This is a genomic window from Flavobacterium sp. GNP001 (assembly GCF_054343775.1).
Genome location: NZ_JBTGUX010000001.1, coordinates 230,687 through 346,029, shown reverse-complemented (window position 1 = coordinate 346,029; position 115,343 = coordinate 230,687). Strand labels below are relative to the sequence as shown.

The 115,343-nt window shown below is 36.4% G+C and carries 93 protein-coding genes, 3 tRNA genes, 3 rRNA genes and 2 riboswitches (2 of these 101 running past the window's edge); of the genes, 29 read left to right on the top strand and 70 right to left on the bottom strand.

Annotated elements, in window-relative coordinates:
- The 9 genes from ACXX8U_RS01355 to ACXX8U_RS01315 all read right to left on the bottom strand — a co-directional run.
- Positions 1-733 carry the 5' portion of a T9SS type B sorting domain-containing protein gene (locus ACXX8U_RS01355; RefSeq protein ID WP_458564282.1) on the bottom strand. It extends 4,790 nt beyond the left edge of the window, so only the first 733 of its 5,523 coding nucleotides appear in the window; it begins with the start codon at positions 731-733; its stop codon lies beyond the left edge, outside the window.
- 355 nt (positions 734-1,088) lie between these two features.
- Positions 1,089-1,161: transfer RNA gene (locus tag ACXX8U_RS01350), tRNA-Phe, on the bottom strand.
- 58 nt (positions 1,162-1,219) lie between these two features.
- Positions 1,220-1,329: ribosomal RNA gene (gene rrf, locus ACXX8U_RS01345) — 5S ribosomal RNA — on the bottom strand.
- Positions 1,330-1,517: 188 nt separating this feature from the next.
- Positions 1,518-4,401: ribosomal RNA gene (locus ACXX8U_RS01340) — 23S ribosomal RNA — on the bottom strand.
- Between the two features lie 190 nt (positions 4,402-4,591).
- Positions 4,592-4,665, bottom strand: a tRNA-Ala gene (locus tag ACXX8U_RS01335).
- Between the two features lie 88 nt (positions 4,666-4,753).
- Positions 4,754-4,827, bottom strand: a tRNA-Ile gene (locus tag ACXX8U_RS01330).
- A gap of 132 nt (positions 4,828-4,959) precedes the next feature.
- Positions 4,960-6,473, bottom strand: a 16S ribosomal RNA gene (locus ACXX8U_RS01325).
- Together the 16S, 23S and 5S rRNA genes with 3 tRNA genes alongside form the textbook arrangement of a ribosomal RNA operon.
- Positions 6,474-7,285: 812 nt before the next feature.
- Positions 7,286-8,512 (bottom strand): ABC transporter permease, encoded by a 1,227-nt coding sequence (locus ACXX8U_RS01320; RefSeq protein ID WP_458564281.1) that lies wholly within the window; start codon positions 8,510-8,512, stop codon positions 7,286-7,288.
- A 79-nt stretch (positions 8,513-8,591) separates the two neighbouring features.
- Complete coding sequence (locus ACXX8U_RS01315; protein ID WP_458564280.1) at positions 8,592-9,086, bottom strand: YkgJ family cysteine cluster protein; 495 nt, start codon at positions 9,084-9,086, stop codon at positions 8,592-8,594.
- Between the two features lie 76 nt (positions 9,087-9,162).
- On the opposite strand from ACXX8U_RS01315, the gene ACXX8U_RS01310 reads away from it, so the two are divergent.
- On the top strand, positions 9,163-9,873 hold the full coding sequence (locus tag ACXX8U_RS01310; protein ID WP_458564279.1) for a class I SAM-dependent methyltransferase: 711 nt from the start codon (positions 9,163-9,165) through the stop codon (positions 9,871-9,873).
- A 63-nt stretch (positions 9,874-9,936) separates the two neighbouring features.
- Here ACXX8U_RS01310 and ACXX8U_RS01305 read toward each other — a convergent pair whose 3' ends face one another.
- The 8 genes from ACXX8U_RS01305 to ACXX8U_RS01270 form a co-directional block, all read right to left on the bottom strand.
- The gene (locus ACXX8U_RS01305; RefSeq protein WP_458564278.1) at positions 9,937-10,569 is read right to left on the bottom strand and encodes a 7-carboxy-7-deazaguanine synthase QueE; all 633 of its coding nucleotides are present in this window, start codon (positions 10,567-10,569) and stop codon (positions 9,937-9,939) included.
- 183 nt (positions 10,570-10,752) lie between these two features.
- Positions 10,753-12,426, bottom strand: a complete 1,674-nt coding sequence (locus ACXX8U_RS01300) for a tetratricopeptide repeat protein (protein ID WP_458564277.1) — start codon at positions 12,424-12,426, stop codon at positions 10,753-10,755.
- A gap of 16 nt (positions 12,427-12,442) precedes the next feature.
- A complete protein-coding gene (locus ACXX8U_RS01295) occupies positions 12,443-13,363 on the bottom strand; it encodes a PstS family phosphate ABC transporter substrate-binding protein (RefSeq protein ID WP_458564276.1) in 921 nt (306 codons plus the stop codon).
- A gap of 3 nt (positions 13,364-13,366) precedes the next feature.
- Positions 13,367-13,597, bottom strand: coding sequence for a hypothetical protein (locus ACXX8U_RS01290; RefSeq protein WP_458564275.1), 231 nt, complete (start codon positions 13,595-13,597; stop codon positions 13,367-13,369).
- Positions 13,597-14,394: an energy transducer TonB gene (locus tag ACXX8U_RS01285; RefSeq protein ID WP_458564274.1), complete on the bottom strand. Its 798-nt coding sequence runs from the start codon at positions 14,392-14,394 to the stop codon at positions 13,597-13,599. The genes ACXX8U_RS01290 and ACXX8U_RS01285 overlap by 1 nt, the downstream gene beginning before the upstream one ends.
- 36 nt (positions 14,395-14,430) lie before the next feature.
- Complete coding sequence (locus ACXX8U_RS01280) at positions 14,431-14,976, bottom strand: ExbD/TolR family protein (RefSeq protein WP_458564273.1); 546 nt, start codon at positions 14,974-14,976, stop codon at positions 14,431-14,433.
- Positions 14,977-14,994: 18 nt separating this feature from the next.
- The gene (locus tag ACXX8U_RS01275; protein ID WP_370637609.1) at positions 14,995-15,606 is read right to left on the bottom strand and encodes an ExbD/TolR family protein; all 612 of its coding nucleotides are present in this window, start codon (positions 15,604-15,606) and stop codon (positions 14,995-14,997) included.
- Positions 15,607-15,676: 70 nt separating this feature from the next.
- Positions 15,677-16,495 (bottom strand): MotA/TolQ/ExbB proton channel family protein, encoded by an 819-nt coding sequence (locus tag ACXX8U_RS01270; RefSeq protein ID WP_166136215.1) that lies wholly within the window; start codon positions 16,493-16,495, stop codon positions 15,677-15,679.
- A gap of 375 nt (positions 16,496-16,870) precedes the next feature.
- Here ACXX8U_RS01270 and ACXX8U_RS01265 point away from each other — a divergent pair, with 375 nt between their 5' ends.
- From ACXX8U_RS01265 to ACXX8U_RS01255, 3 genes are read left to right on the top strand one after another with little or no spacing between them, the layout of a single operon-like run.
- Positions 16,871-18,397, top strand: a complete 1,527-nt coding sequence (locus ACXX8U_RS01265) for a helicase HerA-like domain-containing protein (RefSeq protein ID WP_458564272.1) — start codon at positions 16,871-16,873, stop codon at positions 18,395-18,397.
- A gap of 19 nt (positions 18,398-18,416) precedes the next feature.
- Positions 18,417-18,779 carry a cupin domain-containing protein gene (locus tag ACXX8U_RS01260; protein WP_458564271.1) on the top strand — a complete coding sequence of 121 codons (363 nt, stop codon included), beginning with the start codon at positions 18,417-18,419 and terminating at the stop codon, positions 18,777-18,779.
- A 43-nt stretch (positions 18,780-18,822) separates the two neighbouring features.
- Positions 18,823-20,079, top strand: coding sequence for an NAD(P)/FAD-dependent oxidoreductase (locus ACXX8U_RS01255; protein ID WP_458564270.1), 1,257 nt, complete (start codon positions 18,823-18,825; stop codon positions 20,077-20,079).
- 30 nt (positions 20,080-20,109) lie between these two features.
- Here ACXX8U_RS01255 and ACXX8U_RS01250 read toward each other — a convergent pair whose 3' ends face one another.
- Together ACXX8U_RS01250 and ACXX8U_RS01245 are read right to left on the bottom strand one after the other, a co-directional pair.
- Positions 20,110-21,450, bottom strand: a complete 1,341-nt coding sequence (locus ACXX8U_RS01250) for an FAD-dependent oxidoreductase (RefSeq protein WP_458564269.1) — start codon at positions 21,448-21,450, stop codon at positions 20,110-20,112.
- A gap of 66 nt (positions 21,451-21,516) precedes the next feature.
- On the bottom strand, positions 21,517-23,904 hold the full coding sequence (locus tag ACXX8U_RS01245; protein WP_458564268.1) for a penicillin acylase family protein: 2,388 nt from the start codon (positions 23,902-23,904) through the stop codon (positions 21,517-21,519).
- A 169-nt stretch (positions 23,905-24,073) separates the two neighbouring features.
- Between ACXX8U_RS01245 and ACXX8U_RS01240 the strand changes: the two genes are divergently transcribed.
- Both ACXX8U_RS01240 and ACXX8U_RS01235 read left to right on the top strand, forming a co-directional pair.
- On the top strand, positions 24,074-24,715 hold the full coding sequence (locus tag ACXX8U_RS01240; RefSeq protein ID WP_458564267.1) for a flavin reductase family protein: 642 nt from the start codon (positions 24,074-24,076) through the stop codon (positions 24,713-24,715).
- 3 nt (positions 24,716-24,718) lie between these two features.
- Positions 24,719-26,251: a cryptochrome/photolyase family protein gene (locus ACXX8U_RS01235; RefSeq protein WP_458564266.1), complete on the top strand. Its 1,533-nt coding sequence runs from the start codon at positions 24,719-24,721 to the stop codon at positions 26,249-26,251.
- Between the two features lie 57 nt (positions 26,252-26,308).
- Here ACXX8U_RS01235 and ACXX8U_RS01230 read toward each other — a convergent pair whose 3' ends face one another.
- The 16 genes from ACXX8U_RS01230 to ACXX8U_RS01155 form a co-directional block, all read right to left on the bottom strand.
- The gene (locus tag ACXX8U_RS01230; RefSeq protein ID WP_210790779.1) at positions 26,309-26,734 is read right to left on the bottom strand and encodes a YMGG-like glycine zipper-containing protein; all 426 of its coding nucleotides are present in this window, start codon (positions 26,732-26,734) and stop codon (positions 26,309-26,311) included.
- A 97-nt stretch (positions 26,735-26,831) separates the two neighbouring features.
- Positions 26,832-28,121, bottom strand: a complete 1,290-nt coding sequence (gene kynU, locus ACXX8U_RS01225; RefSeq protein WP_458564265.1) for a kynureninase — start codon at positions 28,119-28,121, stop codon at positions 26,832-26,834.
- A 313-nt stretch (positions 28,122-28,434) separates the two neighbouring features.
- Entirely contained in the window at positions 28,435-29,484 is a 1,050-nt protein-coding gene (gene queA / locus ACXX8U_RS01220) for a tRNA preQ1(34) S-adenosylmethionine ribosyltransferase-isomerase QueA (protein ID WP_210790783.1), read from the bottom strand.
- Positions 29,485-29,640: 156 nt separating this feature from the next.
- A complete protein-coding gene (aroA, locus tag ACXX8U_RS01215; RefSeq protein ID WP_458564264.1) occupies positions 29,641-30,891 on the bottom strand; it encodes a 3-phosphoshikimate 1-carboxyvinyltransferase in 1,251 nt (416 codons plus the stop codon).
- A gap of 100 nt (positions 30,892-30,991) precedes the next feature.
- Positions 30,992-31,318 carry a nucleotide pyrophosphohydrolase gene (locus ACXX8U_RS01210; protein ID WP_035661076.1) on the bottom strand — a complete coding sequence of 109 codons (327 nt, stop codon included), beginning with the start codon at positions 31,316-31,318 and terminating at the stop codon, positions 30,992-30,994.
- Positions 31,319-31,320: 2 nt separating this feature from the next.
- Positions 31,321-33,324 carry a DUF3858 domain-containing protein gene (locus ACXX8U_RS01205; RefSeq protein WP_458564263.1) on the bottom strand — a complete coding sequence of 668 codons (2,004 nt, stop codon included), beginning with the start codon at positions 33,322-33,324 and terminating at the stop codon, positions 31,321-31,323.
- An 8-nt stretch (positions 33,325-33,332) separates the two neighbouring features.
- Positions 33,333-35,348: a DUF3858 domain-containing protein gene (locus tag ACXX8U_RS01200; protein WP_458564262.1), complete on the bottom strand. Its 2,016-nt coding sequence runs from the start codon at positions 35,346-35,348 to the stop codon at positions 33,333-33,335.
- A gap of 6 nt (positions 35,349-35,354) precedes the next feature.
- Positions 35,355-37,262 carry a DUF3858 domain-containing protein gene (locus ACXX8U_RS01195; protein ID WP_458564261.1) on the bottom strand — a complete coding sequence of 636 codons (1,908 nt, stop codon included), beginning with the start codon at positions 37,260-37,262 and terminating at the stop codon, positions 35,355-35,357.
- 148 nt (positions 37,263-37,410) lie between these two features.
- Complete coding sequence (gene dtd, locus ACXX8U_RS01190) at positions 37,411-37,863, bottom strand: D-aminoacyl-tRNA deacylase (protein ID WP_458564260.1); 453 nt, start codon at positions 37,861-37,863, stop codon at positions 37,411-37,413.
- Between the two features lie 55 nt (positions 37,864-37,918).
- Positions 37,919-38,278 carry a four helix bundle protein gene (locus ACXX8U_RS01185; RefSeq protein ID WP_458564259.1) on the bottom strand — a complete coding sequence of 120 codons (360 nt, stop codon included), beginning with the start codon at positions 38,276-38,278 and terminating at the stop codon, positions 37,919-37,921.
- 24 nt (positions 38,279-38,302) lie between these two features.
- Positions 38,303-39,280: a ribosome small subunit-dependent GTPase A gene (rsgA, locus tag ACXX8U_RS01180; RefSeq protein ID WP_458564258.1), complete on the bottom strand. Its 978-nt coding sequence runs from the start codon at positions 39,278-39,280 to the stop codon at positions 38,303-38,305.
- Between the two features lie 132 nt (positions 39,281-39,412).
- Positions 39,413-40,495, bottom strand: a complete 1,083-nt coding sequence (locus tag ACXX8U_RS01175) for a chorismate mutase (RefSeq protein ID WP_458564257.1) — start codon at positions 40,493-40,495, stop codon at positions 39,413-39,415.
- A 94-nt stretch (positions 40,496-40,589) separates the two neighbouring features.
- Positions 40,590-41,447: a prephenate dehydrogenase gene (locus ACXX8U_RS01170; protein ID WP_458564256.1), complete on the bottom strand. Its 858-nt coding sequence runs from the start codon at positions 41,445-41,447 to the stop codon at positions 40,590-40,592.
- A gap of 180 nt (positions 41,448-41,627) precedes the next feature.
- Positions 41,628-42,773, bottom strand: a complete 1,146-nt coding sequence (locus tag ACXX8U_RS01165; RefSeq protein WP_458564255.1) for an aminotransferase class I/II-fold pyridoxal phosphate-dependent enzyme — start codon at positions 42,771-42,773, stop codon at positions 41,628-41,630.
- A gap of 43 nt (positions 42,774-42,816) precedes the next feature.
- A complete protein-coding gene (locus ACXX8U_RS01160; protein WP_458564254.1) occupies positions 42,817-43,644 on the bottom strand; it encodes a prephenate dehydratase in 828 nt (275 codons plus the stop codon).
- Between the two features lie 389 nt (positions 43,645-44,033).
- Positions 44,034-45,281, bottom strand: a complete 1,248-nt coding sequence (locus ACXX8U_RS01155) for a dicarboxylate/amino acid:cation symporter (protein WP_458564253.1) — start codon at positions 45,279-45,281, stop codon at positions 44,034-44,036.
- 186 nt (positions 45,282-45,467) lie between these two features.
- Between ACXX8U_RS01155 and gldA the strand changes: the two genes are divergently transcribed.
- Positions 45,468-46,364, top strand: a complete 897-nt coding sequence (gene gldA, locus ACXX8U_RS01150; RefSeq protein ID WP_458564252.1) for a gliding motility-associated ABC transporter ATP-binding subunit GldA — start codon at positions 45,468-45,470, stop codon at positions 46,362-46,364.
- Between the two features lie 204 nt (positions 46,365-46,568).
- Here gldA and metF read toward each other — a convergent pair whose 3' ends face one another.
- From metF to ACXX8U_RS01065, 17 genes are all read right to left on the bottom strand, one after another.
- Entirely contained in the window at positions 46,569-47,525 is a 957-nt protein-coding gene (gene metF, locus ACXX8U_RS01145; RefSeq protein ID WP_458564251.1) for a methylenetetrahydrofolate reductase [NAD(P)H], read from the bottom strand.
- An 81-nt stretch (positions 47,526-47,606) separates the two neighbouring features.
- Complete coding sequence (metH, locus tag ACXX8U_RS01140) at positions 47,607-50,282, bottom strand: methionine synthase (RefSeq protein WP_458564250.1); 2,676 nt, start codon at positions 50,280-50,282, stop codon at positions 47,607-47,609.
- Between the two features lie 440 nt (positions 50,283-50,722).
- The gene (locus ACXX8U_RS01135; protein ID WP_458564249.1) at positions 50,723-51,724 is read right to left on the bottom strand and encodes a homocysteine S-methyltransferase family protein; all 1,002 of its coding nucleotides are present in this window, start codon (positions 51,722-51,724) and stop codon (positions 50,723-50,725) included.
- A 294-nt stretch (positions 51,725-52,018) separates the two neighbouring features.
- Positions 52,019-52,130, bottom strand: a riboswitch (SAM riboswitch).
- Positions 52,131-52,300: 170 nt separating this feature from the next.
- The gene (locus ACXX8U_RS01130; protein ID WP_210790813.1) at positions 52,301-53,353 is read right to left on the bottom strand and encodes an NAD(P)/FAD-dependent oxidoreductase; all 1,053 of its coding nucleotides are present in this window, start codon (positions 53,351-53,353) and stop codon (positions 52,301-52,303) included.
- Between the two features lie 230 nt (positions 53,354-53,583).
- Complete coding sequence (locus tag ACXX8U_RS01125; protein ID WP_458564248.1) at positions 53,584-54,162, bottom strand: precorrin-2 dehydrogenase/sirohydrochlorin ferrochelatase family protein; 579 nt, start codon at positions 54,160-54,162, stop codon at positions 53,584-53,586.
- Between the two features lie 2 nt (positions 54,163-54,164).
- Positions 54,165-54,938 carry a uroporphyrinogen-III C-methyltransferase gene (gene cobA / locus ACXX8U_RS01120; protein WP_458564247.1) on the bottom strand — a complete coding sequence of 258 codons (774 nt, stop codon included), beginning with the start codon at positions 54,936-54,938 and terminating at the stop codon, positions 54,165-54,167.
- Positions 54,931-57,021 carry a ferredoxin-like domain-containing protein gene (locus ACXX8U_RS01115; RefSeq protein WP_458564246.1) on the bottom strand — a complete coding sequence of 697 codons (2,091 nt, stop codon included), beginning with the start codon at positions 57,019-57,021 and terminating at the stop codon, positions 54,931-54,933. Before ACXX8U_RS01115 ends, cobA begins: the two co-directional genes overlap by 8 nt.
- A gap of 95 nt (positions 57,022-57,116) precedes the next feature.
- Positions 57,117-58,361 carry a sulfate adenylyltransferase subunit 1 gene (locus tag ACXX8U_RS01110; RefSeq protein WP_458564245.1) on the bottom strand — a complete coding sequence of 415 codons (1,245 nt, stop codon included), beginning with the start codon at positions 58,359-58,361 and terminating at the stop codon, positions 57,117-57,119.
- Between the two features lie 151 nt (positions 58,362-58,512).
- Complete coding sequence (gene cysD / locus ACXX8U_RS01105; protein WP_086453338.1) at positions 58,513-59,412, bottom strand: sulfate adenylyltransferase subunit CysD; 900 nt, start codon at positions 59,410-59,412, stop codon at positions 58,513-58,515.
- 109 nt (positions 59,413-59,521) lie between these two features.
- Positions 59,522-60,226: a phosphoadenylyl-sulfate reductase gene (locus ACXX8U_RS01100; protein WP_458566378.1), complete on the bottom strand. Its 705-nt coding sequence runs from the start codon at positions 60,224-60,226 to the stop codon at positions 59,522-59,524.
- An 11-nt stretch (positions 60,227-60,237) separates the two neighbouring features.
- Positions 60,238-61,206, bottom strand: coding sequence for a sulfite exporter TauE/SafE family protein (locus ACXX8U_RS01095; protein WP_458564244.1), 969 nt, complete (start codon positions 61,204-61,206; stop codon positions 60,238-60,240).
- Positions 61,207-61,253: 47 nt separating this feature from the next.
- Positions 61,254-61,664: an RrF2 family transcriptional regulator gene (locus tag ACXX8U_RS01090; RefSeq protein WP_144891578.1), complete on the bottom strand. Its 411-nt coding sequence runs from the start codon at positions 61,662-61,664 to the stop codon at positions 61,254-61,256.
- Between the two features lie 101 nt (positions 61,665-61,765).
- Complete coding sequence (locus ACXX8U_RS01085) at positions 61,766-62,938, bottom strand: trans-sulfuration enzyme family protein (RefSeq protein ID WP_458564243.1); 1,173 nt, start codon at positions 62,936-62,938, stop codon at positions 61,766-61,768.
- Between the two features lie 132 nt (positions 62,939-63,070).
- On the bottom strand, positions 63,071-63,499 hold the full coding sequence (locus ACXX8U_RS01080) for an OsmC family protein (protein WP_458564242.1): 429 nt from the start codon (positions 63,497-63,499) through the stop codon (positions 63,071-63,073).
- 124 nt (positions 63,500-63,623) lie between these two features.
- Positions 63,624-66,038, bottom strand: a complete 2,415-nt coding sequence (gene thrA / locus ACXX8U_RS01075; protein WP_458564241.1) for a bifunctional aspartate kinase/homoserine dehydrogenase I — start codon at positions 66,036-66,038, stop codon at positions 63,624-63,626.
- A gap of 19 nt (positions 66,039-66,057) precedes the next feature.
- Entirely contained in the window at positions 66,058-67,020 is a 963-nt protein-coding gene (locus ACXX8U_RS01070; protein WP_458564240.1) for an alpha/beta fold hydrolase, read from the bottom strand.
- A 77-nt stretch (positions 67,021-67,097) separates the two neighbouring features.
- Positions 67,098-67,205: riboswitch (SAM riboswitch) on the bottom strand.
- 233 nt (positions 67,206-67,438) lie between these two features.
- The gene (locus ACXX8U_RS01065; protein WP_458564239.1) at positions 67,439-67,648 is read right to left on the bottom strand and encodes a hypothetical protein; all 210 of its coding nucleotides are present in this window, start codon (positions 67,646-67,648) and stop codon (positions 67,439-67,441) included.
- A 706-nt stretch (positions 67,649-68,354) separates the two neighbouring features.
- On the opposite strand from ACXX8U_RS01065, the gene metK reads away from it, so the two are divergent.
- Positions 68,355-69,605, top strand: coding sequence for a methionine adenosyltransferase (metK, locus tag ACXX8U_RS01060; RefSeq protein ID WP_458564238.1), 1,251 nt, complete (start codon positions 68,355-68,357; stop codon positions 69,603-69,605).
- A gap of 78 nt (positions 69,606-69,683) precedes the next feature.
- On the opposite strand, the gene ACXX8U_RS01055 is transcribed toward metK, so the two are convergent.
- Both ACXX8U_RS01055 and ACXX8U_RS01050 read right to left on the bottom strand, forming a co-directional pair.
- Positions 69,684-72,434: a carboxypeptidase regulatory-like domain-containing protein gene (locus tag ACXX8U_RS01055; protein ID WP_458564237.1), complete on the bottom strand. Its 2,751-nt coding sequence runs from the start codon at positions 72,432-72,434 to the stop codon at positions 69,684-69,686.
- 32 nt (positions 72,435-72,466) lie between these two features.
- On the bottom strand, positions 72,467-73,360 hold the full coding sequence (locus ACXX8U_RS01050; protein WP_458564236.1) for a GLPGLI family protein: 894 nt from the start codon (positions 73,358-73,360) through the stop codon (positions 72,467-72,469).
- A gap of 114 nt (positions 73,361-73,474) precedes the next feature.
- Between ACXX8U_RS01050 and ACXX8U_RS01045 the strand changes: the two genes are divergently transcribed.
- The gene (locus ACXX8U_RS01045) at positions 73,475-74,266 is read left to right on the top strand and encodes a hypothetical protein (RefSeq protein ID WP_458564235.1); all 792 of its coding nucleotides are present in this window, start codon (positions 73,475-73,477) and stop codon (positions 74,264-74,266) included.
- On the top strand, positions 74,266-74,880 hold the full coding sequence (locus ACXX8U_RS01040; RefSeq protein WP_210790844.1) for a deoxynucleoside kinase: 615 nt from the start codon (positions 74,266-74,268) through the stop codon (positions 74,878-74,880). The genes ACXX8U_RS01045 and ACXX8U_RS01040 overlap by 1 nt, the downstream gene beginning before the upstream one ends.
- Before the next feature lie 12 nt (positions 74,881-74,892).
- Here ACXX8U_RS01040 and ACXX8U_RS01035 read toward each other — a convergent pair whose 3' ends face one another.
- The 3 genes from ACXX8U_RS01035 to ACXX8U_RS01025 are packed head-to-tail and all read right to left on the bottom strand — an operon-like array spanning position 74,893 to position 78,632.
- Entirely contained in the window at positions 74,893-77,574 is a 2,682-nt protein-coding gene (locus ACXX8U_RS01035) for a hypothetical protein (protein WP_458564234.1), read from the bottom strand.
- Positions 77,571-78,398 carry a GLPGLI family protein gene (locus ACXX8U_RS01030; protein WP_458564233.1) on the bottom strand — a complete coding sequence of 276 codons (828 nt, stop codon included), beginning with the start codon at positions 78,396-78,398 and terminating at the stop codon, positions 77,571-77,573. The genes ACXX8U_RS01035 and ACXX8U_RS01030 overlap by 4 nt, the downstream gene beginning before the upstream one ends.
- 6 nt (positions 78,399-78,404) lie before the next feature.
- A complete protein-coding gene (locus ACXX8U_RS01025) occupies positions 78,405-78,632 on the bottom strand; it encodes a hypothetical protein (protein WP_458564232.1) in 228 nt (75 codons plus the stop codon).
- A gap of 240 nt (positions 78,633-78,872) precedes the next feature.
- Between ACXX8U_RS01025 and ACXX8U_RS01020 the strand changes: the two genes are divergently transcribed.
- On the top strand, positions 78,873-79,262 hold the full coding sequence (locus ACXX8U_RS01020) for a helix-turn-helix domain-containing protein (protein WP_458564231.1): 390 nt from the start codon (positions 78,873-78,875) through the stop codon (positions 79,260-79,262).
- 135 nt (positions 79,263-79,397) lie between these two features.
- Here ACXX8U_RS01020 and ACXX8U_RS01015 read toward each other — a convergent pair whose 3' ends face one another.
- The 7 genes from ACXX8U_RS01015 to ACXX8U_RS00985 all read right to left on the bottom strand — a co-directional run bounded on the left by ACXX8U_RS01015 (position 79,398) and on the right by ACXX8U_RS00985 (position 87,869).
- Entirely contained in the window at positions 79,398-79,589 is a 192-nt protein-coding gene (locus tag ACXX8U_RS01015; protein ID WP_306260030.1) for a CsbD family protein, read from the bottom strand.
- Positions 79,590-79,620: 31 nt separating this feature from the next.
- A complete protein-coding gene (locus ACXX8U_RS01010) occupies positions 79,621-80,088 on the bottom strand; it encodes a Dps family protein (RefSeq protein WP_306260028.1) in 468 nt (155 codons plus the stop codon).
- A 192-nt stretch (positions 80,089-80,280) separates the two neighbouring features.
- The gene (locus ACXX8U_RS01005) at positions 80,281-82,827 is read right to left on the bottom strand and encodes a sodium-translocating pyrophosphatase (RefSeq protein WP_458564230.1); all 2,547 of its coding nucleotides are present in this window, start codon (positions 82,825-82,827) and stop codon (positions 80,281-80,283) included.
- A 111-nt stretch (positions 82,828-82,938) separates the two neighbouring features.
- Complete coding sequence (locus ACXX8U_RS01000) at positions 82,939-83,469, bottom strand: inorganic diphosphatase (protein WP_086453321.1); 531 nt, start codon at positions 83,467-83,469, stop codon at positions 82,939-82,941.
- 100 nt (positions 83,470-83,569) lie between these two features.
- Complete coding sequence (locus ACXX8U_RS00995; protein ID WP_458564229.1) at positions 83,570-84,178, bottom strand: DNA-3-methyladenine glycosylase family protein; 609 nt, start codon at positions 84,176-84,178, stop codon at positions 83,570-83,572.
- Between the two features lie 93 nt (positions 84,179-84,271).
- Positions 84,272-86,755: a DUF5686 and carboxypeptidase-like regulatory domain-containing protein gene (locus ACXX8U_RS00990; RefSeq protein ID WP_458564228.1), complete on the bottom strand. Its 2,484-nt coding sequence runs from the start codon at positions 86,753-86,755 to the stop codon at positions 84,272-84,274.
- Between the two features lie 133 nt (positions 86,756-86,888).
- Positions 86,889-87,869 (bottom strand): pyruvate dehydrogenase complex E1 component subunit beta, encoded by a 981-nt coding sequence (locus tag ACXX8U_RS00985; RefSeq protein ID WP_458564227.1) that lies wholly within the window; start codon positions 87,867-87,869, stop codon positions 86,889-86,891.
- Positions 87,870-88,158: 289 nt separating this feature from the next.
- Between ACXX8U_RS00985 and ACXX8U_RS00980 the strand changes: the two genes are divergently transcribed.
- The 5 genes from ACXX8U_RS00980 to ACXX8U_RS00960 all read left to right on the top strand — a co-directional run bounded on the left by ACXX8U_RS00980 (position 88,159) and on the right by ACXX8U_RS00960 (position 92,957).
- Positions 88,159-88,905 carry an electron transfer flavoprotein subunit beta/FixA family protein gene (locus tag ACXX8U_RS00980; protein WP_458564226.1) on the top strand — a complete coding sequence of 249 codons (747 nt, stop codon included), beginning with the start codon at positions 88,159-88,161 and terminating at the stop codon, positions 88,903-88,905.
- A gap of 74 nt (positions 88,906-88,979) precedes the next feature.
- On the top strand, positions 88,980-89,945 hold the full coding sequence (locus ACXX8U_RS00975; RefSeq protein ID WP_210790855.1) for an electron transfer flavoprotein subunit alpha/FixB family protein: 966 nt from the start codon (positions 88,980-88,982) through the stop codon (positions 89,943-89,945).
- 146 nt (positions 89,946-90,091) lie between these two features.
- Positions 90,092-90,715 carry a bifunctional nuclease family protein gene (locus ACXX8U_RS00970; protein WP_458564225.1) on the top strand — a complete coding sequence of 208 codons (624 nt, stop codon included), beginning with the start codon at positions 90,092-90,094 and terminating at the stop codon, positions 90,713-90,715.
- A gap of 112 nt (positions 90,716-90,827) precedes the next feature.
- Entirely contained in the window at positions 90,828-92,111 is a 1,284-nt protein-coding gene (locus ACXX8U_RS00965) for a metal-dependent hydrolase family protein (protein WP_458564224.1), read from the top strand.
- Positions 92,112-92,132: 21 nt separating this feature from the next.
- On the top strand, positions 92,133-92,957 hold the full coding sequence (locus tag ACXX8U_RS00960) for a thymidylate synthase (protein WP_458564223.1): 825 nt from the start codon (positions 92,133-92,135) through the stop codon (positions 92,955-92,957).
- Positions 92,958-92,981: 24 nt separating this feature from the next.
- Here the strand turns inward: ACXX8U_RS00960 and ACXX8U_RS00955 are convergent, their stop codons facing one another.
- The gene (locus tag ACXX8U_RS00955; RefSeq protein ID WP_458564222.1) at positions 92,982-93,278 is read right to left on the bottom strand and encodes an isoamylase early set domain-containing protein; all 297 of its coding nucleotides are present in this window, start codon (positions 93,276-93,278) and stop codon (positions 92,982-92,984) included.
- A gap of 238 nt (positions 93,279-93,516) precedes the next feature.
- Here ACXX8U_RS00955 and ACXX8U_RS00950 point away from each other — a divergent pair, with 238 nt between their 5' ends.
- From ACXX8U_RS00950 to porT, 4 genes are all read left to right on the top strand, one after another.
- A complete protein-coding gene (locus tag ACXX8U_RS00950) occupies positions 93,517-93,849 on the top strand; it encodes a 2TM domain-containing protein (RefSeq protein ID WP_458564221.1) in 333 nt (110 codons plus the stop codon).
- 13 nt (positions 93,850-93,862) lie between these two features.
- Positions 93,863-94,348, top strand: a complete 486-nt coding sequence (locus ACXX8U_RS00945) for a dihydrofolate reductase (protein WP_458564220.1) — start codon at positions 93,863-93,865, stop codon at positions 94,346-94,348.
- Between the two features lie 568 nt (positions 94,349-94,916).
- The gene (gene ubiE / locus ACXX8U_RS00940; protein WP_210790863.1) at positions 94,917-95,648 is read left to right on the top strand and encodes a bifunctional demethylmenaquinone methyltransferase/2-methoxy-6-polyprenyl-1,4-benzoquinol methylase UbiE; all 732 of its coding nucleotides are present in this window, start codon (positions 94,917-94,919) and stop codon (positions 95,646-95,648) included.
- A gap of 1 nt (position 95,649) precedes the next feature.
- Entirely contained in the window at positions 95,650-96,366 is a 717-nt protein-coding gene (gene porT, locus ACXX8U_RS00935; RefSeq protein ID WP_458564219.1) for a type IX secretion/gliding motility protein PorT/SprT, read from the top strand.
- A gap of 35 nt (positions 96,367-96,401) precedes the next feature.
- Here porT and ACXX8U_RS00930 read toward each other — a convergent pair whose 3' ends face one another.
- Complete coding sequence (locus ACXX8U_RS00930) at positions 96,402-97,127, bottom strand: TrmH family RNA methyltransferase (protein ID WP_458564218.1); 726 nt, start codon at positions 97,125-97,127, stop codon at positions 96,402-96,404.
- A 36-nt stretch (positions 97,128-97,163) separates the two neighbouring features.
- Here ACXX8U_RS00930 and tamL point away from each other — a divergent pair, with 36 nt between their 5' ends.
- The 3 genes from tamL to accD all read left to right on the top strand — a co-directional run bounded on the left by tamL (position 97,164) and on the right by accD (position 101,784).
- Complete coding sequence (tamL, locus tag ACXX8U_RS00925; protein WP_458564217.1) at positions 97,164-99,731, top strand: translocation and assembly module lipoprotein TamL; 2,568 nt, start codon at positions 97,164-97,166, stop codon at positions 99,729-99,731.
- 60 nt (positions 99,732-99,791) lie between these two features.
- Entirely contained in the window at positions 99,792-100,859 is a 1,068-nt protein-coding gene (fbaA, locus tag ACXX8U_RS00920; protein WP_458564216.1) for a class II fructose-bisphosphate aldolase, read from the top strand.
- A 67-nt stretch (positions 100,860-100,926) separates the two neighbouring features.
- Positions 100,927-101,784, top strand: coding sequence for an acetyl-CoA carboxylase, carboxyltransferase subunit beta (accD, locus tag ACXX8U_RS00915; RefSeq protein ID WP_210790874.1), 858 nt, complete (start codon positions 100,927-100,929; stop codon positions 101,782-101,784).
- Positions 101,785-101,844: 60 nt separating this feature from the next.
- Here accD and ACXX8U_RS00910 read toward each other — a convergent pair whose 3' ends face one another.
- On the bottom strand, positions 101,845-104,034 hold the full coding sequence (locus tag ACXX8U_RS00910) for a TonB-dependent receptor plug domain-containing protein (RefSeq protein ID WP_458564215.1): 2,190 nt from the start codon (positions 104,032-104,034) through the stop codon (positions 101,845-101,847).
- Positions 104,035-104,088: 54 nt separating this feature from the next.
- The gene (locus ACXX8U_RS00905) at positions 104,089-105,339 is read right to left on the bottom strand and encodes an ABC transporter permease (RefSeq protein WP_458564214.1); all 1,251 of its coding nucleotides are present in this window, start codon (positions 105,337-105,339) and stop codon (positions 104,089-104,091) included.
- Positions 105,340-105,524: 185 nt separating this feature from the next.
- Here ACXX8U_RS00905 and purH point away from each other — a divergent pair, with 185 nt between their 5' ends.
- From purH to rodA, 6 genes are all read left to right on the top strand, one after another.
- Positions 105,525-107,051, top strand: coding sequence for a bifunctional phosphoribosylaminoimidazolecarboxamide formyltransferase/IMP cyclohydrolase (gene purH, locus ACXX8U_RS00900; RefSeq protein ID WP_458564213.1), 1,527 nt, complete (start codon positions 105,525-105,527; stop codon positions 107,049-107,051).
- Between the two features lie 53 nt (positions 107,052-107,104).
- On the top strand, positions 107,105-108,133 hold the full coding sequence (locus ACXX8U_RS00895) for a rod shape-determining protein (RefSeq protein ID WP_086454445.1): 1,029 nt from the start codon (positions 107,105-107,107) through the stop codon (positions 108,131-108,133).
- An 87-nt stretch (positions 108,134-108,220) separates the two neighbouring features.
- Positions 108,221-109,045 carry a rod shape-determining protein MreC gene (gene mreC, locus ACXX8U_RS00890; RefSeq protein ID WP_458564212.1) on the top strand — a complete coding sequence of 275 codons (825 nt, stop codon included), beginning with the start codon at positions 108,221-108,223 and terminating at the stop codon, positions 109,043-109,045.
- The gene (locus tag ACXX8U_RS00885; protein WP_458564211.1) at positions 109,038-109,544 is read left to right on the top strand and encodes a rod shape-determining protein MreD; all 507 of its coding nucleotides are present in this window, start codon (positions 109,038-109,040) and stop codon (positions 109,542-109,544) included. Before mreC ends, ACXX8U_RS00885 begins: the two co-directional genes overlap by 8 nt.
- Entirely contained in the window at positions 109,541-111,499 is a 1,959-nt protein-coding gene (gene mrdA / locus ACXX8U_RS00880) for a penicillin-binding protein 2 (protein ID WP_458564210.1), read from the top strand. Before ACXX8U_RS00885 ends, mrdA begins: the two co-directional genes overlap by 4 nt.
- Positions 111,496-112,731 (top strand): rod shape-determining protein RodA, encoded by a 1,236-nt coding sequence (gene rodA, locus ACXX8U_RS00875; protein ID WP_458564209.1) that lies wholly within the window; start codon positions 111,496-111,498, stop codon positions 112,729-112,731. Before mrdA ends, rodA begins: the two co-directional genes overlap by 4 nt.
- 17 nt (positions 112,732-112,748) lie before the next feature.
- Here the strand turns inward: rodA and ACXX8U_RS00870 are convergent, their stop codons facing one another.
- On the bottom strand, positions 112,749-113,630 hold the full coding sequence (locus tag ACXX8U_RS00870; RefSeq protein ID WP_458564208.1) for a DNA/RNA non-specific endonuclease: 882 nt from the start codon (positions 113,628-113,630) through the stop codon (positions 112,749-112,751).
- A gap of 148 nt (positions 113,631-113,778) precedes the next feature.
- Positions 113,779-115,343 carry the 3' portion of a carboxy terminal-processing peptidase gene (locus ACXX8U_RS00865; RefSeq protein ID WP_458564207.1) on the bottom strand. It continues 613 nt past the right edge of the window, so the window shows 1,565 of its 2,178 coding nt (coding positions 614-2,178); its start codon lies beyond the right edge, outside the window — the gene reads right to left on this strand; it ends in the stop codon at positions 113,779-113,781.

Here is a 115,343-nt window from a genome sequence, read left to right as displayed (position 1 = left end):
ATGGAGCGCTTAAACCATTATCTTCCAATGGTCCAGTTCCAAAAGCTCTCTCGTTCGACACTCCATCAATAACAGATGAAAATCTGGAACGCACCATAACAACTTGACCATCCGTAAGTGTGTTGGTTATGAAAGTTCTGCTTGAGGACATTTGCTGAACAATATTTCCATCGACAGAGAATTCAAATAAATCAGCTCCACCATTTGCAGTGAACATAACCGTCTCACCAATACACAATGGCTTCATTGGATCAACAACGGGAAAAGAAGACAGCGTAACAGACGGAGGGACGATAAATACAGAGGCTACTACAGGAACGCGAGTACTAAAATCACTACCTAACCTACTACGAACATAGTAAGTCCTAGTGGAACGAATACTGGGACTGAAATTATTGCCAGTAAAAACTGGCGTTGAAGAATTTTGGGTGGTAAACCACTCCACTGTCTCAGCTGTATTAACAGCAAAAGCTGACAAATTTACTTGAACAAAATTGACACCATCGCCACAAGAACTACCAGCGCTAACAATAGGAACTGATAAAACGGCGCCTAATCTCAATCCTTTTTTATAGCGTTTATTTTTTTTAACAGTATCAAAATCTTTCTGGATTTCTAGATCAGAATATCTTCTCCGCGATTTATCATACTTATCAAACGAAAAGCTATTCCAGATAACAAATAAAACAAGGACAATTGATGTTAAAGAATTATAGAGTAATTTACACTTCATATTTGAACATTTTTAGATTTTGAAAAAACATCAAAATTAAAAACAAAAGTAAAGTATTATTACCAATTAATAAGCAAATATTTAATAAAGCATTGACTACAGAGAAAAGCTATATTTCTAAAAAAAATTAAAACAAAGCAACCTCCAACTGATAATATATTTTCCAGATTCAATCTAAACCAACCACCAGCACCCTATAAAAACAAAAAACTCCCTACTTCATAGGGAGTTTTTCATGTTGATTTAGTACTCAGAGCGGCTCCGAATTTTCGGAGTTGAGGCACGAACATTGCTGTTCACTGGATTTTAAGTCCAGCGTGTCTACCAATTTCACCATCCGAGCGAGCTTTGGTTGTGGTACCTCCAGGGATCGAACCAGGGACACATGGATTTTCAGTCCATTGCTCTACCATCTGAGCTAAGGTACCTTACTTGTAAAAAGTAAATGATAAAAAAAAGCCCATCCGATTAGAATGGGCTTTCAAAGAAAGGCAACAACATACTCTCCCACATAACTGCAGTACCATCTGCGCTGGCGGGCTTAACTACTCTGTTCGGGATGGGAAGAGGTGAGCCCCGCCGCAATAATCACCTTAAGATTATTGTTTAAGGAGTTTCAAGTTTTTATAGTTTCAAGTTTTTCAACCTGCAACATTAAACTTCAAACTTTAAACATCCGCCGCGGCGGACAAATATCTTAACATACTGAGATAAAGAATATAAAAAAGTATACATTGAAGTATTAGAAAGTTTCTCCCTCCCGATTACTCGGGAGGAAAAGGGTGTACATAAGCTTACGGGTTATTAGTACTACTCGACTATGACATTACTGCCTTTACATCTATAGCCTATCAACGTGGTCATCTCCCACGACCCTTAAAAGAAATCTCATCTTGTGGTGGGTTTCGCGCTTATATGCTTTCAGCGCTTATCCCTTCCAAACGTAGCTACTCTGCGGTGCCACTGGCGTGACAACAGATACACTAGAGGTTTGTCCAATTCGGTCCTCTCGTACTAGAATCAGATCCACTCAAATTTCTTGCGCCCACAGTAGATAGAGACCGAACTGTCTCACGACGTTCTGAACCCAGCTCGCGTGCCACTTTAATGGGCGAACAGCCCAACCCTTGGGACCTTCTCCAGCCCCAGGATGTGACGAGCCGACATCGAGGTGCCAAACCCCCCCGTCGATATGAGCTCTTGGGGGAGATCAGCCTGTTATCCCCGGCGTACCTTTTATCCTTTGAGCGATGGCCCTTCCATGCGGAACCACCGGATCACTATGCTCTACTTTCGTACCTGATCGACCTGTATGTCTCTCAGTCAAGCTCCCTTATGCCATTGCACTCTACGCACGGTTACCAAGCGTACTGAGGGAACCTTTAGAAGCCTCCGTTACTCTTTTGGAGGCGACCACCCCAGTCAAACTACCCACCAAGCAATGTCCTCCGCAATGCGGAGTTAGGCCTCAGATAAACAAAGGGTTGTATTTCAACAATGACTCCACAACGCCTAGCGACGCCACTTCACAGTCTCCAACCTATCCTACACATCATTTATCCAAGGTCAATACTAAGCTATAGTAAAGGTGCACAGGGTCTTTTCGTCCCACTGCGGGTAAGCGGCATCTTCACCGCTACTACAATTTCACCGAGCTCATGGCTGAGACAGTGTCCAGATCGTTACACCATTCGTGCAGGTCGGAACTTACCCGACAAGGAATTTCGCTACCTTAGGACCGTTATAGTTACGGCCGCCGTTTACTGGGGCTTCATTTCAATGCTTCTCCGAAGATAACATCTCCACTTAACCTTCCAGCACCGGGCAGGTGTCAGGCCCTATACTTCATCTTACGATTTTGCAGAGCCCTGTGTTTTTGATAAACAGTCGCCTGGACCTCTTCACTGCGGCCAGCATTGCTGCTGGCGACCCTTCTCCCGAAGTTACGGGTCTATTTTGCCTAATTCCTTAGCCATGAATCTCTCGAGCACCTTAGGATTCTCTCCTCGACTACCTGTGTCGGTTTGCGGTACGGGTACTTATTACCTGAAGTTTAGAGGTTTTTCTTGGAAGCCCTTAGGCGCACTATCTCTTCTACCGAAGTATCCGAGTACTATCGTATTTCCCCAAAACCCGTGGATTTGCCTGCGGGTCTTATAGGTAGGTACTTCAACGAACTATTCCGTCAGTTCGCGGCGCTTTCATCACTCCGTCACCCCATCACAGTAATAACTAGTACGGGAATATTAACCCGTTGTCCATCGACTGTCCCTTTCGGGTTCGCCTTAGGTCCCGACTAACCCACAGCTGATTAGCATAGCTGTGGAAACCTTAGTCTTTCGGTGTGCGGGTTTCTCGCCCGCATTATCGTTACTTATGCCTACATTTTCTTTTCTAACCAGTCCAGCATACCTTACGATACACCTTCTACCCTGTTAGAATGCTCCCCTACCACTTACAATAAATTGTAAATCCATAGCTTCGGTAATACGCTTATGCCCGATTATTATCCATGCTCGTCCGCTCGACTAGTGAGCTGTTACGCACTCTTTAAATGAATGGCTGCTTCCAAGCCAACATCCTAGCTGTCTGGGCAGACAAACCTCGTTCTTTCAACTTAGCGTATATTTGGGGACCTTAGCTGATGGTCTGGGTTCTTTCCCTCTCGGACTTGGACCTTAGCACCCAAGCCCTCACTGCACGGAAACATTATATAGCATTCGGAGTTTGTCAGGAATTGGTAGGCGGTGAAGCCCCCGCATCCAATCAGTAGCTCTACCTCTATATAACTTTATGCCGTGCGCTGCACCTAAATGCATTTCGGGGAGTACGAGCTATTTCCGAGTTTGATTGGCCTTTCACCCCTACCCACAGGTCATCCGAAGACTTTTCAACGTCAACCGGTTCGGACCTCCACACTGTGTTACCAGCGCTTCATCCTGCCCATGGGTAGATCACACGGTTTCGCGTCTAACACTACTGACTAAAGCGCCCTATTCAGACTCGCTTTCGCTACGGATCCGTGGCTTAACCACTTATCCTTGCCAGCAACGTTAACTCGTAGGCTCATTATGCAAAAGGCACGCCGTCACCCCACTAAAGGGCTCCGACCGCTTGTAAGCGTATGGTTTCAGGATCTATTTCACTCCGTTATTCACGGTTCTTTTCACCTTTCCCTCACGGTACTGGTTCACTATCGGTCTCTCAGGAGTATTTAGCCTTAGCGGATGGTCCCGCCAAATTCAGACAGGGTTTCACGTGCCCCGCCCTACTCAGGATACCACTATTTATTATACTCGTTACCCATACGGGACTATCACCCTCTATGGTTCGACTTTCCAGTCAATTCCGGTTCCTTGTACATAAAATATCGTGGTCCTACAACCCCAACATTGCCGTAACAACATTGGTTTGGGCTAATCCGCGTTCGCTCGCCACTACTTACGGAATCACTTTTGTTTTCTTCTCCTCCGCCTACTTAGATGTTTCAGTTCAGCGGGTTTGCCCACCTATCGGTGTACTATCTCTTCAAGATAGTGGGTTGCCCCATTCAGGTATCTACGGATCAATTGGTGTGTGCCCATCCCCGTAGCTTTTCGCAGCTTATCACGCCTTTCATCGCCTCTGAGAGCCTAGGCATCCCCCATACGCCCTTATTTTGCTTATTGTACCAATCGTAAAATTAATTACGACCGTTTTTTTTCGCTTTTTCTAATAAATTAGAAAAAACTGCTTTCTACTTTTTATTATTTCTTATCTCAATATGTCAATGAACTTTATTTAGGTCAAAAGTTGTAAAGCCTAAGGTCATAAAGTCATACTTTTGACTTTCAGACTTTAGTCTTTCGACTAAATTTGTGGAGAATAACGGAGTCGAACCGTTGACCTCCTGCGTGCAAGGCAGGCGCTCTAGCCAGCTGAGCTAATCCCCCAATCTATTTATGAATTGTGAATTATGAATTATGAATGTCGATTCATAACCTCTCAACTCTAGAATTTCCTTCCGAATGGCTAAAATAGTAGTCCCGGGCAGACTCGAACTGCCGACCCCTACATTATCAGTGTAGTACTCTAACCAGCTGAGCTACGAGACTCTGTTTTACTTCATTCTTCTTTTCAATTTCTTTAAATTAACAGCAAGAGTAATAGAACTTCTTTATTTAGTAAGTCCCTCTATCATTTATCTTTTTCCCTAGCGTGTATTGCTACTAACACTAAGGCTCTAGAAAGGAGGTGTTCCAGCCGCACCTTCCGGTACGGCTACCTTGTTACGACTTAGCCCTAGTTACCAGTTTTACCCTAGGCAGCTCCTTGCGGTCACCGACTTCAGGCACCCCCAGCTTCCATGGCTTGACGGGCGGTGTGTACAAGGCCCGGGAACGTATTCACCGGATCATGGCTGATATCCGATTACTAGCGATTCCAGCTTCACGGAGTCGAGTTGCAGACTCCGATCCGAACTGTGACCGGTTTTATAGATTCGCTCCTGGTCACCCAGTGGCTGCTCTCTGTACCGGCCATTGTAGCACGTGTGTAGCCCAAGGCGTAAGGGCCGTGATGATTTGACGTCATCCCCACCTTCCTCACAGTTTGCACTGGCAGTCTTGTTAGAGTTCCCGACATGACTCGCTGGCAACTAACAACAGGGGTTGCGCTCGTTATAGGACTTAACCTGACACCTCACGGCACGAGCTGACGACAACCATGCAGCACCTTGTAAATTGTCTTGCGAAAAGTCTGTTTCCAAACCGGTCAATCTACATTTAAGCCTTGGTAAGGTTCCTCGCGTATCATCGAATTAAACCACATGCTCCACCGCTTGTGCGGGCCCCCGTCAATTCCTTTGAGTTTCATTCTTGCGAACGTACTCCCCAGGTGGGATACTTATCACTTTCGCTTAGCCACTGAACTTGCGCCCAACAGCTAGTATCCATCGTTTACGGCGTGGACTACCAGGGTATCTAATCCTGTTCGCTACCCACGCTTTCGTCCATCAGCGTCAATCCATTAGTAGTAACCTGCCTTCGCAATTGGTATTCCATGTAATCTCTAAGCATTTCACCGCTACACTACATATTCTAGTTACTTCCTAATAATTCAAGTTTAGCAGTATCAATGGCCGTTCCACCGTTGAGCGATGGGCTTTCACCACTGACTTACTAAACCGCCTACGGACCCTTTAAACCCAATGATTCCGGATAACGCTTGGATCCTCCGTATTACCGCGGCTGCTGGCACGGAGTTAGCCGATCCTTATTCTTACGATACCGTCAAGCTCCGACACGTCGGAGTGTTTCTTCTCGTACAAAAGCAGTTTACAATCCATAGGACCGTCATCCTGCACGCGGCATGGCTGGTTCAGACTTGCGTCCATTGACCAATATTCCTCACTGCTGCCTCCCGTAGGAGTCTGGTCCGTGTCTCAGTACCAGTGTGGGGGATCTCCCTCTCAGGACCCCTACCCATCGTCGCCATGGTAAGCCGTTACCTTACCATCTAGCTAATGGGACGCATGCTCATCTTTTACCGTTGGAACTTTAATAATCTCTTCATGCGAAAAAACTATACTATGGGGCATTAATCCAAATTTCTCTGGGCTATTCCCCTGTAAAAGGTAGATTGCATACGCGTTACGCACCCGTGCGCCGGTCTCTAGTTCCGAAGAACTATACCCCTCGACTTGCATGTGTTAAGCCTGCCGCTAGCGTTCATCCTGAGCCAGGATCAAACTCTTCATCGTATATTGTTTGTCCGCCGTGGCGGACTGTTGTATGACGATAAACTCTATCGGTTCTTTTCAAATCTCTCGATTCTATTACTCTTATTCTTTTGTTTTGAAATCTCTTTCAAAACGGCTGTCAATTCAATATGTCTAGGAACGTATTCTTCTTTATTTAATGCGCTTTTCGTGTGTCTCAAAGCGGGTGCAAAAGTAGAAATTTCTTTTTAACTATGCAAGAAAAATTTAAAGTTTTTTTCGAAAATGTTTTTCTCGATTTTCTTTCCTTTTTCTCTCAATATGTCATAAGAACTCTGCTCTATTGCGGGGTGCAAAGGTAACATCTATTTTAACTCTGGCAAACTTTTTGCAATCTTTTTTTAAAAATTGTTTCTTCGTTTGTTTCAGGTTTTTAGTAGAACGTTGCGCTGATTGCGGGTGCAAAACTACAACCTTTATTCGCTTTTACAAGCCTTTTTTAAACTTAATTGTAAACTATTTTTTAATTGTCTTAAAATCAAAGGGGTTAAATATAAAGTTTTTTTGGTTGGTAAGATAGTTGGGGTGGTTTTGAGGGGTTGATGAGGGAATTGGGCAGTGATTTGATAATTCGTCTCACTATATATAGTCTTCAATAAAGCTTTACTATATAATAGGTAGCTCTTGCAAAATTCGTCTTTAATAAGAATAGCTCGCGTTAGGGATAGCAGCGGAAAGCCCGCAGGAACGACCGTCTTGAGGGAGTGGCGAGGACTTGTAGCGGATAGCCCGACGACTTGCTTGCGCTTGCCAAACCAAAAGGCAAGAGCAAGAATGGCGTAACGCCATAAGTATTAATCGTACCGAATAGCTTTGACCGGTGAAATTTTTGTAATAATGTACGAAGGAATTACCAAAACAAGTAAACACACCACTACGGTTAAAACATTTATTAATAGAATAGCAGGAATACTAATTGATACCGGCGCTTGATTGACATAGTAATTTTCTGGATTTAACTTTACAATTCCGAATTGGTCCTGCAGCAGCAACAACGAAATTGCTATACTATTACCCCAAAGAAGACCTCGACCGATAAGATGACCTGCATTATAAAGAAATATTTTTCGAACTGACCAATTATTTGCACCTAATGCTTTGAGAATACCAATCATTTGTGTTCGCTCGAGAATAAGCACCAACAATGCTACGACCATATTGATGGTTGCCACAAGGATCATTACTATTAATATGACAATGATGTTGATATCGAATAATTGAAGCCATTCGAAGATATAACTGTATTTTTCGATTATCGTTTTGCTATCTAATGTCGATGCGGTTTCGGCATACACCTGCACTCCTACTGTTTGAATGGTGGTAAAGTCCTGAACAAAAACTTCAAAAGCACCGACTTGGTCAGAGCTCCACTTGTTCATTCGCTGCACGTGACGGATATCACCTAAAATGTAGGACGAATCAAATTCCTGAAAACCAGAATTAAAAATACCTACAATTTTAAAATTTCTTAAGTTGTAGCCCTGATCCTTCATGAAAAAGGTATTGAAGCTGTCTCCCAATTTCAAACTGAGGCGATTTGCAATGAACTGCGAAATCACCACTTCTTCATTCAAGTTGGTTGCAGTGTTAGGAATTCGACCTTCTACTAGGTATTCCTGAATATTATTCCACTTGTAGTCGTTGCCTACTCCTTTAAAAACTATTCCTTCAAAAGCGGTTGCCGTTCTAATAATTCCTGCTTTACTAGCCACAGCTTGAATATGATTGACACCAGGAACAGACGAAAACTTTGGGTAAAAGGTTTGTTTTTTAGAAATTGGAGCCAATGTTACATCAGACTGATTGCTATCATAATTTGTAATTTCAATATGACCATTGAAAGCCGCAACTTTTTCTCGGATTTTTTGTTGTAACCCAACGCCTGTGGCCACAGAAACAATCATCATAATTATTCCAATTGCAATGGCAGCTACGGCAATTTTAATAATTGGCGACGAGATAGTACTTTTCTGTTCCTTGGCTTTAATTAGCTTTTTGGCAATAAAATATTCTAAATTCAAAATCTTATTTTTTAATCGATGGTTATTGAATGTATACTTTAGCAACTTTATCATCTGACAAAGTACTACCAAAAGTAACTTACAGAGGCAACTTTTTCTTGATCGCCTCTACAATATTAAATGCTGCGGGACAAATTGCAACATTACTTAAAGTAAGATCTGTAATTTGCTGAAACTTTTTACGATCAGTATGCGGAAACTCTCTACATGCTTTTGGTCGAACATCATAAATAAAGCAAGCATTTTCATTATCTAAAAAAGTACAAGGAACCGATTGTAAAACATAATCTTGATCTTCATCGATACGTAAATATTGTTGTATAAATTGCTGTGGTTTTTGTTTGAGATGTTTTGAAATCCTTTCAATATCAGCCAAAGTAAATAAAGGCCCTGTTGTTTTACAACAATTAGCACATTGTAAACAATCCGTTTTTTTGAATTCAGCATCATGCAAATCTTGCATGATGTAATCGAGATTCTTAGGTGTCTTCTTTTTCAGCTTATCAAAATACTTTTTATTTTCGATATGCTTATCTTTGGCCTCTTTAGGAAGGTTATTTAAAATCTGTTTCAAGTGTCCTTTTTAAAGTTTGAATTACAAAAGTAAACAACTTCTAGAGTAATAACGATTACAACGTACACCAATTTATATGAAAGATCTTTTTGGAAAAGCAATGCTCGATTACCAAACTAGCAATGCACCGGAAAATATACTTACCGAGACCACAATATCAGAAGAAGATGAAATGTCGGTTGCTTATTTGTTTCGTTCTTTTCAGGAAATGCCATTACTAGAACAAGTTGCCTTACAAATGACAACAGGTAAGGTTTTGGATGTAGGATGTGGAGCAGGAAGTCATAGCTTGTATTTACAAAACGAAAAAAAACTAAATGTTCAAGCAATTGACATTTCTGCAAATGCGGTTAAAACATGTTTATTACGTGGCGTAAAAAACGCAGCGGTCCAAAATATTCTACACACTAACTCAGACGAAAATCAATATGACACCATTTTACTCTTGATGAATGGTACCGGAATATTTGGAACCTTGGCAGAGACTCCAAAGTATCTACAACAACTCAAATTTTTACTTTCGCCAAAAGGCCAAATATTAATTGATTCATCAGACCTGATTTACATGTTCGACAACGATGAAGATGGTGGAAAATGGATTCCTTCTGATGGCTATTACGGAGAACTTAAGTTTAGCATCACATATAAAAAAGAAAAAGAAGAAGATTTTGCGTGGCTATATCTTGATTACAACACCCTGCAAAATGCAGCACAAGATGTAGGTTTGCAATGCGAACTAATTAAAGAGGGAGATCATTATGATTACCTCGCACGATTATCATTGTAAAACAATAATACGAATGCAAATTAAAAAAAAACCTCGATCATCATTAATGTCGAGGTTTTGTCTTTAAGGGATATTCAAATATTTGTGAGTTTGCAACGAAACGCGCCATTTAGGATTATTCATTACATAGTCAACTATTAGTGGTGTCATCTCTTCTTTTTTACTCCACTCCGGTTGCAAGAACAAAATAGCATTATCATTAACAAGTTCTGCTTGCTCTTCAGCAAAAATAAAGTCATGTTTATTATGAATAATTACCTTCAACTCGTGAGCACTATCGTAAACGGTTGTTGTAGGTAATTTGTTTTTTTTTGGCGAAAGACAAATCCAATCCCATTGACCAGATAACGGATAAGCCCCTGAGGTCTCGATATGTACTTTACGGTTGTTGCTTTTTAACTTAGTAGTTAACAGCTCCATATCCCACATTAAAGGTTCACCGCCAGTAACCACGACAGTTTCGGAAAATTGACTTGCATTATGCACAATGGTATCAACAGTTGTTGGCGGATGCAATTCGGCATTCCAACTCTCTTTCACATCACACCAGTGGCATCCCACGTCACAGCCACCTATACGGATAAAGTATGCAGCAGTACCAGTATGATAACCTTCACCTTGAATGGTATAAAACTCCTCCATCAACGGAAGCATAGCACCTTTATTAACCTCTAACTGAATTTCTTTTGATAACATTATTGTAAATTAAAGTGCAAAGATACACTTTTTGAAAGTAGATGATTGTATAAACACAAGGAAACACCACAAACACAATAATGGAAAGAACAAAAGATTTGATATCCTATGATCGTGCTATTTGTAAAAAATAAATAAACCGGTAACTAAAAGTCACCGGTTTTTTTATTAAAAAAGATTTAACTATTTTAAAATCTTGATTGATTCTGCAGCATAATTGTTTGCAGGATCTAATGCTAAAGTTTTGTTGAAAAACTCTATAGCTTTTGCTTTATCAGAATTAGCAAAACTTGCTGCCATATTGTTGTAAGCTTCAATAAACTTAGCTTTTACGGCAGGCTTAGCAACTTCTGCTTCACCTAATGCAGAAATTTTTGAAACATACTCTTGATAGTTTTGCACCATAACGTCGTCTTTTTCTAACAATCTGTTAGCGCGCGCTCTGTAAAGGTAAGCTTCGTTGTAAGTTGGACTTGCAACAAGAATTCTCTCAAAAGCAGCATCAGCTTTAGCCATACCTTCTTTATCTACTTTACCATCTTTTAATTTATTAGCGTTTGCATAGTAGTGAGATAATCCAAAATAAACATTATCATCAAGGTAGCTAGTTGACTCTTTAGTGTTTGCACCAAATTCAAAAATAGCTGCAGCTTCACTGTATAGCTTTTGAGTAAAGAACTTTCGTCCAACCTCACTTAAAGATTGCACGATTAAGGGCTCCATTTCAATCGCCTTTTTAATATCTGCAACTCCAGCTGTAAATGCAGCATTATCAATAGAAGCACCATCAGCAGAAGTTCCCTTTTGTATTCTACTTAAACCTAAGTTCAAATAATCTAAAGTGATTACTTTGTTACCAGGGGTATTGATAAAAGTCTCCAATGATTTAATTGCAACATCAGTATTACCATTTTTGTAGGCAGCATAACCTAAGTAACGGTAAATTCTTGGATTTACTTTATCCAACTCAATCATTTTATTTGCCTCAACTTCTAATGCAGCATAATCTTCGATCAAAATCAAAAAGTCAGCACGACGCATTCTAGACTGAATAGAATAATCTGTAAATGACATGTATTTATCATAATTCTCTAGAGCAATCTTATAATTTGCAGCAGCGGTTGAAGGTTTGTTACGCGCAATTTTGTAATACGTTTCGGCTAGCTCTCTGTACACAGGACCATAACTTGGATTAATAGCAATTACTTCATTGTACGCTTTTAAAGCTTCGTCATAAGACTTAGCACCTTTCAACAATACTCCTAATTGCATTTTGGCTTTCAATAAAGAACTATCTAATTGAAAAGCATTTCTATATGCAACATAAGCCTCGTTTTGTTTACCATCTCCATAATACGCATCACCCAAAGCTAATTGCAATTGAGCATCTTGATTGTTTTTGATAGCAGGATTTGTCAAGGTTGCAATGGCTGCTTTATAATCTGGTTTCTCAGCATTCATATACGCTCTTGCAACATATACAAATTCCTGAACATCCTTTTTCTTCATGTCTTTTAAAGCCAAGGCAAATTTTGCTTGAGCAGCAGCAATATCCTTTTTGTCTAAATCCATCTGACCTAAACCGATATTATTTAACCTACCGTCTTCAGATGCCGCAAGACCTTTATCAAAACATATCTTAGCTGAATCTTGAATGCTTTGTGTTAAATAGATATTACCTAATGTGAAATAAGCATTACCATTTGACGGCTTCGCTTTTATGATCGATTTTAAAATAGACTTCGCACTTTCGTATTGCTCTGCATCTATAGCTTTTTTGGCTTGCGCTAAATCCTGAGCTTGTGCCGATAAAGCTGTAGCTAAAAAGGCAACGCTGAATGTTGTTAATTTATTCATTTTAATAGTAGTTAATTTATTTATCATCATTTTGATTATTTGTGATTGTAAACTTTCTAGTAGGAATCCTAATAGGTAACAATCCCGATTTTAATACAATTCGCTGTCCAATATCTCCCCCGACAAATGAAGCAAAGCCCATTCCTAAACCAGAGTATCCCTGACAATTGATTATATACAAATCGCGTGCCAAAGGATATTTCTTTTCGGCTATATCATTTTGCGAAGGCAAATAATAACCATTCCCCTTAAGACCTTTAACACGTAAGGTAACTAAATTATCAATAAACTGTTTCATAGCAGGTTTAGGCTGTGACAACCAATTAACACCTACCACTCCTATTAAACCGTCATTATCAGAAACGTGTTTAATTACTTCATCATTAGTTTTAAAAGAAAAAATTCCTTTTTGTGGAATATCTTTCAACCCCGCCAACTCTAGCAAATACCGCAAAGTACTAGAATTAAGATTGTCAAAAACCAAACCTTTAATACCAGGAACCTTTTGACCTTTCATAAAAGATATTACATCTTGCAAAGCAACTAGTGTATCTTTACTATTTCTATTCACCACAAAAGCAATAGCATCAGTAGCGAAAGGAGTAACCTTAGGACTAATTTTTCTTTGCTTAAAAATTTTAAGTTCATCGGCTGTTAAATCTCTTGCTAAAATTGCAATACCGCCCTTTGCGTTTACTAAAGAAACAACAGTTTCTGCTTCTGACTGTGATTGTAGTTTAATCTTAGCTTGGTATTCACTTTCAAAAACAGCAACCTGATCTTCAACAATTGGTGTAATAGTTTCATCAACAAACACTGTTGCTTGACCTTTCAAAATTGTTTCAGGCGAATCAGCACTCTTGTTTTGATTGCATGAAAATAGCACTAAAAACAAAGAAACACAAAGAACAGCACATATTTTAACAAAATTTTTCATCTCTTAAGTATTGTTATCATTAATAATCCTGAAGAATCGGAAAGAAGCATAAGCGATTAAAATCGCACCAAAGGCAACTCTTGCGATCGGCGGCATGTCTAGCGGAAAGTTCTTCATGAATATTATAAAACTACCTAAAACGACATACAATACCAAAAACAAAATTCCTAAAACAAGAAGAAATCGCTCTCTAAGCGATTTCTTCTTAATATTATTATATATGTTATTCCACATTATTCTTGTGCTTGAATCACAATTGGAATAGAATAAAGAACACGAACTGGTTTACCATTTTGAATACCAGGAGACCATTTTGGAGATTTTTTCAAAACTCGAATAGCTTCTTTACCAGTACCATAACCTACGTCTCTAGCTACTTTAACATCCGTTAAAGATCCATCTTTCTCAACTACGAAAGTAACATACACTTTACCACTTGGAGCATCTTCAGGAGTTGTATAGTTATCACCAATAAATTTGTAAAACTTATTGATTCCACCAGGAAAATCTGGTTTTACCTCGATACCTGCCGTATTGTAAATTGTATTATCAGGCGCTTCTTCAACTACTGCAGCAGTCCCTGTACCAACTGGTTCTACAGTTAAAACTGCATCCGGATCGCCTTTAATAGTTTCAGCACCTAACTTTTTATCCTTCAACTCTACCATCTTAGGTGGTTCTTCAGTTACCTCTTCCGCTTTTGCAACAACAGGTTTCACGAATTTCACTTGATCCACTTTTGGTGGTGGCGGTGGTGGTGGTGGAATATTTTTCTTAATTTCTTCTTTTTTAGGAGGCAACTTAATACTAACAATTTTAGTATCTAAAGCAGCATCATCTTCAGAAGAATCAGGAAGTAAGCCTAATATTAAAGGCATACTAATTGCAACAGCAAACACAATCGCACCAAAGATCATAGCCTTCGTTGTTGTCTTGTTATTTGACTTTCTAAGCTCGTAAGCGCCATACGCTTTATTTCGACCTTCGAATACAATGTCAAGCCATTGGTTTGTGAATATATCTAATTTCATCTTTCTTGATTTTTTGGTTATAAAAAAGTAAGTCGCTTACTTCTCTCCTATCAATTTTAATTCTTCTGGTGTAAAATCGTTAACGATTGCATTTGTTGGTACACCAACGATAGCCATCTCATCAAGGATATCTACAAGATTACGGTAATTTGACTTTTTACCAGGTTTAATAATAACGATTAAACCTTTGTCTTTATTGCCTGTATATTCAACTACAGAAGATTTTCTTTTTAATAGTTCAGCACGAATACCATCTTTACCGTAAGCTATATCTTTAGGACCTGCAATTGGAGTTGCAAGCAAACCCATGTAATATACCATCTTATCATTATCTCCTAACAAAACAGTTAAAGTACGATTTTCATCAACTTTTAAATCTTTTTTAGTAGGATCATCATTTTTATCTGGCAAACCCAAAGGCATAGATTGAGGTTTAGATAAGGTAGTTGTAAGCATGAAGAAAGTAATCAACAAAAAAGCAAGATCCACCATAGCGGTTAAATCTACTTTTGAGTTAGACTTTTTACTTCTTACTTTACCACCTTTTTTGCCACCACCGTCGCCGGTATTTAATTCAGCCATTTTAGTGTATTTTTAAAATTATTTTGTAGTTGCTCTTAAACCAGTAACCAAATTAAAGCTATTGATTTTTTGCTCTTGTAATATATCCATCACCTTTTTAATTGCTGGATACTCTTCTTTTGAGTCACCTTTGATTGCGACTTGCAATTCCTTATCATTTACGTCAATATTTGCTTGACGTGAAGTGTAAATCCAATCTTTCAATTGATTATCTAAAGAATCTTTAGGCACACCTGGCTGAACGCCCGGTTTGTTTCTGTCAGCAGTCTTCATCGCAATCAATTGTTTTAGGCTAGTAATTGGAACACCAATTCCCTCCATCAAAGCAAAAGTTTCAGATTCAGTTTCTGTAAACTGTACACCGTACTTTTCACCCATTAATTCAAGTGCTTTTTTTCTAACTTCTCTACCTTTTAAATCATAGAAAACTTTTCCTTTTCCAATTGTAATAGTAGCTAAATTATCTTCTGGCAACTTAGACTGAACTGTCGACGCAGGAGTATCAACTGGCAATGCTTCAGGTATTTTTGCAGTTGCTGTCATTACGAAGAAAGACAACAAAAGAAAAGCTACATCACACATTGCAGTCATGTCCGTAGACCCTGCTTTTTTCTTCATTTTTATAGCCATCAATATATATTTTAATTTTTACAAAAAGGTAACCATTACAGGGTTACCTTCCTGCAAAATACATTATTAATTATTTTTGAGCACTTCTGAAGTGTCTGTAAGTATTTACAATTGTATTACCAGCCTCATCAATAGAGTAAGTCAAAGTATCAATTTTAGATGTAAAGAAGTTGTAAGCAATAATCGCTAATGCTGAAGTAGAGATACCTGTTGCAGTGTTTATCAAGGCCTCAGAGATACCATTTGCAAGAGCTGCTTGATCAGGAGTACCTGCTGCAGATAACGCACTAAATGCTTTAATCATACCAGTTACAGTTCCCAACAATCCTGCAAGAGTTCCTAAAGATACCATTGTAGAAAGTACAGTCATGTGTTTCTCTAACATTGGCATTTCTAATGAAGTAACCTCTTCGATTTCTTTGTGAATAGTTTCAGCAGCAGCTTCACTATCTAAACCTTCTCTTTTTACTTCTTGGTATTTCAACAAAGCAGATTTGATTGGGTTAGCAACAGAACCTTTTTGTTTGTCACAAGCTGCAATAGCACCTTCGATGTTTCCAGATTTGATATCTTTTTGCAAGTTGATCATGAAAGTATCTAAATTTCCTGTTCCAGCTGCTTTTGAAATTACAGCAAAACGCTCAAATGAGAATACAACTACCATTAACAATAATCCTAACAATACTGGTACAATAGGACCTCCTTTGTAAACCATTGCTAACATATTACCTGGTAGTGGGTGACCTGTATTAACTCCACCTTCGAAATTAGCACCATTACCCATTATGAAATTCCAAATCAACCATCCAACAAAAATACATGCTACAATAATGATTCCTGAGATCATTCCTCCTCCGTTTGCCGCTTTTTCTTTTTTAACGTTTGCCATTTTTTTTTTAATTTTAATAGTTTTAAATAAATTATCTTAGTTATATTAAACTTGTAGTTAGGCAAATTTATATTTTTAGTTCAAATAAAAAAACTTTTTTTTATTTAATTGTCATTAAATTTATTTCAAAAACACAATTAATTGATTAATGACCTCATTTTCATCAATATCATTAAGCATAAAGATATTTTAGATATAATAATATCATTTTTTTATGATTATTTATTGTAATTTATCAATAAGAAAGCAATTAAGAAGAAAACTACAAACTCATCGATTTAGCAACAATTAAGCAGTAACACTGCAGAAAAAGCGACAATTGGTAATATTATAAAAATGCAATACCTTGCAAAAGCATAAAAACAAAGCCTAACTATGAGTACAACATTAGATTTTAAGACACAAATTACATCCGGTTACAGTCATAAAGGCGGAAGCATCACCTTGGGTGGAGGGATTTTGAACGGTGTTCCTGTTCCTGATACCTTTGTTTCTGTTCCGCTCAAAACACTGAATAGACATGGCCTCATTGCAGGAGCAACGGGAACCGGTAAAACAAAAACAATACAAGTGCTATCAGAGCAACTCTCGCAAGCAGGTGTTCCAGTGTTGATGATGGATATAAAAGGAGACTTTAGCGGAATTGCAAAAGAGGGGGAAGTTAAAGACTTTATCCAGGAACGTCACTCCAAAATCAATATCCCGTATAATGCCGCAAGTTTCCCTGTTGAACTATTAACCTTATCGGAGCAAAGTGGCGTTCGATTGCGTGCTACCATATCAGAGTTTGGACCTGTATTATTTTCTAGAATTCTAAACTTAAATGATACTCAGGCTGGAGTAGTATCTGTTATTTTTAAATACTGTGACGATAATGCTATGCCATTGCTTGATCTAAAAGACATTAAAAAGGTAATCAATTACATTACTGAGGAAGGTAAAGAAGAAATTGAGGAATTGTACGGAAAAATTTCTACCTCGACTACCGGAACTATTTTGAGAAAAATAATTGAACTCGAACAACAAGGTGCTGATTTGTTTTTTGGCGAATTATCATTTGATATCAACGATTTGATGCGTATCAATGAGGAAGGAAAAGGCTATGTCAATATCCTACGATTAACAGACATTCAGGATAAACCAAAGCTGTTTTCGACCTTCATGCTAAGTATGCTTGCTGAAATTTACCAGCAGATGCCTGAAAAAGGTGATGCTGACCAACCGGAATTGGTCATTTTTATTGATGAAGCCCATTTAATATTTAGCGAAGCTAGTAAAGTTTTGCTCGAACAAATTGAGACAATCGTAAAATTAATTCGTTCGAAGGGTATTGGTATTTATTTCATCACGCAAAACCCAATGGATATTCCAAGTGGAGTACTCGCCCAACTAGGTTTAAAGATTCAGCATGCTTTGAGAGCCTTTACAGCAAATGACAGAAAAGCCATCAAACAAACCGCAGACAACTACCCTACATCAGAATTTTATCAAACAGACGAAATTTTGACTAGCTTAGGAATTGGAGAGGCGCTTGTTACCGCATTGAATGAAAAAGGAATCCCTACTCCACTTGTGGCTACAATGATGCGGGCTCCAATGAGCAGAATGGATATTTTAACCGAAACGGAAATTCAGGAGATCAATCAAAAATCAAAGCTCGTTAAAAAATATAGTGAATTAATTGACCGTGAAAGCGCTTATGAAATTCTGAATCAAAAAATTGAGGCTGCAACAAAAGAAGCTTCTGAAAACACAACTTCAGAAACCGAAGAAACCGTAAAAACAGAAAAACAAGGACCAAGTCCCGCCGAAGTTGTTGGTAAATCAGTTCTCAAAGTTATTACAAGTGCCACTTTCATTCGAGGTGTATTTGGAGTTTTAAGTAAAGTTTTCAAGAAATAATAATCGACCATAATTAAAAATGAAAAAATATTTTATCCAATCTACCCCTTTTATTGTGCCAACTACTGATGGAAAATTAATTGAAGAGCATCATGGTTTAGCAACCACACAAAACAAAGAAATATCAATAGCGCACATGGTAGCACCGCCCGGGTGGAGCGAACCGTTTCAAACTCCTGAATTTGATGAGTACACCTATATTATAAGTGGTAAAAAACAATTTATTATTGATGACGAAACCATTGTTTTAGAAGCAGGACAATCCATAAAAATTGAGCGCAATACGCGAGTGCAGTATTCAAATCCTTTTGATGCTCCGTGCGAATACATTGCCATTTGTACACCTGCCTTCTCTATAGAAAATGTTAATAGAGAAGAGTAACACTTTTTAAATTCGTAACTTGGGGTCGACAAGAACAACAACTATGACTACTAAAAAAAGAATCATCATTATAGGTGCCGGATTTGCAGGTTTACGTTTGGCACAGGATTTAGAAAACACGGATTACGATGTCCTGCTCATTGATAGGAATAATTACCATCAATTTCAGCCATTAATGTACCAAGTGGCAACGGCAAGATTAGAGCCTGCCAGTATTTCTTTTCCGTTAAGAAAAGTTTTTCAACACTCTAAAAATGTGAGAATACGAATTGGTGAGGTTCAAAAAGTTGAAACAGAGCAACAAATTGTACAAACTAGTGTTGGAGCATTTGAGTACGATCATTTAGTGATTGCTTTTGGATGTACTACCAACTATTTTGGCAACCCATCAATAGAGAAATTTGCTTTCCCTATGAAATCGGTGCCTGAGGCAATTCAGCTTCGTAATCAAATTTTGCAAACTTTTGAAGATACTTTAATTGCTTCAGCTGATGACTTGCCTGCTTTACTCAATTTTGTTGTAGTGGGCGGTGGACCAACGGGTGTGGAACTTGCGGGTGCTTTGGCGGAAATGAAAAAAAACATTTTGCCCAAGGATTATCCAGATAAAGACTTCTCTAAACTGACTATTTATTTACTCGAAGGGTCGCCGGCCATTTTAGGACCAATGAGTCCCGACTCGCAAAAGATGTCACGCATATACTTAGAGCAATTAGGAGTAATTGTAAAAACTGATACTATTGTGAGCCAATATGACGGTACCAATGTTCAGCTACAAAGTGGCGCCATTATTCCGTCAAAAAATGTGATTTGGGCAGCAGGAATCATAGGGAACACTTTGAATGGAATACCAGAAAATACGATAACGCGAGGAAACCGTTATGTTGTGAACCGAAAAAGCAATATTATCGGTCTAAACAATATTTATGCATTGGGAGATGTTGCGTACATGGAAACTCCGAAATATCCAAAAGGCCATCCTCAAGTGGCTAGTGTAGCTATTGAACAAGCTAAAATCCTGGCAAATAATTTTAAAAATTTATTGAAAGGACGTACTTTAATCGATTATGAATATCATGATAAAGGAAGTATGGCAACAATTGGTAAACGAAAAGCAGTTGTTGACTTGCCTAAATTTAGTTTTCAAGGCCGATTGGCATGGTTAACTTGGATGTTTATTCACTTAATGCTTATTTTGAGCGTAAAAAACAAGCTTTCTATATTTGTCAATTGGATGTTTAGCTATTTCAACAACGACAGTACTTTACGGGTTTTACTAAAACCAGCGGTAAAAAAATAAAAACGGACTCCAAATTGGAGTCCGTTTTTTTTATTGGAGTAAAGCTATAATTTTCTGTTCGACTAAATCTGAGTTCCAGATTTCTTGGATATTATCCATTTTCAACACTTCTTGCATAATTTCATTTTGGTAATCTCCTACTGCCAAGGCTTCGGCATACGGTTGCAAACTAAAGGTAACTCTGCTGTACAATGGCATCCATTTATCAGGATGTTTATCTGAGAACCATTTTTCTATTTTCTTTTGAAGTAGAAAGTTTTCATCAGCTGTCTTGGCACTCATTTCTATAAAATTGCGCTCGGCTAGTTCGGCGATCGCATCAGCATTTGGCTTTCTTGATTTCTGGTATTCCGAAAAAATGCGGCTCCAATCATCGCCATGCTCCTGAATTAATTCATTTAAAACTGTAATATCTTCAAAACCAGCATTCATCCCTTGACCATAAAACGGAACTATAGCGTGAGCTGCATCACCAATAAGAGCTAACTTGTCTTCAAATGTCCAAGGATAGCACTTCATTTTCACCAAATAGCTAGTAGGGTTTTTGAAAAAATCAACCACTAAATCTGGAATCACTTCTTTGGTATCTGGAAAATACTTCGCAAAAAACGCTACTAAATGCGCCTCATCTTTGAGTTGTTCAAATGAATTTTCGCCCTCAAAAGGCATAAATAAAGTACAAGTAAAACTACCGTCAAGATTTGACAAGCCCATCAACATAAAATTGCCTCTAGGCCATATGTGAAGTGAATTTTTGTCGATTTTATGGGAACCATCTGGGTTGGCAGGAATATGCAATTCTTTGTAGCCAATTTTCATGAACTCTTGCGAGTAATCAAACATAGACTGTCGTTGCATGCGATGACGAATCCTTGAAAATGCGCCATCAGCGCCAAAAACTTTGTCAAATTTTATTTCTGTCCACTCGCCACGTTCAGTTTCACCAACATGAAGTGTTGCATCGGTTAGTGTTACATCCCAAATTTTTTGATTGAAAAAGAACTCTACACCCTCCTTTTCAGCCAAATCAATCATTTTACAATTGAGAATCCCCCTTGAAAGTGAAAAAATAGCTTCACCTTCTTTGCCGTAATTTTGTGTAATGTAGCTACCATCCTGCATGTGAATTCCACGTTTATCAACCGGAATACCAATAGCTCTAATTTCGTCATCGAGACCAATATCACTCAATGTTTTCCATCCTCGATCAGACATTACCAAATTAATGGAGCGTCCCGAAAACTGAATATTTCGAATATCAGGACTTCTATCGTAGACGTGCACCGTATGACCTAATTTTTTTAAGTATATCGCCAAGAGCGTTCCTACGAGACCTGAACCTACTACCGCAATTTTTTGAGGAGTTTGCATTGTATTTTTAAATCAAAAGTTAAGCAAAATTACTGATTAAAAACGTGAGCCTTTCTAAAAAAGCAATTATTTACTGACTTTAAACACTAATTTTGAAGAAGTACGAACAATTTCCTCTTTGTTAAGGATCATTCTTCTGAATTTGCCGGTGTTGTACAATTCAGCTTGATCGCTGTAATGACTACTCAGCACATTTCCTGATTGTCCGGTTGGTAATACGCTCCAACTATTTTCGATATCCGAAAAATCAATAATCCTACGCGTAGAAGGACCTCCTTTTACGAGATAGTTTCCATCGGCAGTGTAATCAAAAAACAAGTTGTTGATTACTTCATTAGAACCCGAAACTTCAAATGGACCTACGTTGAAAATATTGCGTAAAGCAGCCACCTTCCCTAGCGGATGTTGATGCTCTACCGTATGCACTTTGTTCCAAGTCCAAGTCTTGATATCAGAGCCAAACTGTATCTCTAAAGCAGCTATCGCTTGCGCAAAAGATAAGCTCAAAATATCCTTTCGCGATTCTTTTTTATTTTTTGTAGCGCTATTGTCCCACCAAATGGAATTTTCGGTTGCCAATTGTCTAGCCACTACTTGCCTCATGATATGGGTACCTAAAAAAGATTTGAATCTATCAGTACCTAATTCATCCTCGAAAGTGTTTTTCAAATAGCAAAACAAAAACTTGTTGTAAATGGTAGGCGCCACATCGTTTAGGTTGTGCGATCCTTTCCAAGTTTTTAAAATTGAAAGCGCTTCTTTTTGAATAGTTGTTGCTTTTTCATTTTCTAAAATGGGTAGTAAATTTTTAACCAAGCTTGAAGCAGTCGCTGATGTATTGTCAAAAATCATGCTTCCTACACTTGCCTTGTCCCAATCAGATTTTGGATCTAGTAGTTGTGTGATTCGCTTGGCTCTATCTTCGGGCAAATAATAACCCGGATAGTTAAAACCATCTACCGCCTCCGGTTGGTTATTGGCAGAATAAACGTAGTTCCATCTTGGATTTACAGCAGACGGATTTTTAGAAAAATCAAGATAACTAGCAATATCATTTTTACCACTAGCTCCATCTAAAATAAAATTAGGATTCACTCCGGCTTGGTGCTTGTACAATTTTCCGGTAGCCCACCACGCCACATTACCTTTGGCATCGCCATACATAACATTTAAGCCTGGTGCCGCAATTAAGGAAACTCCTTTTTGAAAATCGGCTTTATTTTTTGCATGCGACAAAAGATACACAGCATCTAAAATTTGAATGGGTTGTTGCGTATAGATCCACGACATTGCGATAGGATTTTTTGACGGAAGACCTTCAATTAGGTCATTTATCACTGGGCCGTGTCTTGAAATTTTCACATTTAAAGTAACCGATGTAGAGTCTTTTACTAGAATCGTCTTCTTTCTAACATCATATTTGCGGTAGCCTGCAGGTGTTGCATAAGAATTAGCATCAGTGGGATGATTTTTTTCTTCGTACAAATCCACATCATCATTTTCAAACATAGTTAAACCGTATGCGTATTCTCTGTTGTGACCCAGCAAAGGATAAGGAGTTCCTGCTAAATACGAACCATAAAGCTCAAATTCAGGCGTTACCAAATGCGCTTCGTACCACGTTCCTGGTTGCGAAAATCCAATATGCGGATCATTTGCAAAAATCACCTTCCCATTTTTTGTTTTTTTGGGACCAATAACCCAACTATTACTTCCGATAAAAGGAGCAACAGGAGAGCGCTCTAACAGTTGCGCAACCGCTTTTGAAATAGCGGCATATTCTTGTGGCCTATCTTTGGCATTTCGAATTTTGGTGGTATTAAAAGCACCGTCTAAACCAAAATCTTTCAAATAAGCAGCACCTAAATTATCACGAATATCAGTCATCAAAGGATCTGATTTTTGCGCCATTGCGAAACTAAAAGACATGTACCCAAATATATTGTACACATCCTTCATGGTAAATTTTTGTTTTTTGATACCCAGCAAACTAAATTCAACTGGCGTAATACCTTCGTCAAGATACTGATTGACTCCATCAAGATAGGCTTGCGCAAGTTGGTAACTGGCACTATTTGTATCTAAATCAGCTATCGCTTTTACAGAAGCTTCTTCGATGCCCAAACCTGCAAAAAACAGATCGTTCTTGAGTGCCACTGAACCAAAAATCTCAGATAAACGGCCGGGTGCAATGCGTCGCATTAATTCCATTTGCCAAAGACGGTCTTGTGCATGCACATAACCCAAAGCAGTCATAGCATCTTTTGAACTATTGGAATAAATATGAGGAACCCCAAACTCATCAAAATAAACGGTAGTCTCATTTTGAATATTTTTCAAAGCCACTTCGCCCTCGTATTTTGGTTTCAGGTAAAAACCATAAAGCAACAGAGAGCAAACCAGAATAAGGACAACGCCTAATAAAACAATAGATAATTTACGGAGTTTAGTCATTTTTAATAAAAATTGGAAAACAAATATATAGGTTTTGAAAGGATATTAAAACAGAATTACCTTCTCTCCTAGTTAATAAAAAGGCAAAGCTAGTACTATTTTATTTTTGTTTAATATTTTTTATTTTTTATTAAACAAAAAAGTATCTTTGTTTTAAAAACAAGACAATATGAAGCACGTTACCAAAGATACCATCTCACAAATGGAAAAAGTAGCCCGATTGAATTTAATCAATTCATGCACCGGATATAAATCAGCTAACTTAATAGCAACCAAATCAGCAGATGGAATTTCGAACGTGGCTATTTTTAGCAGCGTTACCCATTTAGGAAGTCATCCAGCGATGATTGGTTTTATTATGCGACCTACAACAGTTCCGCGAGATACCTATAAAAACATTAAAGAAACGGGCTATTTCACCGTAAACCATATCACAGAATCAATGATTGCTGACGCACACCATACCTCAGCGAACTATGAATACGGTATTTCTGAATTTGAAAAAACCAATTTGACTGAAGAGTATAAAGACGGTTTAGAAATTCCTTTTGTACAAGGAAGCCCAGTGCAATTGTACTGCAAATACCTTAATGAATATTTTATTGCCGAAAATGATACCATTCATATCATCGCGTCAATTGAACATTTGTTTTATAACGACGAATTAGAGCATCCTGCGAATTGGTTACAACTCGATAAAGCAGGTGTTGTGGCCATCAATGGTTTAGATGGGTATTGTTTACCCACTTTACTTGACCGTTACCAATATGCGCGTAAGGAACAACCAACTACCTCTTTTTTCAAAAAATAATAGATGAAAAAATTACGTTTACTATTGGGCGATCAGCTAAATGAAGCACATTCTTGGTTCGAGGAAGTTAATGATGATACGTTTTATCTTTTGGCCGAAATGAGGCAAGAAACTGACTATGTCAAACACCACATTCAAAAAGTTGTGGCGTTTTTTATGTCGATGCGTAATTTTTCTACAGCCTTACAAGCGAAAGGTCATCGTGTATTGTACTTTGAAATTGATGCCACAAACAATCCTCAAAATTTAGAGCAATTAATTAAAAATTGTATTCAGGTAAACGGAATTGAAAAATTCGAATACCAACTTCCTGACGAATACCGCTTGGATAAGCAGTTGCAAAATATTTGTAGTAACTTACAAATAGCAACTGAAGTTTTTGACACGGAACATTTTTACACGAGCAGAACTGAATTAAGTACTTTTTTTGAAGGTAAAAAGTTGTTGCTGATGGAAAATTTTTACCGCAACATGCGTAAAAAACATCATGTACTCATGCAAGGTGCAACGCCTGTGGGAAACCAATGGAATTTTGATGCTGATAATAGAAAAAAATACAAAGGCGAAGTTCCAGTACCTGCAGAAAAAAATTTCCATACAGATGTTACGACAGTTTTACAACAAATTCAAAATGCAGGTATTACCACATTTGGAGCGATCAACGCGACGGACTTTAGCTGGCCCACTTCACGAGCGGCTTGTTTAGAAGTGCTGGATTATTTTTGTAGAAAGTTGCTGCCGTATTTTGGCGACTACGAAGATGCCATGCATACTGACGAAAAATTTCTTTTCCACAGTCGTTTGTCATTTGCAATGAATAGTAAAATGGTTTCGCCAAAAGAAGTTGTCGATACCGTTGTTGCACATTACTGGGCCAATGAAAATACTATTAGCATATCGCAAGTTGAAGGTTTTGTGCGCCAAATATTAGGCTGGCGCGAATACATACGTGGGATTTACTGGAAAGAAATGCCCAATTATAGCCATATGAATGCCTTGAATAATAGCAACTCACTTCCTGATTTTTTCTGGACTGGAAAAACCAAAATGAATTGTATGCAGCATGCTATTCAACAAAGTTTAGATGAAGCTTATGCACATCACATACAGCGTTTGATGGTGATTGGGAATTTCACTTTGTTAACACAAATACATCCTGACGAGGTAGATGCTTGGTATCTTGGCGTATACATTGATGCTATTGAATGGGTTGAAATGCCCAACACTAGAGGGATGTCACAATATGCTGATGGCGGGATTATTGCTACCAAACCATATGTCTCCTCAGGAAGTTACATCAACAAAATGAGTAATAATTGTGCCAAATGTCATTACAATGTAAAAGACAAATTCGGAGACAAAGCATGTCCTTTCAATAGTTTGTATTGGAACTTTTTGGATGAAAAAAAGGAATATTTCAAAGGCAATCAGCGTATGGCAATGATGCTTAATTTATTGAAGAAAATCGATCCAGAAGAACTGTACCGAATTAAGCTCAAAGCAAATGAAATCATTAGCAACATGGATGCATATTAAACAGCAAAGGTTCCTTCTCAATTGAAAAGGAACCTTTTTTTATCTGTATAAAACTAATTAGTCTTTCTTACTACCGTCGATTATCGCACCTGTTCCAGCACCAACACCTGCTCCTGCAACACCACCAATAATAGCTCCTTGAACTTTTTTCTTGCTGATGATTGCTCCAGTTGCTGCTCCTACACCAGCACCAATTACAGCTCCTTTAGCGGTACTACTCCAACCCTTTTTTTGAGTTGTTGTTGTCGTTGTAGTAGTGTTTGGCGCTTGCTGGTTAACAACAATAACCTCTTTTTTAGTTTCTAATTTTTCTTCCTCCATTTTAACCATAACTTGTTGCATCGAGTCGATTACTCTTTGCTTTTCCATGGCTACTTTCATGGAGTCTACAGTTGCAGCTTTAGCTTTTGCAACATCGGCTTTTGTTTGATTCTGACATGAAACTACTGCTAAGGCAAGTAGCATAAAGTATACTATTTTCATAATGATTTGTTTTTAAATTTCTATTTTACAAAGATATATTGGGTTTAAAACATTAATGTTATGGAATTATTTTTGTGATTTATATAATTCAACGATTTTACTTGCCTAGAATACCCTTTTTCAAAATCTGACCAAATTCAAACATATCCTCAAACGAAGTGTATAAAGGAACTGGAGCTAGCCGAATTACGTTAGGTTCTCTCCAATCTGTAATCACCCCGTTTTTCATTAAATACTCAAATAAACTGCGTCCTTCACCATGCAGGAACACTGATAATTGTGAAGCACGCTCTTGAGGATTACTTGGTGTAATAATTTCAAAAGTACTGTCTACTTCATTATCGATTTCATGCAAAACGAATTCTAGATAAGCGGTGATGAGATCGCGTTTTTCAAGAAGTGCATCCATGCCAACCTCAGCAAACATATCAACAGAAGCGAGATAGGGTGCTAATGACAAAATAGGTAAATTGCTTATTTGCCAACCATCAGCTCCGTGAACAGGATCAAAATTAGGTTCCATTTTAAAACGACGTTCTTTATTATGGCCCCACCACCCGGCAAAGCGAGGCAACTGCGAATTGTTGTGGTGTTTTTCATGAATGAAACAACCAGATGCATTACCTGGTCCTGAATTCATGTATTTGTAGCTGCACCATGCTGCAAAATCAACATTCCAATCATGGAGTTCTAATTTGACATTTCCAGCGGCATGCGCCAAGTCCCAACCTACATAGGCTCCCACTTTATGACCCGCTGCAGTAATGGTTTTCATGTCAAAAACTTGACCTGTATAATAATTAACGCCACCAATAAGTACAAGCGCCAACTCATCGCCTACCTCTTCAATTTTGGCTAAAACATCTTCTAGGCGAATGTTATGCTCGCCTTCACGTCTTTTGATTTCAACCAAAGCATCTTGTTTATCAAAACCAACGGCACGGGAATGAAAATCAACTTGGCTTTGAAACATGTATTGATCTGATGGAAATGCTTTTTCCTCACAAATGATTTTGTAACGCGTTTTAGTTGGCTGATAAAACGAAACCATAAGCAAGTGCAAATTAACGGTGAGCGTGTTCATTACCGTAACTTCAGTTGGCAAAGCACCAACGATTTTACTTAAAGGCTCTGCAAAGCGTTCGTGGTAATCCCACCAAGGTTTGTCACTGTAAAAATGACCTTCGACAGCGAGATTAGCCCAATCATTCATAACCTCATCAACATAGGTTTTGGTACGTTTGGGTTGTAAACCGAGCGAATTTCCGGTGAAATAAATGACTTTTTTATCGTTTACTTTTGGAAAAATAAATTCAGATTGGTATTTATTAAGAGGATCTTGTGCATCGAGTTGCCTTGCAAATTCAAGGGTATTTTGAAATTTCATATACAATTTTTTGAAACGTAAAAGTACAAAAAATCAAGCTAGTGTAACAAATGAATGTTTGAATTAGCACTACTTGAATTGAAGAAAAAATTCTCAAAAATACGTACTCATAACAAATTTAACTGTTTTAAAGTACACGAGAATTTACCGCGATTTGGTGTGAGGGATGGCAGCGGCATCCTTTATTTTCTTTTTTTAAAAGAAAATAAAGATAGAGCGAACAGCCCGACCCGACCTTTTTTTGGGAGGGACACACGCAAAAAAAAATCTCGCCATTGCTGACGAGATTCTTTAAAATATATTCTGTACTGAATTACAATATCAACATGGCATCGCCATAAGAGTAGAATTTGTATTTTTCTTCGATAGCTTCAGCGTAGGCTTTTTTCATTAAATCGTGGCCACAAAATGCAGAAATCATCATTAAAAGAGTTGATTTTGGAGTATGAAAATTGGTGATCATACACGTAGGCACTGCAAAATCGTGAGGAGGAAAAATAAATTTATTGGTCCAACCATCGAACGGATTTAAAGTGTTTTGCGACGAAACTGAACTTTCTACGGCACGCATAGAAGTAGTTCCTACGCAACAAATACGTTTTCTTTTTGCTTTTGCTTCGTTTACGATATCGCAAGCTTCTTGCGTGATTTTTAACTCTTCAGAGTCCATTTTGTGCTTTGACAAATCCTCTACTTCAACTGGATTGAATGTTCCTAAACCAACGTGCAAGGTTACTTCGGCAAAATTCACACCTTTGATTTCAAGTCTTTTAAGCAAATGCTTAGAGAAGTGCAAACCTGCTGTAGGAGCAGCTACGGAACCTTCTTCTTTAGCATAAATGGTTTGGTAACGCTCTGCATCTTCTGGAGTTACATCTCTAGAAATGTATTTTGGAATTGGAGTTTCTCCAAGTTCAGTCAATTTATTACGGAATTCTTCGTAAGAGCCATCGTATAGAAAACGCAATGTTCTACCACGAGAAGTAGTATTATCGATTACCTCAGCAACAAGCGAGTCATCGTCGCCGAAGTACAATTTATTACCAATTCTGATTTTACGAGCTGGATCAACTAACACGTCCCATAATCTTTGCTCTGCGTTCAATTCTCTTAGTAAAAAAACTTCGATTCTAGCACCCGTTTTTTCTTTGTTACCGTACAAACGAGCAGGAAAAACTTTAGTGTTATTTAGAATTAAAACATCACCTTCGTCAAAATATTCGATGATATCTTTGAACATTTTGTGCTCTATAGTTTGTTTTTTACGGTCAATAACCATTAGACGAGCCTCGTCTCTATTTTCGGCTGGATACTCCGCAAGAAGTTCTTTTGGTAAATCAAATTGAAAATGGGATAACTTCATTTATTTTTTTATTTTAAAAGTTTAAGATTTTCAACAGTTACTCACATTGTAGCAACATAAAAATCTTTCGGGTGCAAATATACGATTGTGAGATAGGCGTTGTCAAGTGTTTTGGCTTTTATTTTCAAAAACAACTGATAACGTTGCATTTAAACCTTATAAATGCGCTACCTGAAAGCCAATCGACTCCATGTCTTTCCAGAAATCAGGATAAGATTTTGAAACTACGCCAGCATCCGCAATGTGTAATGGCACTTTAATAGCCAAAGGAGCGAAAGCCATAGCCATACGGTGATCGTTATACGTTGCAATAGTTACCTCTTTGTTTAAAGTAGCTGATGGCTCTAAGGTTAGACTATCATTGGTAACTGTGATGGCTGCTCCTAATTTGGTGAGTTCGACTCTGAGTGCTTCTAGCCTATCTGTTTCTTTAATTTTTAAAGTGTGAAGACCTGTGAGGTGACAGCCAATTCCTAAACCTAAGCAGGTAACCACAATGGTTTGCGCAATATCAGGCGTATTGTTTAAATCGAAAGTGAGTTGTGTTGCTGGAACAAAATTAACATCCTTCGTTAATGTCATTTGGTTACCGTTAAACTCAGTACGCACACCTAATTGTTCATAGATACTTACCAAAGCAGCATCGCCTTGAAGGCTGGTTTGTTTGTAACTATTCAAAGTAATTGCGGCTTGATCAGCAAGCGCTACAATACTAAAAAAATAGGATGCTGAACTCCAGTCAGACTCTACCGTCATTATTTTGCTTTCAGATTCTTTTTGAGGAGTTACTGTAATGCTGTTGCCTTCAAAGCGAGTTGTAATACCCAAATCGTTAAGTAATGCCAAGGTCATTTTGATGTATGGAACGGAGGTAATTTCACCCACTAAAGTGATTTCGATACCATTTTCGAGTTTAGGAGCCACCAATAGCAAGGCTGAAATGTACTGACTACTCACGTTGGCGGGAATCGAGACTTTAGAGGCTGTAATTTTTTGCCCTTCTATTTTGATAGGCGGATAACCTTCGTTTTTTTCGTAAGTGATTTTGGCACCCAACTGCTCCAATGCTTCGACTAAAACTTGTATTGGGCGTTCGGTCATGCGTTGTGAACCGGTAAGTGTAACTGTTGCTCCGGGCGTTACTGCAAAATAAGCTGTTAGAAAACGCATAGCGGTTCCCGCATGGTGAATGTCTACCATTTGTGGCTCTCCACTAGCTGCTGAAACTTGCTTTAAAGCTTTAGCCATAACCTCACTATCATCTGAATTGGAGGTATTAGCTAAAGTAATATTTGGGAATAGCGCTTGTAACAGTAGTAATCTATTGGTTTCACTTTTAGAACCTGTTATATCGAGCTGCGAATTGTGAATTGTAAATTGTGAATTAGTGCTTAGTCTTAAATTCATGCGTATAATTGTGAGTTGTGAATTGCGAGTTATAAATTAAATACCCTAGCTGCGCAATTTACCACTACTCGTTCATAATTCATAATTTACAATTGACAAATTATTTCAGTTTTTCATTGTTTTTGTGACGATCTTTGTCTCTAACCGATTTCAGATCCATCTTTTTGTCGAAAGCAGCTTGCAAATCGATTCCTGTTTGGTTGGCCAAACACAACACTACAAAAACCACATCAGCTAATTCTTCGCCAAGGTCTTTGTTTTTGTCGCTTTCTTTTTCAGACTGTTCACCGTAACGACGGGCAATAATACGAGCTACTTCACCTACTTCTTCGGTGAGTTGTGCCATATTAGTTAATTCGTTAAAATAGCGTACACCGTGTTCTTTGATCCAAGTATCTACGTCGAGTTGTGCGTTTTTTAAGTTCATTATTATATTTTGCTTAAAATGAATTTTTCGTTTTGCTTATTAATTACATTTTGATAAAAAGTCTTTAACTCCGGATAAAATTCTGCTTTAAATAAAGCTCCTTTGATCTCTTCGCTGACTATCATTTGAATAGTATTACCAACCACGGTGCTATTCATCGAAAATACGACTTCATTTCCTTGAGTTGAGATTTTAATTGGCTTAGGGCTTGACTCCACAGCGTACCCTGCAGGGATTTCAATATTAAAATTATATTTTCTATTTTTTGGGTAAGCAAAATAGATGGGCATCTCACGGTTTTCTTGAACAAAGGGGTTGATTGCACTAGTTAAAAACAACATTGGATTTACATATAATTTACCTGCAATAATTTCGCAATGATTTACCGTTGAAAAATCAAATTTCTCACTAATTGCCTGACTGCTAATTGTTTTATTTTCTTCTGTACCGTACTCGGTAATTTCGAGACCGTTCCATTTATTTTCTAATCTTTCAAGGTACGTATTTTGATCCTGATTAGCTTGATTTTCGCGAAATAAAAATGCTTCGGTAGCCGTATGATACATTTTAAATTTTCCTTCGATCTTCCCTGTAGAATTTATTTTTGCAAACAAATTGTGATTTATCGAGGAAGGCTGTTTAGGTACCAGATTTATCTCTTCGGATGACCCGTCTTTTCGAATTAATCTTCCTTGCCAGTTGAGCAACTTCAAAGGTAAAATATCGGGACTGGTATATTTATTGGTAGCATCCAACAATACATTTTTACCTTCAATCGTTGCGGATGCAATTACGTAATTGAATCCTGTTCTATTTGGATATACTGGAACTCCATGATCTAAGGTGCTTACCAAAACGGGGTTGGCATCAACTCCTGCTATGCGCAGCATATTGATGAGAATAAAGTTTATTTCGGCTGAATTACCAGCTCTACTACTGTAAGCATCTTTAACTCCTTTATCCGTGTAATACCCATTTTCACCATTCCAATTCATTCTTTGTTGAACGTATGTAAAAATGCTATTCATTTTTTCCTCAGAACTGAGCGGGGTGTTTGTATCGTTTTTTATAATTTCTTTTACATCATCTAAAAAGAAAAGACCAAAATCTAGCTGTTTACCAAAATTTTTATCTTCAAAAATAGAGGTACTCACCCCTTCCCAAGTTGAAGCATAGTCTTTTTCCGGTTCTTGGTAAAACTGTGTTTTTTCTAATTCGTGTTTCAAACAAGCTCTATAATTTTGCAAATTGTCCACAAAAGGCTCTGGCTTTAAAGCAGGAATGTTTTCAGCAGAGTAAGTGCTTATGACTTGTTGAAAATTAACATAGTCTGTTCTGGTCCGGTCATATCTACTAGGAAAACTAAAAGAACCTCCTGACACTTTCTGTGCCGTTTTGATTGGTGCAAAACCACTAACAAGTGCCTTATAAACAAGAAATCCAGGTATTGCTGTTGTAAACTGGGCGAAATTTACCGGAATTTCATATTGAAAATAAAAACTAGGAAATTTGATTATGTTTTCTGACTTCAAAAAATATTTAAACTCAATTATAGAACCTACTTTGACGTTAGGTAGTGTTATAGATGCTTCCTTCCAATACTCATTTACTTTGGTCACAAAACTACCCTCACTTTTCAGTTTTGATTTTTCAATAGCACCGTTAACTAAATTGTAGGTAACTGCATCAGAAAATTGAACTGACTCATCGTTCCTATCTTCATAACCAATGTAAAAGGGCACCTTGAAAGTAGCCCAGTTCAATCCTTCTTTTTTATAAATTTTTACGCGAACCTGAAACTCTGTACCTATTGAAAATCCATCCTTTAAATTATACTTAAAAGTAGTTTTAGCTCTATTAAAAATTATTGCGGCCACAGCACTAGAATCCTTTGGATGTTGTTTTATCTTAAGTTCGTCAATAGAAACTTTACCCAATTCAAGATCTTGTGCGTTTAGTTGTAAACCAATACAAGCCAACAATACAACAAACCAATTTTTGATCATTACAGTTTTTATAATTTTACAAGAATAATTTTCTCGTTTTGTTTGTCAATCATCTTTTGAAAGAACTCTTTTAGGGCTAAATAATAGTCAGCTGGTATTATTGGAGCATTTATTTGACATGAAACTGATATTTGAACAGTATTATCCGTCAAACTAGTTAAAAATTTAAAGGTAGCTAACCCATCTTCCATGGAAATAACTGCCGTTTCTGGGTAAGAATCTATTTTATATCCGTTTGGAACTTGAAAATTTACGACATATTTATCCATGAAGGGAAAAGCAAAATCAATTGGAAATTCTCTAATCTCTTGTTTGAAAGGATTTGCATTTGTGGTAAAAGATAACAAAGGCTTGATATAAATGGCATCCCCTACTTTTTCACTAAAATTAGCTCCTTTAAACGAAAGTGTTTCAATAACAGGTAATTTAAAATCGACTTCGTTTATTCTTTCATATCCACTAACCTCAATGTTATTGTTGTCATTTTCAAATTTTTCTAAGTAAGCATCTTCTTTGGTACCCGCAACTGCAGATCGAAAAAGCATGGCATGATGATCTGTTCTTTGTCGTCTCAACTTTCCTAAAACTTCGCCTTTATCATTGACGCTGTAATTCATCGAAATAACATCATTTGCAGTTTGCTTTGGCATCAAATCTACTTCTATTGAACTTCCATCTTTTCGAATTAGCCTACCAAACCAGTTTAAATCGCGAACAGGTAAAATATTTGGAGCAGAAAAAGCATCTGTAGCATCTAAAAGAATTAGGTTTTGACCATCTTCGACGGCAGCAATAACATAATTAAAAGCGGTTCTGTTGGGAAATATGGCTATCCCATTTGAACGTGTACTAATTAAAACAGGATTAGCTGTTAAACCAGCATATCGCAACATAGCTGTTAACATTAAGTTTATTTCGGCTACATTACCCGATTTTTTATTGTAAGCTTGTCTTACACCGTCGTTGCAAGAATACCCGTAATAATCGTTCCATTTCACTGTAGCTTTAACAAACTGCAAAATGGCAGTAATTTTATCCTCGGTAGAGCTTAATCCTGCTATTACTTTTTGTAAATCTTGTTCAAAATAACCTGTTTTATTTAGTTCTGGTCCAAATTCATCATAGTTATAAATCGTCTTTGCAACTGAATTCCAATCTGTAGCAAAAGTTTGTATCAACTCTCCAGGATATTTAGTCATTGCTAATTCTTGAACTAAGGTCCCTGTATAATTACCCATATTATTAACAAAAGGCTCCTCCTTCATGGCTGGCAAATTTTCAGCTATGTAAGTCTTTTTTGTTTCAACATATTCTATTTTCTCATCATTAAAAGAAGTTGTTGTAGCGCGGTTTACAGTAGTTCGTTGTTTTGAAGTAAGAGTTATTGAATTACTTTTTTTCTCTACGGTAACATTTGGCTTAATGAATCCCTTGATATTTACATTGTAGACAAAATACTCTGGTACAGTGTTGGCGTACTCAGAATAATTTACAGGAATACTATTTTGAAAATACCACTCCCTGGTGCTACTTACTCTTGGGGATTTAATTGTGTATTTGAATTCAATTACAGAACCTTCTTTCACATTAGGCATTGTGATTTTTTTTTCTCCCCAGTATTTATTTACAACCTCATTAAATTCACCATCACTTTTAAGTTTTGTTTTCTCAATTTTACCATCGACTAGATTATAGGTAATCGCATCCGAAAAAGAAACTGTTTCCCTAGCTTCATTATCGGAATAGAAACGGATACTTTTATTCGCCCATTCATATCCTTCTTTTTTATAGATTTTAATACGAGTTTTAATTTCTGTCACCATCATAAACCCTTTCTCAGGTGAATATATAAAGGTATTTTTTCCCTTTTCAAAAAGGATTGCAGCAGCTGCACTAGAGTCCTTAGGATGTACTTTTTCTTGCAATTCAAGAATTGAAACTTTTCCGAGTTCAAAGTTTTGGGCTTGAATTTTGCAACATAAGATAAATAAGAAAAGAGTCCAGGTAATTTTCTTTAGAGTCATTAGAGATTAAATTTTGGTTAAAAGTAATTTGGCATTGTCATTTTTAGCAATCTGTTCCATAAACAATCTATAAGCATCATAATCAGCATTGGCATAAATACCCTTTTTGATGAGGATGGTTCTTTTGTACACCAGGTTGTTATTGTCTTTTTTAATAATTTCGGTTTTATAATCACCAAATTTGGTTTTTAATTCGAAGTTCGCCGGTAAAAATTCAATTTGAAATCCTGCAGGTAGCGCTACTGCTATTTCATCAGTATCAAGGTAACCACGAGGTATTTCGAACGGGTTTTTACGATTACGAATACGCTTTATAGTTCCTAAAAATTGATTATAGGTGTTAATTGCTACCATCATTTTTCCACCAGTATTTGGAGCATAATTCTCAGCGCTTAAACTAATATTCTCAACAAAATGTATTTTATCCTTATCGTTTTGAAGTTCAATCTTAGCTATTTTCAAATTGTTAATATTAGTCCAGTATCTTTTATAATGGATGTCTTTATCGGCAGGTTGCATTTTTTCTATGGAAGCTTTGGATTGGTACTGAGATCCAGTAGACACAATTTTTATAGCCCCTGTGAGGTTTCCTTGAGCATCTAAACTATAGTTCCCTGTCGAAATTTGACCATTAGCATTATCGTGGTACTTTTTAGTATGAATAATTTCTCCACCTTCAGGTTTCATGACCACAACATCACGATCGTCAGTAAAATTGGCTTGAAAACCAAAGGGGTCATCTTGGCTCGTACATTCTAGAAAGATACTTTCATCTGCATTTGGGACACACAAAATAACATGGTTTCCTTGAACAGAGAAAAAATCAGCTTCGATGTTACGAATATCGCGGTCACCGTACAATTCTGTGTAGTACGAAGGGACCCCAACCACCTCAAGGAGCGCTCTAGTGTAGTTTGAAAGTGCCTTACAATCACCATAACCCAATCGATCAACATCGGAGGCCAACATAGGTTTGAAACCGCCTATACCGACTTGCACACTGACATATCTCGATTTTTCTTGAACAAATTTGTAAACAATTTTAGCTTTTTTAATCGGATCTGTTTCAGTGCCTACCAAAGCTTTTATTTTAGATTTTGCTTCTTCACTAAGGCTGGTGGTACCGATAAGAATGTTTTCTGAAAACCATTTCCCGTATTCTTTCCAATTCTTTGCAGTTCCGTCGACTCCTTCTAAATTGAAATTTTCTAAACCCATCATTACTTTAGGAAACACCTTAGCAGCTGGTGTATAATCCTCGTATTTTTCGGCAACAATGTTGAGCGCTTCGTACTGCAATTGCGTTGGCGAATCAACAATAGTTTTTATCTTAAAATTGGCGAAATTGAATTCTTTTTTTCTAAAACCCAATGCTTGAGGCACATTGACGTTGACAATGCTTTTTTCAATACTCACATTATATTCTGAAAGCAAAGACCAAGTGGGAATAAATGCAGTGTTAGAGGTTTCAATTTCACTTTCGTAAACAATAGTAAAAGGGTATTGTGTAGGGGTATACTCAAGATAAATAAAGCGTCCATCTGAAAAAAGAGTACTACCGCCTGATGCACTTTGTTCTTTAAAATCTTTTCGCTTTATCTTTTTGATTTCGATTCCAAAGTTATCATAGACAACAGCTTCGATATTTTTAACTGTGCGTCTTTTGTCAAAATTTTCGACAGCATCTACTGCTTTTAATCCCAATTCATTCAAAACGGTGACCACCCTTTTGGTTTTGATGTTCATACTTCTTTGCGAAGCTATAGAAATGTCTAACTGATTGAGTCTAATAACTGCATTGGCATTGTTTTTAAGACTATCCGCAATGGTTACAGCAGTATAATTAATTTTTTGGGCGTTCAAACTTGATGCGAAAATGGCAGCAAAAAGAACAACAAGAGTTGTAATTCTCATTTGATATAAAATAAAGATAATGAATGATGAACCCAAGTGGGTTCTAGAAAATTTCGCAATTCAAAGAAAAGCGCATTGATTGCTTGTTAAGGATTTCCTAATTCGTGGTGTTCAAAAATAGCACAAATCTCACAATATAAAACTATTTTTACTCTTTATTTTTACTATCAATTACAATAGTTACTGGACCATCGTTTAGGAGTTGTACCTTCATGTCGGCACCAAAAACTCCGGTTTGTACTTTTTTACCGAGATCTTGTTCTATTTGGGAGACAAATTGTTCATACAAAGGAACGGCAGTTTCAGGTTTCGACGCTTTAATATAAGATGGGCGATTGCCTTTTTTGGTTAAGGCATGAAGGGTAAATTGAGAGACCACAATAATATCACCACTGATATCTTTTATAGGAAGATTCATGACATCATTTTCATCTCCAAAAATACGGAGATTGACAATTTTAGAACTCAGCCAGCTGCTATCTTCATGCGTATCCGCATCTTCAATTCCAACCAAGACCAACAATCCTTTTTGAATATTGGCTACAATTTGATTGTCTATTGTGACTGAGGCTTGTGAAACTCTTTGGATTACTACTTTCAAAATAATTATGAATGTTGAATTATGCGTTATGAAAACTGAACTAAAACGATAATAGCTATTTTTTTAAATTGTTTTTAGTTGAAATAATAATTGAAGCTATGATTTTTTTAAGTTCAACAATATCACGATTCAAAGATTCATATTGCGATTCTTTAAGATATTCAGATCGAAACAATAATTCCAACCAATAGTCGCTTTCATTGGCTTCTTTTTGTGCAATTGCAAGTTTATGAATAAAATCTAATTTACTTTCCGCATGTTCTGATTCCCTCACAAACGCACCAATTGACGTACCGCTACGCAGTAGCTGTTTACTTAAATCAAACTCCTTCTTTTCCGTACGTAAGAATTGATACAATTTTACGATTCGTAAAGCAAAATCAAATGATTTTATTTTTATGGCATTACCTGACATAATTCATAACTCATAATTGAAACATTACTCCCTCGTTTTATCACTTGCTTTTCTATCTTCGTCATACACATCTGTGCGATAATGTTCATCATCTCCTTCTAAAATCTTGAGATAACTATTATAACGTGACCAGGCAATTTCATCTCGTTCCAATGCTTCTTTTACAGCACATTTCGGTTCTTCTTTGTGCAAGCAATTGTTGAATTTACACTGATCTTTTAGTTTGAAAAATTCCGGAAAATATCCGCTTATTTCAGCCGGCTCCATATCAACCATCCCAAATCCTTTGATTCCGGGTGTGTCAATAATACTGGCACCAAAAGATAAATCAAACATTTCTGCAAAAGTTGTGGTGTGCTGCCCCTGCTTGCTTGCCTCCGAAATAGTTTTGGTACGCAAATGCAATGATGGCTCCATGGCATTTACCAAAGTAGACTTTCCAACTCCTGAATGACCAGAAAACATGCTTACTTTACCAATCATCATTGCTTTCAATTCCTCAACACCTTTCATTTCGGTTGAGGATACGCGCAAACACTGATATCCAATTTGCTGGTATACATGCTGCATGTACAATTGCTCATCAAGAGTAGCATCATCAAGAGTGTCTATTTTATTAAAAACCAACACAGTTTCAATCCCGTAAGCCTCTGCTGTTACTAAAAAACGGTCGATAAAATTAAAAGTAGTTGGCGGATTATTAACCGTAATCAACAAAAAAACGCGATCAATATTAGAGGCAATAATGTGCATTTGATGCGATAAATTGACCGACTTTCGAACGATATAATTTTTACGATCGTGAATTCCGTGAATAGTTCCCGTTACAGCATCTGAAGTTTCTTCTAATTCATAGTCAACTACATCACCTACGGCAATGGGATTAGTACTTTTAATGCCTTTGATTCTGAATTTTCCTTTGATGCGGCATTCGATAAAATCTCCTTGTTCTGATTTTACGGTGTACCAACTTCCTGTAGATTTGTAAACGAGTCCTGTCATAAGGCAAAGGTAAAATTTTGTTTGAAGTTTGAAGTTCAAAGTGTAGAGTTTTTTTAGAAACAAGTTCAAACAAAAATCCTCCAAAATCTTCTTAAAAAAGTTTTGGAGGATTTATTAAAAACTTACAAGAAATTAAGCATTCAAAACCTTATCTTGATGGTTGATACTTTCTTGGTGAATGGCCTTGAATAATTTTAAAACAAACTCTTCTGAAAGTCCTTTGGTTTCTCCATCCAAAATCATTTTACCTAAAATTTCGTTCCAACGGTTGTTTTGTAATACTGCTACGTTCGCGGCTTTTTTCACCAAACCAATTTCGTCCGCTACCTTCATACGTTTGCCTAAAAGCTCTAGCAAAGTCGCATCTAAAACGTCAATATTAGCTCGTAGTTTTTTCATTTTCTGAGTAAAATCATCCGATACATCATCAATTTTACGCACTTTTAAATCAATGAAAATTTGCTTCAAAGCATCAGGTGTTACTTGCTGTGCCGCATCACTCCAAGCATTATCTGGATCAATATGCGTTTCAATAATCATCCCATCGTAATTCAAATCTAAGGCTTCTTGCGTTACCTCTAAGATCATTTTGCGATCACCAGTAATGTGCGAAGGATCTATAATCAAAGGCAAATCAGGGAATTTATTTTGCAATTCAATAGCAATTTGCCACTCTGGAATGTTGCGGTATTTTGTTTTCTCATACGTAGAGAAACCTCTATGAATAACTCCTAATTTTTCGATTCCGGCATTGTACAAACGCTCTACTCCACCCAACCACAAAGATAAATCTGGGTTTACAGGGTTTTTCACCAAAACAATTTTATCTGTTCCTGCTAATGCATCTGCAATTTCCTGAACCGCAAAAGGATTTACCGTTGTTCTAGCACCTATCCACAACACATCAATGTCATATTCTAAAGCTAATTTTACGTGAGCAGCATTGGCTACTTCAGTTCCCATTAACAAACCTGTTTCTTCTTTGGCTTTTTTCAACCATTTCAAACCTATTTCCCCCACGCCTTCAAATCCTCCTGGACGCGTTCTTGGTTTCCAGATTCCTGCTCTAAAAACACTTACATCCGAATCCTTTAACTCATGTGCAATTTTCAATACTTGATCTTCGGTTTCAGCGCTACATGGCCCTGCTATTACTAATGGGTGGGTCAAATTAAATGCCTCCAACCAGTTTCTCATTTCTTTCTTATTTTCCATCTTTTCTAAATTTTATTTTCTAAGTTTCGTTTTTTCTATATGTTTTCTTATGAACACTGCTAGCTGTTAACTGTGACTGAAAACTGTCAACTGTTTACTTCTTAACATTCATCCCGTTTAATATCTCTTTAATCTTATTCACACTTTCCATTTCATTGTAAATCGCCTCGTAATCCTCATTCTCTAAAAGCTCCTTAAATTTAGATAAATTCAAGATATATTCATTCAAAGTTTTTACGACTTGCTTTCTATTTTGCTTAAAAATGGGTGTCCACATTGCGGGTGAACTTTTAGCAAGACGCACGGTACTTTCAAAACCAGAACCTGCCATATCAAAAATATCCTGCTCGTGTTTTTCCTTGTCAATGACTGTTTTTCCTAACATAAAAGCACTGATATGGGACAAATGCGACACATACGCAATGTGCTTATCGTGTGATTTCGGATCCATATACCTAATCCGCATTCCCATTTCTTGAAACAATGCCAAGGCGCGTTCTTGCAATTTAAAAGTTGTTTTCTCTACCTCACAAATAATGTTTGTTTTGCCTTGAAACAACCCTTTTATCGCTGCTGATGGTCCCGAAAATTCGGTTCCAGCAATAGGATGCGTGGCTATAAAATTTCTCCTTTTGGCATGGTTAGCAATACTTTCACAAATAGGCAATTTTGTCGAACCCACCTCAAAAACAATCGTTTGATCTCCTATCGCCTCCAAAACTTGGGGTACAACCTTGAGCGCTACATCTACAGGAACCGAAACAATCACAAAATCAGCATGCATTAAATCTGTAAATGTTGCCATTTCATCAATAACACCCAATTCAATTGCCTGATCTAGATGCTTTTCATTGGTGTCAATCCCATAAATCGTGGCGTGCGGATACAAATCTTTAATATCCAATACCATCGAACCACCAATCAAACCTATGCCTATTACAAATACTTTCATTTTTTTGTTTTTTATCCGAAGCTTATCCTGCTATCCGTTGCAATCTTTCCTGCCGAACGCCGGCAGCAAAGGATTTCCACTACTATCAGGGCTAGGGAATTTCATTATCGAGAACATTTATTTTCTTACAATGATCTTTATTTTTCAACTCTACGACGAGAAAGATTTATCAAGTCCTTACTAAAATCGACTGATAGCTTCCCTAATTTTTTCTTCTTCAACACACAAAGCAAACCGAATGTAACCTTCTCCATTACTCCCAAAAATAGTTCCCGGTGTAATAAAAATTGATTTCTCATGCAAAATTCTATCAATAAACGCTTCTGCTGATGTAACTCCATCGGGTAACTTTGCCCAAACAAACAAACCAACACCTTCTTTATACACTTTACAACCTAGTTTTTCAGCGAGTTCCTCTGTTACAATTCGTCTTTTTTTATAGATTTCATTCATAGCATCAAACCAAGCCTTATCACTTTTCAGCGCTGCAACAGCTCCTTTTTGAATGCCGTAAAACATACCGCTATCCATATTGCTTTTTACTTTTAAAACCGCATCAATAGCATTGGCATTTCCTAATACCATTCCTACTCTCCAACCCGCCATGTTAAAAGTTTTACTCAAAGAATTCAGTTCTAAAGCCACTTCCTTTGCTCCTTCTACCTGCAACAAACTCATCGGATTGTCATTCAAAACAAAACTATAGGGATTGTCGTTCACCAATAAAATTTTATGTTTTGCAGCAAAAGCAACTAATTTTTCAAACAATTCCAAGCTCCCTCGAGCTCCCGTTGGCATGTGCGGATACCCAATCCACATGATTTTCACTTTGCTTAAATCCAGTTGCTCCAAAGCTTCAAAATCCGGCTCCCACTGGTTTCCTTCTTTCAAATCATAATATACTGGCACCGCTCCTACTAAATTGGTCACTGATGTATACGTAGGATAGCCCGGATTCGGAATCAAAACGTGATCGCCTTCATTCAAAAATGCCAGCGAAATATGCATAATTCCTTCCTTGGAACCCATCAAAGGCAAAATTTCTGTTACAGGGTTGAGTGTTACACCATAATTTTTGGAATAAAAATCAGCCATACCCTCGCGCAACTCTGGTAAACCTTGATAACTCTGGTATTGATGCGCATTTTCATCTTGCATCGCAGCTACAATTGCAGCTACAATTGCAGGCGCCGGTTGCAAATCTGGACTCCCAATTCCCATATTAATGATGGGTTTGCCTTCGGCAGCTAGTTGCCTTACTTCTCTCAATTTGGAGGAGAAATAATATTCTTCAATGATATGGAGACGCTTTGCTGTGGTAATCATGTGTAAATTTTTATATCTGTGTAACTTGGTAACTCGAAGCTCTTTATATTTTAGTATTCTTGTATTCTCCCAATACTTTAAAATATTCGGCCATAATATTCAATAATGATTTTGCTTTTGCATAATCTTCGTATTTCTCAAAAGTGACATCCACAAAAAAGGAATATTTCCAAGGAGTTTCAATTTTAGGAAGCGATTGAATCTTAGTTAAATTCAATTTGCAATCACTCATCACGTTTAAAACTGCTGCTAAACTCCCGCGTTTGTGATCTAGTTCAAATTTTATCGATGCTCTGTTGATTTCACTTTCGGGAACAAATGAATTTTCTTTTTTGATAATCACAAAGCGCGTCATGTTATTTTTAATCGTCTGTATTTCTGGAGCAATAATTTCCAAATCATACATTTCCGAAGCTGTTTTACTTGCAATTGCCGCTATTCCTTTCAATTGTTTTTCTTGAATTCTTCGCGCCGTTTCAGCAGTATCTTTGTCTTCAACCAATTTGATATTGGGATATTTTTTTAAGAAATCCATACATTGTAATAATGCCATCGGATGCGAATGTACTTCCTGAATATCTTCTATTTTTTGACCTTTCAACGCCATTAAATTTTGATGAATACTCAAATAATGCTCTCCAATTATGTGTAAATTATTCTTGTCAATTAGCGCGTAATTCGGAATAATTGGACCTGCAATAGAATTTTCAATAGCCATCACAGCTTGCTCAGACTTGCCTGCTAACAAGCTGTCTACCAATTCCTCAAAAGACAAACACTCGTCAAGAGTAAATTCATGATTGAAATATTCTTGAGCAACTTGATGATGAAACGAGCCCGTAATGCCTTGTATTCCTATAATTGTATTCATTTTACGCACTTTTAAGCAAAAAAAAATCCCGATTTGCATCGGGATTGTATATCTATAGTATCAATTTAATTTTTGAATTAAATAACCATGCAACAATCCCTTTCTACCTTCCAGAAGAAATAATAAGAGTTGCTAAAATAAAATCGGTTACTCAACATGTTTTTGTATTTTTTGTATTTATTACTTTGCGAATGTATACATAATTTTTAACTGCACCCAAAAAAAAGTTGATTTTATGACACAAAAAAGAGATTCGCTAAAAAGTTGGTTATTAATTATGTAATGTTTAAAAAAAGGCTTTAAAAATACCATTCACACAACAGTAATTCTTGCATTGTAAGGTAAAAACAAGCCTTAGTAATGCTGCAACACACACTATTGAAAGTGATTTATATTAGTACTTTATCAGAAAGCCACTTTTTCCCTTCAGCAATTCTTGCCACTAGCATCGCCGAAATCAAATCTCCATTTGCATTTAACAAAGTTGCCATTGGATCAACCAAAGTTCCAATAATCATTGCCGCTGGCAAGGCTTGTTCCATGGGGAAACCATAAACGGTTATTGCTAGGATTTCGCCTATGTAGCCACCATTAGGAATTCCGCCCTCAACAACAGAAACCACAACTGTAATTCCCAAAGCGGTGAGAATCGTAATTGGATCCGTAAAATCCTTACCAAACATGGCAAAAATAACGGCTATCTTAATAATGGAGGACATACTCGAACCGTCTTTATGCAAAGGTGCACCCAAGGGAATAACGACATTCCTAATGTGAGCAGGAATATTCATTTTTTCGGCACCCTCAAGATTTGCAGGAATGGTTGCAATACTGCTGCACGTACCAATAGCAGTTAACGAAGGTGTTATGTTATTTTTCCAGAACACTTTAAATCCTAATTTACCGCCGGCCATGTACGCATATAAACTAAAGAATATAATAAAGTAAAAAGCACAAACAGCATAATAGAGCCCTAGCGGCTTGACATAGGCACCAAACAATTGCGGACCAAAAATACCCACCTGATAAGCAAAATAGGCACCTAAACCTACAGGCGCTGTTTGCATAATAATGTGTAGCAATTGTTTCATTACTTCGTTACCAGATCGTAAAAACCTACTGAAATCATTGCCTTTTTCACCAGATTGCAAACTAGCAAAACCAACTAAAAAGGAAAAAAGAATGAGTGCCAGCATGTTTTTTCGGGACAACAATTCATAAAAATCACCCGCAGTTAATAATTGCGTAATCTGAGAGCCAGTGCTACTTTCGGCTACAACTTCTAGTGGAATTTTAGAAATGATAATATCTTGATGGATTGGAAAAATCAAAACACCTACTACCATAAGGATTGCAGAAACTAAGACCGTAAATAAAAAGACTCCAATAACGATTAAGAATAACTTTCCTAGTTTTTCGGTTTTTTCTAAAGTAGCAATTGATGCCGATATGGTAAAAAACACTAACGGAATGATGGCAGTAAACAACAAATTTAGAAAAATGTCTCCCAAAGGTTTCAAAACCTCCACCTCTTTACCAAAAACCAATCCTAACATACTTCCTGCAAGGATACCTCCAAGAAGTAACATAATGCTTTTGTAATTTTTCAAGAAACCTCCTGATCCTATGTCTTTCATGTGTCTTTTGAACTATTTTTAGTAAATATATAAATCTAAATGATAGCGGTGCAATCACAATGCTACTTTTTTAAAATAGGAACAGAAGTGCTAGCAGTTATTCTTGAAAAATTATTCTTGAATTAGTAGGCAACCGAACAACAAATCCATTCATTTTCTGTTTACTTTTGCAACAAATAATTCATCATGTCAATAGCAGTAAATAATATTTCCAAAAGCTACGGTGCTCAAAAAGCATTAGATAACATTTCATTTTCAATTAATAAAGGAGAAATTGTTGGTTTTTTAGGTCCAAATGGAGCTGGAAAATCGACTTTGATGAAAATTTTAACTACCTACATCTCCGCTGATGAAGGAACTGCCACGGTAAACGGGCAGGATGTAAACATCAATCCAAAAGCCGTGCAACTTTCTATTGGGTACTTGCCGGAGCACAATCCGTTGTATTTGGATTTGTATGTTCGTGAATATTTAGCCTTTAACGCTGATGTGTACAAAGTTGCCAAATCTCGAATCGAAGAGGTAATTCAACTAACTGGTTTAAGTACCGAAAGTCACAAAAAAATAGGACAACTCTCTAAAGGGTACCGCCAGCGTGTAGGATTGGCCAATGCACTACTGCACAATCCTGATGTTTTAATCCTAGATGAACCTACCACTGGTTTAGATCCAAACCAATTGATGGAGATTAGAAACGTAATTAAAAACGTGGGAAAAGATAAGACTGTTTTTCTTTCTACGCACATCATGCAGGAGGTTGAGGCTATTTGTGATCGCGTTATCATCATCAACAATGGTAAAATTGTTACCGATAAAAAGCTAGATAATTTAATTTCTGAAGATAAAGAACAAGTCATTGAAGTGGAATTTGATTTTCAGGTCGAGGAACAATTGATTTCTAAAATTGAAAATCTTGTTTCGTATGTGAACGTTCACGATATGATGTGGGAACTGACTTTTAAATCAGATAAAGACATGCGCTCTGTCGTCTTTGATTTTGCTCAAAACAATGGTTTAAAAACCTTACAACTCAATCAAAAGAATAAAAACTTAGAAGCGGTGTTTAGAGAGATAACGAAATAGTTGTCAGTGTTCAGTTTTTAGTATTCAGTTATTTTCACATACAAAAAACGAACTCGACAACAACACAAAACTTGACTTTGTCATTCCGACGAGGGAGGAATCTCAACAAGTCTAGTTACTGCTTCGGCAGATGATAAAACAATAAAAAAAGCTTCTAAATCACCAAAGTGCACTAGAAGCTTTTTAAATATAAAGAATAAATTGCTAAAAAAGTTGACTCGCAATTTGACGGATATTTTCAGATTTACCCATCGAATAATAGTGCAAAACAGGAACTCCAGCAGCTTTTAGTTCGCGAGATTGCTGAATAGCCCATTCGATACCCACTTGTTTTACATCTGCATTTGTTTTGCATTTGTCTACTGCATCAATTAAATCTTCGGGTAAATCGATTCGGAATATTTGTGGTAAAATTTGTAAATGCCTATGTACCGCCAATGGCTTGATACCAGGAATAATAGGCACTGTAATTCTCATTTCTCTTGCTTTGGACACAAATTCAAAATATTTGGCATTGTCAAAAAACATTTGTGTCACCACATAATCAGCACCCGCATCCACTTTCTCTTTTAACCTTTTCAAATCAGAAAGTAGCGATGGAGATTCCAAATGTTTCTCAGGATATCCGGCTACACCAATACAAAAATCAGCTTTATTATCCACATGCATCACTTCATGCAAATACTTGCCTTCGTTCAATAATTTGATTTGCTGCACTAGATCAATAGCAAAGCGATTTCCACCCGCTTTTGGAACAAAGGATTGTTCGTCCTTCATCGCATCACCTCGCAACGCCATTACATTATTGATTCCCAGATAATGACAGTCTACTAGTAAGTACTCTGTTTCTTCTTTGGTAAAACCACCGCACAATACATGAGGCACCGTATCTACGTTGTATTTGTGTGTTATCGAAGCGCATATTCCAAGGGTTCCTGGTCGCATTCTGGTTAGTTTTTTATCCAATAAACCATTGCCTTTATCCACATAAATAAACTCCTCGCGTGAGGTAGTCACATCAATAAATGGCGGTTTGAACTCCATCAAAGGGTCAATGTTGTCATACAATTCTTGAATACTTTTCCCTTTTTGAGGCGGAATAATTTCAAATGAAAACAAAGTTTCTCCTTTTGCTTTTTCTATATGTTGTGTTACTTTCATTTTATTTTTTGTTTCATGTTCCAAGTTTAAAGTTTAAAGTTCTCCCAAGTAACTTGAAACCTTAAACTTGAAGCAAAATTCCTAATCGGCAATATTCGGGTTCAACCATTTCATGGCTACATCAGTAGAAACATTTCTTCTTTTGGCGTAGTCAATTACTTGATCTTCTTTAATTTTTCCGAGTCCAAAATACTTACTTTCTGGATTGCCAAAGTAGTAACCCGATACTGATGAAGCCGGCCACATAGCCATACTTTCGGTTAAGGTTACTCCAATTTCTTCCGCAACATTTAATAATTTCCAAATTGTTGGTTTCTCTAAATGATCTGGACAAGCTGGATATCCTGGTGCTGGTCGAATTCCTTTATAAACCTCATCAATCATATCTTCGGTAGATAAATCTTCGTCTGCGGCATAACCCCAAAATTCTTTACGGATTTTTTCGTGTAGATATTCAGCAAAAGCTTCTGCAAAACGATCAGCCAGCGCTTTCACCATAATCGAATTATAATCATCTAAATCCTTTTCGAATTCAGCCGCCCATTCGTCCACACCAAAACCAGTAGTCACACAAAATGCTCCCATATAATCGACTTTCCCACTTTCTTTTGGCGCAATAAAATCAGACAAAGCGATGTTTGACGCTCCTTTGGTTTTTTGAGACTGCTGACGCAAAGTCAAAAAGGTCTGTAATTGTTTTCCGTTTTCATCCGTCAGTTCAATATCATCATCGTTGATTTGATTCGCTGGAAAAATGCCGTAAATACCTTTGGCAGTCAATTTTTTCTCCTCTAAAATAACTTTCAGCATCGCTTGTGCATCAGCAAAAACCGAAGTCGCTTGTTCGCCCACTACCTCATCGGTTAAAATAGCTGGATATTTTCCAAACAATTGCCAAGTTCTAAAAAACGGCGTCCAATCGATATAAGGCACCAAAGTTTCTAAATCTACTTCTACGATTTGCTTGCCAATCACTTTAGGTTTCACGGGAGTGAAATTATCCCAATCCAATTGTAATTTATTTTTACGGGCTTGCTCAATGGTCAAGAAATTCTTATCGCGGGAACGATTCAAAAACGTTTCTCTAAACGCATCGTATTCTGCACGAATATCACTGGCATATATTTTTCGGTTGTGATCCAATAAATTACCTGCAACCGTTACCGCTCTCGAAGCATCGTTGACGTGAATGACAGTCGAATTATATTGTGGCGCAATTTTCACGGCCGTATGCGCACGCGAAGTTGTAGCACCACCAATCATTACGGGAATATTCAGTCCTCTTTTATCCAATTCTTTAGCGAGATACACCATTTCGTCCAAAGACGGCGTGATCAATCCGCTTAATCCAATAATATCTACTTCATGTTCTATAGCTGCTGCAATAATTTTTTCTGGAGGCACCATTACACCTAGATCTACGATCTCATAATTGTTACAAGCCAATACCACCGAAACTATATTTTTTCCAATGTCATGAACATCACCTTTTACGGTAGCCATCAAGATTTTTCCGTTCCCAGATTTGTCCCCAACTTGCTTTGCCGCTTCAATAAATGGCAATAAATACGCCACTGCTTTTTTCATCACACGTGCCGACTTTACCACTTGTGGCAAAAACATTTTACCCGAACCAAACAAATCACCCACTACATTCATTCCCGTCATCAGGTTAATTTCAATCACCTCAATAGGTTTTGTAGCAGCTTGTCTCGCTTCTTCAACATCTTCTTCAATAAACGCATCCACTCCTTTTACTAATGAGTGTGTAATTCTTTCTTGAACGGTTCCAGAACGCCATTCTAAAACTGCCTTTTCATTTGTTTTGGATCCGTCGCCTTTAACATTCTCAGCAAAATCGAGCAAACGTTCTGTCGCATCGTCGCGTCTGTCCAGAATCACATCTTCAACATGCTCTAATAAATCTTTCGGAATCTCATCATAAATCGACAACATTTCAGGATTTACAATCCCCATCGTCATTCCGTTTTGAATGGCGTGGTACAAGAAAACCGAGTGCATCGCCTCACGAACCGTATCGTTTCCTCTGAACGAAAACGAAACGTTACTCACTCCACCACTGATGTGTGCATGCGGTAAATTTTCGCGAACCCACTTGGTTCCTCTAAAGAAATCCAACGCATTCAAGCGGTGCTCTTCCATACCTGTTGCTACTGGGAAAATATTCAAATCGAAAATGATATCTTGTGGCGGAAATCCAATTCCCACCAAAATATCATACGAACGCTGACAAATTTCAACACGCCTTTCGTAATTATCCGCTTGACCCACTTCGTCAAAAGCCATCACAATTACCGCCGCTCCGTAACGCTTTATCAATTTAGCATGGTGAATAAAAGCTGCTTCGCCTTCTTTCAACGAAATCGAATTCACAACACATTTCCCTTGTACGACTTTCAAACCGGCCTCAATGATTTCCCATTTTGAGCTATCAATCATAATCGGCACACGGGAAATATCCGGCTCAGCCGCAATCAAATTCAGAAATTTGGTCATCGCATATGCGCCATCAAGCATTCCCTCATCCATGTTAATATCAATGATTTGTGCACCGCCTTCTACTTGCTGGCGCGCAATATCAAGCGCCTCATCGTATTTTTCTTCCTTAATCAATCGAAGAAATTTTCTCGAACCCGTCACATTGGTTCGTTCCCCCACATTCACAAATACACTTTCCGGCGTAATAATTAAGGGCTCCAATCCTGATAATACTAGGTTTCTTCTTTTTTCTGCCATTTTAATTTAAGTTACTAAGACCCTAAGTAGCATAGGTTCTGAGTTGTTTTTATGATATCATTTGCTGCAAAGTTTTCAAAACCTTACCATTTTATTTCAATTCTTTTTTGGGCGTGTCCCTCCAAAAAAAGTCGGGTCGGGCTATTCGTTTCAAGTACTCAATCAATTCCGTTAGCACTCCATTGATATGCGGGCTTTCCACTACTATCCCTCAAGCGGGCATTGTGCTAACAACACATTTTTTTTTATTGATTCTTTCGTTTCTTTATTCTTCAATTTTGTCATTCTGAGGAACGAAGAATCTAAACAAGTTGCTCACATAATAAAGATTGCTTCGCCAGTTCGTTATCGCTTGGGTCTTCGTTCCTCAGAAAGACAAACTAACCACGAAATTGCATTTCTTTTGCTTGACATTGAAAAAAACAATACCCAACCAAAAACTACATCACCGCAGTCGAAACTCTCGGTTTATATTCCTTAGCGATATCGGCAATTAATTTGATGTGTGCTGGTGTTGTTCCGCAACAACCTCCTATTATATTTACTAAATTATCGTCTAAATATTCTTTGATAAAAGCTTGCATCTGTTCTGGTGTTTCATCGTATTCTCCAAAGGCATTAGGTAAACCTGCGTTAGGATGCGCCGACACATTGAACGATGTGTTTTGTGACAAAGTTTGCAAATAAGGTTTCAATAAATCAGCACCAAGTGCGCAATTGAATCCTACGCTCAACAACGGAATATGCGAAACAGAAATCAAGAAAGCCTCAACCGTTTGTCCCGAAAGTGTTCTTCCAGACGCATCGGTAATGGTTCCTGAAACCATAATTGGAATATCAAGATTACGTTCGTCTTTTACTTCTTCAATAGCAAAAAGCGCTGCTTTGGCATTTAGGGTATCAAAAATAGTTTCTACCAAAAGTAAATCGCAACCGCCATCCATAAGTGCTTCTACCTGTTGCTTGTACGCGATGCGCAAATCATCAAAAGTTACGGCTCTGTAACCGGGATCGTTTACATCTGGCGACATGCTTGCTGTTCTGTTCGTGGGTCCAATGGAACCCGCAACAAAACGAGGTTTGTCTGGATTTTTGGCGGTGTATTCATCGGCTACTTCGCGGGCTATTTTTGCCGACTCATAGTTCAATTCATACACATATTCTTCCAGATAGTAATCGGCCATACCGATGGTGGTTCCTGAGAAAGTATTGGTTTCAACAATATCAGCTCCAGCTTCAAAATAAGCGGCATGAACGTCTTTTATAGCTTGTGGCTGCGTGAGCGACAATAAATCGTTGTTTCCTTTTAGCGAATGCGGAAAATCCTTGAAACGCTCTCCTCTAAAATCTTCTTCGGAGAAATTGTAACGTTGCAACATGGTTCCCATAGCTCCATCAAGGATGAGGATGTTTTTTTTAATGGCTTCGTGAATGCTTGACATAACTTTTTATTGCTTGCAAAACACAATTTGAAATTGTGATTTTTACTTTTGATTAGTATTTCCAAAAGTTCCCCAATTTTTCTTTATAGCCCCGATTGCAGTGAAAATCCTTTTATTTTTTTCTTTAAAAAATAAAAGATTACTTCACTAAACTTTCATTTTAAACGGAGTTCAGTGAACTTCGTTTGTAACGGAAAGCGGGAACGATTATGACTGAAAAGCGCCATTAATCTGCTCTAAAAAATTCGATAAGTTGTCAAGAAAAGGTTTGAGAAATACTGTAGAAGTATTCTTGTGTTATCTATCTTTGATACTGGTTGTATAAAGTAGAATGTAGCACCTTCTTTAAAAATAAAGGGTTGCTAAGGTTTCATTGGGTCTTTCCCTCCGCCTTTCGTGATAACTTTCAATAAATATAGGAACAGTGCAAAGGAACGACATAGCGCTAACAATTGCAAGTATTTTTTTTAAAGATTCTTAGGTAGTTTGTTGCAAAACTTTTAAATGGAAAGTTCTGAATTACTAAGATTTTAACCAATCTTAGCAACTCAGAACCTTTGTAACTCTGCAACTTTTTTACACGATTGCTTTTACAACCGCTTTTGGAGCTTCTTTACGAGTTCCGTCAAAACCATCTACACCTGAAACGGTAGTGTATTTTAACACATAACGCTTTCCTGGATTAATGATTTGGTAAGCCGCTTGACACATTAAAGTGGCTTCGTGGAATCCGCATAAAATCAATTTTAATTTTCCTGGATAGGTATTTACGTCGCCAATAGCGAAAATTCCAGGAATATTGGTTTGGTAATCTAAAGCGTTGTTAACTTTGATTGCGTTCTTTTCGATTTCTAATCCCCAATCACCAATTGGACCTAACTTTGGCGTAAGACCAAAAAGCGGAATAAAGTAATCGGTTTCGATGGTGCGTTGTGCGCCATTTTCCTCGACTACAACTGCCTCAAGATGCTCAGCTCCTTTTAAACCTACTACTTCACCTGGCGTAATCATTTTAATTTTTCCGGCTGATTTAAGCTCTTGAACTTTTTCTACAGAGTCTAAAGCACCACGAAACTCGTTGCGACGGTGAATCAAAGTCACTTCTGAAGCTACATTTGACAAAAAGATACTCCAATCTAGAGCCGAATCACCACCTCCAGCGATAACTACGCGCTTGTCACGGAATTTCTCTGGGTTTTTGATAAAGTATTTAATTCCTTTGTCTTCGTAGAATTCGATGTCCTCAATCAATGGTTTTCTTGGTTCAAAACTACCTAATCCACCAGCAATAGCAATAACTGGTGCATGGAATTTCTTGCCTTTGTTTGAAGTCACAATAAAAGTTCCGTCTTCTTGTTTTTCGATGGTTTCAGCACGTTCACCTAAGGTAAAACCTGGTTCGAACTGCTTGATTTGCTCCATTAAGTTATCTACTAAATCACCAGCTAATACTTCTGGAAATCCAGGAATATCATAAATAGGTTTTTTAGGATATAACTCTGATAACTGCCCACCTGCTTGTGGCAAAGCATCTAATATATGGCATTTTAATTTTAATAATCCTGCTTCAAAAACTGCAAATAAACCTGTTGGCCCCGCGCCAATAATGAGTATGTCTGTTTTAATCATTTTGATTTAATTTAGTATCCTTTGTTGTGCCTCCAATTATACTTGTAGACTGTTATGGAAATTGTTAATTGTGTTTATCTATGTTATTGTATTGAACCTAGGCGCTCAATCCTTTTAATTTTAATTGAGTACAAATATCACTATTCTGTTTAGTTAAAAAAACAGAAACTGATTATTAAGAACTATTACATCTTAGCTTTTTTCTATGAGCTTGAGATGGCGTCTTGTGCTTACTTTGCTTTGAGCGTCTCGGTGATTTCATTCATTTTTTGAACTTTTTCCTCAAAATTCCCTTTCAATGTTTTGCGATATTCATTCAAGTTTTCGACCATTTTATTAATATCGTCTGGAATAATTTCTTCAAAAAACTCTCGCAATCGTTTGGCTGTAGTGGGTGATTTTCCGTTGGTTGAAATAGCAATTTTCACATTCCCTTTGGTTACAATTCCACCCAAATAATAATCACACAATGGCGGTGTATCAGCAATATTGCAAATCAAATATCTTTTTCGAGACAAATCATAAATCCTCTTGTTCACCTTTAAATCATCGGTGCAGGCAATCACCATGTGGCGTTTGCGCAGCATCCATCGATTGAATTTTTTATAGGTCAACTTCACTGTTGGGTGACTTCCCGCCAAGGTTTCTAACTCTTGCAAAAACCAAGGCGCCACTACCTCAACATTGGCATTGGGACTGGATTTCAACAGAAACGATAGTTTTTCTAAACCCACATTTCCGCCGCCCACAATGAGCACATTGAGGTTGTGTAATTTTAAAAAAATAGGATATAATTCGTTTCTTTCCACAGTTATTTCAATTCTTTGGCTATGAATTCTTCGTAAAAGCCTTTTAATTTATTGCTCTCTTTAACCACCTCGCCAATGACGATAATGGCAGGCGAACTTAATTGTTGTTGCGCCACAACAAGCTCAATGGTGTTGATGGTTCCAACCCCAATTTTTTCCTGAGCGGTCGTTCCGTTTTGAATAATGGCAACCGGTGTTTCACCTTTAGATTCCTTTTGGAACAAATCAATAATCTGAGTGAGTTTGCTCATTCCCATTAAAATAACCACCGTTGCTGATGATTGTGCAGCCAAAGCCACATCATTTGACAATTTCCTATCAGAAGTTGTACCCGTAATTACCCAAAAACTTTCAGAAACGCCTCTTTTGGTCAATGAAATCCCTTGGTAAGCCGGAACAGCAATCGAGGATGAAATTCCAGGAACCACCGATGTAGGTATGCCAAAACTTTCTATAAAATCAATTTCTTCACTTCCACGGCCAAAAATAAATGGATCACCTCCTTTTAATCGAACTACATGCCCATAGGTCAAGGCATTGTCTACAATCAATTGGTTGATTTGATCTTGTGAATACTCATGACAGCCTTTGCGTTTGCCTACAAAAATCTTAATGGATTTTTTGGGAGCATACGTCAAAATCTCCTCGTTGGCTAGGGCGTCGTACAATACCACATCCGCTTCTGCTAATGCTTTGGCTCCTTTGATCGTCAGTAAATCAGGATCGCCAGGACCCGCACCAACAAGTGTTACGATGGGTTGTTTCTTTTTAAGCATCAGCTAAGTCTTTATTTCTATACGCTTCGATGGCATCAAAAAACACAATGGCATCTTGAATGTACTTTTTAGCAAATTCAGCAGAAGGTTCATTTTGGTTAATTTGATACACCAATTCTCGTAAAGAAGATTGCAATTGAATTGTATTGGTAGCCACAAAAACGGTATCAAACAAATCGATAATTCCCGCTTGGTGGTTTGTTTTTTGATTTTCGGCTAGTAATAATGCTTTGGCTCCGTTGACAAATCCGGCGTACGCCAAATAAATAGCATCCGACCATTTTGCATCTTCAAAAGCTTCTTGAGCAAAAGTCAATTTTTCTTTCGCTTCAAATAATAAAGTAGCAACCAAGTCAATTACAACTCCGGCACATTCTCCTACTCCAACTGCTTTTACATAATTATCTGCATTTCCCCAGTCAACGAAATCAGCTTCGGTAAGATTGGTTACATCAGCCAATGGTTTCAAAAATTCGTAGAAATATTTTTCGCCTTGAGCATCATAATAATTTAAGAACGATTGTCCGTTGGCATTGGCTTCAAAATCATTTAAAATCAAACGCAAAGCATCGGGTCCTCTTCGACTCGGGATTTTGATTACTTTATCAGAGAATCTTCCAGATCCATTTCCTAAGTTTCCACCACCTAATAAAACTTGCAAGGCTGGAGCTACCAATTTACCCGCATTGATTGACATTCCTTGAAAACCAATTTCGGCCATATTGTGTTGCCCGCAAGCATTCATACAACCACTAATTTTAATAGTAATTTCACGGTTGTTGCTGTATTGCGGATATTCAGCAGTTAAAACACGTTCTAACTCTACCGCAATTCCGGTGCTGCTCGCAATTCCTAAGTTACACGTATCGGTACCTGGACAAGCTGTAATATCAGCAATCGTGTTGTAGCCTGTGGTTACAAAATCTAATTTGGCTAATTCTTGGTAAAAGAAAGGAAGGTTTTCCTCTTTTACGTGACGAATTAAAATATCTTGACGCAACGTAAAACGCAATTCGTTTGCTGCATAATTTTTGATTAAGTGCGCTAGTGCTCTGGCTTTATCGGTATAAAAATCACCTAATTGAACTTTTATTCCTATAGCTACATAACCCGCTTGTTTTTGCGGAATTACATTTGTTTTTTTCCAAGCTTCAAAAGCTGCTACATCTTCAATTTCGACTTTTGGCACTTCTAATAATGGCGCTGCAATAGGTCCCTCAAAAGCAGTAGTGTCGATTTCAACAGTTTGGTGAGATAAGGCTTTTTTCTCTTCGTCTACCAATCGTAAAAATTCGTCTTTCCCTATTTCTTTCAACAAAAATTTCAAACGTGCTTTTAAACGTTTGGCTCTTTCGCCGTAGCGGTCAAAAATTCTTAAAATCCCTTCGGTACTTGGAATGATTTGATTGGCAGGAATAAACTCTGTCAGCAATTCGGCATGACTCGGTTGCGAACCTAAACCTCCACCTAACATTACTTTGAAACCTTTTACACCGTCTACAATTTTTGGAATAAAACCCAAATCGTGTAAATAACTCAAACCGGTATCTTTATCTGATGACGAAAACGACATTTTGAATTTACGTCCCATTTCTTGACAAACCGGATTTCTCAAGAAAAACTGAAACATCGCATGCGCATACGGAGACACATCAAAAGGTTCCTCTGGATCAATTCCTGCTGTTTCGCTTGCGGTAATATTTCGAACTGTGTTTCCACAAGCTTCTCTTAGGGTAACATCGTCTTTTTCTAATTCGGCCCAAAGTTGTGGCGTGCGATCTAAACTCACGTAATGAATTTGGATATCTTGACGCGTGGTAATGTGCAAACGCCCTGTTGAATACTCATCAGAAACTTTTGTGATGCGCACGAGTTGCTCGCTAGTTACTTTACCAAAAGGCAATTTGATGCGAATCATTTGCACACCTTCCTGACGCTGCCCGTAAACGCCACGTGCTAAACGCAGACTACGAAAACGCTCGTCGTCAATTTTTCCGTCACGGAATAAAGCAATTTTTCTTTCTAAATCGATTATGTCTTTTTGAACAATCGGATCTTCAATTTCGGTTCTAAAACTTTCCATTTGTTATAAGCTATTCGCTATTAGCTTTGGGCTTTTAGCTGTTTATGAAATTCATTTTACATTTTTGCTGAAGGCTTAAAGCCAATAGCTAAAGGTTATTTTATAAATCCTACTCCTGCTGTTGTGTTGGTTGTTGCATCAATTAAGATGAAAGCCCCGTTTGATTTGTTATCGTTGTATGCATCAAAATAAATGGCTTTGCTTAACTTAATATTCACTTCGCCAATTTCGTTGATGGCTAGTTGAGAGGCTTCTGTAGTACCTGAGAAATCAGTTGCAATCACATTTTTCACACTGTCAATCTTGGCCAAAACTCTGTTTGTATTGTGTTGAACATAATATTTGGCACCAGGAACTAACTTTTTACTGTCCATCCAGCATACGGTGGTGTTGATGTCTTTCTCTACTTTTGGCAATTCAGATGATTTTACAATCATGTCGCCTCTAGTTACGTTGATATCATTTCCTAATTCGATGGTAATCGAAGAGCCCACAGCTGCTTCCTCAAATTGCTTGTCAAAAAAGTGAATATTTGTCACCACTGATTCTGTTAAAGAAGGCAGCACCGTTACTGCATCACCCACTTTTATATTATTCCCATACAATTTTCCGGCATAGCCTCTAAAATCGTGGTATTCTTCTGTTTTAGGTCGGATAACGGTTTGAACAGGGAAACGCGCTTTACCTTTTTCATAAACATCGGCTGGTTCTAACGCTTCTAGATGCTCTAGAATGGTTTGTCCTTGGTACCAAGGCATTCCTCCTAATGAATCTACTACATTATCACCTGTCAAAGCACTTAACGGAATGTAACTCACGTTTTGTTCCTTGAACGTACTTTTAGCATTTAAGGCTTCAAAATCCGCTTTGATTTTATTAAAAACTTCTTCCGAATAATCCACCAAATCCATTTTGTTGATCGCCACAATAACTTCTTTTACTCTCAATAAATTATTGATGAAAAAATGGCGGTAAGTTTGCTCAATTACACCTTTACGAGCATCAATTAAAATGATTGACACTTGCGAAGTTGAAGCTCCTGTAACCATATTTCGCGTATACTCTACGTGACCAGGAGTATCGGCAATGATGTAACTTTTTTTGGCTGTCGAAAAATAAATATGCGCCACATCAATGGTAATTCCTTGTTCTCTTTCGGCCACTAAACCATCCGTAGCCAAAGAAAAATCCAAATAATCATATCCTTTTTGCTTGCTGCTTTTTTCTATTGCTTCTAATTTATCTGTTGTCAACGATTGCGTATCATACAATAACCTCCCAATCAAGGTACTCTTGCCGTCATCTACACTTCCTGCTGTTGCTATTTTTAAAACTTCCATCTGAATTTTGTTTAAAGTTTAAAAGTTTAAGGTTTCAAGTTTCCTCAAATTACTCTTCCTACACTTTTAAATTTGATTTTTTTATTTTAAATGTTGAATCATAAATTCTGAGAACTTTTGAAAAATTCATAATTCATAATTTATAATTCTTTTAAAAGTATCCTTGTTGTTTTCTTTTTTCCATCGCTGCTTCTGAACGTTTGTCGTCAATTCTAGCGCCTCTTTCTGAAATTGTTGAAGATCTAATTTCGCCCACTACTTCAGAAATTGTTGCAGCGTAGGAATCAACTGCTGCCGTACAACTCATGTCACCTACGGTTCTGAAACGAACAATGCGCTCCACGATTTCTTCGTTTTCTTCTTGGTACACAAATGGAGAATGCGACCAAATCATTCCATCTCGTAAGAATACTTTACGCTTGTGCGAAAAATAAATTGATGGAATTTCAATTTGCTCTTGTTCGATGTAACTCCACACGTCTAGCTCAGTCCAGTTCGAAATTGGAAAAACGCGTACGTTTTGACCGTTCTCTATTTTTCCGTTCAACAAATCGAATAACTCCGGACGCTGATTTTTTTCGTCCCATTGACCAAAATCATCACGCACCGAAAAAATTCGTTCTTTGGCTCTAGCTTTTTCCTCGTCACGACGCGCTCCACCAATACACGCATCAAATTTGAATTCTTCGATAGCATCTAAAAGTGTTGTGGTTTGCAAGCTGTTTCTGCTAGAATATTTTCCGGTTTCTTCAACCACTTTTCCTTGATCAATGGCGTCTTGTACATTGCGCACAATTAGTTCTAATCCTAGTTCAGCAACCAATTTATCTCTGAACTCAATGGTTTCCGGAAAATTATGACCTGTATCTACGTGCAACAATGGGAACGGAATTTTAGCAGGAAAAAAAGCTTTTTGCGCCAAGCGAACTAATGTAATCGAATCTTTTCCACCCGAAAAAAGCAAAACCGGTTTGTCAAACTGAGAAATAACCTCTCTGAAAATATATATTGCTTCGCTTTCTAAAGCGTTTGTTTTTAATACTGAACTCATTATTTTTAGTTTAAGAGTTTAAAGTTTAAAGTTTAAGGTTGTTGTGACCTCGACTAAAATCTTACTACTATTATTGTTTTTCTATTCTCTTTATTCTATTCTCTTTATTCTATTTTTGATGCAACCCGCATTCTTTGTGACTGGATTCCCACCACCATCGTCCGGCTCTGATGTCTTCATCTGGAGTGATGGCTCTTGTACAGGGCGCACAACCAATGCTTACAAACCCTTTTTTGTGTAATGCATTTTGTGGCACATTATTTTTTTCTAAATACTCTTCGACTTCCTGCAAAGTCCATTTTAAGAGTGGATTGAATTTGATAATCTCAAAATGTGCATCGTATTCAAATAATGCCAAATCATTTCTGTTTTCGGATTGCTCTGCTCTTAAACCCGTGATCCAGATTGAATTTCCTTTTAAAGCTTTGCGCAAAGGCACTACTTTACGGATAGAGCAACATTCTTTTCTATTCTCGACCGATTCGTAGAAACTATTAGGCCCTTTAGTCTCCAATAAATTTTCTACTGCAGCTGCCTCGGGAAAAAATACTTTAATGTTTTGATTGTACTTTTTTTGGGTTTTATGAAAAACATCATACGTTTCTTGAAACAATCGACCTGTATCCAATGTGAAAATTTGAATTTCAGCACCACTATTGGCAATCATTGCTGTAACTACTTGGTCTTCTTGACCAAAAGAGGTCGAAAAAACTACTTTATCTTTATATTCGGCCGCTAAATAAACAAACGTTTCCTCTAAACTAAGGTCTTCTGTATGCTCTAATAATGCCGCTACTAATTCTTTACTCATAATCTTATTTCGTTTTACAGCAGTTTTGATAAGGTTTTTAAACTCAAAAGAATAATTAAAACACCTACTAATATCATCATTGATTTCCTTGGAATCTTATTCACTAAAAATGCGGCTAATGGAGCTGCCATTACGCCTCCTAAAATCAATCCAATAATTACTTGCCATCCTTGAATACCTCCAAAAAACATAAATGTTAATCCACTTGAAAAAGCTACTGCAAACTCTGCTGCGTTCACCGAGCCAATTGTGTATCTTGGATTTCTTCCATTTCCTAATAAAGTAGAAGTCACTATCGGTCCCCATCCTCCGCCTCCTACAGCATCCATAAAACCTCCAAAAGTTGCCAATACACCTAATTTCTTAGTTTTCTTTTTTACTAGATTCTTTTTTAATGCTTTCCTAATAATGATCACTGCCAACCCAATCATGTACAAAGCAATAAATGGTTTTATTACTTCACCATCAATTACATCCGACAACAAATAGGCTCCAGTAACAGAACCCAAAACACCTGGAATTAACAAATGTCTTACTAGTTTTTTGTTGATATTTCCAAAACGATGGTGTGAAATTGCCGAAGCTCCTGTAGTGAACATTTCTGCCACGTGAACACCTGTACTACTGATGGCAGGCGGAATTCCGTACGCTAATAAGAATGAAGTTGAAGTTGCTCCATAACCCATTCCTAACGTTCCATCAACTAATTGTGCAAATACTCCAATGCAGAAAAAAATTAAAAACTCTTGATCAAAGCCGGCTATCAAACCGTTCACTGAAAATTCATCATGGTGGTTGTACGCTAATGTCACCAATAATCCTATCAACAGAATTGCAGGAACAAGTACCCATAATCGTTCTACAAAACTTATCGTAGGGCTTTCAGTATTATTATTCACTTCTAATTCTTTATCCATTCCTTTCAATTCAACAAAATTTAATTTAAAACTATTACCCCATCGGGTTACTAGATTATTGTGCAAAAATAATATATTTACTTTAATTACAAAACATTATTTCTAATTAAAACTTAAAATGCAATATCTGCTAAACTATTATTTTCCAAAACCATAAGCGTATTATCACGCACCTCTGTCATTAATTTACGAACTGCACAAGTGGCTTCATCGGTACAATCGTCACAAGGCTCATAAAAATTATGACTGGCACACGGCAATAAGGCGATTGGCCCTTCCAGAATGCGATATACTTTGGCCATGCTGATGTCCTTCGGTTCTTTTATCAAATAATAACCGCCGCCCTTTCCTTTTTTGGCTCCCAGAAAACCAGAATGGCGCAACAACAATAAAATACTCTCTAAAAATTTGAGTGAGATATTTTCAGATTTGGCAATATCCGCAATCGCAACAGGAGTTTGGTCTTCTCGGCGCGCCAAAAAGGTCAAAGCTTTTATACCGTATTTTGTTTTTTTTGAGAGCATTTTACTGTTTTAGAATTGTATAAAAAAGATTCGCAAGCATGAAACATTGCATTGTTTGAACCAAAACTACAATCTAAAATCGTTAATCCCAAATCTATCCGTTACGAAAGCGCCTGCTCCAAATCGGCAATTAGATCCTTTACGGTTTCTAAACCAACAGAAACACGTACTAATCCATCGGTAATACTCACCGCCAAACGTTCTTCGACAGATAATTTACTGTGCGTTGTAGAGGCTGGATGCGTAACAATAGTTCTGGTGTCTCCTAAATTTGGTGAAAGCGAACACAATTTTATTTTGTCTAAGAAAGCTCTTCCGGCTTCTAATCCTCCTTTGATTTCAAAAGCAACAATATTTCCGCCTAACTTCATTTGCTTTTGCGCAATTTCATATTGAGGATGCGATTTCAAAAAAGGATATTTCACTTTATTCACCTGCGGATGGTTCTCCAAAAACTCTGCTACTTTCAAGGCATTTTCGCAATGTCTATCCAATCGAATGGCTAATGTTTCTAAACTTTTAGACAATACCCACGCATTAAAAGGCGATAAAGAAGGTCCTGTAAGTCGGGAAAACAAATAGATTTTCTGAATCAGATCAGCATCCCCAACGGTTATTCCGCCCAAAACGCGACCTTGACCATCCATTAATTTGGTAGCGGAATGCACCACTAAATTCGCTCCCCATTTGATTGGTTGCTGCAAATAAGGCGTTGCAAAACAGTTGTCAATAATTAAAATTAAATTATGCTTTTTGGCAATATTTCCAAGCAATTCCAAATCAATGATATCAACAGCGGGATTTGTTGGTGACTCTGCAAAAAGAATTTTTGTATCAGGCGTAATCAAACCTTCAATAGTCTCGGGTTGATTGATGTCAAAATACGAGGTTTGTATATTCCATTTTGGAAAATAATTAATAAACAACGAATGCGTGGCACCAAAAACACTGCTCGAAGAGACAATATGATCCCCTGAACTTAATAGAGCAGCCATAGTAGAATACACCGCGGCCATACCTGATGAAAAGGCAAAACCAGCAGCGGCACCTTCCATAGCGCACACTTTGCTAATAAATTCGTTATTATTTGGATTGCTGTAACGGCTGTAAATATTCCTGTCTTTTTCCTCTGCAAATGAAGCACGCATGTCTTCGGCATCTTCAAATACAAAACTAGACGTGAGGTACAACGGCACAGAATGCTCTAAATATTGTGTTCTTTCTAACTGATTGCGTATGGCTTGGGTTTCGAAACCAAATTCTTGTTCGTTCATTGTTTTTATATTTCAAAGAGTTGTTTCACAAAGATTCACGAAGGAATCACCAAGATTCACTAAGATTAATTTTTATTTCTAAAAACTCTTTATTATTTAAAATTAAAGTTTTAAAACTCTATAAATTTAACTTTACGTCAATTCGACTCCGTTCAAAACTACTTTGTAATGTATGGTCGCTGTTGGTTCTAATGTTTTAGAAACTGAACAGTATTTTTCAAAAGAAAGTTGCGCGGCTTTTGCTGCTTTGTCTTCCTTGATATCACCTTCTAAATAAAACACCACATGGATGTTTTTAAAAGGTTTTGCTTCTCCAACTTGTACGCGTTCGCCTTCAACCTCAGCTTTGAAAGACGTGATTTCTTGACGTTGTTTTTTCAAAATCGAAATCATATCAATGGCGCTACACCCCGCAACTCCCATCAATACTAATTCCATCGGACTGGCACCCATATCATTTCCTCCGTATTCAGGTCGGCTGTCTACGTTTACTATATGCCCTCTTTCGTTCTTTAATTCGAAATGGAAATTGTCGTTTACTCTGTTTAATGTTATTTTCATTGCTATATTTTTTGAACGCTGATAACGCGGATTCTCTCACGCGGATACAACTATTTTTATATTTAAATTATGATTCCTGAAAACTGTTCACTTTTCACTTTTCACTTTTCACTTTTCACTTCAATTACCCCTTATCAGACAACCTTAGAATATCACCAAAAACACCTCTTGCCGTTACTGCTGATCCTGCGCCAGCTCCTTGAATTACAATTGGTCTGTCTCCGTACGATTCAGTGTAAATTTCGAAGAAAGAATCTGAACCTTTCAATCCGCCCAAAGCCGTATCTGATGGCACCGAAACTAATTTCACTTCTAGATTTCCTTTGTCATTTTGCAAATCTCCCGATAATTCTCCTATATAACGCAACACGTGATTGGGCTTTTGATCGACTTTTATTTTTGCATAAATAGGATCGAACTCCGTCAATTTATTCAAAAACTCTCCTACATCTCCGCTACGCAAATGTTCTGGAATTAAATTTTGAATCGCAATTTCTTCAAACTCATTTTGCAAGTCTAATTCTCTAGCCAAAATCAATAATTTTCGTCCTACATCATTTCCGCATAAATCCTCTCTTGGATCTGGCTCGGTATATCCATTATCGATGGCTTCTTTTAAAATTTCGCTAAACGGCACGTCTTTGGCCGAAAAATTATTGAACAAATAACTCAATGTTCCCGAGAAAACTCCTTTAATCTTTGTGATGTTTTCACCAGAAAGGTGCAACAATTTAATAGTATCAATCAACGGCAATCCTGCTCCAACATTGGTTTCATAAAGGTAGGTCTTTTGGTTTTCCGCCAGAACTTTTCGTAATTTTTTATAAAAACTATAACTTAAAGTATTGGCTACTTTGTTTGACGAAATCAAATCGAAACTATTTTCTACTAACGAAATATAATTCGAAACAAAATCAGCACTTGCCGTGTTATCGATCGCTATCAAATTCTCTAAATGATGCTCATTTGCGTAGGCAATCACATCATCAATTTTATACGAGAATCCGTTGGTTTGAATTTCGTTTTTCCAGTTAGGTGTCACGCCGTTTTTATTCAAAAGCACATTCTTAGAATTGGCAATGGCAAATACATTCAATTTGATATCTTTTCTTTTTTCGATGGCTGCTGCCGATTCTAAAATTTGATTAATCAAGGTACCGCCCACCAAACCGTGACCAAAAACAGCAATATTTATTTTCTTGGCTACGCCAAAAATCTCTCCGTGAATCACATTTAAGGCTTTGTGCAATTGTGATTTTTTAACAACCAAACTCACATTCTTACCAGTCACCGTATTATTGAAGAGAATCGGAACAATTTTATTCTTGATTAATGCGGTGTAAGGCTTGTGAAACGTACTTAAATCCTGCCCGATAATAGAGATGACAGCAACATCATCAGCCACAGTTATTTTATTGACATCTTTCGAATAGAAATCATTTTCGAATTCCTTTTCCAATTCAATCATGGCAGTAGTAGCTTTGTCAGCAGCCACAACCAAACCTATTCCACGCTCTGATGAACCTTGCGAAATGATACTTACACTGATATTATTGTCGCCCATTACTCTAAAAATTCGAGCATCGACACCTGTTTTACCAAGCAAACCTCTTCCTTCCAGATTGACCAAAGCCACATTTTCAAGAACCGAAAGCGTTTTAATTCCCTCCTTGTTAGAATTCGAAGTAATTAAAGTGCCTTTATTTTCATGATTGAAAGTATTTAAAATACGTAGCGGAATGTTTTTTTCTAATAACGGAATGATGGTTTTGGCGTGCAAAATAGTAGCTCCAAAATTAGCAATCTCATTCGCCTCATTAAACGATAGATGATCAATTTTCTTAGCATCGACAACTAAATCAGGATTGGCAGTATAAATTCCGTCAACGTGTGTGTAATTTTGTAATTCTTCGGCATTTAAATAATTGGCAATCAACGAAGCGGTGTAATTACTCCCGTTTCTACCTAAAGTTGTAGTATCATTATTGGTCGTAGAACCTATAAAACCCGTGATTATATTAACCGTATTTTCCGTGTTTTGCTTAAAAAAAGCAACTACATTTTTCTTCGAAAGTTGTTCTAAGGGTTGTGCATCACCAAATTTAGCATCGGTTTTTATCAATTCACGCGTATCGGTAAAACGAGCATGGATTCCTTTTTCTATCAAGATTGCCGTAAGTAATTTTGCCGAAAGCAATTCGCCTTTAGACAAAATTTGGTCTTTAATTTTTTTACTGTAATCGCCAATCAGACTTACACCTTCAAACAATTTTTCTAAAATAGTAAACTCCTCAGACAAATCAACAGCATGATAAACATCTTGCTGGTATTTTTTAAAATCTTCAAAAAGTGGCTTGTAATCTCCGTTTTGAGAAGCAATGGTTAAAATTTGTTCCAATTCATCTGTTGCGTTACCACGTGCCGAAACCACAACTGCAATTTCTTCGCCTTGCTTTACTTTGTCTGTTATTATGGCAACCACCTTATTTAATCCGTCACCATTTGATAACGATTTACCTCCAAATTTTAATATTTTCATTGTGTTGTGTGTTTGTAGCTTAGAATAAATCTTGAAGCAAATTGTGTAATTGTTTGTATTCTATCAAAAAAGCATCGTGTCCGTGAATGGAAACTATTTCTTGATAACTGACGTTTTTATTTAATTTTTGTAGTTGCTCAAAAGTGATTTTGTTTTCATTGGCTGTAAAAAACAAATCCGAATTGATTGCGATGATATGAATTTCTGCCGTTACAGCTTCGATTGTATCTTCAAATGATGACCGATTGCGAGTGACATCAATAGTTTTCAGTAATTGATTCATCATTTTATAGGATGCCAATTGAAAACGCTGTTGCAATTTTTCGCCGTGATGCAACAACCAACTTTCAACATTAAAAATGGCTAACTCCTCATTAGTGGTTCGCTGAAATTTTGCCGTAAATGATTCTGGAGTTCGGTAACACAACATCGCGTGTGCGCGGGCATCTTGAATGGGTTTAGACGAATTATTCAGAATTTGTTCTTGCAAAAAACAATTGGCAATAAGCCAGTCTGTCGCTTTCCAATCGGTTGCAATAGGAATTAATTTTTGGGTTATTGTTGGTTCTAATGCGGCCATTTCCCAGGCAATTCCACCACCTACAGAACCTCCAATAATAGCATAAAGTCGTTCTATTTTAAGAAAACGAATCCCTTCAATAAAAATTCTAGCGATGTCTCTTGCTGTAAAATCAAGATGATTTTCAATTATAGCGCCATCAAATCCATTTCCAGGAACGTTAAAAGCAAGTACGGTATATTTGGTAGTATCGATAGTTTTGTTAGCGCCAATTAGGTCATTCCACCAACCGTTATCGCCCACCACCTGTGAATTTCCGGTTAGCGCATGATTGACCAAAACAAGGGGAGCTGTATGCAAAGGCAATCCAAAAGCTTGATAACTTAAGTTTAGAGCAACATAAATTGCACCTGACTCCGTGGTGAAATTGTGTAAAGTAATAGTTGTTGGTTTATTTTCCAATTTCAAATCTGTTATAATTAGGACTTGTGTTTGGAAATATTAGAAAGAAAGCTAGGTGTTATCTAGACAAATTCTTAGTGTTATCTTTCCACGATGGGCGTGGTAGAATGCAGCACCTTCTTCGATAAATCGAAGGGTTGCTAAGGCTTCATCGGGTCTAATCCCTCTGCCTTTCTTTATAACATTTCAATACTGTTGTGAACTTTGTGAGTGCAAATTAAAGATTAATTTCGGTAACCACCAAATTTAAATACGCAATCGATTTTTGTACGTCGCAAAGTAAATTACTTTGGTACAAACATTAAAAACATAGGAAGTCCTGACAAGGTAACTTAGAACAAAACCATTTTTTTACCTTGCCAAAACAACCTTTTTAATTACTGGGTTACAAATATTTTTAACCTGAAAAGCTATTGCCTTAAATAAATAACTCTTCATTCTCTTGAGAATACATTAAAAAAAGTAATGAATTTGGGACTAACTTTTGAGCAATTGCATCATTAGTTACGAACTCAAATCGTGGGTGAATTAAAACATTTACAGCTTCAACTGCTTTGATTTTCTTGTTTCGAAAATTGAACTTTCGTAAAAAACGAAACGGATCTGATAAACTTCTTTTTGTTTTCATACTATTGGTTGTTAAAATGTTACTCTTGTTTTTCTGTTCATAAATTTCTTAAAGCAAAAAACCCTTTTAGATGTAAATCCAAAAGGGTTTTAAGTAGTTTGTACTTATTATTATCCTTGGGATTCACGAATAGGGAGTGCCAAATGCGGCTTTTGCAACGCAATGCATCGAAATTTGGACTGACTGTTTTATGTAATTATTTAAAACGTATTGATTCATCTATTGTTTGTGTGATATTCGAATTTCTCAAAAAAAAAGCTTCCTTGTTCAGGAAGCTTTAGTATATAATTTTAAATTAAAATTATGCTATAAGCATCCCTCAGGAATTTTCCTGTGCGACTTTATGCGAAAAGCAGATTGAAATTTTCATTTTGTTTTGATTTGAAAGTCAAATATGCAACTTAATTATGACAAAAACAAGAGCGTCAAGGAATTAATTCAAATTATTTTCAAAAAACATATTAAAAGGGCCGATTTTTTATCGGCAAAAAAAAGTTAAGTTTAATTTGCAATTCAAAATGGTTTCATACCTTTGCACCCAAATACAAGAGGAAAAATTTGAACTGATTGCAACCTCTTCATAATGAAATAAATTCATTGTGAATACTGAATAATTTTCAGTAAAAAAATGCTAAAGCAGGAACTCTCCTTTAGACCTTTTCAGCAATTATTTTTTCTCGCTTAATTTTATAAAATAATAAAACTTATGGCCTATTTATTTACGTCAGAATCTGTGAGCGAAGGACATCCAGACAAAATTGCAGATCAAATTTCAGACGCATTAATTGATAACTTTCTAGCATTTGATGCTGAATCAAAAGTAGCTTGTGAAACTTTAGTAACTACTGGTCAAGTTATTTTGGCCGGAGAAGTTAAATCAAATACATACTTAGATGTGCAAAATATCGCACGCGAAGTCATTCGAAAAATTGGTTATACAAAAAGTGAGTACATGTTTGAAGCTAATTCATGCGGTATTCTTTCGGCTATTCACGAACAATCTGCTGATATTAATCAAGGTGTTGACAGAGCAAGCAAAGAAGAGCAAGGCGCTGGTGACCAAGGAATGATGTTTGGTTATGCAACTAACGAGACTGAAAATTACATGCCATTGGCACTTGATTTGTCACACAAATTATTGCAAGAATTAGCTGTTTTACGTCGTGAGAATAACGAAATCACCTATTTACGTCCTGATGCTAAATCACAAGTAACTTTAGAATACAGCGACGATAACAAACCAACTCGTATTGATGCGATTGTTATCTCTACGCAACACGATGATTTTGATGAAGAAGCTGCTATGCTTGCTAAAATCAAAAAAGACATTATCGAAATATTGATTCCTAGAATTATTGCTAAAAATCCTGAACATGCTCATTTATTTAACGATGCCATTCAGTACCACATCAACCCAACAGGGAAATTCGTAATTGGAGGACCTCACGGAGATACTGGACTTACAGGAAGAAAAATCATTGTAGATACTTACGGAGGAAAAGGAGCTCACGGTGGTGGTGCTTTCTCTGGAAAAGACCCAAGTAAAGTAGACCGTTCTGCTGCTTATGCTACTCGTCATATTGCCAAAAACTTAGTTGCAGCGGGTGTTGCTGATGAGATTTTGGTACAAGTTTCATACGCAATTGGTGTGGCTAAACCGATGGGGATTTTCATCGAAACTTATGGAACTGCAAAAGTGAATTTGACTAACGGTGAAATCGCTAAAAAAGTAGAAGCTATTTTTGACATGCGTCCGTACTTCATCGAACAACGATTGAAATTAAGAAACCCAATTTATAGTGAAACTGCTGCATACGGGCACATGGGACGTACTCCTGAAACCGTAACTAAGACTTTCTCTGCTCCTGGTGGATTAACAAAAACCGTTGAAGTAGAATTGTTTACTTGGGAAAAATTAGATTTTGTAGATCAAGTAAAAACTGCTTTTGGATTGTAAAAAATTCAAAGCATAGTTAATAAAAAAAGGGGATTTAGTTGTTGCTAAATCCCCTTTGCTTTTTAAGCTAAATGAAGTTTACAAATTGTACTTCACTATGAAAGTTACAAATCGAGGTAAGATGATATTTTCATTGGCATTAAAACCATTTACACTAAATGAGTTGTTCAATCTTGAACGGGTGTTCAAAAGGTTATTCGCCTGAATGCGGTATTCAAACTTTGCATCTTTCTTGATGTAGTTCAAACTAGCAGTCATGATTTCAAAATCGTTTGATACACCATTAGTTTCATTTTTAAATCGGTTAAAGGCGTAGTCCCAATTAACATTCAATCCATTCAAGAAATAATAATTCAACTTTACTGTTGGAGTTTGTGTGGTGAATTTATTAGCTGCTTGCTCTGAAAAATTCACGCGGTAACCCAAATCTACGTTTGGATATTTTTTGAATTGCGTTGCAAAAGCCAGGTTGTACGCATGATTTACATTCTCGATTCCTTGAATAAATTCTTGAGTCACTCCGCCTTGGACTCTTCTATTTAATACAAAATTGCGATTCCATCCTGCATTGGCTCCAGCAGTAACTTTATAATACTTTTTGAAGCTTTTAGAGTAAAACAAATTTCCGTTTAAATTTTCATTCTCAGCATCTAAATTCAAACGGTCCGAAGTAGAATAAATACTTTGGAAAGAAACTCCATTAACCACTGGATCTTTGGTAGTTGTATAACTGATGTTTGCAAAAATCGTAGTAAAATTATACAAGTTGTACTTCGAATAATTCAAACGGTGACTCGTAACTAATGAATTTTCTAATTGCGCATTTCCTCGTGACAAGCTGTTAAAATTGGTAAAAATAAATCCTTCAACCAAAGCATTTACATCATTAAAGCCGTTACGCATGTTAAAATTGTAGGTTACATTTTCTGATTTCTTCAAATCCCAACGTGCAAACATATCAGGCAATAATCTAGTGAAATTAAGTTTGAATGGCGATGCAAATTGCTCGTTTGAAGTGTTGTATTGGTGTAAAGAAAAACCAGGATTAAAAGTAAACCTGCCTTTGATAAACTTATAATGCAAACCTATAAAAGCATCATTAAATAGGTAACGCACATCATTATTATAAGCTGCTTGCTCCACTGGATTTACTGAATTATCTTGAAGAATTTGCAAAATACTCGAATTGTACGATTGGTAAGCATTCGTATTTCCAGCAGTTACATTCAAGATACTTTTGTTAGAAATTTGATAAAAATAGTCAACTTTTGCATCTAACTTATTCGTTTTTACGAAACGAGATTGCTGTATGTTTAGGGCATTTTCATTTACAAAAACCGCACTTGGATCGTTCGGGTTTGTTGAATTTGCATTTTGGTATGGATTTACCGAAAGTTGTGGATTGTAAAAAGGATCTTCATCCTCATATTGATGTTGCATTTCTAACACCCAAGTTGACTTTGGATTTTGCGTATAAAACATATTCAAACTCTGATTGAACGATGCTGGCGCTTGCTTTTGAAAAGCAATTACGGTATTATTATTAGTTACCGTATTCCCGTTAGAAGTAGAGGTGAAATTAGTTTGACTATTATCTACATCTTGTTGGTCATTTTTTCTAAAAAAAGCATCGTAATCCAGTTGAAAATTCTCATTGGCTTTGTATTTTGAACCAAACTTAGAGATGAAGGCATTGTTGCGAGATTCGGTATTGTTTTTTCTGTTTTCTAAAGTCGCAATATTGGTGGTATTCGGTTCAAAAATTCCGCGTTCTGAATTGGTAATGGACTGATTGAATGTTGCTGAATACGCCGCAAATCCTGATAAAGTCCATTTTTTAGAAACCGAATGATTGATGTTGATCGTTCCAAATTTATCGCTCGCTTTGGCCACATTATCGCCACCGGATAAACCAAAAAAGTTTCGATTAAGAGATAATGAAGTACCGTTGCGCCCAATCGTGTTTCGTGCTCCTCCATTTATTCTGAAAAAATCAGCCGAAGTCAATGAAACTTCGCCAATGTTATTAAGGTTTACAATAGAGTTGATGCTTGTTTTTGGCGAATAATAAAACAATTTTGGGTTAAAAATATACCCTTTATCATTTGCCAAACCACCACTTACATCACCAAACCAAAATTTATCTTTACCTTTTTTAAGTTTGATATTAATTGCAATATCGTCATTATTGTTTTCGAGGCCTTTCATTTGCGACACCTCGTTAAAATTACGAAGTACTTGCACTTTATCAACTGCATCAGATGGAATATTTTTTGAACCCAATTTCGTATCGCCCTCCATAAACGGTTTTCCGTCTACAAAAAGTTTAGTCACTTTTTTTCCCTCTACTTGCACTTGACCGTCTCCTGTAACTTCAAAACCTGGTAGTTTTTTAAAAACGTCTTCTAACTTGCGTTCTTCTCCGGTTTTAAATGAATCCGTATTGTACACAATGGTATCTCCTTTTATAGAAACTGGCATCTCGCGCACAATTTCTACACCATCAAGTTCGATTCCACCCGCTTCCATGGTGATGTTTTGCACCATATTTTGAGTAAGTGTAGCAACAGTCACTTCCTTATTTTGCATGCCCAAATAACTTAGTTTTAAAACATAAGTTGTGTTCGGTTTTAGGTTTAAAATAAACTTGCCTTTATCAGTTGTAATGGCGTAGGCATCCATTGCTTTAGTCGTTTGGTTCACTGCCATTACGTTGGCCATTTCTAGAGGACCCGATTTAGAATCAGTTACGAGACCTTCTAATTTTATGTTTTGGGCATAAGAAATAGAGACCGCTACCAAGGCGATAAATACTAAAATTTTTCTCATTATATTTGATTGTATAGCTACTGTAGTTGGTATTAATTTCCGAAACGTATTTGCATGCCGCCATTTCCTCCGCGACCTTGATTCATCTCTCTCCACTCTTCCATTTTTTTCATCACAGCATCGTCATAATCCTTTTGAGAAACTACTTTTCCTTTGGTGATAGGTTTAATTTCAACCTTATCTTTTGGGTTTAAAACTACTTTTGAACACAAAATAGTGGTGCGTCCGTCATTAACTTCCAAAATTAATCCTGGCAAACCCCAATAACCTTCAGGTCCTTGGCTCACTGGGATTTCGGGCGTATACCATGCCGTGATCACGATTTCTTTTGGTACCTCAACAGCATCCAAGAAATTGGTTTTTTTCTCCTCAGCAGGTTTTGTACTATCTTTTATTTCATTTTGTTCTTTTCGTGGACGCATGTTTCTAAAATCAGTAGCACTTGGTTTTTTGATAGCGGTTGCTTTGTAACAAGTATAGCCACCAATTACACGAGTTTCTGCCTCCATTTTCCAATTCAAACTAGTTAAGGAATCTTTTACCATAAATTCTTTTCCCATAAACTCTTTGTCGTTGCTGTATTGTTTGTCTTTTACGTTTTTGTAATACGTTCCGCCACCACCGGCAAAACTTGACATCATACGAAAACCACCACCTTGAGCCGAAGCCTCTAGTTTTTCTTCTTCTTTATAGATAGAAGCCGTCTTGTTAAAGTTGAGAATAAATGTTTTCTCGAACATTTTTTTCATGCGTTCCTCAATCATTTTTTGCATATCAGGCGTCATATTTTTGTTGCCTTCCAAACGAGTTTTCATTTCAGAAGTGCTGGTTTTACTCTCGTATACAGCCATTCCTTGAAACTCCTGCGCTTGCAACCCCAGGAAAGAGGCGATAGCGATTACTACAGTGTAAATTAATTTTTGCATTTTGATGGTTTTTAATAGATAAGAGTGAAAAATACTATTTTTGTTACAATGATACTGTTAAATAAATACTAAGACAATTAATAGGGACTTTGGTTTAACCGTACTTTTACCTTTATGAAAAAATTAGTTTTTTTTATCCTATTTTGCTGGGCAACAATTGGTTTTTGTCAAAATCAAAATCCAACAATCACCAAATTGAACACTGTTGAATTAGATGCTGATGAATTTCTAGGATACGATTCGTTGGGATACCTCTATTACATAAAAAACAATGTACTTTCTAAAAAAAAGGCTTCAGAATATTACAATTATAGCAATATTGCGCTGGGAAAAATTAGCGCTGTTGACTTGCAAAATCCTTTAAAATTGGTGCTGTTTTACGAAGACTTCAATACGATTGTTACGGTAGACAATCAGTTGAATGAAACTCAAAAAATCAACTTCTCCGAAAACGTCTTCCCTATTGTGGTAACTGCTACAGGTCTTGCTGCACAAAATCAGCTTTGGGTTTTTGATAGCAATACGCAGCAATTGGGTTTGTTTGATTATTTAAAAAACACGTCTAAAACACTCGCGGTGCCATTTGTGGATCGTATAAAATTTTATAGCTCGGACTTCAATACTTTTTATTGGCTGGACACTAAAAATAATTGGTTCAGTTGTGATTTGTTTGGAGCCGTTACATCAATAGGAATTATACCTGATTTTGATTATCTCGCGCTAATAAATTCATACCAATATATTTATGCCAAAGATGGCAAAGTAATATTTACTGATTTAAAAAAACAGCAAAATACAACCCTTGAAATTTCTGAAAAAACGTTTGTAAAAATATATTACAAGGACCAAATTTTATCTATTTTTACACCATCAGGAATTAGCAATTATAAAATCATAATACCGTAATGCACATAGCAATAGCAGGAAATATAGGCTCAGGAAAAACAACCTTAACGCGCTTACTGGCCAAACAATTTAAGTGGGAACCGCATTTTGAAGATGTAGTTGACAATCCGTACTTAGATGATTTTTACCATCAAATGGAACGTTGGTCGTTTAATTTACAAATCTATTTCTTGAACAGTCGTTTTCGTCAAGTAATGCAAATTCGCGAAAGCGGTAAAAAAATCATCCAGGACAGAACCATTTATGAGGATGCGCACATTTTTGCGCCCAATTTATATGCTATGGGTTTGATGACCAATCGTGATTTTCAAAACTACACTTCTTTGTTTGAATTGATGGAATCAACTGTAAAGGCGCCTGATTTATTGATCTATTTGCGTAGTTCCATTCCAAATTTAGTGGGTCAAATACACAAACGAGGTCGTGAATACGAAAATTCAATTTCTATAGAATATTTGAGTCGCTTGAACGAACGCTACGAAGGCTGGATTCAAACGTATGATAAAGGAAAATTATTAATTATTGATGTAGACAACATCAACTTTGTGGACAATCCCGAAGATTTAGGAAACATCTTCAACCGCATTGATGCAGAATTAAATGGGTTGTTTTAGCAAGAACAATTGCTACAATGAATAATTGAATCCTAAAGTAAATTGTCTTGGTCTCAATGAAAATTGATAAACATTCACAAAATTAAAATAACTGTTTGTCGTTGTAAAAAATTGTGTGTCAAAAACATTAATCAAAGAGGCATTTATATTTATTTTTTTTGAAGGTTTGTAATAAAAGGACATATTAAAAAGTGAATTTTTATCAATAGTACTGCTTTGTGAAGTTGCTGTTCTAGACGAATCTAAACCAAAATTGATTCGTGTAGAACTAGAGGTATATATATCCAAATTCAAATTCTGAAAAAGAATTGAGTTGTTAATTTCATTAGTTGTCGTTGTAGACGTTCCAAAGTTTAATTTAGCTTTATACTCAAGCGTAAACCAACTACCTTTATCCCAACTTAAACCAAAATCTATACCTTGCCTGTTGTTACTTGTATCAAGAAATTGATTATTAAAAAACAATTGGTTTTTACTAATATTATATGCATAGGTCAACTCTGTTTTAAAAGAACCTAAAAACCCTTTTGTTAAATACAAAGTAAAACCATAATTGTTTAAAGAATTAGGCTGTTTTATAACTTCTGTAATCATAAAACCATTACTATTTAACTCATTTGAAAATGTAGCGTCGGATTTGTTTTGGTTCAAATTACCTTTTAAACTTAAAAAAAAACTTTTTAGAATATTGTTATAATTTAAATGCGAGGTAAATGAATTTGTTCTAATAGTGTTAACAAAATTTGGATTTTGAACTAAAGCATTAAAACTAGTTAAAATTACAGGTGTATAAAGCTGTGAAAAATCGGATATGTTATTATATAAATCATAACTAATACCTAAATTCCATTTTGAATTAAAATTATACTTAACGCTTACATTAGGCTGGATGAATAAAAAAGAGTCTCTTATACTTAAGCTAGTATTATTATTCTCAATAGAATTTAGATTAATGTAGTCAGCTGATAAACCCCATGAAAACATTGCTTTACCTACATTTATTTTCGATTTGAGTCTGGTCGTTGTGGCAATTTTTTGATAATCATAGTTACTTGCTAAAGGAAAGCTTTGATTAGTAAAATTTGAAATTTGTTTTAGATCACTATCAAATCTAAAACTATTGTACTTTAAATTTTGACTTAGATTCCATTCTAATTTAAATAATTTAAAATCATATTGGGTAAAACCAGCTAGATTAATTTTTTTTACTGACACGTGCTGCAAGGTAGCATCATTACCCATACTATTTCCTATTGAGTTTTCAAAAACTGGTGGTGTCACTCTGAGCTCTTCAATATTTTGTTCATATTGTGCAAGTAGTCCACTTTGCAATATGTTTTTTTTACCAATTAAAGTTTTGAAACTGGTACCATTGCTAAGTTGAAAGTTATTTTGTAAATAATTTGATTCAAGATTGTTTGTATTTACTAAAACTCTTTCTATCCCTGCATCATTTGCAAATCTATAACTAGTGTTGTTCTTTAAATAGAAATTACGTTTATTAATTTCTTGATTAACGCCAGCATTAAAACGTTCCGTTTTTAATTGATTACGGCTTGTATTTATAACACTACTCGCTTCATTATTTGACAAAAATGTACTTGACAAATTATTTTCTATTTTGCTAAGTTCGTTAACATAGTCAAAATTCCATTTTACAATAGTTGAATCGTTAACTTTATGCAAAGCATTATTAGTAATTGCATAAGATTCATTATTGAGCCAATACTTTTCAGAAATTGCAACTCCATTAATATTGGGCACTTTTATAACGTGCGTTTCTTCTAACATTTGCCCTCCAACATTTACGTTACCAGAGACTAAATCATTACCAATACCACGAAGCGTTTTGCCCGTATTATTTAATTTACCACTACTGATATTTTGAAATTTTTCTTTAAAATAAATTGGTGTTGCTTCTAATTTTCCCGTTAAAAATGGCGCACCAGCATCACCTTTTAAACTACCAAATAATAAACCAACATCATCTTTAATTTTTAGGTTAAATGACACGTTATCTGTTTCGGTTCTACCAATATCAATGCGCTCATGATGATGTTTTTTCATTACATCAATTTCTAGTACCGCATCAGCAGGAATTCCTTGTGTTGCAATAGAGTAGCCTCCTTCTAGTAAATCTACACCATTAATATATAAATGACTGATAGGTTTGTCAAGATATTTTATTTGCCCATTTTCACTTATACTTACCCCTGGTATTCTGTTAATAACCTCTTCAATACTATAATCTTTTTTAGCTTTTAATCCATTTACGTTATAAGTAATTGTATCTCCTTTTATCGTTACAATCCTATCTTTCTTAATGAGAACTTCAGCAAGTTCTTGCATTTTTAAATTCATTTGAAAATTTTGCTTAGTACTTTTAAGAGCAATTTTTAAACGAATGGTTTCGTATGATATATGCCTTACTGTTAACCAAATACTATCTAATTTAATTTCCTGACTTAAAATTAATTTATAATTCCCACTTGCATCTGAAGTTTTAAAGGCTAAAATATTGCTACCATTTTCAGAATCGCTAGCAACGATAGTACAATTCGATATGGGTTTATTATTACCATCGAAGGTAGTTCCTTTAAATTCGATCACTTGTGAACAACCAAAAAAAGGCATTCCGATTAGGAATGCCAAAAAAATAAAAATATAAAGATTGTTATGTTTTTTTACAATCATTCGAAACGCTCAATGAAATTTTTACTTTTGGGTTTTGCATTTAATCTCGATTTATCACCATTTTCTCCTACGGTAATCAAAGTTGGCACAGCGATTTCAGCTCGATTCATAAATCTAATTTTATCATTAAGAGACATTTCACTAAATTTTTTTCTGATTTTGTAAAACTCATCTTTATCGATATATTCAAATTTTCTATCATTCTTTTTTATAAAAAAGTTTTCAGTTTTTGAATTAAAAGAATAATCCCCTTTTTTTACCTCATTTACAATAAAACTAAAAACATTTTCATTATCCTTAAGCATCATTACCAATCCGGGTAGTCCATGAAATTTATAAGGACCAACTGTAATTGGTATATCGGGGTTGTACCATGCACTCCAATCTCTACCAGCATAGTTTAAGGTTGCTTTTTTACAAACATAACCATTCATAATAGTATCTTGTTTGATTAGTTTCCAATTGTGATTAAGATTTTCTTTAACCTTGTATGCATCACTTCCAATAGTTTCATAATGTTCTGTAGATTCACCATTTGTTTTTATCACCAAATAAAAAGGTGATTTATTGAGAAGTACATCAGCCTCAGTGAGCTCTCTCTCTTGTTGTATTTTATCAAAGTTCATCATCGCCTCTAAAGTAAACAATGAACCTTGATTGGTAACAATTAACATAGCATTCGTACTTTGAGAGGGTTCTTCAGTAGCAAATTTTTTGTAATTAAATTGATACGACACCCAAAGATCTGAACTATTACCTGTCTTTACTTGTGCAAAGACAAAACAACTCATTGCAAATACTATTATTGTGATTATTTTTTTCATGGAATATTAACAAACTATTTCTGCAATTGCTAAAAGTTCTTCAAGGTTAGGTTTTCTCAACATAGTACCTCCCGTAGCACCTATATTAGCAACATCAACAGAAAGATACCCGGTCAATGGAACTTGAACACTATAACATGTACCACAAACTTGAGTAGCTTGTTCACCACATTGCGCTGATGACGAAAAAGAAAAACCAACAATAGCCATAAATGTAAACATTAATTTTTTCATAATTTCTTAAATTTTTGATTAGTTAAATATTTAGTTTAACACTCCATACATTAATTAAAAATACAAACAACGTGCACTTTGGTTGTTTTTAATAAAATATAAGAATGATATCAACAAATACAAATGACGAAATTAAAACAGGAATATGCTAGTCTAAAAAAAAATAAAAAATTCACTGTGAGAATTTAGTTTTATTTTAAGGAATTTTATTATACTTTTATAGTAATAAACATAATAAACATGAAAATAGGCGAAAACATTAGAAAATACCGTCTTGAAAAAGATAAGAAGCAACAGGAAATTTATGAAGCTATAGGTGTAAGTCAATCTTCATATTCTAAAATAGAAAACAATAAGCGCAAAATAGATGTTGCAACCCTTAAAAAAATTGCTACTGTACTAGAAATAGATATAGCTAAATTGACAGGGGAAAACAAAATTGCAATAAACAATAACGATAACTCGAAAATCGAAACGAATATTGCTGTACATCATAATCATTCTGAAGAATTAATAGAATCTCTCAGAGAACAAATCGAATTATTAAAAGAACTAAACCAAGTAAAAAAAGAAATTATAAATGGTCTAAAAGAAAATAGCACATTATCAAAAGTAGAAACCGAAAAATGATTTATCGATAGAAAATCCCGAAGCCTTGACTTTTCAACTTACACACTTTTTGGAATAGTGTCTTTAAAAAATAAAAGCGCCGCTTCTAATTCAAGAAGCGGCGCTTTGTCAACCAAACCAAACCAATTTTTTATTTTACTTTAGTTCTTCATTGTACCATTTGGTAATTTGCTCTTTGGTTTGCCCAATTTTTTGTTGCAAACGTCCAAACAATTCATCTTCCTTACCTTCTTCATACAACAAATCATCATCTGTAAGATCAGCGTATTTTTGTTTTAATTTTCCTTTTAACTCGTTCCAAGTTCCTTTTAGCTCTGTAGTGTTCATAGTTTTATAGTTTTGAATTAATAATAGTGTTCTAGTTAATGTACTTGCGTAACATCCAAGATTTATCTTCGTGCTTTTGCAAAAGACCTGTTACAAAATCAGCAGTACCAAAATCATCCGTTTCGTCAAGACATTTGATGAATTTTCGCAATTGTTTCAATACTGTTTCATGATCAATAAGCAATTCTTTAAGCATGTCTTTTTGCTGTAAATCAGTACTATTTTCTTTAAGAACAGATTGCTCAATAAACTCTTTCATCGTTCCTATTGCTCTGCCGCCTAGTTTACTGATACGTTCTGCAGTTGCATCAATTTCTTGCTCGAGAGCAGTATATTGCGCTTCAAAAAGTTTGTGTAATTCCATGAAACTGTTTCCAGAAACGTTCCAATGAAATTGTCTTGTTTTGGTATAAAGCACCATCTGATTGGCCAATATAGTAGTTAGATAAGAGATGCTTTCGTCTAATTCTTTTTTTGTAATTCCGATTTTTGGTTCCATAATACACGTTTTTTTTAGTTGACCTACAAGTCTTTTACAAAGATAGAGCGGTACTTCAAAAAATGCATTACACCATTTTTTAGGATTGTTACACAATTAAAGGATTTAGCAATTAGGGCTTAAAAACAGTACTTCTATTACGCAAAAATGCCTTTCGATGGAAAGGCATTTCTTTATTTAAGGGTATTTCTTTTATTTTAAAGAATCGATTTTGGCTTGCACCTCGGCATCGGTGCCTTCAAAAGTTTGTTTTGTCGTTTTACCATTCTCGGTCATTGTGACCGTAGCTTTAGTTTTTCCGTTTTCATTAGATAGCTCTATGCGTAAGTCTTTTGATGACGTCATGGAAACTGTTTTTGTGGCACCGCCGATGTACTTTCCAGCCGCATCATACATTGATAAGCATTTTTGAGTACATTCTTCTGAGCAACCATTCTTTTTACACATGGCTGCACATTCGTCTTTGGTCATATTCGCCATTTTTTCGGGATCGCATTTGCCCATCTTGCAAACCATTTCTGTAGTCTCCATTTTAGCACAACAAGAAGCCGCTGCACTATCGGAATGACCATTTCCTAAAATAGGAGCTATAACCAAACCTATTAAACAAGTCAATTTGATCAAAATATTCATAGATGGGCCTGAAGTATCTTTGAAAGGATCACCAACAGTATCTCCGGTAACCGCTGCTTTGTGCGCATCAGAGCCTTTATAGGTCATTTCACCATTGATCATAACTCCAGCTTCAAATGACTTTTTGGCATTATCCCAAGCACCTCCAGCATTATTTTGAAAAACAGCCCACAACACACCCGAAACGGTAACTCCAGCCATGTATCCTCCTAGCATTTCAGCAATGAGTTGGTTGTTATCTGCATAAACTAACTTACCAAGTAAAACAATCGCAATTGGGAAACCAATCGTTAAAATTCCTGGCAACATCATTTCGCGTAAAGCGGCTTTGGTTGAAATATCAACACATTTCGCATATTCCGGTTTTGCAGTTCCTTCCATAATTCCAGGAATTTCTCTAAACTGACGACGTACTTCAAACACCATATCCATGGCAGCTTTTCCAACAGAATTCATAGCTAGCGCAGAGAACACTACTGGAATCATTCCGCCTACAAATAACATGGCCAAAACAGGCGCTTTAAAAATATTGATTCCGTCGATTCCTGTAAAAGTGACATAAGCTGCAAATAAGGCTAGTGAAGTCAATGCTGCCGAAGCAATAGCAAATCCTTTCCCAGTTGCTGCTGTTGTGTTTCCTACCGAATCTAAAATATCGGTTCTAGTGCGTACCTCTTTAGGTAATTCGCTCATTTCTGCAATTCCACCCGCATTATCAGATATAGGTCCGAAAGCATCGATTGCTAATTGCATCGCTGTGGTTGCCATCATTGCTGATGCCGCCAAAGCCACTCCATAAAATCCTGCTAAAGCATAAGAAGTCCAAATCGCTGCCGCAAATAATAAAACCGTTGGGAAAGTCGAAATCATTCCCGTTGCTAATCCCGCAATTACGTTGGTACCCGCTCCCGTACTTGATTTTTGTACAATTGCCATTACCGGTTTTGTACCTAAACCCGTGTAATATTCAGTAACCGATGAGATAACCGCACCTACAACCAGACCTACAATTGTGGCGTAAAAAACACGCATCGATGAAATCTCTTTAGTTCCTTCTCCAAAGAAATCCATTTTCATCGTTTCAGGTAACATGTATTGCACTAAAAAGTAACAAGCTACTAAAGTCAAACCTATCGAAACCCAATTACCAATATTTAAAGCCTTTTGTACTTGTGCTTCTTTTGCATTATCATCCGTTATTTTAACCAGCATAGTTCCGATGATCGAAAATAAAATTCCAAAACCGGCAATTGCCATTGGTAATAAAATGGGTCCAATTCCGCCAAAAGCATCTTGAATACTTCCGCCCATATCTTTAATTACATAATTCCCTAGCACCATTGCTGCCAAAACGGTGGCAACATAAGAGCCAAATAAATCAGCTCCCATACCCGCAACATCACCTACATTGTCTCCTACGTTATCAGCAATTGTAGCTGGATTTCGAGGATCATCTTCTGGGATTCCAGCTTCTACCTTCCCTACTAAATCAGCACCTACATCAGCCGCTTTAGTGTAAATTCCGCCACCAACACGGGCAAACAACGCAATCGATTCGGCTCCAAGAGAAAAACCTGCTAAAGTTTCTAAAACAATAGTCATGTCTTCGGTCGTAGTCCAAACGCCATTCATAAAAAAGTGAAAGAAAAATATAAAAAAGGTAGTCAAACCTAAAACTGCAAGACCTGCAACACCAAGTCCCATTACAGTCCCACCACCAAAAGAAACTTTTAAAGCTTGCGGCAAACTCGTACGAGCGGCCTGCGTTGTTCTAACATTGGTTTTAGTGGCTATTTTCATTCCCATATTTCCCGCAAGGGCTGAGAAAAAAGCACCAAAAATAAAAGCTACCACAATTAAGATGTGCGTAGTAGGTACAATAAACGAAATACCTGCCAAAACAATACTGGCTCCAAGAACAAAAAAACTAAGTAAGCGATATTCTGCTTTGAGAAAGGCCAAAGCACCTTCGTAAATGTAATCTGAAATCTCCTTCATCTTACCGTCGCCTGGGTCTTGTTTTAAAACCCATGCTCTTTTTGTAATCATAAACGCCAGTCCAATAAATGCCATGGCAATTGGCAAGTAAATCATAATTGTATTCATAATTCTGGTTTGGTTTTAGTTAATAATTATTGTGTAACCAAACGAATTTAAGCAAAAAAAGCAATACTCCAGACGGAATATTGCTTTTTTTACATTTATTATGCTAAATTATTACTTAATGCTAAATAAACCTTCTGGTTTGTTTTCGATAGCATTAAAGCGTTCTGTACATTCTTTGATGATAGCGTAGGCTTCATTTACATCTCCCCAACCTTCAACATCTACTTTTTTGTTTTCAAGATCTTTGTACACTTGAAAGAAGTGCTCGATCTCTTTTAATAAGTGAGGATTGATATCAGAAAGGTTTTCTAATGAATTCCAGATTGGATCAGAAACCGGTACACAGATTACTTTTTCGTCTGGTCCTTTGTCATCCGCCATGTGAAAAACTCCAATTGGCTTTACTTCCATTACGCAACCAGGAAAAGTAGGCTCGTTTACCAAAACCAATACATCTAATGGGTCACCATCTAATGCTAAAGTTTCAGGAATAAATCCGTAATCAGCAGGATACATCATTGAAGAGAACAACATTCTATCAAAACGCATTCTTTTTATTTCGAAATCATATTCGTATTTATTTCTACTTCCTCTTGGTATTTCGATTAAAACATCGAAAGTCGTTACTTTGTCTGCAGTCATTTTATTTTTCTTATCTATAAATTATGGTGCAAAAGTAATCAAACGCTGCGTTTTTGCAATAAAAAAACCTAGCTAACTGTAAATTAAACGCATAAAAAATTTAATACTGATAGGTAATTGTTCGGTTGCGCTTGTTTAAGTAATAATGCCAAAGCAAATAGGTAGCAAAAGAGCGATACGGACTCCATTGCATAGCCAATTCTGTCATTTGTTCCTTGCTCTCCAATTGCCATAATTCTTGAATGGTTCGCACTACGGCAACATCACCTAAGGGTAATAAATCTGGGGCTTGCAGGCAAAACATCAGGTAAATATCAATGGTCCAATTACCAATTCCCTTAATTTTAACTAATTCGTGGCGTACTTGCTCCGCACTTTTGTGAGGTAAGGTTTCGAGTTGTAACTCTTGGCTTTCAATGGCTGTTGCCAATGCCTTGATGTAACTGGCTTTTTGTCGGCTTACACCCAAAGCGCGGTATTGCTCTTCAGAAATGGCAATTAAAATACTAGGATAAAATTGCCCCACATGTTCGCGTAGGCGCAAAAAAGTAGCTTTGGCAGATGCAATTGAAACTTGTTGTTCTAATAACAATAATACCAAAGTCTCAAAACCTTGAGGTCTTGATGGCCGTTCAGGCAAACCGTATTTATCAATTATGGATTGAAAAATAGGATCTTTTTGTGTTAAAAATTCAAATGCTGTTTTCATTGTACTCGCGTTCTAGCCCGGATGGAAATGGCATCTTTTTTTGTGGGCTTTTTTTGCTCACAAAAAAGATATAATGCACAGCCGGATTAGCTCCTAAAAGTTAAAACCAAAAGCGCCTTTAATTGTAAATCGGTTGGTATCTGGCGTATTGAGATAATTGCCTCGCCATGCGAAATCGATGCGGAATACCTTGAAGATATTTCCAATTCCAGCACTGTATTCCCAATAGCCTCGTTCTGGAGCGTTGTAGACCAAGCCCGAAGCATTCATGGCTCTGTTTTGATCAGAAACCGAACCGTAAACTCCGCGAACGGCGATGATTTCTCTCCAATTGAGTTTTCGCATGAACGGAATTCTAGCAAAAATACGTCCGTTAAAGTTATGATTCCATTGCAAAGTCATATACTCATCTGAAACAAACTCGTAAAAATTAAGGTTGCTAAAAGTATTTTCGATGGTGAAATACGTTTGGTTTCCTGGAATTACACTGAGTAAGCCGAGTGGCACTTTACCAAAAGTTTTACCGACTTCCATGATTAAATTGGTGCGCCCCAATGGCCCGATCACAATAGGCTGCTTGAAGTACAATTGCAATTTATCGTATTGAAAATCGCTATCCAACAAACCTTTGAAACCATGGCTGTAATTAACAAAGAAACGACTGTACGGACTATCAACTACATCGCGTTCTACCCCAAAACCAATTGTCTTACGTTTTGGTGAAAACTCAATTTGAAGATTGGCTTCAGATTGTTTGACATCACTTTTGGTAATTTGGTTGCTAGCATCTGTAAAATAATCCAAACTAAAAGTTGGCGAAGCCGACTCCAATGTGCGATACGAAACACCTGCTTGAAAAACTAAATTCTTGACCGGCTCCATCTCGACAGCGAGGTTCGTTAAGTTAATATTGGTCAACTTACCATTACTTCCCGAGGAGAAAACGGCCGATGACGCAAAACTTCTACCCAAAACATCATTAGTTGTAGTTAAACTAGCGCCTATTTGTTCAATATCACGACGATTGCCACCCGATATAATTAAACGATTTTTTTTGTCGACCATCCATTTTCCAGATAAACCGTATTTTACTTTGTTATCATCAAAACCGTAGGCAGTATACGCCTGCAAGCGCCATGGGTCGTTAGCACCAAAATAAGTTCTACCACCAGCACGCAAGCGCACACCTTCGACTTCATTGTACCCGAAACTAGAAAATACGGGACCAAAATCGAAGTTCTTGAATTCGACATAGCCGCTACCTAAAATGGAGACCAGGCTATAGAGTCGTTTGAATTTCTTGACGGTTTGCAAAGTATCGAGCATTTTGTAAACACCCAGCTCGTCTTTACTTAAATTCTCGAAGCGGTTTTCATCCCAATATTCATCGGGTTTGTTGTAAACTTCGTCATCCCGATAATTGACCTCGTCTTTATAAAAAGTTTGGGGCAATTGTTTATTGAATTGATGGTTCCTGAAATAGGTAGTTCGTTTGCCATAAACCCCTTTGGAATTTTCTTTTTTATTGAGTGCAAAGTCCGACATCAAATAATCCTTCGTTAGCAGAAAAACCGAGTCGCTCACTACTTCAAACTCTTGCTCTAAATAGATATCTTTTACCCAGTTGATGTTGGCACTCTTTGTCACTGCCATATTGATTTTTTTAATGGCGTAAGTAGAATCATTTACCCAAAAATCGCCTTTAAAGGTAAGTTCGTTTTTACGACGCGGGTAAAATACAATATTAAAACACCATTTTTTGTCAATGTACGCACTGTCTTTTAGGACATAGTTGTATACATCAATACCCGTGCGTGAGAGCGGGCTGGTAAAACTCTTATCAAAAAAAGTGAGGTAGTTGTTGTAAATATTATAATCAGAATACAAATCCTTAACGAAGGACAAAATTTGCTGATTGCCATTAAAACCAGAAGTTTTATTAGCCTTCATTTTTTCTTTGACTTTTTTGATAGTGTTGTCACCGTACACATCAGCCAATGATTCGTTGATAAAAATAGGAAGATAGGTTTTTCCGGTAACGCGCGAAGTATCTACTTGGTTGAAGATAAACTCCATGCCTTTGAATATTTTACTTTTCATGAAAGCACTATCAATAGAATTCATGTCAAATTCTACTTTTTCATACTTCTCCATTTGGTACTGATCAAATTGATACAAACCGTTCTTGCGCTTGCGTTCCCAAATTTTGCGTAAAATATCGAGCGCTGGATTGTTCTTTTTCGAGGTTTTACCAGTAAAAACAACCACTTCATTTAAACTTTCGGCTTCTTTAAGTTGAATAACGAAATTATAAGTAACCGCTTTCTCTAGTGTTATTTCTTTCTCAGAAAATCCCACCGACGAAATCACAATTACAGAATAATTCGATGCCGACTCTAAGTAAAACTTCCCGTCTTCATTTGTTACAATACCTTCACTAGAGCCTTTGAAAACTACATTAGCAAACGGAATAGGTTGATTTTGTTTATCAACTACCACACCACTCACTTTGGTTTGCGACCAAGACACGGCTGTAAAAGCCATAAAAACCAATACCAACAAAAAAATCTTTTTCATACTCAATCAAAAAAAAACTTCACCAACTTAAACAATTGATGAAGTTTCAAATATAGTTAATTTAAGCCTTTAGCAGCGTGGACATTACCCAAAGCCATGTTAAAGTTTCTAGGCAAATCCCGTTAGCAATAGCTTATTTCTTGTACATAACTTTTTTAACTACTTTCACAACATCTGCAGCATTAGGCAACCACTCTTTCAATAAAACTGGAGAATAAGGCGCAGGAGTATCTGCCGTTGTGATACGCTGAATTGGAGCATCTAAGAAATCAAATGCACGCTCTTGAACGATATAAGTAATTTCAGAAGCAACACTTGCAAAAGGCCAAGCCTCTTCAAGTACTACTAAACGATTTGTTTTTTTAACCGAAGTTAAAATCGTCTCGTAATCCATCGGACGTACTGTTCTTAAATCTATAATTTCACAAGAGATACCTTCTTTAGCCAATTCATCAGCAGCAATATGAGCTTCTTTGATAATTTTTCCAAAAGAAACAATCGTTACATCAGTACCTTCACGTTTGATATCAGCAACTCCCAACGGAATAACATATTCACCGTCTGGTACTTCACCTTTGTCACCATACATTTGCTCTGACTCCATAAAAATAACTGGGTCATTGTCACGAATAGCCGCTTTCAACAAACCTTTTGCATCATAAACAGTAGATGGAACTACTACTTTTAATCCAGGTGTATTAGCAAACCAATTTTCTAAAGCTTGAGAGTGTGTCGCTCCTAGTTGACCTGCCGAAGCTGTTGGTCCACGAAAAACGATTGGCACATTAAATTGACCACCACTCATTTGACGCATTTTTGCCGCGTTATTGATAATTTGATCAATACCTACCAAACAAAAGTTAAACGTCATGTATTCTACAATTGGTCTACAGCCGTTCATTGCTGATCCAACTGCAATTCCTGAAAATCCTAACTCAGCAATAGGAGTGTCAATTACTCTTTTTTCACCAAACTCAGCAAGCATTCCTTTAGACGCCTTGTAAGCACCATTATATTCAGCAACTTCCTCGCCCATCAAGTAAATCGACTCGTCGTGACGCATTTCTTCACTCATCGCTTCGCAAATCGCCTCTCTAAATTGTATCGTTCTCATATTATATGTTGTATGTGTCTAATTTTCGAAAGCAAAAATAAATATTTTATATCACTTAAAAGCATAAAATAAACTAAATTAATTCAAGATTTGTGGGGTAATTTCCAGGAGCTTTTTCCGGCTATCCGCTGTATCTTCCTGTGCCTAAAGGCAGCACAGGAAGGATGCCGCTTCTATCCGGGCTACGAAATCGATGTAAATTTGAAAAAATATTATGCACGCATAGTATATTATTCGAATTTATATTTTAAATTTGTAAAAGAAATTAAGAATACTTAAATACATACTTATGAAAATATTAGTTTGCATCAGTCACGTGCCTGATACTACATCAAAAATTAACTTTGTCAATGGCGATTCAGAGTTTGACACAAACGGTGTTCAATATGTAATTAACCCAAATGACGAATTTGGTTTAACACGTGCTATTTGGTTTCAAGAACAACAAGGAGCAAATGTAACTGTGGTAAACGTAGGTGGTCCAGATACTGAGCCTACTTTACGTAAAGCCCTTGCAATAGGAGCAAACGAAGCAATTCGTGTAAACGCTACTCCCACTGACGGATTTTTTGTAGCAAAACAATTAGCCGAAGTAATTAAAAACGGAGCATACGACCTAGTAATTGCCGGAAAAGAATCACTAGACTACAACGGCGGAATGGTGCCGGGAATGATCGCTGGAATTTTAGGATTCAACTTCTTGAACTCTTGCGTTAGCCTTACCGTTGAAGGAACAAGTGTAAAAGCTGTTCGTGAAATTGACGGAGGTAAAGAAACAGTAGCTACTAGCCTACCATTAATTATTGGTGGACAAAAAGGTTTGGTTGAAGAAAAAGACCTTCGTATTCCTAACATGAGAGGAATTATGACAGCTCGTACTAAAGCTTTAACTATCCTTGAGCCAGTTGACGCTAACGTAAATACTACGGCTGTTAAATTTGAAAAACCAGCTCCAAAATCAGCAGTAAAATTAGTATCTGCAGATAATTTAGATGAGTTAATCAATTTATTACACAACGAAGCAAAAGTAATCTAGTAATCAGTTTACAGTCACAGTTTACAGTTGCTCAACTTTAAACTTCAAACTTTAAACTTTAAACAAAAAATAATATGTCAATATTAATATACGCGGAATACGCAGAAGGAAAATTTAAAAAAGTAGCTTTTGAGCTCGCTTCATACGCAAAAAAAGTAGCTGAGACTCTTGGTACAACCGTTACTGCTGTTACCATCAATGCTGGTGACGTTTCAGAATTAGCGCAATACGGAGTAGACAAAGTATTAAAAGTAACCAATGATAAACTTGCAGGCTTTACTGCTAAAGCTTATGCTGATGTGATCAAACAAGCTGCTGCACAAGAAAATGCAAAATTGGTAGTTTTATCATCTACAACAGATAGTATTTACTTATCATCATTAGTAGCAGTAGCATTGGAGGCAGGTTATGCTTCAAACGTGGTTGGCTTACCAATATCAACAGCTCCATTTCAAGTAAAAAGAACTGCTTTTTCAAACAAAGCTTTCAACATTACAGAAATCAGTACAGATGTTAAAGTGATTGGTTTAGCTAAAAACTCATACGGAATTTACGAATCAGCTGTTGCTTTAACTCAAGAAGACTTCAATCCTACAATAGGAGATAATGACTTTGGTGTAAAAGTAGAATCAGTTGAAAAAGCATCTGGAAAAGTTTCAATTGCCGATGCTGACATCGTAGTTTCGGCTGGTCGAGGATTAAAAGGTCCAGAAAACTGGGGCATGGTAGAAGAATTAGCTACAACTCTAGGAGCAGCAACTGCTTGTTCTAAACCAGTTTCTGACTTAGGATGGAGACCTCACGGAGAACACGTAGGACAAACAGGAAAACCAGTTGCAACCAATTTATATATTGCTATCGGGATTTCAGGAGCTATTCAGCACATTGCAGGAATCAACTCTTCCAAAGTAAAAGTAGTAATCAATAGCGATCCAGAAGCTCCTTTCTTTAAAGTGGCAGACTACGGAATCGTAGGTGATGCTTTCGAAATTGTACCACAATTGATTGAAAAATTCAAAGCTTTCAAAGCGCAGAATTAAAAAGATTCCACAATCATACATTCATTTTAATGCTACTTAAAACAAGATATTTGTATCTTTGCTTTTGAGTAGCATTTTTATTTTTACAGAAATGAACTCGGAAATTTATTAAAAAGAAGTACTCGTACTTTTCCAGACCCACAAATATGAGTTTAGTTAAATTATCGATTAAAGGAATTTCATACAGCCAAACCCAAAACGGAGCGTACGCATTGATCTTAAATGAGGTTGATGGAGAACGAAAATTGCCTATTGTTATCGGTGCTTTCGAAGCCCAATCTATCGCCATTGCTTTAGAAAAAGAGATCAAACCACCGCGCCCTTTGACACATGATTTGTTTAAAAATTTTGCAGAGCGATTTGATATAGTGGTAAAACAAGTCATCATTCACAAATTGGTTGACGGTGTTTTTTACTCTAGTATTATTTGCGAAAGAGATAAAATCGAAGAAATTATTGATGCGCGCACTTCAGATGCCATCGCATTGGCTCTCCGATTTAAAGCGCCAATTTTTACGTACAAAAACATTTTAGATAAAGCAGGTATCCACTTAAAAACGAATCCAAATGACGGGACTAAAGACCCACAGGATTTAGACGAAGTATTATCAAACCCTGAAACATTTGGACATACTGAAGAAAGTAATACTGCAGGCGAAACGTACTCAAAACACAGTATTCAAGAACTGAATGAACTTTTAGATCAAGCTGTTTCGGATGAAAATTATGAAAAAGCTGCCAAAATAAGAGACGAAATATCCAAACGTTAAATTTACCAACGTTTTACAATACCTTAAATGAAGACACCTATACTGATAAGTAAGTCTAGGTTCTTCATTTTTTTATATCTTTGGTTTTAAGCATGAACCAAACCAGAAAACCATGAAAATCAAAATACCCTTTTATATTGCTGCGCTGCTTTTGAGTGCCTCAGTATTTGCGCAAGATTATTACCTGCATTGCGGCAAAATCCTGAACACCCAAACTGGCAAAGAATCGAGCAACCAAACCATTGTCGTATCTAAAAATAAGATCGTCAAAATTCAAGATGGTTTTCAACCCAAAGCAAAAGCTACTGACGTTGAAGTTGACTTAAAAAACAAATATATCTTACCGGGATTAATCGACCTGCACGTTCATATTGAAGGAGAAAACAACACCAAAAGCTACCTATCAAAATATCTAGAAAACGAAGCCGACGTCGCTTTTCAAGCCGTTAGTTGTGCCGAAGTAACTCTATTAGCAGGTTTTACTACTGTTCGCGATTTAGGCGGAACAGGGGTAAATATCTCTGTTCGAAACGCAATTAACAAAGGAGTGGTAAAAGGTCCTCGTATTTTCACAGCAGGAAAAGCCATAGCAACCACTGGTGGCCACGCCGATCCTACAAATGGCAGCAACCGCAAACTAGTAGGCGATCCTGGTCCACACGAGGGCGTAATCAACTCACCTGAAGAAGCAGTAAAAGCTGTACGTGAACGTTACAAAGAAGGTGCCGATGTGATTAAAATTACTGCAACGGGTGGTGTATTGAGCGTTGCAAAAAATGGTAAAAACCCACAATTCACTCTAGAAGAAGTAAAAGCCATAACGGCAACCGCAAAAGATTACGGCATGCTAACCGCAGCTCATGCTCACGGTGACGAAGGAATGCAACGCGCTATTTTGGGCGGAATTAAAACCATTGAACACGGCACTTTTATGAGTGAAGAGACTATGGAACTCATGAAAAAATACGACAGTTACCTTGTTCCAACTTTAAGCGCTGGAAGAGAAGTAGAAAAAAATGCTGAAATTAGCGGTTATTATCCTGAAGTAGTGGTTCCAAAAGCCAAAGAAGTAGGACCTCAACTAAAAACTACTTTTTCAAAAGCGTATAAAAAAGGCGTAAAAATTGCCTTCGGAACCGATGCTGGTGTTTTTGCACACGGCAACAATGCAAAAGAATTTGGATACATGGTCGATGCAGGAATGCCAGCGCTAGCTTCAATTCAGTCGGCCACAATTACCAACGCATTATTATTGGGCATGGATACCGAACTTGGTCAAATTAAAGAATCATTTTTAGCCGATATTATTGCAGTTGATGAAAGTCCGCTAACGAATATCAAAACTCTAGAAAAAGTAGTCTTTGTTATGAAAGACGGTAAAATTTATAAAAAATAATTATCCTCAGAGCATTCACCAATGAAACAGTATACAGACCTAGTGCGACACGTAATGGAAAACGGTTGTCAAAAAGGAGATCGAACAGGAACAGGAACCAAAAGTGTTTTTGGATACCAAATGCGATTTGATTTAAACGAAGGATTCCCAATGGTGACCACCAAAAAACTGCATCTAAAATCAATTATTCATGAATTGTTGTGGTTTTTAAAAGGCGACACCAATATTAAGTACCTACAAGAACACGGTGTTAAAATTTGGGATGCTTGGGCGGATAGCAACGGAAATCTTGGTCCTGTGTACGGACACCAATGGCGCAATTGGAATAGTGAAGAAATTGACCAAATTGCTGATCTAATTCAGGAGCTAAAAACAAATCCAAATAGCCGAAGAATGTTGGTATCGGCCTGGAACCCATCGGTTTTACCAGATACAAAAACATCTTTTGAAGAAAATGTAGCCAATAACAAAGCTGCATTGCCTCCTTGCCACGCCTTTTTTCAGTTTTACGTTGCCGATGGCAAATTATCCTGCCAACTGTACCAGCGCAGTGCCGATATTTTCTTAGGAGTACCGTTTAACATTGCATCCTACGCCCTACTAACCATGATGATTGCTCAAGTTTGTGATTTAGAACCAGGTGAATTCATTCACACTTTTGGCGATGCGCATATTTACAATAATCATTTCGAACAACTCGAGTTACAGTTGTCTCGCGAGCCGAGACCGCTACCAAAAATGATTCTAAACCCTGCCATCAAAAATATTTTTGATTTCAGTTATGACGATTTTACTTTGGAAGGCTACGACCCACACCCAACCATAAAAGGTAGTGTAGCGGTTTAACCAAATAAAAAATGGTGTTTTAGATTAAACTACTAAAACACCATTTTCATTTCCTGCAAAAGTATTCCACTGAAAAGAATCTGCTTCGGGTTCATTAATATATTCTCCATCGATTATATATTTAAACTCGTATGTAGCATCTTTATTCAAATCAAGAACCGTTTTGAAGGTTCCGTTTTTTAACTTATTCATTGTACCTTGTTTAGGATCCCAATTATTAAAGTCCCCTACAACTGCAACTTGATCAGCTTGCTTAGCCTCAATCGAAAAAGTAACTTTGCAAACGGGTTTTGTTTTTACAAATTGTTTTTTAATGGCCATAACTATTTCATTTATAATTTACTATCACAAAGTAAGCAAAACAAAGTGAGCAAATTACAGCAAGACCATCGATTTAGCAACTTAAACAAAACACTCCCGCTTTTTAATCAATTATGTAATTTTAATTGCTTTAAATTTTTAAATCAAAATCAGAAATCGTTTTCATTACCAAGAATCCTATCTCAAGAATAGTGACTTTGCAAAATAAATTTTACCTTTATAATCTAAAAGTAGCGCAATGGAAAAAGAAATACACGAACAATACGAATATGCAAGACGCAGAATAAAACAAAAAAAACGTCTCTATTTTCATTTTGTAGTTTTTGTTTTAGGGAGTTTGCTCTTTTTTATAACCAGCCTCTTATCTGAAAATCTTCTAATTCAAAATTCGTATCTATACGTTATAACGCTATGGCTATTTTTATTCATTTTGCATTTTATTAAAGTCTTCATAACCGATCGTTTCATGAATAAAAACTGGGAACGAGACCAAATTGAAAGACTTGTTGCCTTGCAGCAAAAGAAAATCAAAGAACTCGAAACAAAAGTAGCAAACGACGAAATAATATAAGCCCACACCTGACATGATTATAATGATAGCGGCTGTTGCCGAAAACAATGCACTAGGCAAGAACAATGATCTATTATGGCATTTACCCAATGATTTTAAACGTTTTAAAGCCGTAACTACTGGGCACCACATTATCATGGGACGAAAAACATTTGAAAGTTTCCCCAAACCACTTCCTAACAGAACACATGTAATTATTACTCGCCAAAAAGATTATACAGCAGCCGGTTGCATTGTAGTTTCAAGTCTTGAAGAAGCCCTATCAGTATGTCCTGCTAATGAAGATGTGTTCATCATTGGTGGTGGCGAAATTTATAATTTGGCATTGCCAATAGCCGATAAACTGGACCTGACTAAAGTACATCACACCTTTGAAGCTGATGCCTATTTCCCAGAGATAGACCCAAAACAATGGAAACTTACGAACAGTGAACATTACAGCAAAGATGAAAAGCACCAATATGATTATAGTTTTGAGAGCTACGAAAGAATAGAGTAAAAAAAAACATCCCAATGAGGATGTTTTTTTTTAGAAGAAAGAGAGGGGAGCTACTCTTGAAAGAGTATTTGATAACATAAAATAAAAATTACAAGCACTAACAAACCACCAGAAATGGTCAGTATCATGTTTGAAGATCTTCGAGAATACATCTCAAAGAAGCCCTTAATACCAAATACCACGAAGGCACTAAAGACGAAAAAAATTAAAATTTCCAAAAACAAATTTAATCCTAAGAACGTATGTTGCGTTTGTACATGCAAACTGTTTTTTAAAGTCGCATGCTCAAAACCACTAACAAGAACAAACGAAATAAGAAACGCAATAATTATCCATTTGATTTGGCCCACCCACTCTTTTGTAATCATGTAATATAGATTCTTTCTTGAATTACAAATTTGTACATAATAAACAAGAGATACAATACCCACTTTTAGTGATATTTCAAAAATTTTTACTGCTAGTTTGTAGTTCCAAAAACTAACATTTCATAAATAAAATCCATTTCAAATAAGCAAAGCACACTGTAAATCTGCTGGTTTATCATATCTTTGTACAAATTAAAAACATGTCACAAAAGATCACTCCCTATAAAGACTCTGCTTTAGGCAAGAAAGAGCAAGTAGCTCAAATGTTCGATACCATTTCTGGAAATTACGATAATTTAAACCGCGTTATTTCATTTGGAATCGATATTAAATGGCGCAAAAAAGTATTGCAATTGGTAGCGCAATCCAATCCTGAAATCATTTTAGACATTGCTACTGGTACAGGCGATCTTGCAATATTGATGGCACAAACAAGTGCAAAAAAAATCATTGGTCTTGATATCTCAGCTGGTATGCTTGAGGTAGGCGTAAAAAAAATCGCTGAAAAAAAACTATCTAGTACTATAGAGATGGTCTTGGGTGACTCTGAGAAAATGCCTTTTGAAGACAATTACTTTGATGCCATAACTGTAGCGTTTGGCGTTCGTAATTTTGAAAATTTAGAAAAAGGTTTGGCTGAAATTTTACGTGTTTTAAAACCAAACGGTGTTTTTGTAATATTAGAGACTTCAGTGCCAGACAAAACGCCTTACAAACAAGGTTATCAATTTTACAGTAAAAACATCCTGCCTTTAGTCGGCAAACTGTTTTCTAAAGACAATGCAGCATACGGATATCTCTCTGAATCGGCAGCGGCATTTCCTTATGGAGAAGCTTTAAACAATATTTTACGAAAAACAGGGTTTATAGATGTTAAAGCCATGCCACAAACTTTTGGTGTAGCTACCATTTATTCTGCTTCTAAAAAGTAATATGAAAAAAGTATTTGCTATTCTGTTTTTTATTGGTATCAGTTCACTGAGCTATAGTCAGAAATCTCAAGGTATTTTTGGCAAGGATCCTATAATAAACCTTGAAAATTTTCAACAAAAAAAAATCTACTACGGATTTTATTTGGGGTTTAATAATTACGATTTCAAAATTGATTACAAAAGCCTCACTCAAGACATTCTAGTAAAAAAAACAACTGGGTTTAATGTTGGTATAATTGGTGATCTTCGATTACAAGAGTATATCAACTTACGCTTTGAGCCAGGATTGTATTACACCAAAAGAGACTTATATTATCCGCCCAATAGTGCTTTTGACTCACCAAGCGATGCGCTTCGTGAAGTGAATAGTACCTATATTCATTTTCCTCTCTTACTTAAATTCTCATCGCTACGCACTGGTAATGTGAGACCTTATGCTTTAGGAGGATTATCTGCTACTTTAAATTTATCAAGTAATGCCAAACTATCTGATGATAACTTCCAGCAACGTTTTAGGGTAAAATCTTGGACAACTAATTATGAGCTTGGCTTTGGTATCGATATTTTTTCGGAGTATTTTATTTTCTCTCCTTCAATTCGTGGCGTATTTGGCATTGGCGATGAACTCATCCGTGACAACGACCCCAATAGTCCTTGGACAGGAAATATTGATTCTTTAAAATCTAGAGCTGTTTTAATCAACTTTAGTTTCCATTAAGGCAAACTAAAACATATACTTTTCTGTTTAAACTCTTAACTTCTTCTGAATTCGCTTAAAATAATTGCAGTTGCAGTTGCTACGTTAAGGCTTTCTGTTTTTTGAAGGTCACCAAATCTAGGAATTGCCAAACGTTGCGTTACGCTATTTTCTATAGTCGAAGAAATTCCATTAGCTTCGTTACCCATAACGATAATACCACTTTGAGGTAAAGAGGTTTTATAGATAGAATCACCATCCATAAAAGTACCAAAAACCAGCAAATCAGTTCCTTTAATAAATTCATTCAAATCTAAGTAACTACAATTCACCCTGCCTAATGAACCCATTGTAGCCTGTACTACCTTTGGATTGTAGCTATCCACAGTTTCAGTAGAACAAATTAATTGCTTGATTCCAAACCAATCACATAAGCGTATAATTGTACCCAAATTACCGGGATCTCTGATGGCATCTAGCGCTACAATTAGACCGTGCTCTAAAATCGGTTTTGGTTTTGGTATTTTAAACAAAGCCAAACAAGAGTTAGGTGTTGCTAAAGCGGTCATTTTTTTTAAGTCGGCACCACTTATTTGAGTTCTTTTGTCAGCAGAAATTTTTTCAAAATCATCTTGTGTAGTGTACAAATGCTCCAATTCAAAGTTTGAATCCAGAAGTTCTTGAATGCCTTTTACGCCTTCGGCAAAAAATAATTGGTGCACTACTCTATATTTTTTTTGCTGCAAACTCGTTATAAGCTTTAATTGGTTTTTACTAACCATAAAAAAATGTACTTTTGAATTAAATATTGGAAACTCTTGAAAAAAATTTCTACAAAAATAACTGCATTTATTCTAATTGCAATACTAATTTGCGCATGTAACGCCGTAAAAAGAGTTCCAGACGGAAATTTACTGTTGACTAAAAACGAAATCACGGTGAATAATTCACTTATTCGTGATGAAAACGTATCCAATCAACTTTATCAAAAACCGAACAGCACTTTCTTGGGTTACCGTTTAAGACTCAACCTATACAATTTAGCCAATTTAAATCCTGACTCTACCTATCAGGCCAAGTTTACTGCTAATCCAGGTAAATTGGAGCGTAAATCAAAATGGCTATCTGAAAAACAAGTCAATCGATTAGGAAAATCTTTTTGGTACCATGGCATTCATGATTTTTTAAAAAAAACTGGGGAACCACCAGTAATTTTAGACAAAGAACGAGCTGATAAATCGCTTATTCGATTGAAATATTATTACTTTAACAAAGGTTTTTTTAATGTAAACGCCAGTTATTCAATTGATACTTTACCCTCGAAAAAAGCACGAGTTGCCTACCAAATTAATACTGGAAAAGGATATTACTTAGATACTTTGAGCAAAACGATTTCGACCCCAAAACTTGATTCACTGTACAATCTAACAGTCAACAATAGTTTTATCAAATCCGGAAACCAATACGCAACAGAAGATTTTGAAAATGAAAAAAATCGAATAACTACTAATTTCCGCAACAATGGTGCTTATTATTTTCAGCCAAATTACGTCACTTTCGCAGTCGATACAATCAAAAAAGTCAACAAGGCCAACATTAACTTATTAATTAATAATTATTCGTATCAGGACGGAGACTCTACCAAAACGGAACCTTTTAAATTGTATACCATCAGCGATGTCAACATATACACTGATTACAAAGGGAATAGTAACAAACAAATATTTCAAGACAGCATCACCTTTAATAATTTCAAACTATTTAGTCAAGACAAGTTAAAGTATAAACCCAAAGCCATTACAAATGCCATCTTTATCAACAAAGGCGGGCTTTATGCCGATAATAAAACAGTCCTAACTACAAGGTATTTGAATAATTTAAAAATTTTCAACTATCCATCTATTCAGTACGAACTTGACCCACGCGACAGCACGGCACAATCGCTAATAGCAAAAGTATATCTCACTCCTCGAAAAAAATACAGTTTTGGCACTACCTTAGACCTCACCCATTCTAACATACAAGATTTTGGTATTGGCTTGAGTATCTCTGAAACCATCAGAAACATTTTTAATGGAGCAGAAACATTTGAAATTGCAGCACGAGGAAACATAGGATCGTCACGTGATTTGGCCAATCCCCGAAATAATTTCTTCAACGTGTCTGAATATGGTGTGGATTTAAAACTCAACATTCCACGTATTTTCATGCCTTTTAAAACAGAAAGAATCATTCCTAAAAGTATGATTCCTTCTACTTTAATCACACTTGGTTTTGCCAAGCAACAAAATATTGGTCTGGACAAAGAAAATTTCACCACCGGACTTACCTATAATTGGACTCCTAAAAAAAACTATACCGCGCGATTTGACCTGATCAATACACAATATGTACGAAACTTAAATCCTCAAAACTATTTTAATGTTTACGGATCATCCTACAATGCTTTAAACGCAATTAGCAAAAAGTACAATACCAACACGACTTATTACAACAATCCCACAGACCAAAACTTATTGGTAGAACGAGGTACAAAAGGCTTCACAAATGATGTATTAACAGGTAATGCTACTTTTTTGCGCCCACTTGACCAAGCTGATCTTGAGGCTGTACGAAGTATTGAAGAACGCCGTTTACGACTAACGGAAAATGACTTTATTTTAGCTACTAATTTTACTTTTTCAAAGACAAACAAAAAGGATTTAACAGATAACAATTTCTATCTTTTTAAAACCAAACTAGAGTCGGCGGGAACACTTTTATCAGCATTTGCATCAGCATCAGGACAACGAAAAAATGCTACTGGCAACTATGAGATTTTTAATTTAGAATATTCAGAGTACGTTAAAACCGAATTCGATTACATTAAACATTGGGATTTATCTAAGGAGAAAATTTTTGCATTCCGATCGTTTTTTGGAATAGCCATACCTTTTGGAAACTCCGATTATATTCCGTTTTCACGAAGTTATTTTTCGGGTGGATCAAATGATAACCGAGCTTGGCAACCTTACGCCCTAGGGCCAGGAAGTAGCGGCGCATTAGATGATTTTAACGAAGCCAACATGAAAATTGCGATAAGCGGAGAATACCGTTTTAAAGTATTAGGAAGTCTAAAAGGTGCTTTATTTGCAGATGCAGGGAATATATGGAACGTGCTAGATAATGTCACAGATGAAAAGTCCACTTTTACAAGCATTAGCGATTTAAAAGACATTGCATTAGGCACAGGCTTTGGCTTGCGATACGATTTGAGTTTCTTTGTAATCCGATTTGATTTGGGATTCAAAACCTATAATCCAGCGAATGAAAGCAGCAAAAGATGGTTCAATGAATACAACTTTGCCAACTCAGTTTTAAATTTTGGAATAAATTATCCGTTCTAATGCTAATTAATTCTTATTTTTGCAAAACTAAAAACTAAAAAAATAACTAAAAAAAGTACCATGGCACACAACATAAAACCGGGCGTAGCTACAGGAGATCAAGTCCAAGAAATTTTTAACTATGCTAAGGAAAAAGGATTTGCACTTCCGGCAGTAAACGTTACTGGTTCTAGCACAATTAATGGTGTTCTGGAAACAGCAGCAAAACTAAACGCACCAGTTATCATACAATTCTCAAATGGAGGAGCGCAATTTAATGCTGGAAAAGGATTGTCAAATGCAGGCGAAAAAGCAGCTATTGCTGGTGGAGTTGCCGGAGCATTACACATACACACGCTTGCAGAGGCTTACGGAGCAACTGTAATTTTGCATACCGACCACTGCGCGAAAAAATTATTGCCTTGGATTGACGGTTTATTAGATGCCTCTGAAGCACATTTTGCTAAAACAGGAAAACCATTGTTCTCTTCGCACATGATTGACTTATCTGAAGAACCAATTGAAGAAAACATCGAAATTTGCAAAACGTACTTAGAGCGTATGAGCAAAATGGGAATGACACTTGAAATCGAATTAGGAATTACTGGTGGTGAAGAAGACGGTGTTGACAACTTTGATGTTGACAGTTCAAAATTATACACACAACCTGAGGAGGTAGCTTACGCTTACGAAGAGTTATCAAAAGTGAGCCCGAAGTTTACAATCGCAGCAGCTTTTGGAAACGTACACGGAGTTTACAAACCAGGAAACGTGAAGTTAACTCCAAAAATCTTGAAAAACTCACAAGATTTTGTACAAAATAAATTCAACACTGGACACAATCCAGTTGATTTCGTTTTCCACGGAGGATCAGGATCTACTCTAGAAGAAATCAGAGAAGGAATTAGCTATGGTGTTGTAAAAATGAACATTGATACTGATTTACAATTTGCCTACACAGAAGGAATTCGTGACTATATGGTTAATAATTTAGAGTATTTAAAATCTCAAATTGGAAACCCTGAAGGCGCTGATGTACCAAACAAAAAATATTATGACCCAAGAAAATGGGTACGTGAAAGTGAAATCACTTTTAACGCAAGGTTAGAGCAAGCTTTTGCTGACTTAAACAACGTGAATACATTATAATTAAAAGTTTATAGTTTCAGGTTTAGGATATTAAAACTTTAAACCTGAAACAACAAAAACAATAAATATGGCTTGGTTTAAAAGAAAAGAAAAAGGGATTACTACTGCTACCGAAGACAAAATGGATATTCCAAAAGGGCTTTGGTACAAATCTCCAACAGGAAAAATTATTGATGCTGATGAATTGGCTCGCAACTTATTTGTAAGTCCAGAAGATGGTTTTCATGTTAGAATAGGAAGCGCTGAATATTTTCAAATTTTGTTTGACAACAACGAATTTGTGGAGTTAGACAAAAACATGACATCAAAAGACCCTTTGCATTTTGTGGATACAAAAAAATATGCAGATCGTTTGAAAGATGTAATGGACAAAACCAAACTGAAAGATGCCGTGCGTACTGGTGTAGGAAAGTCTAAAGGAAAAGACTTGGTAATTTGCTGTATGGATTTTGCCTTTATTGGTGGATCTATGGGAGCAGTTGTGGGTGAAAAAATTGCAAGAGGTATTGACCACGCTATCAAAAACAAGATGCCATTTGTAATGATTTCAAAATCAGGTGGTGCGCGCATGATGGAAGCGGCTTACTCTTTGATGCAATTAGCAAAAACATCTGTGAAATTAGCGCAGCTTGCTGAAGCTAAATTACCATACATTTCATTATGTACTGACCCAACTACAGGAGGAACTACTGCTTCTTACGCCATGTTAGGAGACATTAATATTTCTGAGCCAGGAGCCTTGATCGGATTTGCTGGACCACGTGTAGTAAGAGATACTACCGGTAAAGATTTGCCAGAAGGTTTTCAAACAGCGGAATTTTTGTTAGAGCACGGTTTCTTAGATTTTATTACTCCAAGAAAAGAATTGAAAGATAAAATCAACTTATACATTGATTTGATCCAAAATAATGAAATTAGACATTAATTAAGTGTCTAAAAACTGAAAAGCCTGTTCATCACGAACAGGCTTTTTTATTGCTGTATATTAGAAAGTATATTGCAAGCCTCCGTAAAAATTGCGACCGGGAGCATTAATTCCTGATGAAAAAGTACGGTATTGCGTGTCTAAAATATTTTCGGCACCGGTATAAACAATCGCCCCTTCAAACAATTTATAGCTTGATTTGAGTGAGTACGATTCCCAAGCAGGCATACCATTAGAAGGTGCGTATTGCAAGTTGTCTTCACCGCTGTTAGAATAATCTTTTAAAGCCTTTTTACCATTATACAACATGTAACCTTCAATCATAGCTTTTTTGAAGGTGTAAGTAATTCCAACTTTTCCAAAATAAGGCGAAATATGATCAAGTGGCAGTAACTTTTGTTCAGATACAATTCGGCCCACGTTGTAATTGAACGATGCATTCATTTGCACAGCAGTAATAAGTTCCGCTTGAAGCGAAGTTGAAATTCCTGTAACAAATGCTTTCCCGCGGTTTTGATTCGCAAATACTTGGCTCAATACACCATCATAAATCAACGACGATTGGCCATTAAATAAAAACGGACTCGTTACAATGGCATCAAACATTTTGGTATAAAAATAGGTTTGTTCTAGTTTCCATCTTTTCGAAGAGGATTGGAATACAAAACCCAAATCAGCAGTAACTGTTTTTTCAGGTTTTAAATCTTCATTAGGAACGATCAAAACACCACGCACTGTCTCAAAAATCTTTGCTAAATCATCGATATTTGGAACCCGATATCCTGTTGATAAATTCGATTTAAGTGAGACATTACTCGACACATTTCGCACCACTCCAACATTAGCACTATAAGTAAAATTTTGCTGCTTAATTTTTGAAAAGGGTAATGGAAAGAAGGAATTATCGGCAATAGAACTATTCAAACCACTATATCCAAGGCGCAAACCTGCATTCAAAAAAGTTTTCGAATTCCACTCTTGATTGTATGAAGCATAAGCATCGTAGCGCCACATTGCATTTGCTCCATTCGGATAACGAGTACTAATATTTTTTCGCTCCTTAGTATTTAAATCGGAACTATAAGCGGTCGACTTGAGGGTTTCATAATAGGACTCCAACCCGTACAACAAAGTTGCTGCTGTCCATTTTTTAGTTAAATCAACCGATAGACCATTTACATTAACATTCTCCAAACGGTTTTGCAGAACATAATCTCCAAAACGTCGGTTGTGCCTGCTCTCTTTAGCATTTTGATAAGAAAAACTAGTATGCATATCACTATTCCAAAAGAACTTCTTTTTGCTTAAAGAATAAACTGCCAACAAACGCTCTTGTGGTCCGTAATACCATTCTGCATGGCGCAAACCTGCTTTTCCACTTGGTTCCGTTAATCGATCATAGCGCGGAATATTAGAGCTTGTGGACCATTGAAAATTAGCATCATGCATGAAACCATTTTCGGTTTTATATGCTATTTTTTGCATCAAATTGTATTGCTTGTAACCAGAATTTCTTTGTACAAACTTGTTATCATTAGGCTGAATCACATCAACTCCATTGATAGTTGAAACAAAAAAAGGTCTTTCGCCAAAAAAATCAGCATTATGATTTTTTCGTTTTCCCATTTTTAAATCTCCGAAGTCGTTGAAAGAAAAAGCAGTTAAGGAAGCCCAATTATTGGCTGCATAATTAATTTGCATAGCAACCGATTTTTCTTGGTTAGCACTGCTGTATCGTGAGGCTATATTTCCAGAAAAAGCATCAGCAACTTCTGATTTAAACTTAGCATTTTTAGTATTCATGGCTACAGTTCCGCCTAAAGCATCACTACCAAATAAGGTAGAAGTTGGCCCGTAAACAATGGCCGTATTGTCTAAAAAACTTTCATCAACGGTAATTAAGTTTTGCAAATGCCCTGAACGAAAAATTAAATTATTCATTCGAACGCCATCAACAACTAGTAATACTCTGCTTGCCTCAAAACCGCGAATAGAAGGACTACCGCCGCCTTGCTGTGATTTTTGTACAAATACTGCACCTGAATTAGAAAGCATCTCTGCCGTGGTTTGGAAATTTTGAAAATCAATATCAGCAGCAGTGATAAAATCAATCTGATAGGGCGACTTCAAGATTTGCTTCGGTATCTTTTGAATAAGCACTACATCGTCCAATTTTGTAGTGTCTTTTTTCATTTGCGCCAAGCCAGCAAAAGTGCACAGTAACACTACAAGGGAGAAAAAATTTTTCATCAAAAAACAACTAAGCTGGTAATTAATTTGGAAGTCATCAACTTCAATTTGTTTTTACATTCCAGTACGAATAGCTTCAACAGGATCAAGTTTAGATGCCGAAATAGCAGGCAAAATTCCAGATATAAGCCCGATAATTGCCGCCAAAGAAGTTCCTAAAATCACATTACCCATACCAAGAACAAATTCAAAATCGAAAGCTTGGGTAACTATAAAAGAAATAATCCAAACTAAAAACAAACCAATTAACCCTCCAAAGACAGAGAGGATGATTGCTTCAAATAAAAACTGAAACAAGATAAACCTATTTTTTGCGCCAAGCGATTTTTGAATACCAATTAAATTAGTTCTTTCCTTTACAGATACGAACATGATATTCGCAATACCAAAACCACCAACAAGTAATGAAAAGCCACTAATAATCCAACCCACGACGTTCATTTGGCCAATGATACCATCAATTAAATCGGTAAAACCACTAAAAACATTGATAAAAAAGTTATCAATTTCTCCAGCTTTCAAGCCTCTATAATTGCGTAATTTTTGCGTTAACTCGCCTTTAAAAGCATCCATATCTACACCACTTTCTGGCTTAATTAAAATAGCATTGGTTAGCGAATCATTGTTATCACCATACAATTGGCGTATAAAATTAACTGGAATGTATGCTGTTGTATCGTTACTGTCTCCAAAAAGTCCAGCACCTTCCTTCTTTAAAACTCCAATAACCGTAAAACGTTTGCCGTACAAGCGGATATTTTTCCCAATAGGATCAACACCCTCAAACAACGAATTAGCAATTTCATTTCCGATTACAATAACAGAAGCTCCTGAATTGGCTTCGGAATCGTTATAAAAACGGCCTTTGTCAAACTCTAAACCTTGAATATCTATAAACTCTTGCGAAGAAGGAACAATATTTACATCACTCACTGTTTTCGCATCGTATTTTAACGATTCACGACGTGTGAAAATTTGAAAAGCAATAGCGTCAGCATTATTTAGTGAATTTTTCAAGTACGTATACTCATCGTATTTGATGTTTGGAAATTGCTCGCGTTTCCATTGTGGAATGTCAGAGGGACCAAATGAAAACTTGATTAAGTAAATTGTATTTTTATCCAAACTACTAAGATCTTTAGTGATTTTTCGATCTAAAGAATCAACAGCAGCAAGTACCGCAATGATAGAAAAAATACCGATGGTCACGCCTAACAACGAGAGTAAAGTTCTCAATTTATTATTGCTTAAGGCATTCATAGCAAAACCAAAACTTTCTTTTAATAATCGAAGGTAAACTAACATATATCTTGTTTTGTATTTAAAAATGATTTAATGAAAAAGCCCAAAAAAGACTATTAAGTATTGACACACTTTGGATTTAAAATTGTCTTAAAATAGAAGCATTATATTTGCAAATATCTCAATTTCGAATGCTTTAATTTCGACATTAAAAACTATTTTTGCACCTTAAAAACACTAACTACATAATGAACACAACTAAAACAATCCAATCGGCATTAATCTCTGTCTTCTCTAAAGAAGGACTCGAACCGATAGTAAGACAACTAAACAGTCAAAATGTTACAATTTATTCTACTGGTGGTACAGAAGATTTTATTAAAAATTTAGGAATTCCAGTTGTACCCGTTGAAGATGTTACTTCATATCCTTCAATTTTAGGCGGAAGAGTAAAAACTTTGCACCCAAAAGTTTTCGGCGGAATCTTAAACCGTCAAGATAACGAAAGCGATGTACAGCAAATGAAGGAGTTTGATATTCCTCAAATTGATTTGGTAATTGTTGACTTATACCCATTTGAAAAAACCGTTGCATCTGGCGCAAGCGAAGCTGATATTATTGAAAAAATTGATATTGGTGGCATTTCTCTAATTCGTGCAGCAGCAAAGAATTTTAAAGATACGGTAATCGTTTCATCAATGGAGCAATACGGTTTATTTTTAGAAACCATCATTAAACAAAACGGAGCAACTACTTTAGAGGACAGAAAATTGTTTGCTACAAAAGCATTTCATGTGTCATCACACTATGATGGAGCTATTTTTAACTATTTCAACACTGACGAAACTATTTACAAAGAAAGTATTGCGAATGGTCAAGTACTTCGCTATGGAGAAAACCCACACCAAAAAGGATTTTTCTTTGGAGATTTTGATGCTATGTTCAACAAAGTTCACGGAAAAGAACTTTCATATAATAATTTACTAGACGTAGATGCAGCCGTTAATTTAATTCAAGAATTTAAAAACGACGGACCTACATTTGCAATACTTAAACACAACAACGCTTGCGGTTTAGCAACAAGGCCAACAATTAGTGAAGCTTATATAGCAGCTTTGGCTTGCGATCCTACTTCTGCTTTTGGAGGAGTGTTAATTGCTAACACAAACATTGATGTAGCTACAGCGCAAGAAATCAACGCTTTGTTTTGCGAAGTAGTAATTGCTCCAGCTTTTGATGCAGAGGCACTTATCATTTTACAAGAAAAGAAAAACAGAATCATTCTTGTTCAAAATGAAGTTGAATTACCTCAAAAACAAGTACGCACATGCTTAAACGGACTTTTAGTTCAAGACAGAAATAATAGTACCGATACTAAAGAGGACCTCAAAACCGTTACTCTTACTGCACCAACTGCTCAAGAAGTAGAAGATTTAATTTTTGCATCTAAAATTTGCAAAAACACAAAATCAAATACGATTGTTTTTGCAAAAAACGGAACGCTTATTGCTTCAGGTACGGGACAAACTTCAAGAGTTGACGCGTTAATGCAAGCGGTAGAAAAAGCGAAAAATTTCGGATTTGATTTACAAGGAGCTTCAATGGCTAGTGATGCTTTTTTCCCATTTCCTGATTGTGTAGAACTTGCCAAAAAAGCAGGAATTACAGCTGTAATTCAGCCGGGAGGATCGATCAAAGATGAATTGAGCATCAATTACTGTAACGAAAATAATCTTGCAATGGTATTTACAGGAACGCGTCATTTTAAACATTAATTTGTTTAACTTTGTCCGTCACAAATTTTTAACTTTTAACCCTTAAAAAACTTATGGGATTTTTTGATTTCATGACCGAGGATATTGCGATAGACCTTGGTACCGCTAATACTTTAATCATACACAATGATAAAGTCGTAATAGACAGCCCTTCGATAGTTGCACGCGATAGGATTTCTGGCAAAATCATTGCTGTTGGTAAAGAAGCCAACATGATGCAAGGAAAGACACATGAAAACATAAAGACAATAAGACCTTTGAAAGATGGTGTAATTGCAGATTTTGATGCTTCTGAAAAGATGATTAGTATGTTTATCAAAAGCATACCAGCATTAAAAAAACGAATGTTTACGCCTGCATTACGCATGGTAGTTTGTATTCCATCTGGAATTACCGAAGTTGAAATGCGTGCCGTAAAAGAATCATGTGAGCGCGTAAACGGTAAAGAAGTATACTTAATTCACGAACCAATGGCAGCGGCAATTGGTATTGGTATTGATATCATGCAACCAAAAGGAAACATGATTGTAGATATTGGTGGGGGTACTACTGAAATTGCGGTTATTGCTTTGGGTGGAATTGTATGTGACAAATCGGTTAAAATTGCAGGTGACGTTTTTACCAACGATATTGTATACTACATGCGTACACAACACAATTTATTTGTGGGAGAAAGTACTGCTGAAAAAATAAAAATCCAAATTGGAGCTGCTATCGAAGATCTTGAAACTCCTCCAGAGGATATGTCTGTACAAGGTAGAGATTTGTTAACTGGTAAACCAAAACAAGTAGAAGTTTCATACCGTGAAATTGCAAAAGCGCTTGACAAATCAATTCAACGAATTGAAGATGCTGTTATGGAAACGCTTTCTCAAACTCCGCCTGAATTAGCAGCAGATATTTACAATACTGGTATTTACTTAGCAGGTGGTGGATCTATGTTGAGAGGTCTAGACAAAAGAATTTCTCAAAAGACAGACTTACCTGTTTACATTGCTGAAGATCCTTTACGTGCGGTTGTACGTGGAACTGGAATGGCACTAAAAAACATCGTGAAATTTAAAAGCATATTAATTAAATAATAGAGATTTACAACTCCAATACCTTTCAAACAGTATTGGAGTTTACCTCTTTTACATTAACTTATTTGACCTCTATAACCGAATACAATGCAGCAAATATTTAATTTTATTTTTAAAAACAGTAACAGAATACTGTTTTTGCTGCTTTTAAGCATTTCCTTAGCGCTTACAGTTCAATCTCACTCTTTTCACCGCAGCAAGATTATTAGCTCTGCCAATTTCTTAAGTGGTGGCGTTTACGAAAAACTGAACAACTTTGATGAGTATTTGAATTTAAAGACAGAGAATGAAGCGCTAGCACAAGAAAACGCTCTACTTCGTAATGCTTTATTCAAAATTGAAGATACTGCGACTGTTAAACAAATTGACAGTGTTAAAGGGGTAAAACCATCTGACATCATTGTTTCAAAAGTAATCAGAAACTCTTATAATGTGTATGAAAACTACCTTACACTAAACTCAGGTGCTGTAGATGGTGTAAAACCAGACATGGGTGTAGTTAATAGCTTAGGTATTGTAGGGATCATTGAAAATACATCAACCAATTACTCTACTGTAATTAGCATATTGAACAAACGTTCTCAAATCAATGCTAAAATTAAAAAATCAAATCATTTTGGTTCTTTGAACTGGAATGGTAAAAGCACCGGTTTTGTTCAGTTAACTGATTTACCAAGGCTGGCCATGATTAAAATTGGAGACACAATTGTAACTGGTGGACAATCTGTAATTTTTCCAGAAAACATCAACATTGGAACTATCTCCAAAATTTATAGAGACAAGCAAACCAATTTTTACACATTGGACGTAAAGCTTTTTAATGACATGACTAACTTAGGTCATGTATACATCATTAAGAGAAAAGACCGACAAGAAATCATTAATTTAGAAAAAAGAGAAAAAGATGAATAGCACATTGTTAGTCAATATTCTCCGTTTCATTCTGTTGTTGGCACTCCAAATTATTGTTTTCAACAATATGAATTTCTTGGGCTACATCAGTCCGTTTCCTTATATTCTATTCATCATTTTATACCCTGTAAATGGTAATAAAGCAGGACTTATTGCTGCGAGTTTTGCAATGGGTATTATTATGGATCTTTTTAGTAACTCTGGAGGAACACATGCAACAGCCTCGTTAATGCTTGCTTATTTAAGGCCTTACTTATTCAAGTTTGCTTTTGGACTCAGTTACGAATACCAAACGATTAAATTAAATGATGTTTTGACACCTCAACGGTTTACATTTATTTTGCTGTCCGTTATTATCCATCATTTCACCTTATTTTTATTAGAAGCGTTTCAATTGAGTTTTCTACTTGACACCTTAATTACCACACTTTTAAGCACTTTATTTACGATATTAATTTGCATCATAATCATCTATCTTATTAAGCCAAACAAACGATGAGAAAAGCCTTGTTGCCCTCTTTGATCATAATCGCTACTTTACTGCTGGTAACCCGTATTTTTTATTTACAAATTGTAGACGAAACTTCAAAATTAGAGTCCGAAAACAACGCCATCAAAAAACAATACGAATATCCGGAACGTGGCTATATTTTTGATCGTCATGGTAAATTGCTTGTAGCCAACCAAGCATCGTATGATATCATGGTTATTCCAAGAGAAGTAAAAGAAACGGATACTACCGAGTTTTGTCAACTTTTGAATATCACCAAAGATGATTTTATCAAAAAAATCGAAAAAGCTAAGGTGTACAGCCCTAGACTTCCATCGGTTTTCTTATCACAATTGAATAAAGCTGAGTTTGCAGCATTTCAAGAAAAATTACGAAAATACAAAGGATTCTATTTCCAAAAGCGTTCATTACGTGATTATGAAGTAAACTTTGGCGCGAATATTTTTGGTTTCATTACCCAAGTGAACGAAAAATTGGTTGAAAAAAATCCCTATTACAATAGTGGCGATTTGATTGGTCGCCAAGGAGTTGAGGAAAGCTACGAAAATTTACTTCGTGGAGTTAAGGGTGTGAAATATATCCAAAAAGATAAATTCAACAGAGAAATAGGCTCCTACAAAAATGGGAAATACGACACGATCGCCGTACAAGGAGAAGACATCAACCTTACACTGGATGCCGAAATCCAAAAATATGGTGAAGAATTGATGATTAATAAACGTGGCGGAATTGTAGCCATTGAACCTAAAACTGGTGAAATATTAGCATTAGTAAGCGCTCCATCTTATGACCCCGGGATTTTAGTTGGTCGACAACGCTCTAAAAACTACACCGCTTTATACCGAGATTCTATTGCAAAGCCTTTATATGATCGTGGTTTGTTAGCAGAATATCCACCAGGATCACCTTTTAAAATTTTAACTGGACTAGTTGCTTTACAAGAAGGCGTAATTGACGAAAATACTACTGTATCCTGCCGTCACGGTTTTAGTTATGCTCGCGGCCGTTTTATGGGATGTCACTGCCATGGAGGCGCCTTACAGTTGCATCGTGGAATATTTGAATCCTGTAACTCCTACTTTGCAACTGCCTACATGAAAACGATTAACAAATATGCTAAACCTTCTTATGCAGTTGACGTTTGGAGCAACCACATCAAGAGCTTTGGGCTAGGTCAATTCATGGGCTACGATTTGCCCATTGGAAGAAGAGGAAACATTCCAACATCAAAAACATACAAACGTATTTATCCAAACGGCGGCTGGAGAAGCACTACCATTGTTTCAAATTCAATAGGTCAAGGAGAGGTTTTAATGACACCTATTCAATTAGCTAATATGATGGCAACAGTAGCCAATGAAGGCTATTACTACACCCCTCATATCATCAAACGAATTGAAGGACATAAGATTGATAAAAAATTTACAACCAAACACGTTACAACTATTGACAAACAATTCTTTAAACCCATAATTAACGGTTTATTTGATGTATACAATTTAGGAACGGCAAAAGGTTTACGAGTAGAAGGAATTAATATTTGCGGGAAAACTGGAACTGCCGAAAATTTTGCAAAAATTGGAGGCGTAAGGGTAAAGATGGAAGACCATTCGATATTTGTAGCCTTTGCCCCGATGGAAAACCCAAAAATAGCAATTGCTGTTATGGTCGAAAACGGAGGATATGGAGCAACTATCGCGGGGCCTATCGCTAGTTTGATGATCGAAAAGTACCTTCGTAAAAAAATAACAAGAACTGATTTAGAAAAACGAATTTTAGAAACTAGTTTGCAATCGCGTTATGCTAAATTAGGAGGACTTTCAGATATTGTTAAAGCCCAATTGCGTGCTGCCGATTCTATTAAAAAATTGAAATCGCAACCTGCACAAAAAGTAAAAGTAGACACTACAAAAGCAAAGAAACAAGTTATCGCAGCAAAATGAAAAACCAAAGCATCACCAATAATATCGACTGGATAAGCATTATTATTTATGCGGCATTAGTTATTTTAGGGTGGCTAAACATCTACTCTTCCTCACTATCATCGATGGAAGGAACATCTGATAAGCAGCTAATTTTTATTGTATTGACTATACCTTTAATTTTTACGGTAATCTCAATTGACGGCAAATTTTATGAAAAATATGCCAGTATTATTTTTGGAGTTTCTTTGTTGTCATTAATGGGGTTATTCTTATTCGGGAAAACTATTGCTGGACAACGTTGTTGGTACGCCATAGGTAGTTTTACTTTACAACCATCTGAATTTGCAAAAGCAGCGACATCATTGGCATTAGCTAAATTTTTGAGTGATACACAAATTAATTTAAAGGAAACAAACAGGCAAATCCAAGCCCTTGCGATAATCTTTTTGCCGGTGTTACTCATATTGCCACAACCCGATCCTGGAAGTGCTTTAATTTACAGTATTTTTATAATCGTTTTGTACCGAGAAGGACTTCCTGCATGGTACGTTTGGACAGGTTTCATTACAATTTTACTGTTTGTTTTGACGTTAGTTTTTGAACCACAATACATCATTTTAGCCGCATTAGCTGTTTTATTGTTTGTACATTTTAAATCACGCTTAGCCGATCGAAATGCCATTATGAGCACGATTCTTCTCGTTTTAATTACTGGCTTTGTATTTTCTGTAGATTACATCTTTGATAATGTTTTTAAACAACACCACCGTGACCGTTTTAATATTTTACTAGGGAAATCTGTAGATATGAACGGAACAGGCTACAATACCAATCAATCTGAAATTGCAATTGGATCAGGAGGATGGCTAGGAAAAGGTTTTCTAGAAGGAACTCAAACTAAAGGTGGATTTGTACCCGAACAACACACCGATTACATCTTTACTACAGTAGGTGAAGAATGGGGATTTGCTGGATCATTGCTGGTACTTGGTTTATTTGCTGGTTTACTATTAAGAATTATTTACTTAGCTGAGAGACAAAAAACAAAGTTCAGTAGAGTTTATGGTTATTGTGTAGCTGGAATTTTGTTTACCCACTTTTTTGTAAATATCGCGATGGTATCTGGTATCTTCCCTACTATTGGTGTTCCGTTACCATTTTTCTCATACGGAGGTTCAGGACTATGGGGTTTTACCATTTTGCTTTTTATTTTTATCAAAATGGACGCTAACAAAGTAAATGAGTGGTAGTTAGCATCAACTAATAACTAGTATCTTTTATCCTCTAAAAAACGCCAAGATAGTGTATTTGATTCGCTTTCGAGTTGGTTTTCTAGTGAATCTGTTAACTTAGGAAAAAAATCGATACCCGTTATTTTTTCGATAGCATCAACAGTCACTGCATAATCTTCAAGAGGTAAATCGCTCGCTCGATTAGGAATCATAAAAGCTATCATCTTTGGCTTGCTGGCATTTCTGACGAATACAATTTTATAAAAATAGTCCGGTACAGCAACTTTTTCGCGACCAATTGTTTTTAAATTTGAGTTTAAAACACCTGCTGTAACCACCATAACATTATCGTATTCTTTTGCCCACAAGCGTACATTTTGCTCTAAAGAATTCCATATCCCTGCATTAAAATCTTTCTCTTGAGGTGAAATATTACTTGTCAAAAAAGTACTAGTGTAAGCGTCGTAGTCAAATTCCATATCGGCAGCCGGGCACAAATGTCCTTTGTCGTAATTTGTATTTTTATAATTTCTCCAATCAGCTGAGTTGGTTTCTACTTTGTCATCTTCGATAAAAAAAGGACGTTTGTAATTTCTGTTCACTACGTTTTCCTTCTTTAACTCATAGGCAACCCATTCTGCTTGCTCAAATTCTTCTAAATAACTTAGTATATAATATTGATGTTCAATAACTGCAGCAGTTGTTGCTGTTGGAAGAAGCGTTTTCCAATTGTCAGTTTCATCTATTGCGTAAGTATCCGTTTGTACGGAATCATTAGCTCTGTTTTGCACTTGCTCCTGAGAGGTATTCATCTCAATAGGTGTTTGTTCTTGCTTGCAAGACATAAACAAGCAAACAGTCAATAAAGCCATTAAAAAAGACGCTTTTGGAGTGCTATTTCGAAGAAAAGTAAACATAGAAGTATGATTTGGTATCTTAATCCAAATATAGCTAAAAATACAGCTATTAATTACACCTTAATCGCTACTCAAATAGAACGTATAAAAAAACGCGCAAGGTACATATCGTATCCTGCGCGCTTTATTAAATTTATCTAATATCAGATTATGACTTTGCTAGTTTGTCTTTTTTAATTTTAACAGGCATTGTCTTTTTCGCAACTGATTTACCTTGCAAATCATCTAAAACATTCAAAGCTTCTTCAACATAAATATCTTTTGCTAAAGCTTCATGCCAACGTTCTCTTTTTTCTTTAAGAGTCAAATCTTTACTCATAGCATCTTTCTCATAAGGAAGAGAAGTAAACAACAAGTCGTTTTTATAATCAGTAATTGGCTTGTATTTTTTAGCTTTTTCCTCAATTTCAGATTGTGCTACCTTAAATTTATCGATGTTTAAGCTGTATACATTTTCCTCGCTTCGGCTATCAATCCATTTAGCATTTTCCTCGATTAATTGGAACTGTGCATTGTTACTGATTCTAGATTTACTATTGGCAATTGCTTGGTTAAAATTGGCATTTTTGTTCCAAACTTGATAATCAGCTTGATCAATTTTATCCCATGGCATGGCATTGTCAACATCACGCTCACCCATTTTTAAATAAGCATAACGGTCCGGCATAACGATATCACTCGACACACCCTCCAACTGAGTAGAACCCCCATTAATTCTATAAAACTTTTGAGTTGTGGTTTTTATAGCTCCTAAATCACCTACTGAATTACTACGTACAAATTGATTCAAATCGATTACATTTTGTACCGTTCCTTTCCCGTAGGTTTGTTTACTACCAATAATCACACCTCGTTTGTAATCTTGAATTGCGGCTGCTAAAATTTCAGATGCTGATGCTGAAAAACTATTGACCATGATTACAAGCGGACCATCCCACTCTATTTTTTTGTCACGATCGTACAGAACTTCTTTTTTTCTGCCTGCTGATTTAATTTGTACAATTGGTCCTTGTTCAATGAAAAGACCGGCGATATCAACTACTGTTGACAAAGATCCACCACCATCATCACGAACATCTAAAACGATACCGTTTACACCTTCTTTTTTTAATCGATCTACTTCTAAAGCAATATCTTTTCCGGCATCACGTCCTTGAGGATTTTCGAAATCAATATAAAACTTTGGTAAATAAATTACGCCGTATTTAGAATCGCCCTTTTGTACGATACTTGACTTTGCGTAAGTTTCTTCAATTTCTACAATATCACGAATAATTGATACTATTTTGATAGTTCCATCTACTTTTTTCACTGTCAATCGAACCTCTGAACCTTTTGGTCCTTTGATTTTTTTAACCACATCATCTAAACGCATTCCAACTACATCAACAGCTTCACCGTCTCCTTGAGCCACTTTCATAACAACATCACCAGCCTCTATTTGCTTTCCTCTCCATGCTGGACCTCCAGAAATCAATTCTGAAATTTCAGTCAAATCATTTTTCTTTTGCAAACGAGCGCCAATTCCTTCTAACTTACCACTCATACTCACATCAAAACGTTCCTTTTCTTCAGGAGCAAAATAATTTGTGTGTGGATCAAAACGTGCTGTAATTGAATTAATGTACACTGAAAACCAATCGTTTCTATTCAATTCTTTAATAAAACCGAAATATTCATCAAGCGATTTTTCTGAAGTAGCTCTCGTTTCTT

Coding starts and splice junctions, on each gene's coding strand:
- ACXX8U_RS01310 (WP_458564279.1), top strand. CDS start 9,163: ATGAAAGATCTTTTTGGAAAAGCAATGCTCGATTACCAAACTAGCAAT.
- ACXX8U_RS01305 (WP_458564278.1), bottom strand. CDS start 10,569: ATGTTATCAAAAGAAATTCAGTTAGAGGTTAATAAAGGTGCTATGCTT.
- ACXX8U_RS01300 (WP_458564277.1), bottom strand. CDS start 12,426: ATGAATAAATTAACAACATTCAGCGTTGCCTTTTTAGCTACAGCTTTA.
- ACXX8U_RS01295 (WP_458564276.1), bottom strand. CDS start 13,363: ATGAAAAATTTTGTTAAAATATGTGCTGTTCTTTGTGTTTCTTTGTTT.
- ACXX8U_RS01290 (WP_458564275.1), bottom strand. CDS start 13,597: ATGTGGAATAACATATATAATAATATTAAGAAGAAATCGCTTAGAGAG.
- ACXX8U_RS01285 (WP_458564274.1), bottom strand. CDS start 14,394: ATGAAATTAGATATATTCACAAACCAATGGCTTGACATTGTATTCGAA.
- ACXX8U_RS01280 (WP_458564273.1), bottom strand. CDS start 14,976: ATGGCTGAATTAAATACCGGCGACGGTGGTGGCAAAAAAGGTGGTAAA.
- ACXX8U_RS01275 (WP_370637609.1), bottom strand. CDS start 15,606: ATGGCTATAAAAATGAAGAAAAAAGCAGGGTCTACGGACATGACTGCA.
- ACXX8U_RS01270 (WP_166136215.1), bottom strand. CDS start 16,495: ATGGCAAACGTTAAAAAAGAAAAAGCGGCAAACGGAGGAGGAATGATC.
- ACXX8U_RS01265 (WP_458564272.1), top strand. CDS start 16,871: ATGAGTACAACATTAGATTTTAAGACACAAATTACATCCGGTTACAGT.
- ACXX8U_RS01260 (WP_458564271.1), top strand. CDS start 18,417: ATGAAAAAATATTTTATCCAATCTACCCCTTTTATTGTGCCAACTACT.
- ACXX8U_RS01255 (WP_458564270.1), top strand. CDS start 18,823: ATGACTACTAAAAAAAGAATCATCATTATAGGTGCCGGATTTGCAGGT.
- ACXX8U_RS01250 (WP_458564269.1), bottom strand. CDS start 21,450: ATGCAAACTCCTCAAAAAATTGCGGTAGTAGGTTCAGGTCTCGTAGGA.
- ACXX8U_RS01245 (WP_458564268.1), bottom strand. CDS start 23,904: ATGACTAAACTCCGTAAATTATCTATTGTTTTATTAGGCGTTGTCCTT.
- ACXX8U_RS01240 (WP_458564267.1), top strand. CDS start 24,074: ATGAAGCACGTTACCAAAGATACCATCTCACAAATGGAAAAAGTAGCC.
- ACXX8U_RS01235 (WP_458564266.1), top strand. CDS start 24,719: ATGAAAAAATTACGTTTACTATTGGGCGATCAGCTAAATGAAGCACAT.
- ACXX8U_RS01230 (WP_210790779.1), bottom strand. CDS start 26,734: ATGAAAATAGTATACTTTATGCTACTTGCCTTAGCAGTAGTTTCATGT.
- kynU (WP_458564265.1), bottom strand. CDS start 28,121: ATGAAATTTCAAAATACCCTTGAATTTGCAAGGCAACTCGATGCACAA.
- queA (WP_210790783.1), bottom strand. CDS start 29,484: ATGAAGTTATCCCATTTTCAATTTGATTTACCAAAAGAACTTCTTGCG.
- aroA (WP_458564264.1), bottom strand. CDS start 30,891: ATGAATTTAAGACTAAGCACTAATTCACAATTTACAATTCACAATTCG.
- ACXX8U_RS01210 (WP_035661076.1), bottom strand. CDS start 31,318: ATGAACTTAAAAAACGCACAACTCGACGTAGATACTTGGATCAAAGAA.
- ACXX8U_RS01205 (WP_458564263.1), bottom strand. CDS start 33,324: ATGATCAAAAATTGGTTTGTTGTATTGTTGGCTTGTATTGGTTTACAA.
- ACXX8U_RS01200 (WP_458564262.1), bottom strand. CDS start 35,348: ATGACTCTAAAGAAAATTACCTGGACTCTTTTCTTATTTATCTTATGT.
- ACXX8U_RS01195 (WP_458564261.1), bottom strand. CDS start 37,262: ATGAGAATTACAACTCTTGTTGTTCTTTTTGCTGCCATTTTCGCATCA.
- ACXX8U_RS01185 (WP_458564259.1), bottom strand. CDS start 38,278: ATGTCAGGTAATGCCATAAAAATAAAATCATTTGATTTTGCTTTACGA.
- rsgA (WP_458564258.1), bottom strand. CDS start 39,280: ATGACAGGACTCGTTTACAAATCTACAGGAAGTTGGTACACCGTAAAA.
- ACXX8U_RS01175 (WP_458564257.1), bottom strand. CDS start 40,495: ATGGAAAATAAGAAAGAAATGAGAAACTGGTTGGAGGCATTTAATTTG.
- ACXX8U_RS01170 (WP_458564256.1), bottom strand. CDS start 41,447: ATGAAAGTATTTGTAATAGGCATAGGTTTGATTGGTGGTTCGATGGTA.
- ACXX8U_RS01165 (WP_458564255.1), bottom strand. CDS start 42,773: ATGATTACCACAGCAAAGCGTCTCCATATCATTGAAGAATATTATTTC.
- ACXX8U_RS01160 (WP_458564254.1), bottom strand. CDS start 43,644: ATGAATACAATTATAGGAATACAAGGCATTACGGGCTCGTTTCATCAT.
- ACXX8U_RS01155 (WP_458564253.1), bottom strand. CDS start 45,281: ATGAAAGACATAGGATCAGGAGGTTTCTTGAAAAATTACAAAAGCATT.
- gldA (WP_458564252.1), top strand. CDS start 45,468: ATGTCAATAGCAGTAAATAATATTTCCAAAAGCTACGGTGCTCAAAAA.
- metF (WP_458564251.1), bottom strand. CDS start 47,525: ATGAAAGTAACACAACATATAGAAAAAGCAAAAGGAGAAACTTTGTTT.
- metH (WP_458564250.1), bottom strand. CDS start 50,282: ATGGCAGAAAAAAGAAGAAACCTAGTATTATCAGGATTGGAGCCCTTA.
- ACXX8U_RS01135 (WP_458564249.1), bottom strand. CDS start 51,724: ATGTCAAGCATTCACGAAGCCATTAAAAAAAACATCCTCATCCTTGAT.
- ACXX8U_RS01130 (WP_210790813.1), bottom strand. CDS start 53,353: ATGATTAAAACAGACATACTCATTATTGGCGCGGGGCCAACAGGTTTA.
- cobA (WP_458564247.1), bottom strand. CDS start 54,938: ATGCTTAAAAAGAAACAACCCATCGTAACACTTGTTGGTGCGGGTCCT.
- ACXX8U_RS01115 (WP_458564246.1), bottom strand. CDS start 57,021: ATGGAAAGTTTTAGAACCGAAATTGAAGATCCGATTGTTCAAAAAGAC.
- ACXX8U_RS01110 (WP_458564245.1), bottom strand. CDS start 58,361: ATGGAAGTTTTAAAAATAGCAACAGCAGGAAGTGTAGATGACGGCAAG.
- cysD (WP_086453338.1), bottom strand. CDS start 59,412: ATGAGTTCAGTATTAAAAACAAACGCTTTAGAAAGCGAAGCAATATAT.
- ACXX8U_RS01090 (WP_144891578.1), bottom strand. CDS start 61,664: ATGCTCTCAAAAAAAACAAAATACGGTATAAAAGCTTTGACCTTTTTG.
- ACXX8U_RS01085 (WP_458564243.1), bottom strand. CDS start 62,938: ATGAACGAACAAGAATTTGGTTTCGAAACCCAAGCCATACGCAATCAG.
- ACXX8U_RS01080 (WP_458564242.1), bottom strand. CDS start 63,499: ATGAAAATAACATTAAACAGAGTAAACGACAATTTCCATTTCGAATTA.
- thrA (WP_458564241.1), bottom strand. CDS start 66,038: ATGAAAATATTAAAATTTGGAGGTAAATCGTTATCAAATGGTGACGGA.
- ACXX8U_RS01065 (WP_458564239.1), bottom strand. CDS start 67,648: ATGAAAACAAAAAGAAGTTTATCAGATCCGTTTCGTTTTTTACGAAAG.
- metK (WP_458564238.1), top strand. CDS start 68,355: ATGGCCTATTTATTTACGTCAGAATCTGTGAGCGAAGGACATCCAGAC.
- ACXX8U_RS01055 (WP_458564237.1), bottom strand. CDS start 72,434: ATGAGAAAAATTTTAGTATTTATCGCCTTGGTAGCGGTCTCTATTTCT.
- ACXX8U_RS01050 (WP_458564236.1), bottom strand. CDS start 73,360: ATGCAAAAATTAATTTACACTGTAGTAATCGCTATCGCCTCTTTCCTG.
- ACXX8U_RS01045 (WP_458564235.1), top strand. CDS start 73,475: ATGAAAAAATTAGTTTTTTTTATCCTATTTTGCTGGGCAACAATTGGT.
- ACXX8U_RS01040 (WP_210790844.1), top strand. CDS start 74,266: ATGCACATAGCAATAGCAGGAAATATAGGCTCAGGAAAAACAACCTTA.
- ACXX8U_RS01035 (WP_458564234.1), bottom strand. CDS start 77,574: ATGATTGTAAAAAAACATAACAATCTTTATATTTTTATTTTTTTGGCA.
- ACXX8U_RS01030 (WP_458564233.1), bottom strand. CDS start 78,398: ATGAAAAAAATAATCACAATAATAGTATTTGCAATGAGTTGTTTTGTC.
- ACXX8U_RS01025 (WP_458564232.1), bottom strand. CDS start 78,632: ATGAAAAAATTAATGTTTACATTTATGGCTATTGTTGGTTTTTCTTTT.
- ACXX8U_RS01020 (WP_458564231.1), top strand. CDS start 78,873: ATGAAAATAGGCGAAAACATTAGAAAATACCGTCTTGAAAAAGATAAG.
- ACXX8U_RS01015 (WP_306260030.1), bottom strand. CDS start 79,589: ATGAACACTACAGAGCTAAAAGGAACTTGGAACGAGTTAAAAGGAAAA.
- ACXX8U_RS01010 (WP_306260028.1), bottom strand. CDS start 80,088: ATGGAACCAAAAATCGGAATTACAAAAAAAGAATTAGACGAAAGCATC.
- ACXX8U_RS01005 (WP_458564230.1), bottom strand. CDS start 82,827: ATGAATACAATTATGATTTACTTGCCAATTGCCATGGCATTTATTGGA.
- ACXX8U_RS01000 (WP_086453321.1), bottom strand. CDS start 83,469: ATGACTGCAGACAAAGTAACGACTTTCGATGTTTTAATCGAAATACCA.
- ACXX8U_RS00995 (WP_458564229.1), bottom strand. CDS start 84,178: ATGAAAACAGCATTTGAATTTTTAACACAAAAAGATCCTATTTTTCAA.
- ACXX8U_RS00990 (WP_458564228.1), bottom strand. CDS start 86,755: ATGAAAAAGATTTTTTTGTTGGTATTGGTTTTTATGGCTTTTACAGCC.
- ACXX8U_RS00985 (WP_458564227.1), bottom strand. CDS start 87,869: ATGAGAACGATACAATTTAGAGAGGCGATTTGCGAAGCGATGAGTGAA.
- ACXX8U_RS00980 (WP_458564226.1), top strand. CDS start 88,159: ATGAAAATATTAGTTTGCATCAGTCACGTGCCTGATACTACATCAAAA.
- ACXX8U_RS00975 (WP_210790855.1), top strand. CDS start 88,980: ATGTCAATATTAATATACGCGGAATACGCAGAAGGAAAATTTAAAAAA.
- ACXX8U_RS00970 (WP_458564225.1), top strand. CDS start 90,092: ATGAGTTTAGTTAAATTATCGATTAAAGGAATTTCATACAGCCAAACC.
- ACXX8U_RS00965 (WP_458564224.1), top strand. CDS start 90,828: ATGAAAATCAAAATACCCTTTTATATTGCTGCGCTGCTTTTGAGTGCC.
- ACXX8U_RS00960 (WP_458564223.1), top strand. CDS start 92,133: ATGAAACAGTATACAGACCTAGTGCGACACGTAATGGAAAACGGTTGT.
- ACXX8U_RS00955 (WP_458564222.1), bottom strand. CDS start 93,278: ATGGCCATTAAAAAACAATTTGTAAAAACAAAACCCGTTTGCAAAGTT.
- ACXX8U_RS00950 (WP_458564221.1), top strand. CDS start 93,517: ATGGAAAAAGAAATACACGAACAATACGAATATGCAAGACGCAGAATA.
- ACXX8U_RS00945 (WP_458564220.1), top strand. CDS start 93,863: ATGATTATAATGATAGCGGCTGTTGCCGAAAACAATGCACTAGGCAAG.
- ubiE (WP_210790863.1), top strand. CDS start 94,917: ATGTCACAAAAGATCACTCCCTATAAAGACTCTGCTTTAGGCAAGAAA.
- porT (WP_458564219.1), top strand. CDS start 95,650: ATGAAAAAAGTATTTGCTATTCTGTTTTTTATTGGTATCAGTTCACTG.
- ACXX8U_RS00930 (WP_458564218.1), bottom strand. CDS start 97,127: ATGGTTAGTAAAAACCAATTAAAGCTTATAACGAGTTTGCAGCAAAAA.
- fbaA (WP_458564216.1), top strand. CDS start 99,792: ATGGCACACAACATAAAACCGGGCGTAGCTACAGGAGATCAAGTCCAA.
- accD (WP_210790874.1), top strand. CDS start 100,927: ATGGCTTGGTTTAAAAGAAAAGAAAAAGGGATTACTACTGCTACCGAA.
- ACXX8U_RS00910 (WP_458564215.1), bottom strand. CDS start 104,034: ATGAAAAATTTTTTCTCCCTTGTAGTGTTACTGTGCACTTTTGCTGGC.
- ACXX8U_RS00905 (WP_458564214.1), bottom strand. CDS start 105,339: ATGTTAGTTTACCTTCGATTATTAAAAGAAAGTTTTGGTTTTGCTATG.
- purH (WP_458564213.1), top strand. CDS start 105,525: ATGAACACAACTAAAACAATCCAATCGGCATTAATCTCTGTCTTCTCT.
- ACXX8U_RS00895 (WP_086454445.1), top strand. CDS start 107,105: ATGGGATTTTTTGATTTCATGACCGAGGATATTGCGATAGACCTTGGT.
- mreC (WP_458564212.1), top strand. CDS start 108,221: ATGCAGCAAATATTTAATTTTATTTTTAAAAACAGTAACAGAATACTG.
- ACXX8U_RS00885 (WP_458564211.1), top strand. CDS start 109,038: ATGAATAGCACATTGTTAGTCAATATTCTCCGTTTCATTCTGTTGTTG.
- mrdA (WP_458564210.1), top strand. CDS start 109,541: ATGAGAAAAGCCTTGTTGCCCTCTTTGATCATAATCGCTACTTTACTG.
- rodA (WP_458564209.1), top strand. CDS start 111,496: ATGAAAAACCAAAGCATCACCAATAATATCGACTGGATAAGCATTATT.
- ACXX8U_RS00870 (WP_458564208.1), bottom strand. CDS start 113,630: ATGTTTACTTTTCTTCGAAATAGCACTCCAAAAGCGTCTTTTTTAATG.